This is a genomic window from Pseudomonas morbosilactucae, assembly GCF_023241715.1.
GTDB classification, from domain to species: Bacteria; Pseudomonadota; Gammaproteobacteria; order Pseudomonadales; family Pseudomonadaceae; genus Aquipseudomonas; species Aquipseudomonas morbosilactucae.
The window spans coordinates 1-101,088 of sequence record NZ_JALQCW010000025.1; the positions used below are offsets into that span (position 1 = coordinate 1).

At 62.9% G+C, this 101,088-nt stretch carries 94 protein-coding genes and 8 pseudogenes; 42 read left to right on the top strand and 60 right to left on the bottom strand.

All coding sequences use genetic code 11. The features are described from left to right. Positions 1 to 194 precede the first annotated feature (194 nt). Both M1B34_RS11655 and M1B34_RS11660 read left to right on the top strand, forming a co-directional pair. The gene (locus tag M1B34_RS11655; RefSeq protein ID WP_268265225.1) at positions 195 to 1,085 is read left to right on the top strand and encodes a hypothetical protein; all 891 of its coding nucleotides are present in this window, start codon (positions 195 to 197) and stop codon (positions 1,083 to 1,085) included. After that, positions 1,076 to 3,403 carry a UvrD-helicase domain-containing protein gene (locus tag M1B34_RS11660; RefSeq protein WP_268265226.1) on the top strand — a complete coding sequence of 776 codons (2,328 nt, stop codon included), beginning with the start codon at positions 1,076 to 1,078 and terminating at the stop codon, positions 3,401 to 3,403. The genes M1B34_RS11655 and M1B34_RS11660 overlap by 10 nt, the downstream gene beginning before the upstream one ends. A 335-nt stretch (positions 3,404 to 3,738) precedes the next feature. Here M1B34_RS11660 and M1B34_RS11665 read toward each other — a convergent pair whose 3' ends face one another. From M1B34_RS11665 to M1B34_RS11675, 3 genes are all read right to left on the bottom strand, one after another. Further along, complete coding sequence (locus tag M1B34_RS11665; RefSeq protein ID WP_268265227.1) at positions 3,739 to 4,053, bottom strand: DUF3077 domain-containing protein; 315 nt, start codon at positions 4,051 to 4,053, stop codon at positions 3,739 to 3,741. 268 nt (positions 4,054 to 4,321) lie between these two features. Next, complete coding sequence (locus tag M1B34_RS11670; RefSeq protein ID WP_268265228.1) at positions 4,322 to 4,510, bottom strand: hypothetical protein; 189 nt, start codon at positions 4,508 to 4,510, stop codon at positions 4,322 to 4,324. A 2-nt stretch (positions 4,511 to 4,512) separates the two neighbouring features. After that, entirely contained in the window at positions 4,513 to 4,776 is a 264-nt protein-coding gene (locus M1B34_RS11675; RefSeq protein ID WP_268265229.1) for a hypothetical protein, read from the bottom strand. Between the two features lie 250 nt (positions 4,777 to 5,026). On the opposite strand from M1B34_RS11675, the gene M1B34_RS11680 reads away from it, so the two are divergent. From M1B34_RS11680 to M1B34_RS11690, 3 genes and pseudogenes are all read left to right on the top strand, one after another. After that, positions 5,027 to 5,623: a cupin domain-containing protein gene (locus M1B34_RS11680; RefSeq protein ID WP_268265230.1), complete on the top strand. Its 597-nt coding sequence runs from the start codon at positions 5,027 to 5,029 to the stop codon at positions 5,621 to 5,623. A 265-nt stretch (positions 5,624 to 5,888) separates the two neighbouring features. Next, positions 5,889 to 6,454: pseudogene (locus tag M1B34_RS11685) on the top strand (DUF4272 domain-containing protein). 19 nt (positions 6,455 to 6,473) lie between these two features. Further along, on the top strand, positions 6,474 to 6,800 hold the full coding sequence (locus M1B34_RS11690; protein WP_123332221.1) for a low molecular weight protein tyrosine phosphatase family protein: 327 nt from the start codon (positions 6,474 to 6,476) through the stop codon (positions 6,798 to 6,800). A gap of 27 nt (positions 6,801 to 6,827) precedes the next feature. Here the strand turns inward: M1B34_RS11690 and M1B34_RS11695 are convergent, their stop codons facing one another. Continuing rightward, on the bottom strand, positions 6,828 to 8,021 hold the full coding sequence (locus tag M1B34_RS11695; protein WP_268265232.1) for a PrpF domain-containing protein: 1,194 nt from the start codon (positions 8,019 to 8,021) through the stop codon (positions 6,828 to 6,830). A gap of 248 nt (positions 8,022 to 8,269) precedes the next feature. Here M1B34_RS11695 and M1B34_RS11700 point away from each other — a divergent pair, with 248 nt between their 5' ends. Then, positions 8,270 to 8,959: a phytanoyl-CoA dioxygenase family protein gene (locus M1B34_RS11700; protein ID WP_123332217.1), complete on the top strand. Its 690-nt coding sequence runs from the start codon at positions 8,270 to 8,272 to the stop codon at positions 8,957 to 8,959. A 24-nt stretch (positions 8,960 to 8,983) separates the two neighbouring features. On the opposite strand, the gene M1B34_RS11705 is transcribed toward M1B34_RS11700, so the two are convergent. Continuing rightward, positions 8,984 to 9,829 carry an SDR family NAD(P)-dependent oxidoreductase gene (locus tag M1B34_RS11705; RefSeq protein ID WP_268265233.1) on the bottom strand — a complete coding sequence of 282 codons (846 nt, stop codon included), beginning with the start codon at positions 9,827 to 9,829 and terminating at the stop codon, positions 8,984 to 8,986. Between the two features lie 179 nt (positions 9,830 to 10,008). Between M1B34_RS11705 and M1B34_RS11710 the strand changes: the two genes are divergently transcribed. Together M1B34_RS11710 and M1B34_RS11715 are read left to right on the top strand one after the other, a co-directional pair. Next, the gene (locus M1B34_RS11710; RefSeq protein WP_268265234.1) at positions 10,009 to 10,950 is read left to right on the top strand and encodes a LysR family transcriptional regulator; all 942 of its coding nucleotides are present in this window, start codon (positions 10,009 to 10,011) and stop codon (positions 10,948 to 10,950) included. Positions 10,951 to 11,100: 150 nt separating this feature from the next. Then, positions 11,101 to 11,856, top strand: a complete 756-nt coding sequence (locus M1B34_RS11715; protein ID WP_268261028.1) for a bestrophin-like domain — start codon at positions 11,101 to 11,103, stop codon at positions 11,854 to 11,856. 70 nt (positions 11,857 to 11,926) lie between these two features. On the opposite strand, the gene M1B34_RS11720 is transcribed toward M1B34_RS11715, so the two are convergent. Next, entirely contained in the window at positions 11,927 to 12,313 is a 387-nt protein-coding gene (locus tag M1B34_RS11720; RefSeq protein WP_268261029.1) for a hypothetical protein, read from the bottom strand. Between the two features lie 43 nt (positions 12,314 to 12,356). Next, positions 12,357 to 12,788: a hypothetical protein gene (locus M1B34_RS11725; RefSeq protein WP_268261030.1), complete on the bottom strand. Its 432-nt coding sequence runs from the start codon at positions 12,786 to 12,788 to the stop codon at positions 12,357 to 12,359. A gap of 475 nt (positions 12,789 to 13,263) precedes the next feature. Between M1B34_RS11725 and M1B34_RS11730 the strand changes: the two genes are divergently transcribed. Beyond that, on the top strand, positions 13,264 to 13,869 hold the full coding sequence (locus M1B34_RS11730) for a hypothetical protein (RefSeq protein ID WP_268265235.1): 606 nt from the start codon (positions 13,264 to 13,266) through the stop codon (positions 13,867 to 13,869). 240 nt (positions 13,870 to 14,109) lie between these two features. Then, on the top strand, positions 14,110 to 14,730 hold the full coding sequence (locus M1B34_RS11735) for a LysE family translocator (RefSeq protein ID WP_268265236.1): 621 nt from the start codon (positions 14,110 to 14,112) through the stop codon (positions 14,728 to 14,730). A 5-nt stretch (positions 14,731 to 14,735) separates the two neighbouring features. Here the strand turns inward: M1B34_RS11735 and M1B34_RS34310 are convergent. The 5 genes and pseudogenes from M1B34_RS34310 to M1B34_RS11760 all read right to left on the bottom strand — a co-directional run. Then, positions 14,736 to 15,263: pseudogene (locus M1B34_RS34310) on the bottom strand (methyl-accepting chemotaxis protein); the annotation flags it as partial. 327 nt (positions 15,264 to 15,590) lie between these two features. Further along, positions 15,591 to 16,310 (bottom strand): annotated as a pseudogene (locus M1B34_RS34315) (HAMP domain-containing protein); the annotation flags it as partial. Between the two features lie 169 nt (positions 16,311 to 16,479). Next, a pseudogene (locus M1B34_RS11745) lies at positions 16,480 to 16,698 on the bottom strand (3-methyl-2-oxobutanoate hydroxymethyltransferase); the annotation flags it as partial. A 10-nt stretch (positions 16,699 to 16,708) separates the two neighbouring features. Then, positions 16,709 to 17,877 (bottom strand): annotated as a pseudogene (locus tag M1B34_RS11750) (Gfo/Idh/MocA family protein). A gap of 28 nt (positions 17,878 to 17,905) precedes the next feature. Then, positions 17,906 to 18,829 (bottom strand): TIM barrel protein, encoded by a 924-nt coding sequence (locus tag M1B34_RS11760; protein ID WP_268261037.1) that lies wholly within the window; start codon positions 18,827 to 18,829, stop codon positions 17,906 to 17,908. Between the two features lie 136 nt (positions 18,830 to 18,965). Between M1B34_RS11760 and M1B34_RS11765 the strand changes: the two genes are divergently transcribed. Beyond that, the gene (locus M1B34_RS11765) at positions 18,966 to 20,024 is read left to right on the top strand and encodes a LacI family DNA-binding transcriptional regulator (protein ID WP_268265239.1); all 1,059 of its coding nucleotides are present in this window, start codon (positions 18,966 to 18,968) and stop codon (positions 20,022 to 20,024) included. Positions 20,025 to 20,084: 60 nt separating this feature from the next. On the opposite strand, the gene M1B34_RS11770 is transcribed toward M1B34_RS11765, so the two are convergent. Both M1B34_RS11770 and M1B34_RS11775 read right to left on the bottom strand, forming a co-directional pair. Next, entirely contained in the window at positions 20,085 to 21,440 is a 1,356-nt protein-coding gene (locus tag M1B34_RS11770) for a methyl-accepting chemotaxis protein (RefSeq protein ID WP_123332197.1), read from the bottom strand. Positions 21,441 to 21,614: 174 nt separating this feature from the next. After that, positions 21,615 to 22,337, bottom strand: coding sequence for a GNAT family N-acetyltransferase (locus M1B34_RS11775; protein ID WP_268265240.1), 723 nt, complete (start codon positions 22,335 to 22,337; stop codon positions 21,615 to 21,617). A 160-nt stretch (positions 22,338 to 22,497) separates the two neighbouring features. On the opposite strand from M1B34_RS11775, the pseudogene M1B34_RS11780 reads away from it, so the two are divergent. Together M1B34_RS11780 and M1B34_RS11785 are read left to right on the top strand one after the other, a co-directional pair. Then, positions 22,498 to 23,438: pseudogene (locus tag M1B34_RS11780) on the top strand (class I SAM-dependent methyltransferase). Between the two features lie 138 nt (positions 23,439 to 23,576). After that, positions 23,577 to 24,230: a hypothetical protein gene (locus M1B34_RS11785; protein ID WP_268265241.1), complete on the top strand. Its 654-nt coding sequence runs from the start codon at positions 23,577 to 23,579 to the stop codon at positions 24,228 to 24,230. A gap of 40 nt (positions 24,231 to 24,270) precedes the next feature. Here the strand turns inward: M1B34_RS11785 and M1B34_RS11790 are convergent, their stop codons facing one another. Further along, positions 24,271 to 24,813 (bottom strand): CbrC family protein, encoded by a 543-nt coding sequence (locus M1B34_RS11790; RefSeq protein WP_268261041.1) that lies wholly within the window; start codon positions 24,811 to 24,813, stop codon positions 24,271 to 24,273. Positions 24,814 to 24,930: 117 nt separating this feature from the next. Further along, a complete protein-coding gene (locus M1B34_RS11795; protein WP_268265242.1) occupies positions 24,931 to 25,578 on the bottom strand; it encodes a hypothetical protein in 648 nt (215 codons plus the stop codon). A gap of 261 nt (positions 25,579 to 25,839) precedes the next feature. Between M1B34_RS11795 and M1B34_RS11800 the strand changes: the two genes are divergently transcribed. Together M1B34_RS11800 and M1B34_RS11805 are read left to right on the top strand one after the other, a co-directional pair. Next, complete coding sequence (locus M1B34_RS11800) at positions 25,840 to 26,241, top strand: hypothetical protein (protein WP_123332185.1); 402 nt, start codon at positions 25,840 to 25,842, stop codon at positions 26,239 to 26,241. A gap of 90 nt (positions 26,242 to 26,331) precedes the next feature. After that, positions 26,332 to 26,949: a DNA-3-methyladenine glycosylase family protein gene (locus tag M1B34_RS11805; protein ID WP_123332182.1), complete on the top strand. Its 618-nt coding sequence runs from the start codon at positions 26,332 to 26,334 to the stop codon at positions 26,947 to 26,949. 56 nt (positions 26,950 to 27,005) lie between these two features. Here M1B34_RS11805 and M1B34_RS11810 read toward each other — a convergent pair whose 3' ends face one another. Next, entirely contained in the window at positions 27,006 to 27,911 is a 906-nt protein-coding gene (locus tag M1B34_RS11810) for a LysR family transcriptional regulator (RefSeq protein ID WP_268261042.1), read from the bottom strand. A 127-nt stretch (positions 27,912 to 28,038) separates the two neighbouring features. On the opposite strand from M1B34_RS11810, the gene M1B34_RS11815 reads away from it, so the two are divergent. From M1B34_RS11815 to M1B34_RS11825, 3 genes are all read left to right on the top strand, one after another. Next, entirely contained in the window at positions 28,039 to 28,704 is a 666-nt protein-coding gene (locus M1B34_RS11815; RefSeq protein ID WP_268265243.1) for an RraA family protein, read from the top strand. A 12-nt stretch (positions 28,705 to 28,716) separates the two neighbouring features. After that, positions 28,717 to 29,925 (top strand): pyridoxal phosphate-dependent aminotransferase, encoded by a 1,209-nt coding sequence (locus tag M1B34_RS11820; RefSeq protein ID WP_268265244.1) that lies wholly within the window; start codon positions 28,717 to 28,719, stop codon positions 29,923 to 29,925. Positions 29,926 to 30,019: 94 nt separating this feature from the next. Further along, on the top strand, positions 30,020 to 31,291 hold the full coding sequence (locus M1B34_RS11825) for a cation:dicarboxylate symporter family transporter (protein ID WP_268265245.1): 1,272 nt from the start codon (positions 30,020 to 30,022) through the stop codon (positions 31,289 to 31,291). Positions 31,292 to 31,303: 12 nt separating this feature from the next. Here M1B34_RS11825 and M1B34_RS11830 read toward each other — a convergent pair whose 3' ends face one another. Continuing rightward, positions 31,304 to 31,735, bottom strand: coding sequence for an HD domain-containing protein (locus M1B34_RS11830; RefSeq protein ID WP_268265246.1), 432 nt, complete (start codon positions 31,733 to 31,735; stop codon positions 31,304 to 31,306). A gap of 243 nt (positions 31,736 to 31,978) precedes the next feature. Between M1B34_RS11830 and M1B34_RS11835 the strand changes: the two genes are divergently transcribed. Next, entirely contained in the window at positions 31,979 to 32,545 is a 567-nt protein-coding gene (locus M1B34_RS11835) for a GNAT family N-acetyltransferase (RefSeq protein ID WP_268261047.1), read from the top strand. A 53-nt stretch (positions 32,546 to 32,598) separates the two neighbouring features. On the opposite strand, the gene M1B34_RS11840 is transcribed toward M1B34_RS11835, so the two are convergent. Next, positions 32,599 to 33,225 (bottom strand): MiaE family protein, encoded by a 627-nt coding sequence (locus M1B34_RS11840; protein WP_123332164.1) that lies wholly within the window; start codon positions 33,223 to 33,225, stop codon positions 32,599 to 32,601. A 225-nt stretch (positions 33,226 to 33,450) separates the two neighbouring features. Here M1B34_RS11840 and M1B34_RS11845 point away from each other — a divergent pair, with 225 nt between their 5' ends. Continuing rightward, positions 33,451 to 34,314, top strand: a complete 864-nt coding sequence (locus tag M1B34_RS11845; RefSeq protein WP_123332161.1) for a universal stress protein — start codon at positions 33,451 to 33,453, stop codon at positions 34,312 to 34,314. Between the two features lie 351 nt (positions 34,315 to 34,665). Here the strand turns inward: M1B34_RS11845 and M1B34_RS11850 are convergent, their stop codons facing one another. Further along, on the bottom strand, positions 34,666 to 35,145 hold the full coding sequence (locus M1B34_RS11850; RefSeq protein WP_123332157.1) for a DUF1289 domain-containing protein: 480 nt from the start codon (positions 35,143 to 35,145) through the stop codon (positions 34,666 to 34,668). 408 nt (positions 35,146 to 35,553) lie between these two features. On the opposite strand from M1B34_RS11850, the gene acnB reads away from it, so the two are divergent. Beyond that, positions 35,554 to 38,154, top strand: coding sequence for a bifunctional aconitate hydratase 2/2-methylisocitrate dehydratase (gene acnB / locus M1B34_RS11855; protein ID WP_123332155.1), 2,601 nt, complete (start codon positions 35,554 to 35,556; stop codon positions 38,152 to 38,154). A gap of 124 nt (positions 38,155 to 38,278) precedes the next feature. Here acnB and M1B34_RS11860 read toward each other — a convergent pair whose 3' ends face one another. After that, complete coding sequence (locus M1B34_RS11860) at positions 38,279 to 39,940, bottom strand: SulP family inorganic anion transporter (protein WP_268265247.1); 1,662 nt, start codon at positions 39,938 to 39,940, stop codon at positions 38,279 to 38,281. A 202-nt stretch (positions 39,941 to 40,142) separates the two neighbouring features. Continuing rightward, positions 40,143 to 41,438, bottom strand: coding sequence for a serine/threonine transporter (locus M1B34_RS11865; protein WP_268261050.1), 1,296 nt, complete (start codon positions 41,436 to 41,438; stop codon positions 40,143 to 40,145). A 464-nt stretch (positions 41,439 to 41,902) separates the two neighbouring features. On the opposite strand from M1B34_RS11865, the gene M1B34_RS11870 reads away from it, so the two are divergent. The 5 genes from M1B34_RS11870 (at position 41,903) to M1B34_RS11890 (ending at position 46,933) form a co-directional block, all read left to right on the top strand. Then, a complete protein-coding gene (locus M1B34_RS11870) occupies positions 41,903 to 42,445 on the top strand; it encodes a cysteine hydrolase family protein (protein WP_268261051.1) in 543 nt (180 codons plus the stop codon). A 166-nt stretch (positions 42,446 to 42,611) separates the two neighbouring features. Then, positions 42,612 to 43,562 (top strand): 2-hydroxyacid dehydrogenase, encoded by a 951-nt coding sequence (locus M1B34_RS11875; protein ID WP_268265248.1) that lies wholly within the window; start codon positions 42,612 to 42,614, stop codon positions 43,560 to 43,562. 177 nt (positions 43,563 to 43,739) lie between these two features. After that, entirely contained in the window at positions 43,740 to 44,807 is a 1,068-nt protein-coding gene (locus M1B34_RS11880; RefSeq protein WP_268265249.1) for a phosphotransferase family protein, read from the top strand. A 38-nt stretch (positions 44,808 to 44,845) separates the two neighbouring features. After that, positions 44,846 to 45,613: an SDR family oxidoreductase gene (locus tag M1B34_RS11885; protein ID WP_123332143.1), complete on the top strand. Its 768-nt coding sequence runs from the start codon at positions 44,846 to 44,848 to the stop codon at positions 45,611 to 45,613. A 213-nt stretch (positions 45,614 to 45,826) separates the two neighbouring features. Continuing rightward, complete coding sequence (locus M1B34_RS11890) at positions 45,827 to 46,933, top strand: Gfo/Idh/MocA family protein (RefSeq protein WP_268261053.1); 1,107 nt, start codon at positions 45,827 to 45,829, stop codon at positions 46,931 to 46,933. Positions 46,934 to 46,954: 21 nt separating this feature from the next. Here the strand turns inward: M1B34_RS11890 and M1B34_RS11895 are convergent, their stop codons facing one another. The 11 genes from M1B34_RS11895 to M1B34_RS11945 form a co-directional block, all read right to left on the bottom strand. Next, the gene (locus M1B34_RS11895; RefSeq protein WP_123332139.1) at positions 46,955 to 48,388 is read right to left on the bottom strand and encodes an FAD/NAD(P)-binding protein; all 1,434 of its coding nucleotides are present in this window, start codon (positions 48,386 to 48,388) and stop codon (positions 46,955 to 46,957) included. Positions 48,389 to 48,401: 13 nt separating this feature from the next. Beyond that, a complete protein-coding gene (locus tag M1B34_RS11900) occupies positions 48,402 to 49,169 on the bottom strand; it encodes an ABC transporter ATP-binding protein (protein WP_123332137.1) in 768 nt (255 codons plus the stop codon). Between the two features lie 3 nt (positions 49,170 to 49,172). Further along, entirely contained in the window at positions 49,173 to 50,513 is a 1,341-nt protein-coding gene (locus M1B34_RS11905) for an ABC transporter substrate-binding protein (RefSeq protein WP_123332135.1), read from the bottom strand. A gap of 27 nt (positions 50,514 to 50,540) precedes the next feature. Beyond that, positions 50,541 to 51,590, bottom strand: a complete 1,050-nt coding sequence (locus M1B34_RS11910) for a branched-chain amino acid ABC transporter permease (RefSeq protein ID WP_123332133.1) — start codon at positions 51,588 to 51,590, stop codon at positions 50,541 to 50,543. Between the two features lie 4 nt (positions 51,591 to 51,594). Further along, positions 51,595 to 52,476 carry a branched-chain amino acid ABC transporter permease gene (locus M1B34_RS11915; protein WP_123332131.1) on the bottom strand — a complete coding sequence of 294 codons (882 nt, stop codon included), beginning with the start codon at positions 52,474 to 52,476 and terminating at the stop codon, positions 51,595 to 51,597. Continuing rightward, entirely contained in the window at positions 52,476 to 53,252 is a 777-nt protein-coding gene (locus tag M1B34_RS11920; protein ID WP_268261057.1) for an ABC transporter ATP-binding protein, read from the bottom strand. The genes M1B34_RS11915 and M1B34_RS11920 overlap by 1 nt, the downstream gene beginning before the upstream one ends. After that, positions 53,249 to 54,235 carry an AMP-binding protein gene (locus M1B34_RS11925; RefSeq protein WP_268265250.1) on the bottom strand — a complete coding sequence of 329 codons (987 nt, stop codon included), beginning with the start codon at positions 54,233 to 54,235 and terminating at the stop codon, positions 53,249 to 53,251. Before M1B34_RS11925 ends, M1B34_RS11920 begins: the two co-directional genes overlap by 4 nt. 129 nt (positions 54,236 to 54,364) lie before the next feature. Continuing rightward, the gene (locus M1B34_RS11930) at positions 54,365 to 55,768 is read right to left on the bottom strand and encodes an LLM class flavin-dependent oxidoreductase (RefSeq protein ID WP_123332125.1); all 1,404 of its coding nucleotides are present in this window, start codon (positions 55,766 to 55,768) and stop codon (positions 54,365 to 54,367) included. Continuing rightward, on the bottom strand, positions 55,768 to 56,232 hold the full coding sequence (locus M1B34_RS11935) for an acyl-CoA dehydrogenase (protein ID WP_123332123.1): 465 nt from the start codon (positions 56,230 to 56,232) through the stop codon (positions 55,768 to 55,770). Before M1B34_RS11935 ends, M1B34_RS11930 begins: the two co-directional genes overlap by 1 nt. A gap of 10 nt (positions 56,233 to 56,242) precedes the next feature. After that, positions 56,243 to 57,445 (bottom strand): SfnB family sulfur acquisition oxidoreductase, encoded by a 1,203-nt coding sequence (locus M1B34_RS11940; RefSeq protein WP_268261060.1) that lies wholly within the window; start codon positions 57,443 to 57,445, stop codon positions 56,243 to 56,245. Positions 57,446 to 57,641: 196 nt separating this feature from the next. After that, positions 57,642 to 58,205: a helix-turn-helix domain-containing protein gene (locus M1B34_RS11945; RefSeq protein WP_268265251.1), complete on the bottom strand. Its 564-nt coding sequence runs from the start codon at positions 58,203 to 58,205 to the stop codon at positions 57,642 to 57,644. Between the two features lie 94 nt (positions 58,206 to 58,299). On the opposite strand from M1B34_RS11945, the gene M1B34_RS11950 reads away from it, so the two are divergent. After that, the gene (locus tag M1B34_RS11950; protein WP_123332117.1) at positions 58,300 to 59,226 is read left to right on the top strand and encodes a DMT family transporter; all 927 of its coding nucleotides are present in this window, start codon (positions 58,300 to 58,302) and stop codon (positions 59,224 to 59,226) included. A gap of 49 nt (positions 59,227 to 59,275) precedes the next feature. On the opposite strand, the gene M1B34_RS11955 is transcribed toward M1B34_RS11950, so the two are convergent. Next, complete coding sequence (locus M1B34_RS11955; protein ID WP_268265252.1) at positions 59,276 to 59,674, bottom strand: hypothetical protein; 399 nt, start codon at positions 59,672 to 59,674, stop codon at positions 59,276 to 59,278. Positions 59,675 to 59,851: 177 nt separating this feature from the next. On the opposite strand from M1B34_RS11955, the gene M1B34_RS11960 reads away from it, so the two are divergent. Genes M1B34_RS11960 through M1B34_RS11985 form a run of 6 tightly spaced genes read left to right on the top strand, consistent with a single transcriptional unit; the run spans position 59,852 to position 65,924 of the window. Next, complete coding sequence (locus M1B34_RS11960; protein ID WP_123332113.1) at positions 59,852 to 62,773, top strand: monovalent cation/H+ antiporter subunit A; 2,922 nt, start codon at positions 59,852 to 59,854, stop codon at positions 62,771 to 62,773. Next, positions 62,773 to 63,117 carry a Na+/H+ antiporter subunit C gene (locus M1B34_RS11965; RefSeq protein ID WP_003202835.1) on the top strand — a complete coding sequence of 115 codons (345 nt, stop codon included), beginning with the start codon at positions 62,773 to 62,775 and terminating at the stop codon, positions 63,115 to 63,117. The genes M1B34_RS11960 and M1B34_RS11965 overlap by 1 nt, the downstream gene beginning before the upstream one ends. After that, positions 63,114 to 64,799: a monovalent cation/H+ antiporter subunit D gene (locus M1B34_RS11970; protein WP_123332111.1), complete on the top strand. Its 1,686-nt coding sequence runs from the start codon at positions 63,114 to 63,116 to the stop codon at positions 64,797 to 64,799. Before M1B34_RS11965 ends, M1B34_RS11970 begins: the two co-directional genes overlap by 4 nt. Next, on the top strand, positions 64,796 to 65,284 hold the full coding sequence (locus M1B34_RS11975) for a Na+/H+ antiporter subunit E (RefSeq protein WP_123332109.1): 489 nt from the start codon (positions 64,796 to 64,798) through the stop codon (positions 65,282 to 65,284). Before M1B34_RS11970 ends, M1B34_RS11975 begins: the two co-directional genes overlap by 4 nt. Continuing rightward, the gene (locus tag M1B34_RS11980; RefSeq protein ID WP_123332107.1) at positions 65,281 to 65,559 is read left to right on the top strand and encodes a K+/H+ antiporter subunit F; all 279 of its coding nucleotides are present in this window, start codon (positions 65,281 to 65,283) and stop codon (positions 65,557 to 65,559) included. The genes M1B34_RS11975 and M1B34_RS11980 overlap by 4 nt, the downstream gene beginning before the upstream one ends. Further along, entirely contained in the window at positions 65,556 to 65,924 is a 369-nt protein-coding gene (locus tag M1B34_RS11985; protein ID WP_268261067.1) for a Na+/H+ antiporter subunit G, read from the top strand. Before M1B34_RS11980 ends, M1B34_RS11985 begins: the two co-directional genes overlap by 4 nt. Before the next feature lie 54 nt (positions 65,925 to 65,978). On the opposite strand, the gene M1B34_RS11990 is transcribed toward M1B34_RS11985, so the two are convergent. The 4 genes from M1B34_RS11990 to M1B34_RS12005 all read right to left on the bottom strand — a co-directional run bounded on the left by M1B34_RS11990 (position 65,979) and on the right by M1B34_RS12005 (position 68,268). Further along, positions 65,979 to 66,416, bottom strand: a complete 438-nt coding sequence (locus M1B34_RS11990; protein WP_123332103.1) for a DUF3995 domain-containing protein — start codon at positions 66,414 to 66,416, stop codon at positions 65,979 to 65,981. A 43-nt stretch (positions 66,417 to 66,459) separates the two neighbouring features. Then, entirely contained in the window at positions 66,460 to 67,473 is a 1,014-nt protein-coding gene (locus M1B34_RS11995) for an ABC transporter substrate-binding protein (RefSeq protein ID WP_268265253.1), read from the bottom strand. A 121-nt stretch (positions 67,474 to 67,594) separates the two neighbouring features. Then, complete coding sequence (locus tag M1B34_RS12000) at positions 67,595 to 67,792, bottom strand: hypothetical protein (RefSeq protein ID WP_268265264.1); 198 nt, start codon at positions 67,790 to 67,792, stop codon at positions 67,595 to 67,597. Positions 67,793 to 67,797: 5 nt separating this feature from the next. Further along, positions 67,798 to 68,268 (bottom strand): hypothetical protein, encoded by a 471-nt coding sequence (locus M1B34_RS12005; protein WP_123334392.1) that lies wholly within the window; start codon positions 68,266 to 68,268, stop codon positions 67,798 to 67,800. Positions 68,269 to 68,924: 656 nt separating this feature from the next. On the opposite strand from M1B34_RS12005, the gene M1B34_RS12010 reads away from it, so the two are divergent. The 3 genes from M1B34_RS12010 to M1B34_RS12020 all read left to right on the top strand — a co-directional run bounded on the left by M1B34_RS12010 (position 68,925) and on the right by M1B34_RS12020 (position 69,951). After that, positions 68,925 to 69,155 carry a hypothetical protein gene (locus M1B34_RS12010; protein WP_123332096.1) on the top strand — a complete coding sequence of 77 codons (231 nt, stop codon included), beginning with the start codon at positions 68,925 to 68,927 and terminating at the stop codon, positions 69,153 to 69,155. A 67-nt stretch (positions 69,156 to 69,222) separates the two neighbouring features. Further along, complete coding sequence (locus M1B34_RS12015) at positions 69,223 to 69,600, top strand: hypothetical protein (protein ID WP_185039211.1); 378 nt, start codon at positions 69,223 to 69,225, stop codon at positions 69,598 to 69,600. Between the two features lie 111 nt (positions 69,601 to 69,711). Further along, on the top strand, positions 69,712 to 69,951 hold the full coding sequence (locus M1B34_RS12020; protein WP_123332094.1) for a DUF2789 domain-containing protein: 240 nt from the start codon (positions 69,712 to 69,714) through the stop codon (positions 69,949 to 69,951). 84 nt (positions 69,952 to 70,035) lie between these two features. On the opposite strand, the gene M1B34_RS12025 is transcribed toward M1B34_RS12020, so the two are convergent. The 14 genes and pseudogenes from M1B34_RS12025 to M1B34_RS12090 form a co-directional block, all read right to left on the bottom strand. Continuing rightward, positions 70,036 to 71,640, bottom strand: coding sequence for a methyl-accepting chemotaxis protein (locus M1B34_RS12025; RefSeq protein ID WP_268261069.1), 1,605 nt, complete (start codon positions 71,638 to 71,640; stop codon positions 70,036 to 70,038). Between the two features lie 226 nt (positions 71,641 to 71,866). Further along, complete coding sequence (locus M1B34_RS12030) at positions 71,867 to 72,271, bottom strand: TraR/DksA family transcriptional regulator (RefSeq protein ID WP_123332090.1); 405 nt, start codon at positions 72,269 to 72,271, stop codon at positions 71,867 to 71,869. 427 nt (positions 72,272 to 72,698) lie between these two features. Then, positions 72,699 to 73,721 carry an ABC transporter permease gene (locus tag M1B34_RS12035; protein WP_123332087.1) on the bottom strand — a complete coding sequence of 341 codons (1,023 nt, stop codon included), beginning with the start codon at positions 73,719 to 73,721 and terminating at the stop codon, positions 72,699 to 72,701. A gap of 70 nt (positions 73,722 to 73,791) precedes the next feature. Continuing rightward, positions 73,792 to 75,357: a sugar ABC transporter ATP-binding protein gene (locus M1B34_RS12040; protein ID WP_268265254.1), complete on the bottom strand. Its 1,566-nt coding sequence runs from the start codon at positions 75,355 to 75,357 to the stop codon at positions 73,792 to 73,794. 84 nt (positions 75,358 to 75,441) lie between these two features. After that, a complete protein-coding gene (locus tag M1B34_RS12045; RefSeq protein ID WP_268265255.1) occupies positions 75,442 to 76,368 on the bottom strand; it encodes a sugar ABC transporter substrate-binding protein in 927 nt (308 codons plus the stop codon). 383 nt (positions 76,369 to 76,751) lie between these two features. After that, a pseudogene (locus tag M1B34_RS12050) lies at positions 76,752 to 77,802 on the bottom strand (Gfo/Idh/MocA family protein). A gap of 251 nt (positions 77,803 to 78,053) precedes the next feature. After that, positions 78,054 to 78,914 (bottom strand): sugar phosphate isomerase/epimerase family protein, encoded by an 861-nt coding sequence (locus M1B34_RS12055; protein WP_123332079.1) that lies wholly within the window; start codon positions 78,912 to 78,914, stop codon positions 78,054 to 78,056. Positions 78,915 to 79,040: 126 nt separating this feature from the next. Next, positions 79,041 to 80,051, bottom strand: coding sequence for a bifunctional inositol 2-dehydrogenase/D-chiro-inositol 1-dehydrogenase (iolG, locus tag M1B34_RS12060; protein ID WP_268265256.1), 1,011 nt, complete (start codon positions 80,049 to 80,051; stop codon positions 79,041 to 79,043). A gap of 34 nt (positions 80,052 to 80,085) precedes the next feature. Continuing rightward, complete coding sequence (iolD, locus tag M1B34_RS12065) at positions 80,086 to 82,023, bottom strand: 3D-(3,5/4)-trihydroxycyclohexane-1,2-dione acylhydrolase (decyclizing) (RefSeq protein ID WP_268261074.1); 1,938 nt, start codon at positions 82,021 to 82,023, stop codon at positions 80,086 to 80,088. A gap of 132 nt (positions 82,024 to 82,155) precedes the next feature. Beyond that, positions 82,156 to 82,977 carry a TIM barrel protein gene (locus M1B34_RS12070; protein WP_123332073.1) on the bottom strand — a complete coding sequence of 274 codons (822 nt, stop codon included), beginning with the start codon at positions 82,975 to 82,977 and terminating at the stop codon, positions 82,156 to 82,158. A 36-nt stretch (positions 82,978 to 83,013) separates the two neighbouring features. Next, positions 83,014 to 84,513 (bottom strand): CoA-acylating methylmalonate-semialdehyde dehydrogenase, encoded by a 1,500-nt coding sequence (locus M1B34_RS12075; RefSeq protein WP_268265257.1) that lies wholly within the window; start codon positions 84,511 to 84,513, stop codon positions 83,014 to 83,016. Positions 84,514 to 84,595: 82 nt separating this feature from the next. Beyond that, the gene (iolB, locus tag M1B34_RS12080; protein WP_123332070.1) at positions 84,596 to 85,402 is read right to left on the bottom strand and encodes a 5-deoxy-glucuronate isomerase; all 807 of its coding nucleotides are present in this window, start codon (positions 85,400 to 85,402) and stop codon (positions 84,596 to 84,598) included. Next, the gene (iolE, locus tag M1B34_RS12085; RefSeq protein WP_268265258.1) at positions 85,399 to 86,307 is read right to left on the bottom strand and encodes a myo-inosose-2 dehydratase; all 909 of its coding nucleotides are present in this window, start codon (positions 86,305 to 86,307) and stop codon (positions 85,399 to 85,401) included. Before iolE ends, iolB begins: the two co-directional genes overlap by 4 nt. A gap of 134 nt (positions 86,308 to 86,441) precedes the next feature. Further along, positions 86,442 to 88,382 carry a bifunctional 5-dehydro-2-deoxygluconokinase/5-dehydro-2-deoxyphosphogluconate aldolase gene (locus tag M1B34_RS12090; protein WP_268265259.1) on the bottom strand — a complete coding sequence of 647 codons (1,941 nt, stop codon included), beginning with the start codon at positions 88,380 to 88,382 and terminating at the stop codon, positions 86,442 to 86,444. On the opposite strand from M1B34_RS12090, the gene M1B34_RS12095 reads away from it, so the two are divergent. Together M1B34_RS12095 and M1B34_RS12100 are read left to right on the top strand one after the other, a co-directional pair. After that, positions 88,381 to 88,617: a hypothetical protein gene (locus M1B34_RS12095; protein WP_268261077.1), complete on the top strand. Its 237-nt coding sequence runs from the start codon at positions 88,381 to 88,383 to the stop codon at positions 88,615 to 88,617. The two genes, M1B34_RS12090 and M1B34_RS12095, sit on opposite strands and share 2 nt — an antisense overlap. A 76-nt stretch (positions 88,618 to 88,693) precedes the next feature. Continuing rightward, positions 88,694 to 89,614, top strand: coding sequence for a MurR/RpiR family transcriptional regulator (locus tag M1B34_RS12100; RefSeq protein ID WP_123332064.1), 921 nt, complete (start codon positions 88,694 to 88,696; stop codon positions 89,612 to 89,614). Positions 89,615 to 89,624: 10 nt separating this feature from the next. Here the strand turns inward: M1B34_RS12100 and M1B34_RS12105 are convergent, their stop codons facing one another. The 5 genes from M1B34_RS12105 to M1B34_RS12125 all read right to left on the bottom strand — a co-directional run bounded on the left by M1B34_RS12105 (position 89,625) and on the right by M1B34_RS12125 (position 94,354). Continuing rightward, a complete protein-coding gene (locus M1B34_RS12105) occupies positions 89,625 to 89,957 on the bottom strand; it encodes a DUF2388 domain-containing protein (protein ID WP_268261078.1) in 333 nt (110 codons plus the stop codon). Between the two features lie 100 nt (positions 89,958 to 90,057). Beyond that, positions 90,058 to 91,320, bottom strand: coding sequence for a cyanide-forming glycine dehydrogenase subunit HcnC (gene hcnC / locus M1B34_RS12110; RefSeq protein WP_268265260.1), 1,263 nt, complete (start codon positions 91,318 to 91,320; stop codon positions 90,058 to 90,060). Further along, complete coding sequence (hcnB, locus tag M1B34_RS12115; protein ID WP_268265261.1) at positions 91,313 to 92,722, bottom strand: cyanide-forming glycine dehydrogenase subunit HcnB; 1,410 nt, start codon at positions 92,720 to 92,722, stop codon at positions 91,313 to 91,315. Before hcnB ends, hcnC begins: the two co-directional genes overlap by 8 nt. Then, entirely contained in the window at positions 92,719 to 93,036 is a 318-nt protein-coding gene (gene hcnA, locus M1B34_RS12120; protein ID WP_078471483.1) for a cyanide-forming glycine dehydrogenase subunit HcnA, read from the bottom strand. The genes hcnB and hcnA overlap by 4 nt, the downstream gene beginning before the upstream one ends. A gap of 388 nt (positions 93,037 to 93,424) precedes the next feature. After that, complete coding sequence (locus tag M1B34_RS12125; RefSeq protein WP_268265262.1) at positions 93,425 to 94,354, bottom strand: hypothetical protein; 930 nt, start codon at positions 94,352 to 94,354, stop codon at positions 93,425 to 93,427. A gap of 362 nt (positions 94,355 to 94,716) precedes the next feature. Between M1B34_RS12125 and M1B34_RS12130 the strand changes: the two genes are divergently transcribed. Together M1B34_RS12130 and M1B34_RS12135 are read left to right on the top strand one after the other, a co-directional pair. Next, the gene (locus tag M1B34_RS12130; protein WP_123332054.1) at positions 94,717 to 95,400 is read left to right on the top strand and encodes a response regulator transcription factor; all 684 of its coding nucleotides are present in this window, start codon (positions 94,717 to 94,719) and stop codon (positions 95,398 to 95,400) included. Continuing rightward, complete coding sequence (locus M1B34_RS12135) at positions 95,378 to 96,772, top strand: sensor histidine kinase (RefSeq protein WP_123332052.1); 1,395 nt, start codon at positions 95,378 to 95,380, stop codon at positions 96,770 to 96,772. The genes M1B34_RS12130 and M1B34_RS12135 overlap by 23 nt, the downstream gene beginning before the upstream one ends. Before the next feature lie 40 nt (positions 96,773 to 96,812). Here the strand turns inward: M1B34_RS12135 and M1B34_RS12140 are convergent, their stop codons facing one another. From M1B34_RS12140 to M1B34_RS12150, 3 genes are all read right to left on the bottom strand, one after another. Further along, positions 96,813 to 97,088 carry a DUF1652 domain-containing protein gene (locus M1B34_RS12140; RefSeq protein WP_123332050.1) on the bottom strand — a complete coding sequence of 92 codons (276 nt, stop codon included), beginning with the start codon at positions 97,086 to 97,088 and terminating at the stop codon, positions 96,813 to 96,815. A gap of 11 nt (positions 97,089 to 97,099) precedes the next feature. Further along, positions 97,100 to 97,351, bottom strand: a complete 252-nt coding sequence (locus tag M1B34_RS12145) for a CsbD family protein (RefSeq protein ID WP_123332048.1) — start codon at positions 97,349 to 97,351, stop codon at positions 97,100 to 97,102. A 129-nt stretch (positions 97,352 to 97,480) separates the two neighbouring features. Continuing rightward, positions 97,481 to 98,977, bottom strand: a complete 1,497-nt coding sequence (locus M1B34_RS12150) for a helix-turn-helix transcriptional regulator (RefSeq protein WP_268265263.1) — start codon at positions 98,975 to 98,977, stop codon at positions 97,481 to 97,483. Positions 98,978 to 99,233: 256 nt separating this feature from the next. Here M1B34_RS12150 and M1B34_RS12155 point away from each other — a divergent pair, with 256 nt between their 5' ends. Both M1B34_RS12155 and M1B34_RS12160 read left to right on the top strand, forming a co-directional pair. After that, positions 99,234 to 100,118: an MBL fold metallo-hydrolase gene (locus M1B34_RS12155; protein WP_123332044.1), complete on the top strand. Its 885-nt coding sequence runs from the start codon at positions 99,234 to 99,236 to the stop codon at positions 100,116 to 100,118. Between the two features lie 108 nt (positions 100,119 to 100,226). After that, positions 100,227 to 101,044 (top strand): annotated as a pseudogene (locus M1B34_RS12160) (sulfite exporter TauE/SafE family protein). Positions 101,045 to 101,088 lie beyond the last annotated feature (44 nt).

Consider the following 101,088-nt stretch of genomic DNA (forward strand, 5'->3'; position numbering starts at 1 on the left):
AAAAATTGAGCCGTCACCTGATTCTATCTCAACCAAAAAAATACCACGCAGTCATTCACTATTAGCCCCTCCGAAAATACTTCTTGCTTTTCGAGCAGTAGTTTAAAGAAAGCTTTCAACTTGGCCACTATTAAGAATACCCCTTAATAGTGGCAACTCAAAAATAAAATACCAACACGTCTTCGGATAAAAAAATGCCAATATCCACTAAGATAGATGCAAAAGATTTTTATAAAAACCTACCTACAATCGGCCACGAAACAGGTGACATATGGTATGGAATCCCAAGCTTTGGCATGTTAAATAAAAACTTCGTAAGTGCAGTAGTGATAACTCCTGCATGTGATCTAAGCCAGAACAAAAGCGAAACAGTAACAATACTTCCGATTGTATCAATTTTTGATTACCTACATAGCAAGTCTTTCTATGGCGATGTATGGAATGAATTTTACTCCACGCTTAAGCAATATGGCGCCGATGATTTCTTGCCTAAAAGTAAGTTTTCACATCCCCCAAAGGAAAAATTGGAAGAGGTAATGCAAAAAATCGAGGGGATAAAAGCTACTGCAAACCTCTACGAGAAGCTGAAAATTTATGTCGAATATATAAATTATACGGAGTTGCCAGCAAACGATAGAAAAGCAATAACCAAACCTGATCTATTAAAAATATTCTCCCCAAAAAAATACGATGAAATACTAAAAAAAATATTCACCAACTCCTATAAGTCTGACATTCATTTTTTCCCTGCCTTATTGAATGCTGGTGAGTTTTCAGCCATCAGCGCGCATTCTGTTGCACTATTCCGTTACGCATACTCGATTCCAGTCGAGATATTGGATGCAGCCCAAATATCAAGCCAAGAGTGGTGGCCCAAAGACTGCAATGATTTATCAAAAGAGTTCCCAATAATCAGCAACTTCCATAATTGGCCTATAAAGCTTTCAGCACTTAAAGACGACTTCCTATCAGATCTTCTCTCTCGATATCTTAGTATGTTTATGAGGCTGGGCTCTCGGGACTTTACAACCCACACAATTAATCAGTTCATTACGGAAGTGAAAGGGGGTGTAACATGTATCTAGCTTTAACCCAAGGTATGGCTGAATGGCTGCTGCCAAAAATCGGTGTTATTGAGAAGTTGCAGCGGGTGATCGTTACCGTCACAGAGAATCCTGCGTTATTTGCTGGTAATTTATTTATTGAAGGTCCGTTTAGACTGGCTTGCAACGAGCAAGGCTCGCTGATGTGCCTATGGCACGCGGACTATCTTAGTGGCACTGGTGACGAGTCCCTAGCACTGATAAAAATTGCCGGTGAACTTTCGCTTACGTCATATCCCAACATCACTCGGGAGTCGTTCGAACGCTCAATATATTTAACTAGCCAACGACTACAAGGCTTGCTGATTGAAGGTGCATTTATGCACCGAAAACATGATGACAACATACACACTCTTCTTGCCGGAAGGGGAACCGAAGCTAGGCAATATAGCTTAGGTTACTTTGATATAATCAAGGGCTCTGAACAGTCAGCTACAAGAACCTTGTTGTCCGTGGGACCAGGTGATAGTTTTCGCTCTTTAGTACAGTGTATTCAAAGCGAACTAGTTGAGCTTGAAAACCTGAACCAGATGGCAAACTCACTAATAAACGAAAACAAACTAGAGAAAGTCAGAAGTTTTCTAGAGTTAGACGACCTAGAAAACGCAGTGAAAACATATTTTGATGAAACGGGAATACAAAACGATTTTTTGAATGCCCAAGTAGTCGCAGGTGACCGATCAGTAGCGAACGATGAAGTGTATAAGACCTTAAACTTTGAGTACGAGGACTGGATTAGCACTGATAGTCCGTTAACAGAAGCGCAACGGCGGGTTTTATCATCTGAAGCACTAGATCGATATCCATTGAGAATTCTTGGTCCTGGAGGCTCAGGCAAAACTCTATTGATGCAACTGCTTTCTCTTGGCAAATTATTTTCGGCTGACTCGCGCGGCATAGACTGCAAAATTATGTACATCGCCCATAGCGAAGCGATGAAGTCAAAAGTTTTACAGCGCTTTGAAGTCCTCGCTGGCGATAAATTTGATCTTGTTGAAAAAAACATTACAGTGACAACATTATCAGAATATTGCAGAAGCAAACTTGGCTTAGAGATGGACTCCATCTTAGACCCTGATGCAACCGATGCAAAATTGTATCAACTTCAACAAATCCAAGAGGCTCTTCGCCAGGAAAAAGAGAAGCATCTAGCAAAAATTAATAAAAGCACATTATTGTCCTCAGTATATAACAATAGCGACTTGCGAGAAGTATTTGCCAAACTGGTATTAGCTGAAATCTCGATTGCAATTAAGGGTCACGGATACGAACAAGAAAAGCGCCGCTATGTCGAGTCTGAAAAAAGTCTCAGCCGCTTCCATGGGATTCTCAACAAAGAAGAACGAGAGTTTGTATTCAACATGTTTGAGTGGTACCACAGCGAAGTATTCGAAAAATATGGCTGCTTGGATCCGGACGATATTGCGCTATCACTTTTCGGCTCTATAAAAACCCCGGTATGGAGACTACGCCGAAAAAAAGAAGGCTTCGATTACATTTTTGTTGATGAGGCACAACTATTCAACGAAAACGAAAGACGACTATTTTCGCTTCTCTCTAACGACACTACGTCACATATTCCAATTGCTTTAGCATTGGATGAGGCGCAGTCATTCTATGGACAATCGAATGCCGGACTGGCAACTCTCGGGATCAAAGATATTTCGAACCAGAGCTTAGACTCCATAAGGCGCTCCACTTTAGAAATTGCAAAACTTGCTTTTTTTGTTATACAAAGAAGCACAAACCTTTTCAGCAGTGACTTTCCTGATTTCACATGTATTGAAAGCTTTAGCGTTCCTACTAAAGACAAAAGATTCGGCAAGCCCATCATCGAAAAAGAAGCTCAGGACTCACCTGGCTTTGGGAAGTTTATATTGCGTAGGGTTCGGGAAATGAGGGCGGAAAACATACGGCAAATCGCCATCATTTGCCATATAGAAAGCTATTGGAGTTTGATAGAGAATGAGCTTTCTCGTGCCGATCTACCCTTTCAAATCTTGCGAGAACGAGGTGAGAAAATTAAGTCAGACCAACCAGCGATCGTATTATGTCGCCCTGCACAGGTTGGCGGACAAGAATTCGACGCAGTCATCATTGTAGGATTGGAAAAAGGTGCTCTAACTGTAAAAGAAAATCCGGCACTAGAATCAGCAATTGAACAGCAAATGATTCGCGAGACGTATTTATCTGTGACTAGAGCTCGATATAAAGTAATTTTTGCTTTGGCGAAACTCTCGGTCGAGAACGAGTTAATCAATGACGCCGTAGCTGCAGGACTAGTTATTAGACAGCATTAAAAATAGTCGCGCAGCCACGAAACTGGCTGCGCTTCCCTTTACCACACTCAACTTGAGTATTAATAACCCCCTTTAAATCCAGAACTATTTTTACCATCAAACCCAAACCACTACTAGCCCTATACTGAACCCCGCTAAAATTCAAGTTCTCTTCAACAGCACGACTGGCATCTCAAGTTTATCTTCGCGATCAAATATCATGCTTCGGAGTCATTCGCGTTGATCTATTATTTTTTGGTCAGATGCAATCTGATACTTGCGTCAACTTATGGCCGAAAGCGTCTCTCAAATCAGACAAATGCCGCTTACCAACCAGTAATAAGCAGCGTTTCTATCTACTTACTGCGATGTAGCTCCAACTCAGAGCCCCCTCCCTCGGTCGCTCTTCCCCCCAATCCCAACCCCACATCATCAATCACCGCCTTCCCCATCTCCGCCAAGAAATGCGCCGCCCAGGCATACCGCTCGCCCTGCTCTTCCATAGCCGCATCCAGCGCAAGCTTTTTAGCGTAGTACAACAGCGTCGAAGCCTGCTCCAACGCCTGCTGAAAAGGCACATCCGCATTGACGCGAAACAGTTTGAGTTGAGGATCGGCGCAGTTGCCAAAGGTGACGACGCCCAGGGTTTTGATGGGGGTTGCGTTGCTCATCGTGCACCTCCCGCCGAGGTTTGGCAGCAGGTGCTGTTGAGCGGGGGAATGTGTAAGAAGCGGCAGCAAGATCCAGACAGATTACCGGCAGACATGATTGAAACTCCCTGATCAAAAATGTGCCTGTATCTCGTCGGGTTCTCAGGCCCGGTCGCCGATTTTGCAGCGACCGCAGCAGACTAGGTGGGGGCTCGCGAAGGAGCAACCGTTAAAGCGTCGCGGGTTATGTCCATAGTGCGAATCCCCTCCGGAGGCATAAACAACCCTTTCATTCCGAGAGCCGCCGAGCCAAGCGTTGCAGCACCTGGGCAAGCTCCAGGGCTTGTTCCGCGTTCAGTTCCACCGGGTCGTTGTATTCGCTAATGGCCTTGATATGAATGGCGCTGCCCTGCTCGATCCACACGCGAACATCGCCATCGCTGCTTTCGAAATAGTCCTCTGCACATTCAACCAACATGCTTATTCACCTTGCCCATTCGCCATGGCCAATTCCAACAGCCGAGTGAAGTTGGCGATGGCGAAATACAGATCGTCCCGGGTGTCGCCGTCCCAGTCTTCTACGGCTTCCCGGGCGACCTTCAGTGAGGCGATGCGCGCTTTGATTTCGGCGATTTCTTCTTCGGCGCATTGTTGGGCAATGGCCTCCCAGCGGGCCTCGGGGATGTTTTGCTGCACGGAAAGCCCGGCTTTGGCTTGATGAATCAGTGCGGTGAGTTTGCTCATGGGGTACTCGTCCTGGAGAGGCGGCATGCGGGATCGCGGGCTGGAATGTGCAGAGGCGCGGCGTGGGCGTCAAGGCTTGCCGCTCATTGCCTGGCCGGTTTTCAGGGTGGCGGCGACAGCGCTGTGTAGCGGCAAAGCCTTCTACACAGGCCTGAAAGTCGCCAGTGAGCGGTAAGGCTGTTTTATACTCCGGGACTTTTTGCCGGATCGGGCGCCAGGATGCGCTCGCCCAACCGCTTCGGAGCACCTGATGAGCAACAGCCTTCCGCCCGCCGCCGACAGCAGCGCCCCGGGGCCGCACTTTCTCGGCACACGGATCCGTGGCCTGCGCAAACGCCGGGGGCTGACCCTGACGGAGCTGGCGCAGATGAGCGAATTGACCGCGGGCTACATCAGCCAGTTGGAGCGCAACCTCGCCTACCCGTCGATCCCGGCGCTGTTCAATATCGCCCGCAGCCTGGGGGTGACGATCCAGTGGTTTTTCGCCAGCGAAAGCCAGACCGACGCCGCCGACCAGGGCATTGTGGTGCGCAAGCAAAGCCGCATGAGCGTGCATTACGAGAACGGCATCGTCGACCAGTTGCTGAGCCCGCAACCGACCCGGCAACTGGAGTTCCTGCACTCGCGTTTTCCCTCTGGCACCTACAGCCAGGAAAGCTACAGCCACGAAGGCGAAGAAGCCGGCTATGTGTTGTCCGGGCGCTTTGAGCTGTGGGTCGGCGAGCGGCATTTCCAGCTCAATGAAGGCGACAGTTTCAGTTTCTCCAGCCAGGAGCCGCACAAATACGGCAACCCCGGTGAAGACGACGCGGTGGTGATCTGGGTGATCACCCCGCCGACCTTCTGACCGACGTCAACACCCCTCACCACCGACTTAACCCCATGGAAGAAGACCCACCACAATGGCTGTAACCTCCCCTCGCAACACCCTCTCCCGCTACCTGCTGCTGGCCTTGGTCGGCCTTACTTGTGGCCTGGCCCAGGCACAAGACGTTGAGCAGCGTAAAGCCGCGATTCTGGTCATGGACAATAAGGTCACGGCTGAAAGCCTGGCCCGCAAGGAACGCTCGGAAGCCGTGCTGCGCGCCGAGGGCGTGCCGCTCAATGTCAACATGCCGGCCATTGCCACCGAGGAGCACGCCAAACCGCGCAGCCAAGCCGCCACCGCCTACCGGGCCATGGCCTTGCTGATCGTCGCCGCCAAGGGCGCCGGCCTTGAGCACGACAAGGTCCAGGAACTGGTCAGCCGTTACGACCTGCTCCAGCACTTCTCCCCGGCGGAGCGGGTGTTCATCGCCACCGCCGAGCCGTCGGAAGACGCGCGCATTCAGTTTTCCTGGCGCTACGAGTCGGCCTGGACCCTGCTCTGGGCCCTGGGTTATGTGGATGAACTGGGTAAACCCGACAGCGTCTGCGACGTGCAACAAGCCGTGGCCTTCCTGCAGCAACGCAGCGCCGAGCAGTTTGTCGCCGACGCCCGCCTGCGGCCGTTGCCGGAGATTCTCGACCAGACTGACCGCGTCTACCGCTACCACTGGAGCGTGGTCGAGGCACGGCTGAACAACACCGAACCGGCGGCGGGCCTCGACGCGGCGTGACCTACGAGCGGCACTACGCCCTGAACTGGCTGATGGGCTACATGGGCCAGGAATGGGATGACGTGAACACCGACACTTGAGCCGCCAGGAGCCCGAGCCATGTTGAATGTGTTGTTTGTCTGCAGCCAGAACAAGCTGCGCAGCCCCACCGCCGAACAGGTGTTCGCCGACTGGCCCGGGGTGGCCACCGCCTCGGCGGGCATCAACCACGATGCCCAGGTGCCGGTGAGCCCGGAGCTGCTGGAATGGGCCGGGCTGATCCTGGTGATGGAGCCCCGTCACCGCAACAAGCTGTCGTCCAAGTTCAAGCCCTACCTGCGGGACAAGCGAGTGGTGTGCCTGAACATCCCCGATGACTTCGAGTTCATGGCGCCGGAGTTGATCGAGCTGCTGCACCGCCGGGTGCCCAGCTACTTGCCGCAATAACGCCCGATACCGGGTTGGCCCCGGCCCTCAGGAGAGGGCCGCGAGCAACTCGGGCGAGGCGTTGTACAGCGGCACCGTGCCCTTCAACAGCACCTGGGCGCTGCGCCGATAGGCCGCCGCGTCCACGTGCATGTCGGCGCCCTGCGCACGTGCGGTGATCAGGGTGTCCAGCACCCCGGCCGGGTTTTCGATCGACAGGGCGTACTCGCCGCTCTGCTCCTTCAGCACGTGGGGGCGCTGCAGCAACGAGTGCGGCACGGTGCCGGGTGCCAGGCACGCCGCCGCCAGGCAACAGCCGCCGGACACCGCCAAAGACGGATGGGCGTTCTGCGGGGTGAAATAGCGGGTGCTGATGTCGCCCCCGGCGCGGGCCGGGCTGACGATGCAGATTTTCGGAATGGTCTCGCTGCGCCGCAACTCGGCGGCGGTGAGCAACGACCCTGCGCGATTGCGCAAACCCATGCGCAGGCCGCCCTCGACCATCAACTCCAGCAGCGCCGCCTTGAACATGGGATCGGCTTCCAGTTGCGCGGGGCTTTCCTGCCCGGTCTTGCCCAGGTCGGAGGCCTTGACGATCACCATCGGCACCGCCACATCGATGCAGGTCGCGGCGATGCCATTCAGGTCATCGACCCGCTGCCAGGACGGGAACAGTGCGCCGGTCTTGGCCCCAACCGGGTCCTTGAGAAACAGGTCCACCCCCGGGTAGGTGCCGTTGACCCCGGGAATCCGCGTGTCGCTGAGCAGGCGGCCCTTGGCAAACCCCAGGCGCGCGAACATCGTGGTCTGGGTGTTGCTGTTGAATATCTCGATGCTCGCACCCGGCTCGGCGGGCTCCAGCCAGCCACGCTCCAAGGCATACAGGGGCAAGGCGGCGGACATATTGCCGCAATTGACGCTCCAGTCGATGGCGCTCTTGCTCGCCGCCAACTGCGCCAGGGTGCTGATCATCCGCGTCTCCCCCGGGCGCCGCTCGACGATAAACACCTTGTTGCTGGTGGGTATGCCCCGGCCCAACCCGGTGATCTGCCCATTGCCCGGCCACTCCCCCGCCAACGGCACGCCCATCACATGGCGGAGCAACTCCTCCACCAGGCGTTCATCCCTGGGCAGATGCTCCTTGGCGATGATCACCCCGGTGGAGGTACCACCACGGGCATGAAACACCGGAAACTCGACGATTCCGGCGCGGACAAGCGGATGATTCGGCGCTGTACTCATAGGGGCTCGGCTGGGTTCACGAGGGTTGGGGGTTCAGACTAAAGCCGATGCCCGGTCTTTGACCAGTGCGCAGCATGCGTCCACAGGGCAATTCCCCCGCCTCTGCCCAGGCGTTTCAAGCCTATGGGCCCTATTTTCTGAACAGCTAGACGCGATGCTTGACCCTGCACCGCCGACGGCCCGATGCTCTGCCCCCGCACCGAGCCGTTTTGCAGGATGCACGGGCTATCAAGGGAATTGAGCACGCAATGACTGACCGCGAACACCTTCATCGAGACGGCTATGTGCTGCTCCGCCAAGCCATCCCCAGCGCCTGGCTGCCGGACCTGCGGGCCGCGTTCGAGGCGGGCGTAAAGCCCTCGGATCAATGGCCAGTACCCCGTGGCATGGATTGGCGCCATTCGCAGCTGGACACTGATTCGACGATTCAGGCGCTGTGCCGCCTGCCGCCGTTGCTGGCGGTGGTAGGCGAGTTGATCGGCGAGCGGTTCTTCCTCTCCCAAGTGGAGGGGCGCGAGCCCCTGGAAGGCGGCGGCCATCAGCTGTTGCACCGCGACTTGTCGGCCCAACGCCCCGGCGACATCGCGATCGCCATTGCCTATTTCGACGACTACGGCCCTAGCAATGGCGCGACCCGTATCGTCCCCGGTAGCCATCGCCCCGAGCAGAATGCGCCGCCCTTGGACGGCAATGACGACTCCCAGTCGGTGCAGCTTTCAGGCGTGGCCGGGGACATTCTGGTGTTCGATGTCGACTTGGTGCACGGGGCCAGCCTGAACCGGGTCGGCGCCCGCCGACGCTCCATCCTGATCAGCTATTTTTCAGAGGCGCTCTACGCCTCCCACGAAAAAACCGCGAGCCTGCGCGGCATTCGGATGGACACACGCGATCGCTTCGAGCCCTCGGACTTCAGCTGGGCGGCCGTGCAGGCGGACTAGGCACCTGCGCTCCCGCAAGAGCTGTCAGCACGCCTTGATCTGCTCCCACCGTTGCGCCACCTGCTCGGCGCTGGACGCCGGGACGCGGGCCAGGTCCAGCGGGTAGTCGACGCCCGGGTTCTCGGTAAAGCGGGTGGCGGTGAACTGGCCATTGCTGGCCCGCAGAATGTAGCCCGTGTCTCGGCACTGCTCCGAGACAAGAAACAGCACACCGGGCGCCACCCACTCCGGCTTGAGGTTATGCGGCGCTTCACTCACGCCCCACATTCGGGTTTTGGCGACCGGCGACACCGCGTTGACCAGGATGCCCTCTGCCGCGCCCTCCATGCTCAGGGCGTTCATGATGCCCAGTTGCGCCATCTTGCCTGCGGCATAGGCCACCAGGCCCGGCTGAGCGTAGGGCTGATACATCGCCCGGTCCGACGTCGTCAGCACCACCCGTGCAGCGGCAGATTGCCTGAGGTGCGGCCAGGCGCTTTTGCACAACCAGATGGGGGTGTAAACGCTGATACCCAGGGCGCGCTCGATAAATGCCGAGTCGGCGTCCTCAATCGATTGATAACCGACCCAACCGGCGTTGTGAATCAGGATATCCAACTGCCCGAACGCCTCGACGGCCGTCTCGATCAACTGCCGGCAGGCCTGTTCGCTGGCCAGGTCGGCGTTGTGGCCAATCACCTTGAAACCCTCGGCTTGCAGGGCGCGGGCGGCGTCGAGGGCAATGGCGGCGTCCGCACCGTCACCGACCTTGTCCGCCCCAATATCGCTGATCACCACGTTGGCGCCGAGCCTGGCCAACTCCCGGGCGTAGACATAGCCCAGGCCCCGACCTGCGCCAGTGATCACTGCCGTTTTACCGATGAAGTTCATGGACTCTCTCCCCGTGAAAGCCCATCACCCTAACAATCACCGCACGGGATGTTTAATACTGATCAGCACGCCCTTTGATACCTGGCGCCTATCAGGCTTTTGCTCAGGCCCTGGGGCGGCTCAGGGAACAAGGCGCCGCTCAGGCCACAAGGATCAGCTCACGTGAAGGAACCCAAGACATGATCGAAACCCGACTGCTGAGGCAGTTCATCGCCGTGGCTGAAGAGCTGCACTTTCACAAGGCCGCCCTTCGCCTGCACATGGCCCAGCCGCCCCTGAGCCAGGCGATCAGCCGATTGGAAGGCAAACTGGGTTTCAGCCTGTTCACCCGCAGCAGGCGCGAGGTCAAGCTGACGCCCGCCGGCAGCGCCTTTCTGCAAACCGCCTACAGCACCCTCAAGACCTTGGAGCACGGGGTGGAACACGCCCGCCAGGTGGCCGAGGGCAGCGCCGGCACACTCACCATCACGGCCGTGTCCATCGCCCATTACGAGTCGCTGCTCAACACCCTCAAGCAGTTCCGCGAACGCTTTCCCAAGGTCCAACTCATCCTCAAGGAAATGCCCTCCGCCCAGCAGGCCGAGGCGATGGTGTCCGGCGAGGCGGATATCGCCTTTATGCGCAAACTGCCGATGCCCGGGCACAACATCGAATCGCGCTTGGTGCTCGACGAAGCGCTGCTCATGGCCCTGCCCATCCAGCATGCCAACGCGCAGGCCGAGCAGATCGACCTGCGGGACTTCGCCGACGAAGCCTTCGTCTTCACCCCCGAAGCCCTGGGCAGCGGCTATCACCAACACCTCATCGCCCTGTGCGAAGCCGCCGGCTTCTACCCGAAGGTGGTCCAGGAAAGCGCGCAGATCCACACCGTGATCGGCCTGGTGGCCTGCGGCTTCGGCGTGGCCCTGGTGCCCGAATCCATCGCCCACTCATTCAACGGCGACAAGGTCGTGTTTCGCCCCCTGCTGCCCGTAAACGCAGCCCCCAACCCGGCCATCGGCCTGTACATGAACCGGCACCGCGACAACCAGTCACCGCTGGTGAATAGCTTTATTGCCCTGTTCGACTTCAGCCACCCGCCGCAAGCCGAGCCGGGCATTCAGAGCCTGGGCTTGAGTTGAGCGCGGCACTGGCAGCCATGGGCTTTTTTTCTAGACTACAAAGGCCACCGCCCCTCAGCCGAGGGCCGATTGCGAGGCTGGAACGACGACTCAGGTCTTAAGGGCTCACGGCGGTGGGTGCATTCAAACCAATAACATCGAAGGCAGTGCATGGACTCGATTTGGGTAGCGGTGGGCATCTTCAGCTGTTTGTTGTCGGCTTCGCTGTTGATGATGCACCTGTATCCAAAACTGGCAGCCCGCCACCGGGATGAAGACACCAATACCGTGGTGCGGTTGGTGGCCAATATCTTCGTGGTCATGACCTCCCTGGTGTTCGGCCTGATGATCAATTCGGCCAAGAACACCTTCGAAGCCATCGACGCCAACGTGCATGCCTACGCCACCAGCCTGATCATCCTCGACCGTTCCTTCAGGGCCTATGGCCCGCCCGCAGAAGATGCCCGGGGGCATTTGATGCTGTATGTCGAACAGGCCATCGCCAACCCCTACCGCGGTGACCAGGCGTTGCTGCACCAGAAAAGCGTCGCCGCTCAATACCTCGACGATATCGGCGTAGCCCTGACCGCCATCAAGCCACCGGACCGCTTTCACGAAGCCATGCTGGTGGACCTGCGCCAGCGCTATCACTCACTGATCGAGCAGCGCTGGAAGATCGTCGAGCAATCAGAAGGCGCCATGCCCGGACCGCTGATCGGCATGCTGGTGGCCTGGATGACGCTGATCTACGCCAGCTTCGGCTACCGGGCGCCACGCAACCCCATGGTGATCGGCATGTTCACCATCTCCGCCTTACTCATCGCCGCCTCCGTCTACCTGGTGCTGGATATGAACGTGCCATTCCACGGCCCCATCCAGATTTCAGATGCACCGCTGCGCCGGGCGCTGGCAGAGATGCAACTGTAGGTTTCTGGAGGGAGCCGGGGCCTTGCCAGTCCACTGAGTTTGCCTGAGCGAATGCGTCTGCTTCCCGACCTCAGCCTTCGAGATTGCGCATTATTTCCATGACTATCGGCCTGGTGTACTGCTCACCGGGATCAGTTCCCACAGGGTCGCTGCTGCGGACCCATTCGCCCTGATCGAATGCGTGATATAGCGAAAAGGCGGGCTCAGGAAAATCGCCCACCATCCCCAAGTTCACGATGGCGCCTACCACCCCGTTCATCACCCCGTCGCAAAACCCATAGCTCAGCGCGCCCGCAAGAAAACCCTCAGCAACCTCCACGGACAACTCGTTCAACAACTGTCGAGGGTCGATGGCATACCTCTCGCAAATACCCCCAAGGTCACTCAGCGTGAGCGTGTTTTCTTCAGCGGCCGCCGCCAATGCCTGTAGTTCACTTTTCGGTAACAACTTGATCATGAGTGCCTTATTTGAGAAGTATCGCTAGAACATCTCAACGCCCTTAAGGTTGGATCGTCCGTTCATATCTAGGCCCATCACCAGGAACCAAACGCAGTCTAAATTTATTCATCTGCCCTGAAATGACCTCTACCTCAGACTCACCCGGAGCCTCGCTGAATGGATTTGGTTTGCCCTCGGCCACAAAAACATACTTCCCTGGCGCCAAGTAGATCTCGACCTTTTCTCCGGTTTTGAAGGCTGCTACCGGACTAGCGTTAACCTTAAAAATCATCTGAAGTCCACTGCCCATGTAACCGTTATCTCGTATAACGGTCACCAACTCGCTCCGCCGGGCGTCCGGCTTTAGATAACTCTGATCAAGAATGCGTTCCTGCGGAACTGAGGCAGCAGATTGACTGGAAGCTGGGGTAGTTGCACACCCCGCAAGAAGAGCACTTGCAATAGCCAAAAAAGCCACAGACGTCCATTTCATACTTCACCTATTAGCCATTTTTTCAATAAAGAGAGCCACTATTCCTATGAAGGGCGACCCAAGATAATTACCGTTTTTTCTGAGTACGCATCAGTTTTTAGGTTCATCTAATGCCCGCTCTGTGAGATTCAAACGTTTGCCGAACATCCGCCCGTGGATCGCTCTCACGCACCTCCAGACAAGGAGTACCAGGCAGTTCCCTCGCCACTTCAATTATCACCAGACTGCAGTTCTGCGCCGCGACGACGTTCGTCTTGTCGTTGGTAGACTCGGCCAGCGCCTACGCGTGCACAGCACGGACAGCCATCAAAACCTACCCAAGATGGTTTCTAAACATGGCTACGCCTCACTATCTCCCTACATGGCACCCCATTGAGGGGTCTCGTCTGCCCTCACAACCAATAGATCTCAATCGCCGCCGTGATATCATATCAGCATCACTCTGCCGCCCCCAACTACATCAAGGAAGCCCTACATGCAAAGGCTGCTCAAGATTTTCATCGTGATTTTCACCGCTTCAAACCTGACTGGATGCATCGCGGGGTTTTCCGGCAACAGAGTTCCTGCCACACCGATGGACTACTCAGCACTGCAAACCCCAAAAAGAAATGTTTATCTTGAAATAGTCAATCTAAGATCAATGAATGGTTCTACGCCTAAAGAAAACAATTGGATGCCCGAAGAAAACCGGAAAATCGTTGAGCATTCGCTGCGTAAATCAAACTTATTCAAAAGCATAAAACTCAGCGGACTCGATCAAGAAGCCGACGATCTGAAAATGCAGATCACTATTACCGAAAACCAGTTCACCTCAGGGTTTGCGGGAGGCTTGACGATCTTCTCCCTTGGTCTGATACCAAGCTCTGCACGAACTGATTTCGTTGTTGAACTAAAAGTCAAAAAAACCACAGGCGAGCTTTTGCAAATTTCCAAGAACGAAGACTATGTAACGCAATGGGCAGGCTGGTTTGTCATCCCATGGTCTTCGCATACGATGCTTGATGCCAAAACCGACACACTGGACCGCCAACTTTCCGATGCCATCAATCGCTTGGTCGCCAGCAAAGAACTCGCACTGTAAAACCCTCGCCCCGACCACGAAGCGATAGATTACTCAGGCCTGTCGTCTATTGCTTCTGGCTGGCTGTAACGCTCACTCAGCAATCCATTGATCGACCTCGATTGAACACCCCGCCACTCCCGCGCAGCGACTGACATTTCTGTTCAACACCAGAAAATTCCCACCCCTCCCTTGGGCCCGCCCCCCACCTGGCGTTATCGTAAGCGCCCCCTTTTGTAATCCGTTGCCCAGGAGCACTCCATGGACCTCGCCACGCTGACGCTGTTTGTCCCGGCCTGCTTTGCCTTGAACATGGCCCCTGGGCCGAACAACCTGCTGTCGGTGAGTAACGCCACGCGCTACGGCTATCGCACCGCGTGCCTGGCTGGGTTGGGTCGGTTGCTGGCGTTTGCCGGGATGATCGCCCTGGCCGCCGCCGGGCTGGCGGTGGTGCTGCAGACGTCGGAGTTGCTGTTCTACGGGATCAAGATTCTGGGGGCGGCGTATCTGCTGTACCTGGCGCTGCAGCTGTGGCGCGCCAACCCGGCCGCCGAGGCTGGGGATGCCAGTGCGGCCCGGGGCTTGCTGGCCCTGGCTCGGCAGGAGTTCCTGGTGGCGGCGGGCAACCCCAAGGCGATCCTGATTTTTACCGCGTTCCTGCCGCAGTTCGTGACCCCGGGGCAAGCCGTGGGCCCGCAATTTCTGCTGCTGGGGGCCTTGTTCCTGGCCCTGGAATGGCTGGCCATCGGCGCCTATGCCTACATGGGTCTGCACATGCGCCGCTGGTTCAGCGAGCCCCGCGGCAAGCGGCTGTTCAACCGTTGCTGCGCCGGCCTGTTGTCCGCCGCAGCTTCGGTGCTGCTGATGGCCCGCCGTACCTGAGCGACTCAGGTACGGAAGTGCACCACCAGGCTCTGCAACTCGCTGCCCAGGCGTGCCAGCTCGATGCTGGACGAGGCAATTTCACCGCTGGCCTGGGCGGACTGGTCGGCGGTTTCACGCACATGCAGCACGCTGCGATTGATCTCCGCCACCACCGTGCTCTGCTCCTCGGCAGCGCTGGCGATCAGCAGGCTCATCTGCTGGATCTCCGAAACCTGGCGGGTGATGGCTTCCAGGGCATCGCCGGTGTTGCGCACGCCGGTCACCGTTGACTGGGTCTGCTCGACACTGGCCTGCATGGTGCGGGTGCTTTCATCGGCAATGCGCTGCAAGCCGCTGATCAGTTGTTCGATCTCTTCCGAGGAATGCTGGGTGCGCTGCGCCAGGCTGCGCACTTCATCCGCCACCACGGCAAAACCACGGCCCGCCTCACCGGCCCGGGCGGCTTCGATGGCCGCGTTCAAGGCCAGCAGGTTGGTTTGCCCGGCCACCGCCTTGATCACCCCCAGCACACTGCCGATGCGTTCGATTTCCTGATGCAGGCGGTTCATGGATTCGGCGGACACCCCGACTTCACCGGCGAGGACTTCGATTTGCAGGATCGCCTCGCGGGAAATGTGCGAGGCGCCGCTGGCTTCGCTGTCGGCCTGGCGCGCGGCACTGGCGGCGTCTTCCGAGTTGCGCGCCACCTTCTGCACCATCACCGTCATGTCGTTGATGGCACTGGCCACCTTATCGGTGTCCGAGCGCTGGCTGTCGGTGCCGGCCTGGGTCTGGGTGGTGATGGTCGCCAGTTGGCTGGCCGACACTGCCAGTTGCGAGGAGCCGCTGCCAATCTTGGTGATGACCTCCCGCAGGCGCTGGCTCATGTTGCCAATGGCCCGCAGCAGTTGCCCCAATTCATCGCGACGCTGGCTGTGCAGTTGCACGGTCAGGTCGCCATTGGCGATGCGCTCGGCAGCCAGCAGGGTTTGCTGCAACGGCACGATGATCTGCCGGGCGATGACCCAGGCGATCAGCGCACCGAACAGCAGCGCCGCCGCCGTGACACCCCAAAGAATCGAGACCACGGTGCGCACGCTGGCGGCCGCCCGCTCCTCTTCTTTTTTGTACAGCACGTTAATGCTGTCCTGCAGATCAGACAGCAGCTCGTTGGCCTGGACAATGGCGCTGGCATTGGCGGTGGAGGCGTTCAGCGCAGCCTGGTGGGCCTTGATGTAGGCGTCCAGGCCCTCACTCAGGCGCTGCACCAGTTGCTGGTCCTCAGCTGGCCACTGGCCGCCCTTGAGGTCGGCAAACACTTCCGACAAGGCGCTTTGCAGCGCTTGCTGGTGAGTGTCGTGGGCATTGAGTTCGGCGCGCTCGGCGCTCAGCGCGTACTTGAAATTGGCTTCGCGGGCGAACACGGTTTCATCGAAGATCCCGCCCAGGCGGTTGATCCGCGCGAAAGACGACTCGTCATTGCGCAAGCCATGCAAGCCGGTGGCCGCCAACAGCACCGCCAGGGCCAGCAACAGGCCAAACCCCAGGCCGAGCTTACGGGTGACGGTCAGATTTTCCAGTGAGAACAGGCGCAGCATGCAGGCTCCTTGAAGATGATTGGAACGCTTCCATCACCCCGAGTCCCCCTGGCCTAGCCCGCGCCAGAACGGCCCACAGTGCACATTCCTGCAATGCTATCGGATAGCCAGCACCCAACTTTAGGGGCTGGCGGAAAAAGACTTGTAACGCACCGCAATGGTGCTGTTTTCAGCTGGAATACCCCTCTTCCAACCTAGGAAAAGCCCCCGCCTTCACCGCCGCGACATAAGCCTGCAACGCCGCGGCAATGCTCGGTTGCCCGCTCATGAAGTTACGCACGAACCGCGGGCGGTGAGCACTCAGGGACAGGCCGAGCCTGTCGTGCAGGACCAGCACCTGGCCGTCGGTGCCGGGCCCGGCGCCAATGCCGATCACCGGACTGGTCACGATCACGGCCTCAATAATCCACCCAGACACCGCCCTGGTCGGCCGAGCTGACGCAGCGCTCGACCCAGCGCACCCCTTCGACCCCGGCGTGAATGTCCGGGTAGCGCAGGCTCGCCAGCAAGTCCTGGTCATCGCGGTCGGCGGCGTCCATGGCCAGGGCAAAGCGGTAGTAGAGGTTGGCCCAGGCGTCGAACAAACCCTCTGGATGGCCAGCGCCGATGCGGTCGTCTATCAGGGCATTGGCATGCAGGTAGCCCATGCCTCGCTCAAGGACCTGCGCCGGCCGGCCCTGAACTTCAAAGGACAGTTGGTTGGGGCGCTCGTCCCACCATTCCAGGCTGGCCTTGGCGCCGACCACGCGGATTTTCTGCCCATGCATGGAACCGGCATTCACGGCGCTGGACCACAGCGTGCCCATGGCCCCACCTTCGTACTCCATAATGGTGTAGGCGTTGTCCTCTAGGGGCGCGCGACTCTTCACAAAACTCTGGCGGACGCACAGCAGTTTTTTGATTTTCAACTCGGGCAGCATCACTTCCGATAAGTACAGCGGGTGGGTGCCCACATCCCCCAGCACATAGCTGGGGCCGGCCAGACGCGGGTCGACTCGCCATTGGGTGGCCGCGTTTTGGGCCTCCACCGGGGCGCTGTGGAAGCCATGGGCGAACTGCATCTGCACCAGGCGGATCTCCCCCAGTTCACCCTGGGCGATCATTTCCCGGGCCTGCTCGATCAACTGGTGGCCGGCATAACCGTAGGTCACGCCAACAATGCGATTGCGTGCGAGGGCCAGTTCGCGCAGAGCCTCGGCCTCGGCCAGGGTAAAACACAGGGGCTTTTCACAGACCACATGCAGGCCGGCATCCAAGGCGCCCGGGTAATGGCGAAATGCGTGCCGTTGGGGGTGGCCACCGACACCGCCTGGATGCCGTCCGGGCGCCGCGCCTCGCCCTCGAACAAGCTGCGGTAATCGGCGTAGCAACGCTCGGGGTCCAGCCCCAGGCTCTCGCCGAAGGCCCGGCCACGTTCGGGGTCGAGGTCGAAGGCGCCGGCCACCAGGCTGAAAGACTGGTCGCGCAAGGCGGCGCTGCGGTGGATGTAGCCGATCTGGCTGTCACGCCCGCCGCCGACCATGGCCCAACGCAGGGGCTGGGAAATACGCTTGCTGCCGTTAATCATAATGAGGTCCTCAAGGGGGAAAAGCCGGTCAGAAACCGACCCGGGAAAGGTAGGCACGGCTGGCGGCAACGTCTTTCAGGCTGCCCCCGGACTGACGCGGATCACGCTCCTGCTCAACCGTGATGTAGCCCTGGTAGCCCAGCTCACCGAGCAGTTCACGCAACGCCGGGTAGTCGATCACCCCCTGGCCGATGGGGCACATCACGCCCTGGCCGCAGGCGGCGAAAAAACGGATGCGTTGGTTCAGCACCTGTTCGAACACCCCTTGATCGATGTCCTTGAAATGCAGGTAATCCAGGCGTTCGGCGTATTGGCGCAAGGTGCTGAGCGGGTCCATGCCGGCGTAGTACAGGTGGCCGGTGTCCAGGCACAGCCCCGCCACCTCATAGGGAATGTCGGCCACCAGCTGCGCCAGCTCATCGGCGAACTCGATGTAGCCGCCGGCGTGGGGATGCACCACGGTGCGCACCCCGTATTGGCCCCAGGCCAGCTCGGCGATGCGGCGGATATGCCCCATCATGCCGCGCCAGGCCGAGGCCTCCAGGCGAGGGGCGCGGTCGCTGTGGCCCGCCGCGTAATCGCGCTCCTCGTGGCCCCAATCGATCACCACCAGGCACGGCAAGGCATAGCGCTGGCCGGGCTGGCGGGCAATGGCCGGCAGTTGCTTGAGCAAGGAGCAGATGTCGTGGGTCTGTTGCAGCAACCGGGGCAGATTGGCAGGGTCCACCAGGTTGTCGAAAATCGTCCCGGCCACCACTTCAAGATTCAGCCGTTGCAGCTCGGGCGCCAAGGTGGCGACGTCCAGTGGCAGGTAGCCATAGGGCCCCAATTCGATGCCGCGATAGCCGGCCTGAGCCGCCTCATCGAGCACCAGGCGCCAGTCCGGCAGATGGGGATTGTTGACGTCATCCACGCCCCAGCAACAAGGCGCCGTGGAAATATTCAGGCTCATAGGACACTCCGCTCATTGTTCTTATGCAGCGACATCGCGCTATGAGGAATCCTAAGTGGCTGGGTGCTCGCGCTGCTATAGTCCGCTCGCAGAACCTTGCAAAACCCCTCAAAAACCTGAAACGGCCTTGCATTTCATGTCAGAGCAACCGAAGCCGCCTGCACGGCGCCCGACCCTGGAAGACGTAGCCCGAGAGGCCGGCGTGAGCCTGGCCACGGTGGACCGGGTGATGAACCTGAGGGCCAATGTGCGCGCCGACACCGCCCAACGGATTGCCGAGGCGGCAGCGCGCCTGGGTTTCCATGGGCGCAATGTGATCGAGCAACGGCTGCTGCAACAGCGCCCCAAGGTGCGCTTGGGCTTTCTCCTGCAAAAACGGGGCGTGGCGTTTTACCAGGGGTTGGCCAAGGCCCTGAACGAGGCGGCCGCCAGCACGGTGCGGGCCCAGGTGCGGGTGCTGATCCATTACATCGATGACCTGGACCCGGCCGCCACAGCCGAACGTATTCGGCACCTGCGCGGCGAGGTCGACGCCCTGGGGCTGGTGAGTGCCGACCATCCACTGGTGCGCCAAGCGGTGGCCGAGCTGGCGGCGAATGGCTTGCCGGTGGTGGCCCTGGTGTCGGACCTGGAAGCAGCGGCCAACGCCGCCTACGTGGGCGTCGACAATCGCCGCATGGGGCGCAGTGCCGGTTGGTTTATCCGTCATCTGGCGCAGCAACCGGGTGCGGTGGCCGTGATGCTTGGCACCCAGCGTTTTCAATGCCAGGAACTGTGCGAAATGAGCCTGCGTTCCTACCTGACGGAACAGCAGGGGGATTGGGAACTGCTGGCAACGCGCCTGACGCTGGAAGACGAAGACTTCGCCTACGCCAGCACGCTGGACCTGCTCAGCAGCGAGCCCGACCTGGTGGGCCTGTATGTGGCCGGGGGCGGTATTGCTGGGGTGCTCAAGGCCTTGCGCCAATTGCAGGCTCAGAAAATCCGCCTGCCGGTGGTGGTGTGCCACGACCTGACTCCGCTCACCGCCACGGCCCTGACGGAGGGGCTGGTGCAGGCGGTGCTCTCGCACCCGGTGGCCGACTTGGCCCGGGAAGCCCTGCAACTGATGATCGCCAGTGCCCTGGACCCCGCCGCGCCGTGCACGGACAAACGCATGCTGACGCCGCAGATCGACGTGGCGGAAAGCGTCTGACCGAGCCCGCGCCGCCAGAGGCCTAAAAGGCCCTAGCGGCAGGCGCTTATAGCGGCGTCCTTACCCGACCCAACCGACCGCGGACTTGGGAATCACCTCGGACTCATCCATTTTCGAGGCGAACATGCTCACCGCCTCCACGGCGTCGCTGGTGCCGGCGCGAATCTGCAGGATCACCGAGCCCGCCTGGTCGGCCAGGGTGACCCCGCGTTGCGCGCCTTCCTGGGTGGTGTTCATGCTGGCCACTGCTTCGCGGGTTTCGGCAAGGATCTTGCCGATCATCTCGGCAATTTCCGCGGTCGAGCGGCTGGTGCGGCCCGCCAGCTGTCGCACCTCATCGGCGACCACGGCAAAACCGCGCCCCTGATCCCCGGCCCGCGCCGCTTCGATGGCCGCATTGAGCGCCAGCAGGTTGGTCTGGTCGGCGATGCCCCGGATGGTGTTGACGATGGCGGTGATTTGCTCGGAGCGATCCCCCAACTGGCCCACCAGGCGCGCCGAAGAGCCGATGTTGTCGGCAATCTGGCGCATCTCCCGGGCGGTTTCCTGAATCACCTGGGCGCCCTGCTCGGCGACTTTCTCGGTCTCGGCGGAGATGTGGTAGGCCCGCGAGGCGCCCCGGGAGTCTTCCTCGAACTTCTCCACCCGCTCGGTGATGTCGCTGGCGAACTTGACGATTTTGTACAGCTTGCCTTCAGCGTCGTAGACCGGGTTGTAGGTCGCCTCCAGCCACACCACGCGGCCGTGCTTGCCCAGGCGTTTGAACTGCCCGCTGAAAAACTCGCCCGCATTGAGGCGACGCCAGAAGTCGCTGTACTCGCTGCTGTTGATCAGGCTTGGCTCGCAGAACAGGCGGTGCTGCTTGCCTTTGATCTCGCCCAGGGAATAGCCCATGACCTGGAGAAAGTTGTCGTTGGCCACCAGGATATTGCCGGCCAGGTCGAACTCGATCACGGCCATGGCACGGTCCAGGGCCACCAGCTTGCTGCGGGTCTCGGCTTCCTGGGCGACCTTGGCGGTGACGTCCAGGGCGTACTTGACCACCTTGAACACCCGCCCCTGTTCATCCACCACCGGGTTGTAACTGGCCTCCAGCCAGACGGCCTGCCCCTGGCCATTGAGGCGCTGGAACGTCCCGGAAACGAAGGTGCCGGCCCGCAGTTGCGCCCAGAACTCGCTGTACTGGGCGCTGCGGACCAAGGCCGCCGGGCAGAAGTCGCGGTGCGACTTGCCCACCAGCGCCTCGGCGCGATAGCCCATGGTGCGAAGAAAGTTATCGTTGGCCCGCAGCACCTTACCGTCGAGGTCGAACTCGACGACGGCCATAGAGCGTTCAAGTGCTGTAATCAGTCCTTTGAAGCCTGCTACTTCGGCCGTCCTGGCCGTCAGTTCACTTTTAAGAATTTTATTGAACATGACGTACCCTCAGCGCGATCAGAAACCGTTGGACCCTCGATCTAATATCGGCGGTACAAAGCTGAGCTGAAGCGATTGGGCCAGACTTTTTCACAGCGTGCCCCGGTCACTGCACCAGGGCGCGTGCAGCCCCGCAAAACGCCCGGCGCCGCGGCCTCGGCGCTGGCCGACGGGCTAGACCAGACGCAGCCCAGGCCCGCGGGCGCCCAAGGCGTCGGGGCCCAACCGTTCCAGCACCAGGGCCTGGGCCTGGCGGGTCAACTGGTCCAGGTGGCGGTCACGTTTTTTCTCGGCGTCGAGCATGGCTTTGCGGCCATGTTGCTGCAGCAGGTAGGCATGAATCTGCCGCACTTCCAGGGAGCTGAAGATCGGCGCCACATCCAGCACCGCCAGCAACCCGTCACTGCCATGGTCCCGTGTGTTCATCAGCACCTGCGGCCCGCGGGCACCGATCAATTGGAAGCCCAGAGCTTCGAAACAGGCCATCTTGCCCACCCCACACGCCACCTCCACCTGCGGGTAGCGGGCCTGTACCGGCGCCAACAGCGCCCGCGCCACGCCCTGGCGCCGATGCCCTTCGCGCACCGCCAGGTAGGCCACGGCGCAGGCGTCGGGGTCGTCCTGCAACGGCAGGTACAGAGCAAAGCCGATCAGCGTCTCGGGGTCGTGCTCATCAGTGGCCAGCGCCAACTCCACAGACAGGCCCCGGGTGCCGTCCATGGCGTCCAGGTAGCGATGGACTTCCAGGCCGACGGCGTATTGATAGAGCGGGTACAGGGGGTTGCTCGGGGCGATGGCCACCGCGCTGATGTCGCTGACGTAGTCGACCACCATCTGCAACAGCTGGCTTTTCAGGGGTTCGGAAGGCGGGGTGTGCAGCAGGCTGATCGTGGGCATGGAACCTTTGACTCTGAAGGTGATGGCAACTCGACGCGGCCGGGAGGCGGCGCGCGGCGGCGCTATGATAACCGCTCCGGCGATTGCCCGTGGCCCGGCGCGGCAATTGGTGTTTTTGCGGTTAGAATGCCGCCCCCTTGAAACTGGCCGAACCGCTTCCATGACCCCAGACGCCCTTGCCACCCTGCACCAGCACCTGTTGACCGCCCTGGACACCCCGCCCGATGAAACCCGCCGCCTGTTCCACGGCCGCGGCCGCTGCTGGCCGGGCCTGGAGCAAGTGACGGTGGACTGGCTGCAGGGCGTGCTGCTGGTGTCGCTGTTCAAGGAGCCCGAGCCTGGGCAACTGGAGGATTTGCAGCAACACCTGCTGCAACTCACCCAGTCGGCCGCCTGGGCCCGCTCCGGCGCCCACCACCTGCTGCTGCAACACCGCTACCTGCTGCGCAGCACTACCGAGTGGCTGCTGGGCGAGCCTATTGAAGAGTGGACCCTGACCGAAGGCGGCCTGCGCTACCGCATAGACCTGGGGCAGAAACAGAACACGGGGCTGTTTCTCGACATGCGTTACGGGCGCAACTGGGTGCGCGACAACGCCCAGGGCAAGCGGGTACTGAACCTGTTCGCCTACACCTGTGGCTTTTCCGTGGCGGCGCTGGCCGGCGGCGCCAGCCATGTGGTCAACCTGGACATGTCGCGCCCGGCCCTGAGCCGCGGCCGGGACAATCATCGGCTCAACGAGCACAACCTGGACCAGGTGACGTTTCTCGGCCATGACCTGTTCAAGTCCTGGGCAAGGTGACCCAGAACGGCCCTTATGACCTGGTGATCATCGACCCGCCGACCTTCCAGAAAGGCAGCTTCGTGCTGACCAAGGACTACCAGCGGGTGCTGCGCCGCCTGCCGGAACTGCTGACCGCCCAAGGCACGGTGCTGGCCTGCATGAACGACCCGGCCCTGGGCGCCGAGTTCCTGATCGACGGCGTCACCCGCGAAGCACCGGGCCTGCACTTCGAACAACGCCTGGACAACCCGCCGGAATTTCCCGATGCCGGCCTGGACGGTGGCTTGAAGGCCCTGGTGTTCCAGCAGCAGGCCTGAACCCCAGGGAATGGCTTTTATGGGGGGCGAAATCCACTGGCGACGGCTGGCTCTTTGCCCGGCCGACTTGTATCTTCGACGCCCTGAGCAGCCGGGTCGGCTGCACGTCACGTCATTAGTGCATACAGGGAGTTGTCCATGGGTTCATTGTTACGTTGCCTGATTTCAGCGGTCGCTTTGCTCGCCAGCCTGCCCACCCTGGCAGACACACCGCCAAGCCACGAACAGGTCAAGGCCTGGGCACCGGCCGAACAAAAAGCCATGGGCATTACCGTGGAGACACTGGTGCCGGTGACCCTGGCCGGCAAGGAACAGGCCTACCTGGCCGGGGTCAGCTACGAGGAAGCCGCGCGTAACTTCTGGGCCGGCTACCTGCTGGTGCGCCCCAAGCTCAAGCAGGCCAGGGCCCTGGAAGAGTTTGGCGGGCAGTACAACGGCATCCAGTTGCTGGGCGACCAAGGCCCCGAGCAGAGCCTGGTGCTGATCGGCTCGGCCAGCTCGGGCCAGGGCATCATGGAAAAAACCTACGCCGTGGTGCGCTTTGACGGCTGGACCGCCAAGACCCTGTACAGCGCCTCCGAAGAAGACAACAGCGGCAATTGCGGGGCCGACATGGAGGTCTACTGCAAAGGCAACGACGTGTTCATCAACGCGCTGAGCGTACCGGCACCCGCCGGCAAGCTGGCGCTGGCGGTGACACAGGTCAGCTATTCGTCACCCGACCTGGAAACCACCCCGGCAAAAATCACCCAGGAGGTCCAGGTGGTGTTTGTCGACAAACCAGGCTCCTGAACACACCCCACTGCGTCGGCGCGCTGGAACTGTGCGCTGATCAGTGATGGTCCTGGTAGGCGCCCATGGCCTGGCAATGCCGGCAGCGGAACAGGTAGGCCGTGGGCCCCCGGTCTTTGTCCAGGGCACTGAAGAAGGCGTCCCACTGGGCGCCGTTGGGCAAGCCCGTGGCGTCCTGCACGGCGAGGATCGCTTCGGCACCCAGGGCCTGCAATTCGTCATGACCGGCCTTGCCGATAAACTGCGCAGCATCGCCGCAATGGCTCCACCACTGCTCCTGCTGCCATCCGCTGTAGCCGGGAGTGCGCTGGCTGACCTCGGCAATCACCGCCTCGTCCAATTCCTCTTCGGCGTCCTGGCCGATGCCGTCTTCATCGGTAAAGCTCGCCTGGAAACGCTCGTGGGCACTGCCATCGGCGATGCACCAGGGGCAGAAACAGTCTTGGTATTCCTCCACTGCGTACACCGGGCCGACATATATCCAGCCACGGGCCTGTTCACAGCACAGGCAGGTGGCGTCACTGGCTTGCACCGAGCCGCTGGCGACCGGGTCGGGATGGTAGGCAAATTCAGGCAGTTTCATCAGCAGGACTCCTTGCTCCGCTAGCCTCGGCGCGGGCCCTGGCACAGGGCGCGGCAGAGGCGACAAAAAACAATCAGGCGCCACCCCGGCAACCACTTGGTGGCCCCTGGGCAACCCTTACTTTTCGATGATCGTGTCGATCACATCCTGCATAAGAAGCGACTGACCGGAATATCGTTCAAATTTGATCTGGCCGTAGCCTGCGGCGTACCAGACTTCGATGCGCTCGTCGCCACTGCTGGCGCTCACGTGGCAACTGTCCTTGAAGGTCCGCGGCGCACGGTTGACCTCAGTCTGCACATCTTCAAAGCCGACGAAGGTGTAGTCCGTGAAACTGTCGTAGTTCACGGGGTCGACCCAACCCTGGGCATGATTGGTCCGCTCACCGCTGCCGGTGACCCTGAACTTGGCGCCCGGCACCGCCTGCTTGGGGAACTCCGGGGACTGGGTGTAGATGTCCGTCATGATTGGCGTTTGCGGGTCGGCACCCAGGGCCGCGATGCCGTAGCGCACCTCGCCCAGCAACCGGCGCCCGCTGAGGTCATAGACCGCGGCGGTTTTACTGCCGCCCGCAGCATTGACCACCGCCCTGCCTTTCTGGTCATTGAACATCACGTCAACAATCTGGGTGGTGGTGTCGCCGGAGCGAAACTGCACGTTGGGGGTCAGGCTGAAGCACGTGGCGAAATCGGCGGCGGCACTGGCATTTAGGGACAAGGCGCTGGCACTCAAGGCGAGGGCCAGGGGCAAAAGTGGAGAAGACATTGATTTCCTTTCTTTGTCGTAGCTCGAGGTCGGGAGCGGCTGCCCCGACCGTCGTGGAAGGGGTCTGCGCTCATCGTCGGTCATCGGTCTGGGCCGCCTGACGCTGAGCGCCGCGCAATATAAACCAACGCCCGTCCAAGGTCAGCAGCCACGCGCGCGAGCAGCGCCTTGCCCACCTTGGCCGGTCAGCCGCGGGCCAGCCCCTTCCAGCCCGACACGGCGATGGGCAAAGGCCCGTGCCCATGGCTATGATTGCTCCCCATGAACCCCACGCTGCCGATTCGCTCACCCTGCCCGCCCGGCGCTTGCATTTGCGAGCGCGAGCGGCTGCTGGACGTTCCCGGCGCCGACCAGCGCATCCTGCGCCTGACCCGCCCCGAAGAGAAACGCCTGCTGGCGCGGCTGGAACAGCTCAAGAGCCTGGAAGACCTGCAGCATCTGCAACAGCGCCTGTATGACCAACTGGGCATCCGCGTCGAAATCGCCCCCAGCAACAATGAAGTGCGGAGCATGCGTGGCATCGCCATCCACCTCGCCGAACTGCCGGGCTTGTGTCGCAAGACCCGCCAGGCGATTCCAGCAGCGATTCGCCGGGGCCTGGAGAACAACCCGGAAATCGCCTACCGCCTGCTGGACGCCCACGACTTGCTGCGCGACGCCTGAAAGCCGAATTGCAGCGCAAGCCACCGAGTGCGGCCCGGCCCGAGGCGGGCTAATCTGCCAGCCTCGCCCTTGCCCGGTCTGCCCCTCACCATGCCCGAACCCTACCTAGCCGCCCGCCAATTCCTCGAACGCCTGGACGCCGATTGGGCTCGGCACGTCCAAACCATCGGCCCCTGCCTGCACCAGGCCAAACCCACCCGCGATCCTTATCAGGCGCTGATGCGGGCGGTGGCCTATCAGCAATTGCACGCCCGGGCCGCCGAAGCGATTCTAGGACGCCTGCTGGCGCTGTTCCCGGGGCAGGACTTCCCGCGCCCCGAGCAACTGCTGGCCTGCGATGTGGCGGTGTTGCGCGGTTGCGGCTTTTCCGCGAGCAAGGTCACCGCCCTGCAAGGCATTGCCCAGGCCACCCTCGACGGCCTAGTGCCGGACGAACCCGGCGCCCGCGCCCTGGACGATGAAACCCTGATCCAGCGCCTGACCACCTTGCGCGGGGTGGGCCGCTGGACCGTGGAAATGCTGCTGATCTACAGCCTGGAGCGCCTGGACATCCTGCCCGCCGATGACTTCGGCGTCCGCGAGGGCTACCGCCGCCTCAAAGGCCTGGAGCAGGCACCGAGCCGCCGGCAGATGATCGAGATCGGCCAGGCCTGGCGCCCCTGGCGGACGCTGGCGGCCTGGTACCTGTGGCGGGTGCCGGCGCCTTGAGCCGGGCCTGGAGAGCGTCGCGTCTCAGGCCTCATGAAGCTCCCGCCCCATCAAACTCAAGCCCCGTGCAATAACAGGCGCGAGAAGTCGCAGCACTCCTGGCTCAAACGGGCCACGTCCGGGTTCAGGCCGAATTGCCGGTCCTGACGATGCAAGGCCGCATAACGAATCCGCGGCAGGCTCGGCTGGGTCACCAGGGCACGCAGGGCGCCCTGTTCGATCAGGTGCGACAGGCAATCCTTGGGCAGGTAACTGACGCCCATGCCCGACAGGGTCAGGCCCACTTGCACCAACAGGTTGTGGCTGGTCAGGGTGCGCGGCATCTGCACCTTGTGGCTGGCCAACCAACGCTCGTAGATCAGACCGGTGCCGGACTGCGAGCCCTGGGTCATCACGGTGAAACTGGCCAGGCGCTCCAGGCTGATGGGGTCGGCGTCGGGAATCAGGCTTGGCGCGCACATCCAGGCGTTTTCCACGCTTTTCAGCGGTGTGCAGACAAATCGCGTGTCGTGGTACACATCCGGCACGATCACCAGGTCCAATTGATCGTCCTCAAGCTTGCGAAACAACTCGCTGCTCAGCTCCACCGACGGTTCGATCTGCACCCTGGGATAGGCCTGGCGCATGGCCTCCACCAGGGCCGGCAACCAGGTCAGGGCAGTCAGTTCGGTCACCCCCAGGCGAAAGCGCCGCACCAGCACTTCCCGGGCACTGACCCGTTGCATCAGCGAGTCTCGGCGTTCGCGCAGGTCCTTGGCGTAATCCAGCAGTTCGGCGCCCTTCTCGGTCAGCCGGGCGTTGCGTTTACTGCGGTCGAAGACCGCCACGCCAAAGGTGTCTTCCAGCTCTTGAATGCGTTTGGAAATAGCCGACTGGGACATGTTCAGTTGGTTGGCCGCGGCCTCGAAACTGCCCAGCTCGGCAATCCAGTACAAAGCATCGATCTGCTTGAAGGTAATCATTGGCCTAGCATCTGATGAAAAAAAGCGATGGTATCGCATAATAAAATATCGCTAAAACTGTTTATTTAACCCTCCTAAGATCGGCCCACAGCCACACCGGCTGAGCCCATTCTTCAGGAGCATCGCCATGTCCTTGCCTGGTTCGCGCATTCTTCCCAACCCACCCCTGGCCGCCGCCGAAGTGCTCGAAGCCTTCGCCCAGGTGGTCACGCCCCATATCAGCGACAACCTCGGACGGCACATCGGCGCCCGCGGCCTGACCCGCTACAACCGCAGCGGCAAGCTGGTCGGCACGGCGCTGACGGTCAAGACCCGCCCCGGCGACAACCTCCTGATCTACAAGGCCATGAGCATGCTTCAGCCCGGCCACGTGCTGGTGGTGGACGCCCAGGGCGACACCAACAACGCGGTGATCGGCGAGCTGGTCAAGCTCTATGCCCAGCAACGCGGCTGCGTCGGGTTTGTCATCGACGGCGCGATCCGCGACGTCGCCAGCTTCGACGACACCCCCTGCTACGCCAAGGCGGTGGTGCATTGCGGCCCCTACAAGAGCGGCCCTGGGGAAATCAACGTGCCGGTGTCCATCGGCGGCATGCTGATCCAGCCCGGCGACCTGCTGGTGGGCGATGAAGACGGCCTGGTGGCCTTTGCCCAGACCGACGCGGCAGAGGTGTTGCGTCGCGCCGCCCAACACGCAGCCCACGAGGAACACGTCAAAGCTGAAATCGCCACCGGCGCCGTACGCCAGAGCTGGATGGACAAGGTCCTGGCACAAGCCGGCCTGGCCGACTAAGGGAGACACCTGATGAGCACTGCCTTTCTTTCCGATCGTGTGCTGGGTATCCAGCCGTCACCGAGCATCGCCGCCAACGCCCTGGTCAGCCAGTTGCGGGCCGAGGGCCGGGACATCGTCAACTTCACCGTCGGCGAGCCGGACTTCGACACGCCGGCGCATATCCTCGAGGCCGCGCGCCAGGCCATGGCCAGTGGCGACACCCATTACACCGCCACCACCGGCACCCTGGCCTTGCGCCAGGCCATCTGCCTGAAGCTGCAACGCGACAACCACCTGAGCTACGGCCTGGATGAAGTGGTGGCCGGCTGCGGCGGCAAACACATCATCTATCACGCCCTGGCGGCGACCCTGAATCGCGGCGACGAAGTCATCGTGCACACGCCGTACTGGGTGTCGTACCCGGATATCGCCCGGCTCAATGACGCCACGCCGGTGATCATTGCCGGCAACGAAATCAACGGGTTCAAGCTGACCGCGCAAGAGCTGGAACGCAGCATCGGCCCGCGCAGCAAATGGCTGATTCTCAACAGCCCCAACAACCCCAGTGGCGCGGTCTACACCGAGGCCGAGCTGCTGGCCCTGGCCGAAGTGCTGCGGCGTCACCCGCAGTTGCTGGTGATGGCTGACGAGATCTATGAACAGTTCGTCTATGGCGACGCCCAGCACCTGTCCCTGGTGCACGTGGCGCCGGACCTGAAGCCCCGCACCCTGATCGTCAACGGTGCCTCCAAGGGCTACGCCATGACCGGCTGGCGCCTGGGCTTCGGGGCCGGCCCTGCCTGGTTGATCGGCGCCATCGGCAAGCTGCTGTCGCAAACCACCACCTGCCCCAGCTCCATCAGCCAGGCCGCCGCCGTGGCCGCCTTCGCCGGCGACCAGGCACCGATCGCCGCCATGCGCGAGGTCTACCAGCTACGCCGCGAGCGCATGCTGGAGCTTCTGGCGCCCATCGAGAGCCTGCACTGCACCGCGCCAGACGGGGCCTTCTATGTGTTCGCCAATGTCTCGCGGCTGATCGGCAGCCGCACCCCACAAGGGCTGCTGATCGACAGCGACAGCCAACTGGTCAACTACCTGCTTGAAGCCCACGGCCTGGCCACGGTGGCGGGCGCGGCCTACGGCATGTCGCCGTACATACGCCTGTCGTTCGCCAGCTCCCTGGAGGTGATCGAGGAAGGCTGCCGCCGTCTGGAAAAAGCATGCCAAGACTTGCGCTGACGGCCTGACCGCAACACCCGACAGCCACCGGACGGCTGCTCATTGACTGCCTAGAACAACACTCATAATCATTGTCATCAAATGAGGCATCCCCATGCATAAGCCCCGCATTGCGCTGGTCTGGCAAATCCTGATCGGCCTGCTCGCCGGAATCGCCATCGGCGCCCTGCTGCACCGTTTTCCCGACTCTCGCCCCTGGCTGGTGGACAACCTGCTGCAACCGGCCGGCGACATCTTTATCAAGCTGATGAAGATGATCGTGGTGCCCATCGTGTTTTCCTGCATGGTGGTGGGCATTGCCGGCCAGGGTGACGGCAAGGCCCTGGGCCGGGTCGGGGTCAAGGCCCTGAGCTACTTCTTCTGCATCACCACCCTGGCGATCATTGTCGGCCTGGTGATCGGCAACCTGCTCAAGCCCGGCGCCGGCACCGACCTGGCCAGCCTCAAGGCCGCGGCCATCACCTTGCCCAGCGCCAATGGCGGCGCCCACGGGCTGGGGCAGATCATCGTCGGCATCATCCCCGACAACGTGATCAACGCCATGGCCCAAGGCAGCCTGCTCTCGGTGCTGTTCTTTGCGGTGATGTTCGGCCTCGGCGTGTCCAAGCTCAGCACGGAGCGCCGGGAACCGCTGATTGCCATGCTGCGGGCGGTGTCGGAAGCGATGTTCAAGGTCACCTCGATGATCATGGCCTACTCGCCCATCGGCGTGTTCGGCATGATCGCGGTGACCGTGGCCAACTTCGGCTTCAGCTCGCTGCTGCCCTTGGGCAAGCTGATCCTGGTCAGCTACGTGGCGATCCTGTTTTTCACCCTGGTGATCCTCAACGGCATCGCCCGGCTGGTGGGGGTCAACCTGTTCGCACTGATGCGGCACATCAAGGACGAGCTGATCCTGGCCTTCTCCAGCGCCAGTTCGGCGGCGGTGATGCCGCAATTGATGAAAAAACTGGAAACCTATGGCGTGCCGCCGTCCCTGGTGAGTTTTGTGGTGCCGGTGGGCTACTCGTTCAACCTGGACGGGGCCTCGCTGTTCCTCGGCATCGGCACCCTGTTCGTGGCGCAGTTGTATGGCATCGACCTGAGCCTGGCGGACCAGGCACTGCTGGTGGTGACCATGGTCCTGACGTCCAAGGGCGCCGCCGGGGTTCCGGGCTTTATGTTCGTGATCCTCTCGGCCACCCTGGCCAGCGCTGGCCTGCCCCTGGAAGGCATTGCCTTTATCGCCGGCGTGTACCGGCTGATGGAGATGCCCACCACGGCGCTCAATGTGCTGGGCAATGCCTTGGCGCCACTGGTGATCGCCAAGTGGGAGGCGCGCAGTGCACAGCCGGCGCAACCGCCGATGGCGCGCAACCCACTGTAGCCGGGGCCGACATTAACCCTGGGCCAAGCCTTCCAGGTAGTCGATGGCCCGGCGGTACTTGGCGACCCGCTCCAGGTCCTTGGCACTGGGAGCGGGGATGCGCGACAGGTCGCTGTTTTCCGCCAGGTCGGCCAACTTCACCTGGCGCGCCAACGGGTCCCGCCCGGCCCGCTCGACAAAAGCCTGATAGTCCTCCCCTTCACGCTTGGTCAGGGCCTCCAGGGCACTCAATACGCCCTCGCTGAAGCCCTGCTCGCGCAAATCTTCCAGGCTGACGGGGCTGTCCTCGACCACGTCATGCAGCACCGCCACGGTGCGTGCTTCCGGGTCTTGCAGGCGCAGCATCACCTGCAGCGGGTGGAGGATGTAGGGCGCGCCGCCCTTATCGACCTGGCCTTCATGGGCCATGGCGGCGATGGCGATGGCTCGTTCAAGGGTGCTCATTGAAAGGCCTCTTGCGGACGCTCGCCCAAGGCGATGGTCAGGCAGGTGCGGGCTGGTCTGGACATGTTCAGTCTCCCGTTGCTGAGGCGTAGATAGTAACCAGTCCTGGAAGGCGCCGCAGCGGCCATGACCGCTGATCGACAATCAACCCGCCCCACCTTGAACATTGATATCGATCAAACGCCCCGGGTTCCAGCAGCGTAAACCTTGCGCCTACCGCCTCAAGCCCTCGGAGCCTCGACCATGCCCAGCCCTGCCTTGAACACCCTCGCCCACCACCACTTCCCCACCCAGCAAGGCCAGTACTGGATCGAGGCCCTCAACGATGGCAGCCACGTACTGATCCGACCATTGCGACCCCAGGACCGGGACCGGGAGAAAGCCTTTATCGAAAACCTTTCACCGGTGACCCGCCATCAACGTTTTCTGGGTGAGGTGAAGGAAGTCGGCAACGTGTTGCTGGATCAACTGATGGATGTCGGCACGCCTGAGCGGCAAGCCTTTGTGGCCCTGGTGCATGACAACGGCACCCTGCGGGAAATCGGCATCAGCCGCTACGCCCTGGCCGTCGAGACACCCAGGTGCTGCGAATGCGCGCTGACCGTGGCCGATGAGTGGCAGAACAAAGGGCTGGGGGTGCTGCTGATGCGGCGCCTGCTGGATCAGGCCCGGGCCCATGAGTTTATCCGCATGTTCTCGGTGGACAGCGCCATCAACTACAACATGCGCAAGCTGGCCAAGACCCTGGGCTTCAGCAGCGTTATCGACCCGGATGACGCCACCCAGGTGATCCATAGCCTGGAGCTGTAACAGGCGCCGACCGGGGCTCAGCACGGCCCCGGCACAGCGCGCTTAGCCGCCGGTTAGCGCGGGCTTTCCTGGTATCCGGCGCTGGGCACGCCGCTGTGGAAACGAAACTCGACGTCCGGGGATTCGATCAGTTCCTGCTCGGCGGCGCGCACCTTGTCGATCACCTGGGCGATGTCCTTGGCGTCGCCGTACTGATAGGCCAGCTTCAGGTAACCCTGATAATGCCGGGCCTCGCTTTTCAGCAGCCCGAAGTAGAACTTGCCGAGTTCTTCGTCCAAATGCGGCACCAGGGCTTCGAAACGCTCGCAACTGCGGGCTTCGATAAAGGCCCCCACCACCAGGGTGTCCACCAGTTTTACCGGCTCGTGGCTGCGCACCACTTTGCGCAGGCCCGAGGCATAACGCCCGGCGGACAACTGGCGCAGCTCGACCTTGCGCTTCTTCATCAGGCGCATGACCTGCTCGTGGTGCACCAGCTCTTCGCGGGCCAGGCGCGACATCATGTTGATCAGATCGACATGGGAGTGGTACTTGGCGATCAGGCTCAGGGCCGTGCTGGCGGCCTTGAACTCGCAGTTCTTGTGGTCGATCAGCAGGGTTTCCTGATCCGCCAGCGCCGCCTGGACCCAGCCCTGCGGGGTGCGGCAACCGAGGAAGTCGTGGATTTCCGGGAAGTTCATGGGCGCACTTCCAAGGCAGCAACAACGGCGGAAGGCAAGAAAGCGGCACGATCAGGGATGTTCAACATGAGGCTCACGGGGCAAAGGGTTCACGGCAAAGGCGGCGATTATACCGGCCACGGCGCCGACCACCAGCGGCGGGGTTTGATGTGCATCAACGTCGGCGCCGACAGCCAGCATCTATAGTTGTGCAAGACGCCCCCTTACCTTCTGGAGATCCCCCTCATGCAAAGCATCCGCAGCATTCTGGTGGTCATCGAGCCTTCGCCCCACGAGAGCCTCGCCCTCAAGCGCGCCAAGTTGATCGCCGGGGTCACCCAGGCCCACCTGCACCTGTTGGTGTGTGACAAAAAGCATGAGCACTCGGCCCTGCTCAGCGTGCTCAAGAGCAGCCTGGTGAGCGAAGGCTACAGCGTCACCACCGAGCAGGCCTGGAACGACAGCCTGCACACCACCATCATCGAAGTGCAGCAAGCCGAAGGCTGCGGCCTGGTGGTCAAGCAACACTTCACCGACAACCCGCTGAAAAAAGCCCTGCTGACCCCGGCCGACTGGAAGCTGCTGCGCTATTGCCCGAGCCCGGTGCTGCTGGTCAAGACCGCCACGCCCTGGAGCGGTGGCGTGATCCTGGCGGCAATCGACGTCGGCAACACCGATGGCGAACACCGCACCCTGCACGCCAGCATCGTCGATTACGGTTTCGATATCGCCCACCTGGCCAAGGCGCAACTGCATGTGGTCAGTGCCCACCCGTCGCCCATGCTGTCGGCGGCCGACCCGGTGTTCCAACTCAAGGAAACCATCGAAGCGCGCTACCGCGAGCAATGCCAGGCCTTCCAGGCCGAGTTCGACATCGACGACAACCACCTGCACATCGAAGAAGGCCCGGCGGACGTGCTCATCCCGCACCTGGCCCACACGCTCAAGGCAGCGGTGACAGTGATCGGCACCGTGGCGCGCACCGGGTTATCGGGGGCGTTGATCGGCAATACCGCGGAAGTGGTGCTCGATTCCCTCGAGAGCGACGTGCTGGTGCTCAAGCCCGACGACATCATGGACCACCTGCAAGAACTGGCCTCCAAAAGCTGAAGCGATCGCTGGCAAGCCAGCGCATACAAGGTAAGGAAATCCGTGGGGGCTGGCTTGCCGGCGATGAGGCCATTGAGCCTTGTGCAAACCTTACGACTGCGATCGCTGGCAAGCCAGCTCCTACAGGGTGCGGGAATCCGTAGGAGCCGGCTTGCCGGCGATGAGGCCCTTGAGCCTTGCGCAACCCTTGCGACCGTGATCGCTGGCGAGCCAGCTCCTACAAGGTGCGGGAATCCGTAGGAGTCGGCTTGCCGGCGATGAGGCCATTGAGCCTTGTGCAACCCTTGCGACCGTGATCGCTGGCGAGCCAGCTCCTACAAGGTGCGGGAATCCGTGGGAGCCAGCCTGTGCCTACAGCGGAGCGGCGCCCAGGGCGTCTTTGAGGAAGCCGGGGGCGATGTAGCGTTGGTAGTGGGCTTCCGACAACAGGAAAAATTCCCGATCAATGGCGTCGCGCAATTCCGGCAGTTCCCAATCGCGAAACTCCGGCAGCAGCACCATCCCATAGGCGTCCAACTGGTTGATCACCCGCGCCCCGCGGGCGATCAGCTGGTAGGCCCAGCAATACACCGACTGGTGCGGCACAAAGCGGATCTTGCGTTGCTCCAGTTGGTTGCGCAGGCGCTGAGGGTCGAAAACTTCCAGCTTGGCCGTCATCACCTGCACCAACAGCTGCTCCAAACGCAGCCAGACCGCACGTTTTTCTTCCTCGTTGTAGCCGTTCCAATGGATCACTTCATGGTGGAAACGCTTGCAGCCGCGGCACACCAGGTCACCGTAAACCGTGGAGCAGAGGCCAACGCAGGGGGTCTTGATAGTCTGATTGGGCATAGGTAGGCAATACGCGGAAAAGCAAAACAGGCGGGCATGTTAGCCCTTTGTCTAACATTCATCACCCCTCAAACTTAAAGGCCTAACTTACCTTTAAATTTTTTTTCCCGTAGAATCAGCCAGCCTTTTTAGGCGCCAATGTCCGTTCGAAGCTGTTTTCAAAGCGTCACGAGCACAGTCGTTCCTTCAGAGCGGTGTTGGCGAAGAGTCTTTCCAGCGGGGAATACTCGACGCCAACCCTCATCAGCTCCCCGTTCTGCAGGCGTAAAACTTTGAAAACAGCTTCTGTAGGGAATACTCCGTAATTCTGGCTAAGGGGCCCAAAAAGCCCAGCAGCGCATGAGTTCCGAGTTTTTCTGGATGAGCGTCCCGGACACCCATTTGGGACCACTGATGAGGGTAATAACTGTGCTTGAAGCCTACCGCAAACATATCGAAGAGCGTGCAGCCCTGGGTATCGTTCCCCAGCCGCTTAACGCCGAACAAACTGCAGGCCTGGTCGAGCTGCTGAAAGCCCCCCCGGCTGGCGAAGAAGCCTTCCTCGTAGACCTGATCACCAACCGCGTTCCACCAGGCGTTGACGAAGCTGCCTACGTCAAGGCTGGTTTCCTCTCCGCCTTGGCCAAAGGCGAAGCCACCTCTCCCCTGATCGACAAGAAACGCGCTGTTGAACTGCTTGGCACCATGCAAGGCGGCTACAACATCGTGACCCTGGTTGACCTGCTGGACGACGCCGAACTGGCGCCTGTGGCCGCTGCCCAACTCAAGCACACCCTGTTGATGTTCGACGCCTTCCACGACGTCGCGGAAAAAGCCAAGAACGGCAACACTCACGCTCAAGCCGTGCTGCAATCCTGGGCTGACGGCGAGTGGTTCAAGAACCGCCCGACCCTGGCCGACAAGATCAGCCTGCGCGTGTTCAAGGTCACCGGCGAAACCAACACCGACGACCTGTCCCCTGCCCCGGACGCCTGGTCCCGCCCTGACATCCCACTGCACGCCCTGGCCATGCTGAAAATGGCTCGTGAAGGCATCGTGCCGGACGAGCAAGGCAAGACCGGCCCGATGAAGCAGATCGAAGAAATGCGCGGCCAAGGCTTCCCGATCGCCTACGTCGGTGACGTGGTCGGTACCGGTTCTTCGCGTAAATCCGCTACCAACTCGGTGCTGTGGTTCTTCGGCGACGACGTTCCTTACGTGCCGAACAAGCGTGCTGGCGGCTTCTGCTTCGGCAGCAAGATCGCTCCGATCTTCTACAACACCATGGAAGATGCCGGCGCACTGCCGATCGAATTCGACGTCACCAACATGAACATGGGCGACGTGATCGACCTGTACCCGCATGCTGGCAAAGTCTGCAAACACGGCACTGACGAAGTCCTGACCACCTTCGAAATGAAGACTCCGGTACTGTTGGACGAAGTCCGTGCTGGCGGCCGTATCCCGCTGATCATCGGCCGTGGCCTGACCGAGAAGGCTCGCGCCGAACTGGGCCTGCCACCGTCCGACCTGTTCAAGAAGCCAGAAGCTCCGGCTGAAAGCACCAAGGGCTTCACCCTGGCGCAGAAAATGGTCGGCAAGGCGTGCGGCGTAGCCGGCGTTCGTCCTGGCACTTACTGCGAACCGAAGATGACCACCGTCGGTTCCCAGGACACCACCGGTCCTATGACCCGTGACGAACTGAAAGACCTGGCGTGCCTGGGCTTCTCCACCGATCTGGTGATGCAGTCCTTCTGCCACACCGCGGCTTATCCAAAGCCGATCGACGTGACCACCCACCACACCCTGCCTGACTTCATCATGACCCGTGGCGGCGTGTCCCTGCGTCCGGGCGACGGCATCATCCACAGCTGGCTGAACCGCATGCTGCTGCCGGACACCGTCGGCACCGGTGGTGACTCCCACACCCGTTTCCCGATGGGCATCTCGTTCCCGGCCGGTTCGGGCCTGGTGGCGTTTGCCGCAGCCACCGGCGTTATGCCGCTGGACATGCCGGAATCGATCCTGGTGCGCTTCAAAGGCGAAATGCAACCGGGCATCACCCTGCGTGACCTGGTTCACGCCATTCCTTACTACGCGATCCAGGCTGGCCTGCTGACCGTAGAGAAGAAAGGCAAGAAGAACGCCTTCTCCGGCCGCATCCTGGAAATCGAAGGCCTGGACGGCCTGAGCATCGAGCAGGCTTTCGAGCTGTCCGACGCCTCGGCCGAACGTTCGGCTGCCGGTTGCACCATCAAGCTGTCGAAAGAGTCGATCACCGAGTACCTGAGCTCCAACGTCACCCTGCTGCGCTGGATGATCGGCGAAGGCTACGGCGACGCGCGCACCCTGGAACGTCGTGCTCAAGCGATGGAAGCCTGGATCGCCAACCCTGAGCTGATGGTGGCCGATGCTGACGCCGAATACGCCGAAGTCATCGAAATCGACCTGTCCGAGATCAAAGAGCCTGTGCTCTGCGCACCGAACGACCCGGACGACGCTCGTCTGCTGTCGTCGGTACAAGGCGAGAAGATCGACGAAGTGTTCATCGGTTCGTGCATGACCAACATCGGTCACTTCCGCGCTGCCGGTAAGTTGCTGGATCAGGTCAAAGGTCAGCTGCCAACCCGTCTGTGGCTGTCGCCGCCGACCAAGATGGACGCTCACCAACTGACCGAAGAAGGCTACTACGGCATCTACGGCAAGGCTGGCGCGCGCATGGAAATGCCGGGCTGCTCGCTGTGCATGGGTAACCAGGCACGTGTAGAGCCGAACTCGACTGTCGTGTCGACTTCGACCCGTAACTTCCCGAACCGTCTGGGTGACGGCGCCAACGTCTACCTGGCTTCGGCCGAGCTGGCGTCGGTGGCTTCCATCCTGGGTCGCCTGCCGACCGTCGAGGAGTACATGGAATACGCCGCGAAGATCAACACCATGGCCAGCGATGTGTATCGCTACCTGAGTTTTGACCAGATCGCCGAGTTCCGTGAGGCTGCTGCGAACGCCAACATCCCGGTCGTTCAAGCCTAACGCTGCAACGTTCTGAAAAACGCGCCCATCGTGAGATGAGCGGCGTTTTTTTATGCCCGCCGTTCAGCCTTCTGTAGGCGCCAGCTTGCCGGCGAACGCACTTTAACCATCGACACAAAACGGCCTATGCGTTCAATTGAAGCGCCTGCTGCACCGCTCCATCGACGCTCAGCCCACTGAGAATCACCTGCTCCAGTTCCTGCTCCGGCAACTTCGACAGCACCGCTTTGGCCTGATGCTTGAGCCGCGCCAGAATCAGCAGTTTGTCCTCGGCGCGCACCTGCAAAAAGAACCCTTCCAGGGCTTCGATGCTGGTGCCGTCCAGGTTGGGCGACTCTTCAAGGCTGAGAATAATCGTATGCACCGGTGGCTCTGCATGCCGCGCCAGGCGCAAGGCCCCGCCCAGAATGCGTTCCACGTTGGCAAAGAACAGCGCCTCGCTGGGGCGCACAATCAGCACCCCGGGGATGGCCTTGGCGTCGGGATGGCGTTGCAAGTCGACAAAATCGTGGCCACCGCCCATTCGCCCCAGCACCTGGATGTCCGCCGATGACATCTGCTTGAGCATCAGCACCACGCTGATCGCCACCGCCAACAACAAGCCGTCCAGCACCCCCAGCACCAGAACGGCGGCCACCGCGCAGATCACCAGCAAACGGTCGCGGCGCCAGATGAAATAACGCCCCAATGGCTGAAGGCTCAGACCGCGACTCAGGGCATGAATGACGATGGCCGCCAGCACCGGCTCCGGGGTCAGGGCGATCCACGGCAACAGCGTCAAGACAATCAGCAACACCACCCCGGCCGCCACCAGCCCGGCCAGGCGCGAACCGGCACCCGCCGCTTCATTGGCCGAGGTCGCCGAGTAGCCGGCGCCGGCGGGCATGCCATGGAACAACCCGGACAACAGGTTGGCGCCGCCGAGGGCCAGCAGGTCGCGGTTGGACGACACCCGGTCGCCGTGCTTGAGGGCAAAGGAGCTGATGGAGCCATAGGACTCGGCGTACAGGATCATCACCATGGCAAAGGCCAATTCCCCCAGGCGCAGCCAGTCGGCAAATGGCAGCACCGGCAGGTGCGGCACCTCCAGGCTCAAATCAATCACGCCGATCAGTTTGACCCCGTACGCCGGCAGGTTCAGCCATTGGCCGGCAGCGATGCCCAGCGCCACCACCAGCAACCCGCCCGGCAACCGCCTGAAGCGCGCGCACAGCCACAACACCAGCAAGGCCACCGCGCCCACCAGCGCCCCGACTTTATTCCACTGCGGCCATTGCTCCAGCAGTTGCGGCAGGAAGCGGATCAGGTTGCCGTTGCTCAAGTGCACATCGACGATGCTCGCCACTTGCTTGAGGATGATGGTCAACGCCAGGCCCAAGGCAAAGCCGCGCAGCACCGGTTTGGCGATAAATGAAGTGACGCTGCCGAGCTTGAACAGCCCGGCCAAGAGGAAGAAACCACCGGTCACCAGCACCAGGCCGACCGCCAGGGTCATGCGCAACGCCGGATCGCCGTTGGCCAAGGTGGCCGTGGCAGCGGCGAGCACCGCCGCCGAAGACGAGGTGGCAGAAACAATGGCGAAACGACTGGTGCCGAACAACCCGTAACACAGCAGGCCGGCAAACAAGGCAATCACCCCCGCCTGGGGTGGCAACGCGGCAATGCTTGAGTAGGCGACCGCCTCGGGCAACAACAGACCGGCAATCGACAAGCCGGCCAACACGTCCAGCCAACGATTCGGGGGATCGACACGGGGTTGCGTCGATGCACCAGGGGCACCTGCCATACAGCGTCTCCATAGAAGGCGCTGCAGCCGCGCCAATGCTGCCGCAGCTTAGCCGTTAATGTCGCAGCAGAGGTGCCCTGGATCAGCTGCCGCACAATAAAAAACGCGCCCATTCCGGGGCGGCGTTTTTCATGCCATTGGGCAGTCGGTTGGATCGCTCAGCACCGCCCCTGTAGGGGCTGGCTCGCCAGCGTTCCCCCGCTTAAAAACCCCAATAATGCGCCATCAACGAATACACCAGCGCCGAAATCGCCACCAGGCCCACCGCCGTCACGAAGACGTTGGACGCCTGCCCGCGATAGCGCGCCATGGCAGGCACTTTGCGGATCGCATACATCGGCATCAGGAACAGGATGGCCGCAATGACCGGGCCGCCCAGGGTTTCGATCATGCCCAGGATGCTCGGGTTGAGGGTGGCGACGATCCAGCAGACCACCAGCATAAAGGCGGCGGTCACGCGGTCCAGGGTCTTGGACTGCGAACGGTGGCGACCTTTGACGATCAGGCCCTTGAGGCCTTCACTGGCGCCGATGTAGTGGCCCAGGAACGACTTGGCAATGGCCACAAAGGCAATCAGCGGCGCGGCGAAGGCGATGGTCGGGTTGTCGAAGTGGTTGGCCAGGTAGGACAGGATCGACAGATTCTGCTCCTTGGCCTCCGCCAGTTGGGCCGGCGACAGGGTCAGCACGCAACTGAAGACGAAGAACAGCACCATCACCACCATCAACAGGTGGGCCCGGGACAGGATCTGCGAACTGCGCGCCTCGGCGTGCTGGCCGTAACGCCGCTTCTGGTCCACGGCAAAGGCCGAGATGATCGGCGAATGGTTGAACGAGAAGACCATCACCGGAATCGCCAGCCACAGGGTACGCAGCAGGGACGACGACGTAGGCACGTCGCCCGCGGTGGCGAGGATGCCGCCGTTCCAGTGTGGGATCAGGAACACCGCGAGGAACAGCAAGGCGACGATAAACGGATAGACCATCAGGCTCATGGCCTTGACGATGAACTGCTCACCGCAGCGCACCACGGCCAGCAGGCCGAGGATCAGCACCAGCGACAGCACGACCCGAGGCGGCGGCGTGATGTGCAGCTGGTGCAGCATGAAGCTGCCCACGGTGTTGGTCAGGGCCACGCTGTAGATCAGCAGGATCGGGAAGATCGCCAGGAAATACAGAAGGGTGATCATCGCCCCGGCGGTGATGCCGAAATGCTCCTCGACCACTTCCGTGATGTCTGCGCCGTCACGGCCCGAGAGCACGAAACGGGTCAGGCCACGGTGGGCGTAGAAGGTCATGGGGAACGCCAGCAGCGCCAGGATCAGCAGCGGCCAGAAGCCGCCCAGGCCGGCGTTGATGGGCAGAAACAAGGTGCCTGCACCGATCGCGGTGCCGAACAGGCCCAGCATCCAGGTGGTGTCATGGCGATCCCAACGACTCAGCGTCGCGGGGGCTGCGGTTTCAAAGCGTTGATCAACGCTGTTGGCCTGATCATTCATCCGGTGGGATCTCCACATTCCGGTCATTTGCCACTCGGTCAGGACGAGTCGGAATACCCGACAGGCAGTGCCCTGGCCGAAACAGGGGCGCGATTGTCCGGGATTCATCAACAGAAGCAAAGGCTTAGCTGAGGAACGGTGTGGATATGGCAGGTTTTCTGGCGACGCGTCTGGCCCGGTGCATCTCTGCGGCATGGCCCCTGCTCTTAGCGTGACAGCCGAGGGGCAAGAGTCGACAGCGCAACAGGCGGGGCGGCGACGCGTTGACAAGGCTCCCGGCGCAACGGCATGATCGGCGCCTATGAATATTTACGCGCTGAATCCAACCTCCACCACCACGACCGCCTACGGCGGGTCGGACGGTGGCTGTGCAGGCTAGATAACGCGCAGTAAACCCAAGGCCCCGCCAGCAATGGACGGGGCCTTTTGTTTCTCCGTCCACCTGGCACACAAGGAGAAACACCATGCCTTCAGCTCTCATCCGACGCCCTGCCTTGCTGATCGTCGACATGCAGGTCGGCCTGTTCAACGGACCGGACAAGCCTTACCAGCGCGAGCGCGTCCTGGACAATATCAATCAGTTGATCCGCCGCGCCCACCAGGCCGGGGCGCCGATTTTCGCCGTGCGCCACACCGGCCCCGAGGGTTCGCCGATTGCGGCCGGCAGCCCGCTGTGGCAATTGCTGCCGACCCTGGAGCTGGATGAACAACAGGACGTGCTGCTTAACAAGGCCCGCCCCAGCTGTTTTGCCGGCACCGACCTGGCCGAGCGCCTGCACGCGGCCCAGGTCAACGAACTGGTGATTGTCGGCATGAAGACTCAGTACTGCATCGACAGCACCTGCCGCGCCAGCGGTGACCTGGGCTTTGCCGCGGTGCTGGTGGAAGACGCCCATACCTGCATGGACACACCGGTACTGGGGGCCAAGGGCATCATCGCCCACCACAACGCCACCCTGAATGGCCCCTTCGTGCGCCTGGCCAAGACTGCCGAGGTGCAGTTCTAAAACACCGCCTAAACACCCTTTGCGCCCCCTCCGCCAGCCCCCGCTGGCGGAACACTCGCCCCGTCACAAGCCTCGATACAGAGCCCTCGCAGCGCCCATAAGGATTGCCAAACGCGACGTCAGCCAGCACTCTGGCTGCCCTGTCCGCCACCTCAGGAGTGCCTCGATGCCCGCCACTGTTCTGGTCCTGGTTGAAACCATCAACGATTACCTGCCCATTCTGGAAAGCCAGGGCTTTCACCTGATCCTCGCCCCCACCCCCGCCGAGCGCGCCCAGGCCATCAAGGCCCATGCCGGGCAGATCGACGCGGTGCTGACCCGTGGCCCCCTGGGCCTGAGCGCCGACGAAATCGCCACCCTGACACACCTGAAAATCATCTGCGTGATCGGCGCCGGCTATGAGCAGGTGGACCTGCAAGCCGCCAGCAACCGCGGCATCGCCGTGAGCAATGGCGCCGGGGTCAACGCCTCGTCCGTGGCCGACCACGCCATGGCCCTGCTGCTGTCCTTGGTACGCGACATTCCCCGGGCCGACGCGGCAGTGCGCCAAAGCCAGTGGCCCAAGGTCATGCGCCCGTCCCTGGCCGGCAAGCGCCTGGGTGTTCTCGGCCTGGGCGCGGTGGGCATGGCCATCGCCAAGCGCTGCGCCCTGGGGTTCGACATGCAGGTCAGCTACCACAGCCGCCAGCCCCGGCCGGGCGTGCCTTACCACTATTGCCACTCGGCCAGTGAACTGGCCCGGGCCTCGGACTTCCTGGTGATCGCCACCCCGGGCGGCCCCGGCACCCGCCACCTGATCGATAAAAAGGCCCTCGACGCCCTGGGGCCCAACGGCTTTCTGGTGAACATCGCCCGGGCCAGCGTGGTGGTCACTGCCGACCTGCTGTCGGCGTTGGAACACCGCAGCATCGCCGGCGCCGCCCTGGATGTGTTCGATGACGAACCCCAGGTGCCGGATGCGCTCAAGAGCCTGGGCAATGTGGTGCTCACGCCCCACGTCGCCGGCCTCTCGCCCGAGGCGACCCAGGGCACGGTGGAAATGGTCGGCAAGAACCTGGTGGCGTTCTTCAGCGGCCAACCGCTGCTGACCCCGATCGCCCTGCCCCCAGCAAACTGAACGGCGGGCGCCGATCTGGACTAGAGTCAGGCACGGGATTTCAAACGCTTGTATCAAAAGCAATGATTGCCCGGCAACACGCTTGCCTATAAAGGCCCACCGCGATTGTGGCGCTCCGGTGGGCGCATTAGATTAGCCAATAATCTCTGGCCTCCAGAATAAGCAGAAGGGATAAGCATGGCGCTTACAGACCAGTCCACCCGTATCCGCTCCGGCGAAGAACTCGACGCCAGCCTCATAGATCCGTACCTCAAGGCGCACATTCCCGGCCTCAGCGGCACCCCACAGATCAGCCAGTTCCCCGGCGGCGCCTCGAACCTCACCTACCTGCTGGAATACCCCGGGCACGAGTTCGTCCTGCGCCGCCCGCCCTTCGGCCACAAGGCCAAGTCGGCCCACGACATGGGCCGCGAGTACCGCATCCTCAACCAGCTCAAGGACGGTTTCCCCTACTGCCCCAAGGCCTACGTGCACTGCACCGACGAGTCGGTGATCGGCGCCGAGTTCTACGTGATGGAGCGGGTCAAGGGCATCATCCTGCGCTCCGACCTGCCGCCGGAACTGGGCCTGGACGCGGCCAAGACCGAAACCCTGTGCAAGAGCTTTATCGACAAGCTGGTGGAGCTGCACCGGGTGGATTACCAGGCCTGTGGCCTGGCCGACCTGGGCAAGCCGGAAGGCTATGTGCAACGGCAGATCCGCGGCTGGAGCGACCGCTATGAAAAAGCCCTGACCCCGGACGCCCCGGCGTGGGAAGCGGTCAAGGCCTGGCTCAACGACAAGATGCCCGCCGACCACCCGCAATCGAGCATCGTGCACAACGACTATCGCTTCGACAATGTGATCCTCGACGCCGCCAACCCAATGCAGATCATCGGCGTGCTGGACTGGGAGCTGACCACCCTCGGCGACCCGCTGATGGACCTAGGCAACACCCTGGCCTACTGGATCGAAGCCGACGACCCGGCGCCGGTGCAACTGATGCGGCGCCAGCCGAGCAACGCCCCGGGCATGCTCAGCCGCCGGCAGTTCGTCGACTACTACGCCGAACGCTCGGGCATTGCCATTGGCAACTTCGACTTCTATTACATCTACGGCCTGTTCCGCCTGGCCGGCATCGTGCAGCAGATTTACTACCGCTTCTATCACGGCCAGACCCAGGACAAACGCTTCGCGCAGTTCATCCAGATGAACAAACTGCTGGAGCAGATGAGCCTGCAAGTAATCGATCAATCCAGCCTCTGATCGCGCCCCGCGACCGACCACAACAACAAGGAAACACCATGTCCAAGACTCAGTTGTTCGACCTCGACGGCAAGATCGCTTTCGTTTCCGGCGCCAGCCGCGGCATCGGTGAAGCCATCGCCAAACTCCTGGCCCAGCAAGGCGCCCACGTGATCGTCTCGAGCCGCAAGCTCGATGGCTGCCAGCACGTGGCCGACGCCATCATCGCCGACGGCGGCAAGGCCACGGCCATTGCCTGCCACATTGGCGAAATGGAGCAGATCAGCCAGGTTTTCGCCGGCATCCGCGAACAGTTCGGGCGCCTGGATATCCTGGTCAACAACGCCGCCACCAACCCACAGTTCTGCAACGTGCTGGACACCGACCTGGGAGCCTTCCAGAAGACGGTGGACGTGAACATCCGTGGCTACTTCTTCATGTCGGTGGAAGCCGGCAAGCTGATGCGCGAAAACGGCGGCGGCAGCATCATCAACGTGGCCTCGATCAATGGCATTTCCCCGGGCATCTTCCAGGGCATCTACTCGGTGACCAAGGCGGCGGTGATCAACATGACCAAAGTCTTCGCCAAGGAATGCGCGCAGTTCGGCATCCGCTGCAACGCCCTGCTGCCGGGCCTCACCGACACCAAATTCGCGTCGGCCCTGGTGAAGAACGACGCCATCCTCAAGACCGCCCTGGCGCAGATCCCCCTCAAGCGCGTGGCCGACCCCAGTGAAATGGCCGGCGCGGTGCTGTACCTGGCCAGCGATGCGTCGAGCTACACCACCGGCGTGGCGTTGAATGTGGACGGGGGCTTTCTGTCCTGAGGTTGGCTGGAGACAGGTGAAAAAGGCAGCCTTGGGCTGCCTTTTTTTGTGTTGGGTGGAGGGATTGGTAGAGCGGGTCGCTGGCACGCCAGCGCCTACAAGGGGATGCAGGCGCCTGAGCTATTAAATGAATTTTTATTCTACGGATTGCAATTAAAGAATGTTTATTCCATAAATAAGCTTTCCTACAACAATAATTCTACGGGGGCAGTTATGCGCGAACTTGGAATCGGCTTGATCGGCACGGGGTTTATGGGCCGTGCCCACGCCTTGGCGTTTCGCAATGTCAGCGCGGTGTTCGAACTGCCGGTGCGCCTGCACCTGGCGGCCCTGGCCGATGCCGATGGCCAGCGGGCGCGCCATTGCGCCAGCGCCTGGGGCTTCGAACGGGCCCACAGCGATTGGCAGCAATTGATCGACGACCCCAAGGTCAACCTGGTGGCCATCACCACCCCCAACCACCTGCACTTCCCCATGGCCATGGCCGCGCTGGCGGCCGGCAAGGCGGTGTACTGCGAAAAGCCCCTGGCCGTCAGCGTCGAGCAGGCCCAGCAGATGCAGCAAGCGGCCCAGGCAGCCGGCGTGGTCACCCGGGTCGGCTACAACTACCAGCACAACCCGATGATCGTGCTCGCCCGGGAATTGATCGACAGCGGTCAACTGGGACAGTTGATCAGTTTCCAGGGTGAGTTCAGCGAAGACTTCATGGCCGATCCCCAGTCGCCGTTTTCCTGGCGTTGTGAGGAACAGCATGCCGGCGGCGCTCTGGCCGACCTGGGCAGCCACCTGCTGGCCATGGCCCGCTACCTGATGGGCCACGTGCAAGCCGTGTGCGCCGATACCCAGACCGTCCACGGGCAGCGCCCGGCCAGCAGCGGCAGCCGCGAACTCAAACCCATCGTCATCGATGACCAGGCCCACGCCCTGCTGCGTTTTGCCAATGGCGCCCGGGGCACCTTCAGCAGCAGCTGGCTCAAGCACGGCTACAAGAACCACCTGAGTTTCGAGATCAGCGGCACCCTCGGCACCCTGGCCTTCGATCAGGAACGGCTCAACGAACTGCGCCTGTACCGGGTTGGCCAGGAAGGCTTCCAGCGCCTGCTGGCCGGTCCCGCCCTGCCCGGCTACGCCGCCTTCAGCCCGGCGCCGGGGCACCAACTGGGGTACAACGAATTGAAGACCCTGGAAGTGCACGAACTGATCCTGGCCCAGGTGGGCCAAGGCCAGCGCGGCACGGATTTCCAGGAAGCCCTGGAAGTCGAGCGCCTGGCCACGGCCATTCGTGTGGCCGCGCGGGAGCAACGCTGGGTCAACCTATAACCACCTGCTGGCCGCCGACGCCTAGGCCAGGGCGGCCAACCGGGCGGCCAGGGCCTTGGCCTGGAGGGCTACGTCGGTCACCGCGGTGCTCTCCCACCACAGGCCACGCAACGGCGGCCCCATGGCAAACAAACGCGCACTGACCTGCCCCTGGGCATCCCGCACGGCGCCACCGGGGTCTGCGGCAATCCCCAACGCCAACGGCCCCGGCTGGATCAACCCGCGCGCCAGCAATTGCCGGGGCAAAGGCCGCGCCACCCGCCGCCAGTCGTACTCGATGCCACTGGAGTTGATCAAGGCATCCCCGCTGACCCAACTCACCTCCTTTTCACCCCGCCGACGCAGGGCAATCGACAGGCGCCCATCGCCGCTCGGTTCCAGGCCCTTGAACGAAGCGGCGTGAATGTGCAAACGCCCCTCATCGTGCAAACGCGCCACCAGCTCGGCACTCAAGGGCGGCGAACGATGGTGATGACTCTCCCACCAGGGCCTGACATGGCGCACGAACTGCCGCCGTTGCAGGTCCGTGGCCTGGCTCCATAAACGGCCGATATGGGCGCGCACCGTGTCTAGCGGCGCTTGCCAATCCACACCCTGTGCCTGGGCCAGGCGACATTGCCGACGCAGTTCGCGCACCAGTTGCCGCGGGCTGCGTAGGCGATGGTCGGCCGCCAGAAAGTCCTCCCAGGCCGGCGGCTGGCGGCGCACATGGGGCAACAGGCCGTGACGGGAAAACACCTCGATCGGCCCGCGATGCCCGGCCTGCTCCAGGGACACCACCGCATCCACCATGGTCAGCCCGGAACCGATGATCAGCACCGTGCCTTGCGGGTCCAGCTGAGCCATGGCGTTCAGGTCCCAAGGGTCCACTGCCGCCGCGTTCAAGCCGCTGGATTGGGTCTGCGGGGTCCGCGCCGCCGGGAACATGCCCGTGGCCAGCACGGCCAAGGCGCCGTGCAGTTGCCGACCGTCGCCCAGGCTCAACAGCGTCCCGCCCTCCGTCACTTGCAGGTCCACCACCTCGCCCTGCACATGTTCGACGCTGGAACCGTATTGCGCGCCGACTTGCCGCGCCTCTTCCAGGCGTTGCTGGACATAGAGGCCAAAGATCCCCCGGGGCGGAAACAACTCGCTGACCGGCACCGCCTGCTGCCGGGACTCCGGCCAGCCGCCTGCGTCGATATAGGCCTGCAACCACTGGGTCAGGTCGTCGGCGTTATCCGGGTCGACGCTCATGCGCGCCGCGTTGCCATTGAGGGTGTGCCCCAGCTCCACCGCACTGTAGGCCTCGCCGCGCCCCAACTCGCTGCGCGGTTCGATCACCCGCAGCCGACGCCGGCCCGGCAGGCGCAGCAACTGCAGCGCCAGCAAGGCACCGCTGAGGCCGCCGCCGACGATCAGGATCTCGTCGCCACGGGTGGCGGGGTTCGCCTGTCCGCTCTGTGTTTCGCTCATGGGGTTCTCACGGTCAGTGTTTGCCTAGGTAGAAATCGTGCAGGTCGCCCCGGGCCAACAAGGCCTCGGCCGTCCCGGACAGGGCCACGCGGCCGGTGTCGAGCACATAGGCATGGGAGGCGTACTTGAGCGCCACATTAATATTTTGCTCGGCAATCAGAAAGCTCACCTGAGCCTCGCGATTGAGCTGAGCCACGATCTGAAAAATCTCTTGGACGATAATAGGCGCCAAACCCATGGACGGTTCATCCAGCAGTACCAAAGTAGGACGGGTCATCAGCGCCCGGCCAATGGCGACCATCTGCTGCTCGCCGCCAGAGGTCAGCCCGGCCTGGGTCTTGCGCTTGGTCTTGAGCCGCGGGAACCAGGCATAGATCCGCTCCAGGTCCTGCTCCATTTCCCGCCGCCCCAGGCCACGCACAAAACCGCCGCTGCGCAGGTTGTCTTCCACCGTCAACTGGGAGAACACATGGCGCCCCTCCAGCACGTGGACCATGCCCTGGCGCACACGCTGGCTGGGGTCGGCGCTGGCGGTGTCCGCGCCCTGGAAGTGGATGCTGCCGCGGCTGACCTCGGCCCGTTCGGCCCGCAGCAACCCGGACACGGCCTTGAGGGTGGTGCTCTTGCCGGCGCCGTTGGCCCCCAGCAAGGCAACGATGCCGCCCTTGGGCACGCTCAGGGAAACACCGGCCACGGCGAGGATCGCCCCGTCGTAGATCACCTCGATATCCCGTACTTGCAACAGTTCATCGACCCCGGGGGCCGTGGCGGCGTGGTTCATGGTTTATTCATCCCCGGTGCAAGTGCGTGGCGTGAGGTTTTTCTCCTTGGCGAACGCGGCGGATTTCTCGTCGATCAACGGCCGCAGCAGCGCGCGGTCGGCGGCGATCCAGTCGCTAACCAGGGTCCAGTTGGCCCCGTCCCACTGCTGCACCCGCGCCGAACCGCCACCTTCATGGTCGCTGCAAGACAGCTTGAGGTTTTGCATCAGGCCCAGGTAGCCCATGTCCTTGAGGCGCGCATCGTCGATGTTCAGGTGTTCCAGGCCCCAGCGCCCTTCCTCGCCATTGAGTGGGCGCTTGCCGAACTTGCCCTGGGCGGTACGGATGGCTTCCACCGCTACGGCCGCGTTCACCAGGCCGGAGTTGTAGTAGACGCTGCCGAAGTTCTTCTGGTCCTTGAGGTCGCTCAGGCCCTTGTCGAGGATGTACTGCTTGAGGCGCTTGTGGATCTCGAAATCCGCCCCGGCCGGGTACGGGGTCAACGCCAGGTAGCCTTTGGCCGCAGGGCCGGCGGGCAACACGTCTTCGCTGGAGCTGGCCCAGATGTCGCCGACGATATGGTCCACCGGGAAGCCGAAACGGGCCGCCGTCTTCACCGCCACCGGAGTCGAGACGCCCCAGGTCCGCAGGAACACCCAATCCGGGTTCAGCTGGCGCACCTGGCGCCACTGGGCGGACTGTTCGTTGCCCGGGTCGGCCACAGGGATCTGGATGTTCTCGAAGCCGTATTTCTCGGCCAGCAGCTTCAGCGGCCCGAGGGTTTCCCGACCATAGGCGGAGTCGTGGTAGACGGTGGCGATTTTCTTGCCCTTGAGCTTGTCGAACCCGCCCTCACGCTGGGCGATGTAGTTCACCAGGGCCGACGCTTCGCTGTAGAAGGTCAACATCACCGGGAAGTTGTAGGGGAACACCTTGCCGTCGGTGGCTTCGGTACGCCCGTAACCCAGGGTAATCAGCGGGATTTTGTCCACCTCGGCCCGCTCGCTCAGGGCATAGGCCGCCGGCGCGCCATTGGGCTGGTAGACCGCCACCGGGGCGCCGTCCAGGCCCTTCTTGAAGCGCTCGTAGCATTCGATGCCCTTCTCTGCGGTCCACTCGGTCTCGCATTCCTGCCACACCAGCTTGACCCCGTTGATCCCGCCTTCAACCCGGTTGATGTAGTTCAGGTAGTCGATCATCCCGGCCCAGACCTGCACGCCACTGGAGGCGTAGGCGCCCACCCGGTAGGTGGCCAGGGGGAAGAATTGCTGATCGGCCGCGGCCTGGGCCGCCGGCACCGCCGCGCCGAACACCGTCAGGGCCAGGGCAGCGCCGGCCAGGGATTTTTTCAAGGATGCACGCATAGGTTTTCTCGAATAAGGGTGAAGGATTCAGAAGCGCAGCGGCCACTGAGCCAAACGTTGAGCCAGGTTTTTCAACAGGCGAATCAGGCCTTCCGGCTCCTTGATCAGGAACAGGATGATCAGCACGCCAAAAATGATTTTCTGCAGGTTCTGCAATTGCCCGGCATCCACCGAACCGCCCAGCAACGCTTGTCCGGCGTGGCTGAGGAAGATCGGCAGCAGGCTGATAAAGGCCGCACCGACGAAGTTGCCGGCCACGCTGCCCATGCCGCCGATAATGATGATGAAGAGGATCTGGAACGAGCGATTGATATCGAAGCTGCCGGCGCTGGCCGTGCCCAGGTAGGCAAAGGCCCACAGCGCCCCGGCAATCCCCAGGTAAAAGGAGCTGACGGCGAACGCCAGGCGCTTGTAGCGCGCCACCGGGATGCCGATCACCGCTGCGGCGGTGTCCATGTCGCGGATGGCCATCCAGTTGCGCCCGGTCTGGCTTTTCACCAGGTTCAGCGCCACCCAGGTCAGCAGCACCACCGTGACCAGGGTCAGCAGGTAGCGGCCCTGGGGGGTGTTCAGGTCATGGCCGAACAGCTCCAGGCGCGGCGCGGAAATGGTCCCCGAGGAGCCGTAGTTGTAGAACCAGGGAAACTTGACGAACAGCCACTCCAGGAAGAACTGCGCCGCCAGAGTGGTGACCATCAAGTAAAAGCCCTTGATCCGCGAACTGGGCAAGCCGAACAGCAAGCCGACCAAGGCGCTGATCAGGCCGCCGCCAAGCAGCGCCACTGGCAACCCCAGCTCCGGCAACCGCAGGAGAAAGCCATAGGTGGCAAAGGCCCCCACCGCCATGAAGCCGGCCGCCCCCACCGAGGTCTGGCCGGTGTAGCCGGTCAGCAGGTTCAGGCCCAGGCCGGCCAGGGACAGCACCAGGAACGGAATCAAAATAGCGTTCAGCCAATAGTCGTTGCCCAGCAGCGGCACCAGCACGAACGCCAGCAGCAACAGGCCGATCAAGCCCCAAGGCAGGCGGCGCTGGACCAGCAGCAGCGGCGCGGTGGGATGGGTCAAGGGAATGGACATGGGTTCACACTCGTTCGATGGCGCGCTCGCCGAACAGGCCGGCGGGACGGATATAGAGGAAGGCCAAGGCCAATGCATAAGCGAACCAAGGGGTGATGCCGCCACCGATCAACGGGCCGATATACACCTCGGCGAGGTTTTCCGCGGCGCCCACAATCAGCCCGCCGACAATCGCCCCGCCAATCGAGGTGAAGCCGCCGATGATCAGCACCGGCAAGGCCTTGAGCACCACCAGCGACAGCGAGAACTGCACGCCCTGGCGTGCGCCCCAGAGCAGCCCGGCCACCAGCCCCACCACCCCGGCCACGGCCCAGACGATCTGCCAGATGCGGTTGAGGTTGATGCCGATGGACAGCGCCGCCGTGGTGTCATCGGCCACCGCCCGCAGCGACACGCCGATCCGGGTCTTGTTGAACAGCAACGCCAGCACCGTCACCAGCACCACCGCCGACGCTGCGGCCACCAGGTCGAACTGGCTGACCATCAACGGCCCGAGAAACAGCGGCACGTCGTCGATGCCCAGATCCAGGGCGCGTACCTGGGAGCCCATCAGGCCCTGGGCCAGGCCTTCGATGATGAACGACAGGCCGAGGGTCGCCATGAACAGGGTGATCTGCGAGCGATTGACCAGGGGCCGCAGCACCAGGCGCTCGATCAGCCAGGCCCCGGCGATCATCACCAGCACCGTCAACAACAGCGCCAGGGCAAAGGGCACCCCTTGCTCGTGCAGGCTGACAAAGGTCAGGGCGGCGAACAGCAGCATCGCGCCCTGGGCGAAGTTGAACACCCCGCTGGCCTTGTAGATCAGCACAAAACCGATGGCCACCAGGGAATACAGGGTGCCGGCAAGCAAGCCGCCGAGCAGGGTTTCGAGGAAGAAATTCATTAATGCACCGCTCCCAGGTAAGCCGCGATCACCTCGGGGTTGGCCTGCACCTCGGCGGGCGTGCCGTCCCCCACTTTGCGTCCGTAGTCCAGCACCACCACGTGGTCGGACAGGCCCATGACCACGCCCATGTCGTGCTCGATCAACACCACGGTGGTGCCCAGGTCGCGGTTGATGTCGGCGATAAAGCGCGCCATGTCCTGTTTCTCCTCGGCGTTCATGCCGGCCATGGGCTCATCGAGCAACAGCAACTGCGGCCCGGCGATCAGCGCCCGGCCCAGCTCCACGCGCTTTTGCAGGCCATAGGGCAGGTTGCCCACCAGCACGTCGCGCTGGGCCTGGAGGTCGAGGAACTCGAGAATGCCCTGGGCCTGCTCGCGAAACGCTTCGGCCTCGCGCCGGGCCCGGGGCAGCCCCAGGGCCTGCTCGATAAAGTGGCTGCGGCTGTGCCGCGACAGCCCGGTGAGGATGTTGTCGATCACGCTCATCTTCTTGAACAGCGCGTTGTTCTGGAACGTCCGGCCAATGCCCCGGCGCGCGGCGCGCAAAGGGTCGATGCGCTTGAAGGGTTCGCGGTCAAAGACAATCGAGCCTTCGTCGAAGCGATAGACCCCATTGAGCAGGTTGAGCAGCGAACTCTTGCCCGCACCGTTGGGGCCGATCAGAGCGCAGATCTCGCCGCGCCGGACGTCGAACGACAGTTGGTTGATCGCCTTGACGCCCTTGAACGACAAGGACACGGCATTGACTTGAAGGATGGAGTCGGCTGCGCTCATGCGATATTCCGTTTGAATTCAGCCAGCCACACCGGCGCCGAGGACGTGCCGGGGCTGGCGCTGGGGGCCTGCCAGATAAAGTGCAGGCGCTGGAAACCCAGCAGCCGGCGCACACGGTTCTTCAGGAGGCGTTGCAGGGGTTGTTCCGGGTGGGCAAGGGCCCATTCGCACAGCCGGCGCCGCCAACTGCCCTGGGGCGCCAGGCGACCCTCGATCTCGTCCGCCACCCCTTGCAGGCGTTCGGCGGACAGCAACAGGCCGCTGGGCGCCACTTCACGCCGATCTCGGCTGGCCGCGCTGCGGCTTTCCGGGAAGGCCAGGCTGTGGCCGCTGTTCAACCATTGCTCTAGCAGCACCCCGAGACCGCCTTGCCATTCGGTGCCCTCCTCGCTCCACAGCTGGGCGGCCGGAGCGGAATGGCGCCAGCGGGTCTGGCGCTGGGGCGCTTCACTGGCGCCCAGCAGTTCGGAGAACTCCAGCACCGCCTGGTGCGCTTCGGGCAGGCGCGGCGCCCGTTGATTGGCAATCAGCAACTGCGGGGCGACGCTGTTCTGGCCAACGCTCACCCATTGCAGCAGTTGTTGCCGGCTCTGGATAAACGCATGGCTGGGTTGCAGGCGCCACAGGGCCTGACGCAGGGCTTCGGGGCCCAATTGGTCGCTGACACTGAGGACCTGGGCACCGATGCTCTGGGCCGCCAGGGCCAGCAGCAACAGGTTGGGTTCGAAGGCGCCACTGAGCGCCAGCCGGGATTGCGCACTGAAGCCTTGCTGGCGCAGGCCATCGGCCAGGCGTTCGACGTCACGCAGGGTGTCGATCCAGCGCCAGGCGTACCACTGGCCGTGGCGTTTGTGGCGCAGCGCGGTGTGCAGCGGGCTGATCTGCGCCCAGTGCTGCAACTGTTCCAGGGCCGCAGGCAGCCCCAGGTGGGTCGCCGCTGCCGAGTCCGCGACGGGCGAACGCTTGAGTTCATGCACGCTCATTGAGTACCTCGCTTACGTGGGCAAAAAGCATGCGGTGGTCCGCTGGCTGAAATGGCAGGGGCTGCTCAGCCCCTGCCTGGGAAACCGGTGCCGACCCCGCCGGGGCCGGCGAATGGGCGCTGCCGGCAATCAGGCCGAGGCCGCGCGTTTTTCCTGCTCGCGCCAGGCCGCCAAGTCACGGTAGCCGGCGCCCGGGTGATTGGCCGCCAAGCGCGGCCCTTCGCCAAACAGCTTCTCGCGCAAGGTCCCGGGGGCGTATTCGGTCTTGTACACGCCGCGCTTCTGCAACTCCGGCACCAGCAACTCCACGGCATCGACGAAGGTTTCGTGAGTCAGCGCATAGGCCAGGTTGAAACCATCGACGTCGGTGTCTTCCACCCACTCCTGGAGCAGGTCGGCCACGGTCTCCGGGCTGCCGACAAACAACGGCCCGAAACCACCGATACCCACCCAGTCCGCCAGTTCATGCGGGGTCCAGACCTTGTTCGGGTCGGCCGTGGAGAACGCCTCTACCGCCGACTGAATGGCGTTGGTGTGCACGTGCTTGAGGGGCTCGTCGGGCTTGAACTGGCTGAAGTCGATGCCGGTCCAGCCAGAGATCAGGGCCATGGCGCCCTCGTAGCTGACCCAGGATTTGTATTCCTCGAACTTGGCCTTGGCCTTGGCGTCGGTCTCGCCGAGGATCACCGTCTGCAGATTGAAGATGAGGATTTTCGACGGGTCGCGCCCGGCCTCGGCGGCACGCCGGCGGATGTCGGCCACGGTCTTTTTCAGCAGCACCTTCGACGGCGCAGCGACAAACACGCACTCGGCCTGCTCGGCGGCGAACTGCTTGCCACGGCTGGACGCACCGGCCTGGTAGAGCACCGGGGTGCGTTGCGGCGACGGCTCGCAGAGGTGGATGCCGGGCACCTGGAAGTGTTTGCCGACGTGCTGGATCTCGTGGATTTTGCTCGGGTCGCTGAAAATCCGCCGTTCGCGGTCGCGCAGGATCGCACCGTCTTCCCAACTGCCTTCCCAGAGTTTGTAGCAAACCTCCAGGTACTCCTCGGCGAAGTCGTAGCGGGCGTCGTGCTCGGTGAGGCTCTTCTGCCCCAGGTTCTTCGCCCCGCTCTCCAGGTAGGACGTGACGATGTTCCAGCCGGCGCGGCCCTTGGTCAGGTGGTCCAGGGTCGACAGGCGTCGGGCGAAGGGATACGGGTGCTCGAACGACAAGGACGCGGTCAGGCCAAAACCCAGGTGTTCGGTGACCAGGGCCATGGGCGGGATCAGTTGCAACGGGTCGTTCACCGGCACCTGGGTGGCCTGGCGGATCGCCGCGTCACCGTTGCCGTTGTAGACGTCGTAGATGCCCAGCACGTCGGCGATAAACAGGCCGTCGAACTTACCGCGTTCGAGGATCTTCGCCAGGTCGGTCCAGTACTCCAGGTCCTTGTACTGCCAGGAGCGGTCCCGGGGGTGAGCCCAAAGGCCCGGCGACTGGTGGCCGACGCAGTTCATGTCGAAAGCGTTGAGGCGGATTTCACGGGCCATCAGTGGGCGCCTCCGAGGTCAGCCGGCAGCACGCCGTTGAGGCGGTAGTTGCCGATCAATTGGTACTTCCAGCGCAGCGGGTCTTGCAACGCGCCCAACTGTGGGCTGCGTTGCCCGGTGAGTTCGAACTCGGCGTTGCTGGCGGCGAGCAAGGCGTCGGCGCTGGCGATGGCCGCCTCGGCCTGGGCCACGGCGATCTCTGCCGGGTCCTGGCTGTTGCTGCGCAAGGCGTCGGCCCGCTCATGCAGGGCCGCCGCGACTTCGATACGGATATGCAGGTCACCGAAACGGCTGATGACATAGGGGTCGTCACTGGCGTTGGCCAGGCCGCTGCCGGGCCAGGGTTGGGCCTGCTCGCGGACGAATTCCAGGGTCTGCTGCAACAGCCGACGGGCGCGTTCCAGATCATTGCCGCTGCGGGCCAGAGACGGCTGGGCGGCGGTGGATTGAGTCAATGCATTCATCGCGAATTCCTTAGTTCCAGGCGTGACGGGCCGGCTTGACGCCGTTGAGCAGGAAGTTGCCGATCAGGTGGTATTTCCAGCGGGCAGGGTCATGCAGGGTGTGAGTGCGGGCGTTGCGCCAGTAACGGTCGAGGTTGTATTTGCCCAGCACGGAGCGGGTCCCGGCCAGTTCGAACAGCTTGCTGCTGGCGAGCAACGCGCTTTCCGCCGACAGCACCTTGGCCTGGGCCACCACCACCGAAGCGTGGGCCACGGTGTCTTCATTGGGGTTGAGCAAGGCCTGGTCGATGGCCCGGCCGGATTTTTCGAGGATTGCCTCGGTGCCGTGCACCCGCCACTCCAGGTCGCCAATCGCGGCGATGGTGAACGGGTCCTGCCAGCCATGGTCCAGGCCGCTGTCGATCCAGGGCCGGGATTGCCGGGCGTAATGCTTGGTTTCTTCCAGGGCGCCGAGGGCGATACCGGTGTCCACCGCGGCCTGGATGATCTGCGAGATCGGGCCATCGGCGGTGGGCTCGTCAAAGGCCCGGTGCGCCGGGATCACGGCACTCAGGGGCACCTTGACCGCATTGAGGGTGACACCGCCGCTGGCGGTGGTGCGCTGGCCGAAGCCGTCCCAGCTGTCGATCACCGTCAGCCCCGGGTTGTCACGCTCGATAAAGGCGATAAACGCCTGGTTCTGCTCATTGACCGCCACCGCCGGCACGATGTGGGCGAACAAGGCGCCGGTGCAGTAGAACTTCTCGCCGTCGATTTGCGCACTGTCGCCGTCGAAGCGGATGGTGGTCTCAAACGCCCCGGCGTTCTTGCTCTTGGCTTCCGAGAAGGCGTTGCCGAAACGGTAGCCCTGCAAGACTTTGGCGAAGTAGTAGTGCTTCTGCTCTTCAGTGGCGGTCTGCAACAGGATGTCGAGGACGCCGAGGTGGTTCTGCGGGATTTGGCCCAGGGACGAATCGACAGCGGAGATGATCTTGATCACCTCCGCCACGGTCACGTAGGACACCCCGGCGCCGCCGTAGGCTTTGGGAATGGTGATGCCCCACAGGCCGCTGGCGGAGAATTCGTCCAGCTCGGCGACCGGCAGGCGACGCTCGCGGTCGCGCACGCTGGCCTCGACGGCGAAACGTTGGGCGAGGTCCTTGGCGACCGCGATCGCCTCGGCATCCGAGCGGATGATGTGGGCAGTGCGGGTGGGTTGGGCAGAGGCTGTCATGGGCCGACTCCGAGTCCTGAAAGTGACGACTGAGGGTCCGTGAGGACCGGTCTTCCAGGGGTATTGCAGAAGTCGTGCCGAAGTTTAAAAGCCTTGTTTATCAGGCTCTTGGCGAAGCCTCAGAGAAACGGACCGAAGTGAAAACAGGCAAAGTGTTCAAGCACTGTTGCTCAGCCAACAGTGCCCGCAGCAACACTCAGAACACCACGTTGCGCACAAACCGCGTGGCCACCGGGCCGTCATTGCGATAGGCGTGGGGCACATGGCTGGCGAACATGAAGAACTCGCCGGTGCCGATCTGCTGGTCGTGCGCTTCCAGCACCAGGGTCAGGCAGCCTTCGAATACATACAGCTGCTCGCTCCAGCCCTCGGCATCGCATTCCGAGTGGTAGGTCTCCCCCGGTTCCAGGCGCCACTCCCACAATTCCACCTCACGGGTCGCTACCGCCTTGGCCAGCAACACCGCCTTGCTCCCGGGGATGGTGCCGGCCCAGGCCAATTCGTTGATGCGGCTGGGATCGCGCACGTCCGGCGCCTGGATCAGGTCGCTGAACGCTACACCCAGGGCTGCGGCGACCCGGTCCAGGGTTCCGAGGCTGACGTTGGTTTCCCCCGACTCGATGGCCACCAGCATCCGCCGGCTGACCCCGGACTGTTCCGCCAGGGCGCTTTGACTGAGTTTTGCCGCGTGGCGCAGGCGCCGTACGTTGAGGCTGACGTGTTGCAGGACCGAAGCCCGCTGACCGATTTCTTTGTGCACTATATTGCTCGCTCCTGGGCATTGCGCAGTATACTGCCCAAATTTCGCGCCCAATTGTGCGTCCCACTCTCCCCGTACGCAAGGCCATGCCCCCGTGAACCCAGGTAAATCCCCCCTGCCGTTGCTCAAACTCAGCAAAGCCGAATGCGTGCTGGTGCTGATCACCATGATCTGGGGCGGCACCTTCCTTATGGTGCAGCACGCCATGACCGTCAGCGGCCCGATGTTCTTCGTCGGCCTGCGCTTTGCTGCCGCAGCCGCCATCGTCGCCCTGTTTTCCTGGCGCCACCTGGCCGGGTTGACCCCACTTGAACTCAAGGCCGGGGGCTTTATCGGCACCGCGATCATGCTCGGCTACGGCTTGCAGACGGTGGGCCTGCAAACCATCCCCAGCAGCCAGTCGGCCTTTATCACCGCGCTCTACGTGCCCTTCGTGCCGCTGCTGCAATGGCTGTTCATGGGCAAGCGTCCGGGCCTGCTGCAGAGCATTGGCATCATGCTGGCCTTTACCGGGCTGATGCTGCTTTCGGGACCCAACGGCGCATCCCTGGATTTCAGCCCTGGTGAGATCGCCACCTTGATCAGCACCGTGGCGATTGCCGCCGAGATCATCCTTATCAGCAGCTACGCCGGCCAGGTGGATGTACGCCGGGTCACCGTCGTGCAGTTGGCGGTGACTTCGGTGCTGGCATTTTTGATGGTGGTGCCGACCCAGGAAAGCCTGCCGGGGTTTTCCTGGCTGCTGCTGGGCAGTGCCCTGGGCCTGGGCGCGGCCAGCGCCGCGATCCAGGTGGCGATGAACTGGGCGCAGAAAAGCGTCTCGCCCACCCGCGCCACCCTGATCTACGCCGGGGAGCCGGTGTGGGCCGGCCTGGTCGGGCGCCTGGCCGGTGAGCGCCTGCCGGCGCTGGCCTTGCTGGGTGGCGGGCTGATTGTGGCGGCGGTGATCGTCAGCGAACTGAAGACCCGAGGCAAAGGCCAGGCCCAGGCCGAGACACAGGCTGCGGATTGCCGGGATTGAACACCGCACCCGGGCCAGCGGCCGAGGTGCGGTGTTCAGCGAACGGCGCTTAGTGTGGCGTGGTGACGCTTGGGGAGGCATCCGAATCGTCGGTCAGCGTCTCCAACCACAACGGCGCAAACAGCCGGCCGCCGTATTCCGGCTTCATCTCCACCGACTCATGGGCAATCGGCCCCTTGTGGTTGAAGTAAGCGCGGTAGCGCACGTGCCCCTCGGCAAACGCTTGGTCGAAATACAGCACCGTGCCCGCCGGCAGCCGATAGTCGACGCCATCGTCCTGCGGCCCGTAGATCCGCAGCGCTTCGGTGGTGCGCATCATCTGAAAGCCCGACGGGTCGAAAAACCGCAGCCAGCCCGCCATCAGCACCGCCCCCAGGGCCATCAACACTAAGGCGCTGAGCAGGCGGCGCAGCAAACGAAAGAAAAAGGCAGCCGGGGTCACGGGCACGGGAAGCAGTCCTTGCAAAGGGCGAATGGCGGGCTTTTTACCGGGCGCGAGGGGGCGTTGTCTCCTACTTTGAAAGCGTATGTAACATTCTTTGTAGGATTCTGGCACAGCTTGGCGGTTGGTGATCCGGGGTCCGGCACGTATTATTCCTCACTATTTTCCGCAGATTAGAAGCCTATGTCCCTGATAGTTCTACTGCTTCTGCCTTTCATTGGCAGCTGTCTGGCGGCCCTTTTGCCGCATAACGCGCGTAACAGCGAATCCTTGCTGGCCGGCCTGGTCGCCCTGGTGGGCACCATTCAAGTGGCCCTGCTGTACCCGCAAATCGCCGACGGTGGGGTCATTCGTGAAGAGTTCGCCTGGCTGCCCAGCCTGGGGCTGAACTTTGTCCTGCGCCTGGACGGCTTTGCCTGGCTGTTCTCGATCCTGGTCCTGGGCATCGGCACTCTGGTGTCGCTGTACGCCCGCTACTACATGTCGCCGCAAGACCCGGTGCCGCGTTTCTTCGCCTTTTTCCTGGCCTTTATGGGGGCCATGCTCGGCCTGGTGCTGTCCGGCAACCTGATCCAGATCGTGTTCTTCTGGGAACTCACCAGCCTCTTCTCCTTCCTGCTGATCGGCTACTGGCACCACCGCTCCGATGCCCGCCGCGGTGCCTACATGGCGCTGATGGTCACCGGTGCCGGTGGCTTGTGCCTGCTGGCGGGGGTCATGCTGCTCGGCCATGTGGTCGGCAGCTACGACCTGGATCAGGTTCTAGCTGCAGGCGATGCCATCAGGGCCCACGCGCTCTACCCGGTGTTGCTGCCTTTGATCCTGATCGGCGCCTTGAGCAAGAGCGCACAATTCCCCTTCCACTTCTGGCTTCCCCACGCCATGGCCGCACCGACTCCGGTCTCGGCCTACCTGCACTCGGCGACCATGGTCAAGGCCGGTGTATTCCTCCTGGCACGGCTCTGGCCGTCGTTGTCCGGCACTGAAGAATGGTTCTGGATCGTCAGCGGCGCCGGGGCCTGCACCCTGTTGCTGGGCGCCTACTGCGCCATGTTCCAGAACGACCTCAAGGGCCTGCTGGCCTATTCCACCATCAGCCACCTGGGCCTGATTACCCTGCTGCTGGGCCTCAACAGCCCGCTGGCGGCGGTGGCCGCGGTGTTCCACATTCTCAACCACGCCACGTTCAAGGCCTCGCTGTTCATGGCCGCCGGGATCATCGACCACGAAAGCGGCAGCCGCGACATCCGCAAACTCAACGGCCTGATCAAGCTGATGCCCTACACCGCGACCCTGGCCATGGTTGCCAGTGCGTCCATGGCCGGGGTGCCGCTGCTCAACGGCTTCCTGTCCAAGGAAATGTTCTTCGCCGAAACCGTGTTCATCTCCTCCAGCGCCTGGGTAGAAATCGCCCTGCCGGTGATCGCCACCCTGGCCGGCACCTTCAGCGTCGCCTACGCCCTGCGCTTCACCGTCGATGTGTTCTTCGGCGAACCGGCCACCGACCTGCCCCACACGCCCCACGAACCCCCGCGCTGGATGCGCGCGCCGGTGGAACTGCTGGTGTTCGCCTGCCTGCTGGTGGGCATCTTCCCGGCACAGATCATCGGCCCGCTGCTGGCCGCTGCGGCCCTGCCGGTGGTCGGCGGAACCCTGCCCGAGTACAGCCTGGCCATCTGGCACGGCCTGAATGCGCCCATGATCATGAGCCTGCTGGCCATGTGCGGCGGCATCGTCCTCTACCTCCTGCTGCGCAAGCCCCTGGTGCGCGGCAGCTTCGCCTACCCGCCGGGCGTCGGGCGCTTCAACGGCAAACGCCTGTTCGAGCGCAGCCTGGTGAGCATGACCCGCCTGGCACGGCGCGTTGAACGACGCCTGAGCACCCGGCGCCTGCAGACCCAGTTGTTCCTGCTGGTGCTGGTGGCGGTGCTGGGCGGGCTGATCCCCATGCTCTACAGCAACAACCTGAGCTGGGGCGATCGCCCGAAGATCCCGGGTTCGATCGTCTTCGTGACCTTCTGGCTGCTGGCCATTGCCTGCGCCCTGGGCGCCGCCTGGCAAGCCAAGTACCACCGGCTGGCCGCCCTGACCATGGTCAGCGTCTGTGGCTTGATGACCTGCATCACCTTCGTCTGGTTCTCGGCGCCGGACCTGGCCCTGACCCAGTTGGTGGTGGAAGTGGTGACCACGGTGCTGATCCTGCTCGGCCTGCGCTGGCTGCCGCGACGGATCGAAGACGTCTCGCCGCTGCCCAGCAGCCTGGCCAAGGCACGCATCCGCCGCCTGCGCGACCTGCTGCTGTCGATTGCGGTGGGCCTGGGCATGGCGGTGCTGTCCTACGCCATGCTGACCCGGCCGACACCCAACGACATTTCCTCGTTCTACCTCAGCCGCGCCCTGCCCGAAGGCGGCGGCACCAACGTGGTCAACGTGACCCTGGTGGACTTCCGCAGCTTCGACACCCTGGGCGAGATCACCGTGCTGGTGGCCGTCGCCCTGGCCGTGTTCGCCCTGCTGCGACGCTTCCGCCCACCGAAAGAAAGCATGCAGTTGCCGGCCCAGCAACGCCTGCTGGCCCCGGACGTGGTCACCGACCTGGTCAACCCGCGCCAGGCCAGCGACACCGCCCTGGGCTTCATGATGGTGCCGGCGGTGCTGGTGCGCCTGCTGCTGCCGATTGCCCTGGTGGTGTCGTTCTACCTGTTCATGCGCGGGCACAACCTGCCGGGCGGCGGTTTCGTCGCCGGACTGGTGATGTCGGTGGCCTTTATCCTCCAGTACATGGTGGCCGGCACCCAGTGGGTCGAGGCCCAGATGAGCCTGCGGCCGCTGCGCTGGATGGGCACCGGGCTGCTGTTCGCCACCCTGACCGGGCTCGGCTCGCTGGTGCTCGGCTACCCGTTCCTGACTACCCACACCCTGCACGTCGATTTGCCGCTGTTCGGTGATATCCACATCGCCAGCGCGCTGTTCTTCGATATCGGCGTGTACGCCGTGGTGGTGGGCGCGACCTTGTTGATCCTCACCGCGCTGGCGCACCAGTCGGTGCGGGCCCACAAACCCGTGAACCCGTCCAAATCCCTTATTAAGACAGGAGCCGCCTGATGGAAGAAGTCATCGCAATCGCCATTGGGGTACTGGCGGCCTCCGGCGTCTGGCTGGTGCTGCGCCCGCGGACCTTCCAGGTGGTGATGGGCCTGTGCCTGCTGTCCTACGGGGTCAACCTGTTCATCTTCAGCATGGGCAGCCTGTTTATCGGCAAGGAGCCGATCATCAAGGACGGCGTGCCCCAGGACCTGCTGCACTACACCGACCCCCTGCCCCAGGCCCTGGTGCTCACCGCCATCGTCATTAGCTTCGCCATGACCGCGCTGTTCCTGGTGGTGCTCCTGGCGTCACGGGGCCTGACCGGCACCGACCATGTGGATGGCCGGGAGCCTAAGGAATGAGCTTGCTGCCGCACCTGATTGTCGCGCCCATCCTGCTGCCCCTGCTGACGGCCGCGATCATGCTGATGCTCGGGGAGAAACACCGCCCCCTCAAGGCCCGGATCAACCTCTGCTCCAGCCTGCTGGGCCTGGGCTTGTCCATGTACTTGCTGTACTGGACCCAGGCCCAGGGCCTGACCGGTTCCATCGGCGTGTACCTGCCGAGCAACTGGCAGGTGCCGTTTGGCATCGTGCTGGTGGTGGATCGCCTGTCTGCGCTGATGCTGGTGCTGACCGGAATCATCGGCGTCAGCGCCCTGCTGTTCGCCATGGCCCGCTGGGACCGCGCCGGGGCCAGCTTCCACGCGCTGTTCCAGATCCAGTTGATGGGCCTCTACGGGGCCTTCCTGACGGCCGACCTGTTCAACCTGTTCGTGTTCTTCGAAGTGCTGCTGGCGGCCTCCTACGGCCTGATGCTCCACGGTTCGGGCCGCTCCCGGGTGTCGTCGGGCCTGCATTACATCGCCATCAACCTGTTGGCCTCGTCGCTGTTCCTGATCGGCGCAGCGATGATCTACGGCGTGACCGGCACCCTGAACATGGCCGACCTGGCGCAGAAGATCCCCTTGGTCAGCGCCGACGATCGTGGCCTGCTGCACGCCGGGGCGGCGATCCTGGCGGTGGCTTTCCTGGCCAAGGCCGGCATGTGGCCGCTGAACTTCTGGCTGGTGCCGGCCTACTCGTCGGCCAGTGCACCGGTTGCCGCGCTGTTCGCCATCATGACCAAGGTCGGCATCTACACCCTGCTGCGCTTGTCGACCCTGCTGTTCTCCGAGCAGGCGGGCGAGTCGGCGCACTTCGGCGGCCCGTGGCTGGTCTATGGCGGCATGGCGACCATCGTCTGCGCAGCCCTGGCGATCCTCGCCGCCCAGCGCCTGGAGCGCATGGCCAGCCTGAGCATCCTGGTGTCGGCCGGCATCCTGATCGCGGTGATCGGCTTCGCCCAGACCGCCCTGATCGGCGCAGGGCTGTTCTACCTGGTCAGCTCGACCCTGGCCATGAGCGCGCTGTTCCTCCTTGCCGAGCTGATCGAACGCTCGCGCTCGGCCAATGAAATCCCTCTGGAGGATGAAGGCGAAGTCTTGCCGCGCCCCCTGGAATCCCTGCAACCGCAGCGCGGCACCAACCTTGACGACGAGCAGAAGGCCGTGGTCGGCCAGGTGATTCCCTGGACCATGGCGTTTCTCGGCCTGAGCTTTATCGCGTGCGCCCTGTTGATCATCGGCATGCCGCCACTGTCGGGCTTCATCGGCAAGCTCGGCCTGATCAGCGCCCTGCTCAACCCCCTGGGCCTGGGCGTCGAGGGTTCGCCGCCGATTTCGCCGGCGGCCTGGGCCATGCTGGTGCTGCTGATCCTCTCGGGCCTGGCCTCGCTGATCGCCTTCTCGCGCCTGGGCATCCAGCGCTTCTGGACCCCGGAGGAGCGCCCCTCGCCCCTGCTGCGGCGCTATGAGTGCATCCCGATCATCACCCTGCTGGGCCTGTGCCTGCTGCTGACGGTGAAGGCTGATGCGCTGATGCGCTTCACCCAGGCCACCGCCGAGACCCTCGGCCAGCCCCAGCATTACGTGCAGGCCGTGCTCGGCACTCGCGTGGTGCCCAGCCCCGAAGCCCGTGCGGCGCTGGTGGAGGTGCAACCATGAAGCGTCTGTTCCCTGCTCCCTGGCTGTCCCTGGCGCTGTGGCTGCTGTGGCTGGTGCTGAACCTGTCGGTGAGCCCCGGTAACCTGGTGCTGGGGGCCTTGCTGGGCTTTTTCGCGCCGTTGCTGATGCGCCCGCTGCGGCCGCTGCCGATCCGCATCCGCCGCCCGGGCACCATCCTGCGCCTGTTCTTGCTGGTGGGGCGTGATGTGCTGGTGTCGAACCTGATCGTGGCCTGGGGCGTGCTCAACAACGGTCGGCGCCCAGTGCGCTCGGCGTTCGTCAAGATCCCCCTGGACCTGCGTGATGCCAACGGCCTAGCGGCCTTGTCGATGATTACCACGGTGGTACCGGGGACGGTGTGGTCGGAGCTGTCCCTGGACCGCAGCATCCTGTTGCTGCACGTCTTCGATCTCGACGACGAGGCTCAATTCATCCAGCACTTCAAGGCGGCCTATGAACGTCCATTGATGGAGATCTTCGAATGAGCGCCCTGCTGTCGAACGCGATTCTGGCGAGCCTGTTCATCTTTTCCATGGCCATGGCCTTGGCACTGGTGCGGCTGTTCAAAGGCCCCTCGGCCCAGGACCGGGTACTGGCCCTGGACTACCTGTACATCCTGGCCATGCTGATGATGCTGGTGCTGGGCATCCGCTATGCCAGTGACACCTACTTCGAAGCCGCCCTGCTGATTGCCCTGCTGGGCTTCGTCGGCTCCTTCGCCCTGGCGAAATTCCTCCTGCGTGGCGAGGTCATCGAATGAACAGCCTCACTGAACTGCCCCTGTGGGTGGAAATCCTGGTGGCGATCCTGCTGCTGCTCAGCAGCCTGTTCGCCTTTATCGGGGCCCTGGGCATGTTGCGCATGAAGGACTACTTCCAGCGCATGCATCCTCCGGCCCTGGCCTCGACCCTGGGCTCCTGGAGCGTGGCACTGGCCTCAATCCTGTACTTTTCGGCGCTCAAGTCCGGGCCGGTGCTGCATGCCTGGCTGATTCCGATCCTGCTGGCCATCACCGTGCCGGTGACCACCCTGCTGCTGGCCCGGGCAGCGTTGTTCCGCAAGCGCATGGCGGGCGACGACGTACCGGCCGAAGTCAGCAGCAAGCGTCAAGAAAGCGGTAATTGAACGGCACGTGCAGGCACCGGCCCACCGCTGCCTGCATCTCACCTGCCTGCGGCTTCAGTTCCAGGCCACCACCAGCAAACCGGCGCCCAGCAGTACGCAGAGCGGCGAGTAGACCAGGGTGTCGAGTCGGGCAAACTTCGAAGCGCTGGGCTGCTTGAAAAACCCCACCCATTCCGAATCGCCAATGGCCCGGGCAAACATCAGCACCGCCAGGGCGCTGATCACCCACTGCAGCCAGCCATGGGACACCGACGGCAGGTACAGGCCCACCCGCAGGCACACCAGCATGGCGCAGAGCAGCAAGCCCAAGGCCACCAGCAAGGTGATCAGCCCCGAGGGCTGAAACGCCGGCTGCAGTTCGCCGGGCAGTTGCCCCGGCACCTGAGGCACCACGGCGTCACTGCCCAAGGTGCCACCGGCCGCCCAGTAGAGATGAATCAGGCTGATCGACAAGAAGGTGACGGCAATCCATCGCGCTATCAAAAAACTCATGTCGGAACGTCCCTGGCTAAAGGTCGGTGAAGGCTAGCAGCGTCTAGAGGCCGGCGCTGACTTTACGTGCGACCTCTTCCGGCACCCAGGCCTGCCAGATGTCCGGGTGCTCACGCAGAAACGCCAGGGCCGCTTCACGGGGCGCCGTGTGGTTTTCGCTCCTGCTCGCCAGGGCCTTGTTCAGGGGGTCGATGGGCAAGTCCACCTTGCTGAAGAACGCCACCAACTGCGGGTAGTCGCGGTGGAACGGCGCGGACACGCCAATGGACAGCTTCGAGGCCAGGGAGCGGGTAGGCCGTGGTGCGGGGTTGTCGGCGTCGGTCAGGGTCTTCCAGGCCTCGGCATCGAACGGCGGCTCTTCCAGCTGGATCAGCTTGAAGCGCCCCAGCAACGGCGTGGGCGACCAGTAATAGAACAACACCGGCTTGCCGCGCCGAATCGACGAGGTGATTTCCGCGTCCAGGGCAGCGCCGGAACCGCTGCGAAAGTTCACAAAGCTGTCTTCCAGGCCATAGGCACGCAGCTTCTGTTTGTTCACCACTTCCGAGGTCCAGCCGATGGGGCTGTTGAGAAAGCGCCCCTTGTCCGGGCTTTCCGGGTCCTTGAACACGTCTTTGTAGCGCGCCAGGTCGCTGACGCTGCGCAAGTCCGGCGCCAGGGGCTTGAGACCCCTGGCCGGGTCGCCCTTGATCACGTACTCCGGCACCCACCATCCCTCGGTCGCGCCCTTGACCGTGTCGCCCAGGGCCAGCACCTTGCCCTCGGCGGCGGCCTTGACCCACACCGGGCTGCGCCCTGCCCACTCCTCGCCGATCACCTGGATATCGTTGTTGGCCAGGGCGGTTTCCAGGGTGATGGTGGTGCCGGGCAGCGTGTCGGTGGGCAGGTCGTAACCGCGCTCGACGATAACCCGCAGGATATCGGTGATCAGGCTGCCGCTTTCCCAGTTGAGGTCGGCGAAATGAATCGGCGCCGGCGCGGCCTGGGCCGGCATTGCCGACAGCCCTCCGGCACAGGCAACCCAGGTACCCAGGAGTAAGGCTCGTAGTCCTTTCATGCGTTGACACCCCGTGCGTGACGCAACATTGGCAGGCGGGGCATCGAGCACGACAGCGCCGGCCCCTGACTACTTGAGTCACTGACTGTAGTCGAGGTTCCAACGGGTCAGGCGCCGGGGCTTATTTTTCCGCGAGGTCCTGCAGGCGCTGCAATTCGCGGCGCACCATGCTGGCGAACTCCGCCGGGCGCAAGCTGTAGATCTGCGCACCGACCCAGGTCAGCCACGCGCCCTGCATCGACGCCTTGCAGGCAAACAGGCGCTGGGCTTCTTCTTGGGCGCGCAACAGGTGTTGCTGATGAAACTCGGCGCGGCTCAGGCTGTTCACTCGCTGGCCTTGAAGCTCACCAGCTCGCCCTTGCGCCACTTGGCGGCCTTGGCGGTTACGGCCTTGAGGGTCTTGCTCAGGCCTTCCTGCAACTGCTCGTTGGCGGCGAACACCAACACCACGCTGTGACCTTCCTTGAACACAATCCCCTGGCCCTGGGGGCTGCTGACAAAGGCGTAGTCGCCCAGGCCGTAGACGGTCAGCTTGATCTCGCGGAACTTGATCTCCATTTTGCCGCCTTCACGGCTGGGCAAGACCGCCGCGCGGAAATGATCGCCGACCTTGAGTTCAAGGCGCGGCTTGTCGTCCACCACCATGGCTTCAGCGGTGTCGATCTCGGCAATGTAGATGCCTTCAGCGGATTGTTCGGTAACGTAGACAAAACGAGATTGAAACTGCTTGACCAGTTTTGCGCGCAAATCACCCAGGACAAACAGGGCATGCATTTCAAGATTACTTACTGCCAAGGAAAAGTCCCCGAAACTGAAAAAATCGCCTTCCGCGAATAAAAACGGACGGCACAAAAAACCGCCAAAGCGGCGTAATCACCCCAATGAAGCCATCCTGAAATCTTGACGTGAACCCGGCATACCCTCGGCATCGGTCCTGAAAACCGCGCAGGCTGTGCCTGAGGTTTTCAACCTGGATCAATCACCGAAGGGGTCGGCTCTGGTAGCCGAAAGACAATCAATACCCGGAATCCGGGCACTTACGGGACCTGTTGTTTAACCCTTCACTGCTCGGTCAAACATGCCGGCCCCACCATCAGCCTGTGGCTGCAAGGGCAATTCTAGAGCAACTGCGCCCTTTGCGACCATGCGCAGCGGTGGAAATATATCGCCCCGCCCTTCAACCGTCCTGAGGCCATCCCGTTACCTGGCCCAAGCCGTCAATGGGCTGGAGGCCGATTCTAACCATTGGCTTGGGTTCGTGAATATAAGACAAGTTCGCTTTGTCCGGTAATAGAACACTCTGAATGCCAATAGAAACATCTGTCGGCAGTCGCGCAATGACTTAACTCAGCCGCCATGGTGTAACAACTGCCATACTCCCCCGTTCAATGAAAACCAGCCGACATGGCCGGGCTTCGTACCCATGAAGATCTCCAAGGGAAGGCTAGCAAGTGACGGAATTAGATATAGGCGAGTTTTTTATCCGTGGCGAGTCCAGAGAAGTCCAGGGTGAATTCCAGGCGGTCATCGCCATGCGCGCCAAGCCCCCGCTGACCACGGTCACCTATCACCAGGTTGAACGGGACCGCTGGTTCAAGACCCCGGAAGAAGCCGCCATCGCCGCCCGGGCCTCGGCCAAGGCCCTGAAGCTGGCGGTCGACCAGGGCGCCTTGAACTCCTGATCACCCCGCAGCCATCAAGGACCGGGCTGCCCGACCGATACAAAGGCGAGTGCCATTTGAGAGCATCATGATGATTAACTTGAATCCCCTGGCTCGCCTGTCCCTTCTGCAACCGGTTGCCGACAGCACGGCGTCCAAGGAAAGCGCAGCCACCTCGACGGATCTGAGCCTGGGCCTGCGCAGCAACAGCGGCGTCAGCGTCGACGCCACCCTGGAAGCCAAGCGCAAACGCGTCAGGCAACTGAAAAAACAAGTCCAGCAATTGCAGCAGAAACTGCAACGGGCCAACGCCCGCCTGGCCTCGGCCAACAGCGCAGTTTCCGGCTCGGCCACCGGGCGTTCGCTGATGCTGTCTGCCGCCCGGGCCCAGGTCCTGGCCGCCAGCAATGCCCTGTCCATGGTGCAGACGGCGCTGTTCCAGGCCGAGGCCGCCGCCTCGTCCTGACCCAAACCTGATCGGCAGACTCGATCGAACTCTGGCGCCGCCGGTGCCTCAGATACAGGGTGGCACCGGCCACGCTCCGCAATCGCGGAGCTCACCTGCAAGGAGATCGCCATGGATTCGCCGACGCATGACCTCAAAGGCCTGTTCGATCAACTGGGGCTGGATTCCGAACCGGCGGCCATCGACCGCTTCATCGCCCAGCACTCGCCCTTGCCCGAAGGCCTGAAGCTGATCGAAGCACCGTTCTGGAGCGCCCAGCAAGCCGCCTTCCTCAAGGAGCAACTGCGCGAAGACGCCGACTGGGCGCGGGTGGTGGACGAACTCAACCTGCGCCTGCACCAGGCCGATTAAGCACCCGCCCCACCCGAGGCCCGGCCCGCAGGGCTTCCCCAGGCCCGGCCCTCTATCCTTGATGACCTGGCCGAGCAGCGCGACCTAGCGGGCGCGTTCCGGCTTGTAGCCCAGGCGCAGACCGCCCCAATGCTGGCCCTTGACCATGATCGGCACCGACAGGTCATGCATCAGTTCGCCGGTGTCACGGGTGTAGGTCTGCAGCAACAACGGCTGCTGATGGCTGCCACAGCGAATGCCGGTGCGATCCTCGAACTTGCGCTTGGTGCGATTGTGCAAGGCGTCGTGCTGGGCGTCGCCGGTCAGGGGTTGACTGAACGCCTGGTTGTGGGTCGGCACGTAGCCCTGGGGGGTACAGGCAATGGCGAACACCAGGCCATCATGGCGCGGCAGCAGGGACTCCTGGATCGCCGGCAGCACCTGGTCGGTGTAGCGGTCGAAGCGCGTCTGGTACTTGGCCGGCGTGGTGTTGGGGATCAACTGGTAATGGCGGTCGAACAAGTCCTCGGTGCTGATGCGATTCTGTGCCAGATCGGTCTCGAACTGCTCGGCAATCCGCCGGGCGCCCTCCCGGGCCAAGTCATAGATACGCTGGTGATAGTCATCCAGCCCCACCGCCGCCAGACGCTCGCTGATGGTCTCGGCCTGCCCCTCCATCTGCACCGCAGCCTCGGCCAGGCTGCGGGTCTGCTGGTCACTGACCGCCAGGTCGCTGCGCATCTGCTCCACGGCGTGGAACAGGCTGTCCAGTTGCTCACGGTTGGTGTCGGCGCCCCGGGCGATCTCGCTGACCTGCTCTTCAACCCCGGCCGCCAGGCGGGCGATGGTGTCCAGGCTCTGTCCGGTGTGCTCCACCTGCTCCAGGCCGCTGTTGAGGTCCGCCGACAGCTGGCGGATCTGCTCCACCACCTGAGCGGTGCGCTGCTGGATGTCGGCGACCATCACCCCAACCTCGTCGGTGGCCGTAGCGGTGCGCCCGGCCAGGCCGCGCACTTCGTCGGCCACCACGGCAAAGCCACGCCCGTGCTCCCCGGCCCGGGCCGCCTCGATGGCGGCGTTCAGGGCCAGCAGGTTGGTCTGGCTGGCAATGGACTGAATCACCAACGTCACCCGCTGGATTTCTTCACTGCGCTGGCTCAAGGCCTCGATCAGCTCGCGGCTGTTGTTGGCGCGCTGGCTGAGCTGGTGCATACGGCTGATGGACTCGGCCAGAACGCTACGCCCTTCGGCGCTGCTGCTGTGGGCTTCACTGGCAGCGCCCAGGGCCTGGCGGCTGAGTTGGGAAGTGGCCTGTTCAGTCTTGATCATCACTTCGGCGCTGCCGACGATGCGCGCGGCGGCGTCCAGCTGGGACTGCAGCTTGCCCGCCAGTTGCTTGACCGAATAGGCCACGCCTGCGGCGGACAGGGCGTTGTGGGTGGTGCTGTAGGACAGGTCGCGGGTCAGCGCGGCAATCTCGCTGCCTTCGCTCGACGCACTGACCGGTACCACGGCGCGACTGCGCAAACGTGGCAACCAGATAATCAACACCCCCAGGGGCAGGCACAGGTACAACGGCCATTGGCCCAGGGCCAGGCCGCACAACACCCCAACCTGGGCGATGCTCTGCAGGGTCGGCGCCCACCAGCGAGCCTTGGCGGCCTGGGTAGAGGGCAATTGGGCAAGCGGTAGAGATCCGTCTCTGTTCATGTTCAACACCCCGCACTGTTTTAATTGTTTGCAGGCATTAAACGCCACTACAAGGCCATTATCTATGGGCCATTGGTAGGAGACGGGCAGTGGGAAGCGGCAAGTGGCGAGCGGTAAGTTCAAGCGGGGGGATGCAGGCGGGATAGATCAGTCAGGCGTCGGCTTCAGGGCCGCGCGGTGCGGCCCCTCTTGCAGCTTGCAGCTTAAAGCGCTCAGCTGCTCTTCTTCACGCCTGCCGTTGGTGCTTGTCGATCTGCTCGTGGCGCTCTTGGGCTTCGATGCAGTATTTGGTGGTCGGGCTGATCAGCAGGCGCTTCAGGCCGATGGCCTCGCCGCTGTCGTCGCACCAGCCAAAGCTGTCATCGCTGATGCGGCCCAGGGCCTGCTCCAATTGCGGCAGCATGCGCTGGTCGCGATCAATGGCGTTGACCAACCAGGTGCGCTCTTCTTCGACGGAAGCGGCGTCGGCCGGGTCAGCCGGGGTGTCCAGGCTTTCAATGGCGATCCGGTTCTGTTCGATGCGCTCGTGGGTTTCCACCTTCATGGCTTGCAACAGCTCGCTGAAAAAAGCGTGTTGCTCGGCATTCATGTAGTCATCCGCCGGCATGGCCAGCAACTTATCCTTTGTCATTGATTTCTCTATAAAAAATACGTGCGTTAAGGCGAATTCAAGCTGTTTCCGATTGGCCCGTCAGGCCAGCGGAAAGGCGCCATTCCTTCCAAGCGCCACCCGGCACTCAATTTACGAGGGGCGGCAGTCTAAGGCCGGTTTGAGGGCGCAGCAACTGAAATGACAGCGAATCTGTCCGACAAAGCCGACAAAGCCCGCAAATGCGGGCTTTGGTGGTGCTTATCGGAGTGTGGTTATAACAAAAAATTCCATAGCAGTGGGTCTATTAGAAGACAAACGGCAGTATCAGAGGGCGGATAACCGCTCAAATCCATTCATTTGCAGGAGCCGGCTTGCCGACGATGGCTGCCTGGGGGGCGCTATCGCCGGCAAGCCAGCACCTACACCAATCAGCCCCTACATAAGAACGGTTACCGAGACCTCAAGATTAGCGTTTGAGTTTGCGTTTGTTGCGGTATTGGTCGATGACCACCGCCACCACAATGATCAGGCCCTTGATGATGTCCTGGATGTAGGCGTCCACCCCGACAAAGGTGAAGCCGCTGGCCATGACGCCGAGGATCAGCGCGCCGATCACCGTGCCGGTGATGCGCCCCACCCCGCCCGCCAGGCTGGTGCCGCCGATGACCGCCGCGGCAATTGCGTCCAGCTCATACGACATGCCCATCCCTGCCTGCCCGGTAGCGGCCCGTGCCGACGCCACCACCCCGGCCAGCCCGGCCAGCAGGCCGGCGATGCTGTAGACGATCACCAGGTGACGCTTGACGTTGATCCCCGAGGTCCGCGCCGCCTGCATGTTGCCGCCGATGGCGTAGGTGTACTTGCCGTACTTGGTGTAGCGCAGGGCAATGTGGAAAATCACCGCCACCACCAGGAAGATGATCACCGGCATGGCCCCGTGGCCGATGGCCGTGTAGGAATCCGAGAGCATGCTCACCGGCTGGCCTTCGGTGTAGTAGCGAGCCAGGCCGCGGGCCGAAACCATCATGCCCAGGGTGGCAATAAAGGGTGGGATGCCGGTGATGGCGATGATGCTGCCGTTGATCGCCCCCGCCAGCAGGCCCACGCCCAGCCCCGCCACGACCGGTATCCACACCGGCAAGTCGGTCAGGGACGGAAACACCGCCCGGGCAAAGTCCGAGGTCTGGGCCAGGCTGGCGGCAATCATCGCCGACAGCGCCAGCACCGAGCCCGAGGACAGGTCGATGCCCGTGGTGATGATCACCTGGGTCACGCCGATGGCCAGCAGGCCGATGATCGACACCTGCAGGATCATAAGCACCAGGCGCTGGGAGTTCATCAGGAAGCTCTGGTCACGAACGATCCAACCGAACAGCTCGAAGACCAGGCCGATGCCGATCAGGACCAGGAAAATACTCAGCTCGGTGGGAAAGCGCCGACGTGTTCTAGCGGGCGCCGCGGCAGGTTTGTTTTCAGACATCACGTTCATAACCACTCACCTTTGTTATTGCCTGGCCGCGGCGAAGCACTGCGCCGTCGGCCGCCATCGATTGAAAAATTCAGTGCACCGCCGACATTCCTGACGCCAGCTGCATCACCCGTTCCTGGGTCGCCTCACTGCGGTCGAGGGTGCCCATCAGTTCACCTTCGTGCATGACCATGACCCGGTCACTCATGCCCAACACCTCGGGCAGCTCCGAGGAAATCATGATCACCGCCATGCCCTCGCTGGCGAGGAAGGAGATCAAGCGGTAGATCTCGACCTTGGCGCCAACGTCGATGCCCCGGGTCGGCTCGTCGAGAATCAGGATCCGTGGGTTGGTCATCAGCCAGCGCGCCAACAGGGCCTTCTGCTGATTGCCACCGGACAGGGTGTCGATGCATTGCTCCAGGGACGGGGTCTTGACCCGCAGCTTCTTGCACATGTCCTCGCACAGGGCGCGCAAAGCCTTCTGCTGGACAAAACCGCCGCCGGCGTAATGGGGCAGCACCGCCACTTCCATGTTTTCCAGGACCGACAGGCACGGGAACAGGCCGCTGAGCTTGCGATCCTCGGTCAGCAGGGCAAAGCCCTTTTCGATCGCCATGTGCGGGTCGCTGATGCGCAGGGCCTGGCCGTCGAGGCGAATTTCCCCGGCGTCGCTGGGGGTGATGCCGAACAGGGTTTCCGCGACATTGGTCCGGCCCGAGCCCATCAGCCCGGCGATGCCAAGGATTTCTCCGGCATGCAGGTCGAAGGACACGCCGTCGAACACCCCATCCAGGCGCAGGTCGCGCACCGACAGGAGCAAGTCGCCGATGGGCTTCTCGCGCTCCGGGAACAGCTGGCTCAGCTCGCGGCCGACCATCATCGAAATCAGGCTGTCGCCGTCCATGCTGTCGGCCCGCTGCAGGCCGATGTAGGCGCCGTCGCGGAACACCGCCACTTCATCGGCGATGGCGAACACTTCGTTCATTTTGTGGGTGATGTAGATGATGCCCTTACCCTGGGCCTTGAGGTCGGCAATGATCGAGAACAGGTGCGCCACCTCCTTGTCGGTAATGGCCGAGGTCGGCTCGTCCATGATCAGCACGTCGGAGTCGTAGGACACCGCCTTGGCGATCTCCACCATCTGCCGCTCGGCGATGCTCAGGTTGCCCACCAGTTCCTCGGGGTCGAGGTTGATGCGCAGGCGTTCCAGCAACTGCGCAGTGCAACGGTGCATGGCGCGGTGATCGATCATGTGCAGGCCATTGAGCTGCTCACGGCCGATCCAGATGTTCTCGGCGATGCTCATGTGCGGCATCAGGTTGAGTTCCTGGTGGATCATGGCGATGCCCGATTGCAGGGCCGCCAGGGGCGTCTCGAACACCACCGGCCGGCCCTTGAGGCGCAACTCGCCAGCGTCCGGCTGGTAGATGCCGGCAATGATTTTCATCAGGGTGGACTTGCCGGCGCCGTTCTCGCCCATCAGCGCCAGCACCGTTCCCGGGCGCACCCGCAACTGCACATCGGACAGGGCGACAACGCCGGGAAAGCCCTTGCTGACGTTGATGACTTCCAGCAGATACGGTTCTTCAATCGACGTGGCGGCGGGCTGGATACCCGCCAGCGGGGTGCTCGAAGCAGTCGCGGAAGCGAACATGATCAGGTACTCCATCGGCAAGGCTGCCCGGGGCCGCCTTGCCACTTATTGTTGTTATGGAACAGCTCTGGAAAGTGAGCAGCGTTACTTGAACTGATCGACGTTTTCCGGGGTGATCAGACGATACGGAACCCACACCGCCGACTCCACCGGCTCATGCTTGATCATCTTCACCGCAGTATCGATGGAACCGTCCGCCTGGCCCTTGGCATCCTGGAACACCGAGACCGCCAGGTCGCCCTTCTTCACTGCACGCAAGCCATCCGGGGTGCCGTCGACACCGGCGATCAGCACACTGCCCTTCTCGACCCCGGCCTGCTTCAGCGCCATGGAGGCGCCGATGGCCATTTCATCGTTGTTGGACACCACCGCGTCGAACTTGCGGCCCTGGGTCAGCCAGTCGTTGACCAGGGTCATGCCCTTGTCGCGGGACCAGATGCCGGTTTGTTCCTGATCGACCTTGATGCCCGGGTATTGGGTCAGGACGTCCTTGACCCCTTTGGTGCGGTTGGTGGTGGAGTTGTTCGCCAAGTCGCCCAGCAGGATCACGATGTCACCCTTGCCACCCATTTTGTCGGCCAGGTACTGCATCTGCATTTTCCCGGCTTCCAGGTCGTTGGAAGCCACGGTCACCACACCCTTGGGCAGGTTCAGGTCATCCGGGCGGCGGTTGACGTACACCAGGGGAATGCCGGCCTTCACCGCGGCCTCGGTAATTTTCTTGGTGGCGGCAGTGTCCACCGGGTTGACCACGATCGCGTCGACTTTCTGGCTGATGAAGTTCTCGACCTGGCTCAATTGCTTGACCACATCGCTGCGGGCGTCTTCGAACTGCAGCTTGACGCCATCGGGCAGGGACTTGGCTTTCTGGTCCATCGACTCACGCAGATAGGTCAGCCAGGTGTCATCGAACTGCGACATGCTCACGCCAATCTTGATGTCGGCGAGCGCGGCGCCACTGGCCAGCATCATCGACAGCGCAAGCGAGGCAAAACGGATCTTGGTGTTCATAAAAGGTCTTTCTCCACATTCTTGTAGGTTTTATGGATAAAGCGCAGAAAAAACTCAGAGCGGCAGATGCACGATGGGGGCACCGGGTACGCAGCACACCAGTGAACCGTTGCGCTCTTCGCACAGGAAGCCGAGGCAAGTCAGGAGGACGGCAGAACGGCTGGCCCGAGGCAAAACGGCGGCCGGCGCGTGAGGATGGCGAAACAATGAACGTACAGCCTGTACAACAGATTTGAAGGTTTTCATCGACGGTACCTGTTTGTTTTTGTTGGTCGGCCCGCACCGGTCTCAAGGCGTGCTTGAGGGGTTTGGAACCTAGCTAGTCGGCAACCTGGAAATGACTTTATTGGAAAATAATTTCTATATCAACTCATTTTAGAATTTTATTCTAAAACTGTTTTTCCCTCGGAAAACGTCGTCATCGATACCACCCGAGACTGCTGCGCACTCAAGCGCGCGGCGTCTAGCACCTGGGTGGTGGCCAACGCGTCGGCGGCCGGGACCGGCAGCGCGCCCTGGCCTTCCAGGGCCTGTTGCAGCTGCTGATAGAACTGCTGCCAGGCACCTCGCTCCGAAGTTACGCGCTCGCGCTCATCCCCCTGTTCGAACCAGCCCCAGCGCCGATGCTCCTCCACGCCCCAGCGTTCGCCCTCCGTTTTCGGCGAGCGACCCGCCACCAACGCCTGCTCCTGGCCGTCGAGGCCGTCGACCGTGTAACAACCGGCGGTGCCGCTGACCCGAAAACGCGGGGCCTGGCTGTTTTGCAGGCAACTGCCCCATAAATGCGAAACCACGCCGTTGGCGTGGGTCAGGGAAACAAAAAAGCCGTGGTCAACCACGGCTTCTTCAGGGGTGTACTGCAGCTCGGCATAGACCCGAGCCACCGGCCCGAATAACTGCAGGGCCTGGTCCACCAGATGGCTGCCCAGGTCCCGCAGGAACCCACCGCCACTGGCATTGCCCACGGATTGCGGGGCATAACGCTCGACCCGCGACTCGTAGCGGGTGATCCGGCCCAGCGCGCCGCTGTCGATGAGTTTGCGCAAGGTCAGGAAGTCCGAATCCCAGCGCCGGTTCATATAGACGCTGAGCGGCACCCGACGCGCAGCGGCGGCTTGGATCATTCCCTCGGCCTGGGCCGCATCGGCGGCGAAGGGTTTGTCGCTGACCACGGCGATGCCCCGTTCAATGGCTTCGAGCACCAGGCCGGCGCCCGTCCAGGGGCGTGGAAATCACCAGGGCATCGACCCCCGCCTCTGCCAACTGGCCCATGCTGTCGAATGCCCTCACCCCCGGGTGATCCGCCGCCAACAACCGCCGGCGTTCTGCGGAGCGAGTCACCACCCCCACAAAACTCGCACCGGCCAGACTGGCAATCAGTGGCGCATGAAAATGACGACCGCCATGGCCGTAACCCACCAAACCTATACGCATAGAGCCTCCATCCATTCATTCCCCACCATCGCCCACCTCGCGCCAACCCTCGTAGGAGCTGGCTTGCCAGCGAAAGCGTCCTCAAGGCATTCACACCAACCGCAGGCCCCTTCGCCGGCAAGCCGGCTCCTACAACAGAGATTTCCACGCCACCCCATGTAGGAGCTGGCTTGCCAGCGAAAGCGTCCTTAAGGCATTCACACCACCCGCAGGCCCCTTCGCCGGCAAGCCGGCTGCTACACAGCAAGCCGCTACCGGCACAATTCGCTTTTGATCCGTTCCAGCATCATCAGGTTGGACTGATCCGGGCGGTCTTCCCAGGCGAACACCGACACCGTGGCGATGCCGTCGAACTGGATCTCGCGCAGGGTGCCGAAGAACGCGTCCCAATCCACCTCACCCTGACCGATGTCCAGGTGCTGGTGCACGGTGGCGGTGACGCCCGGTGGGTTGACGATGTAGCGCAGGTTGGACGACGCCCGGTGGTTGTAGGTGTCGGCGATGATCAAGTGGCTGAGTTTGGAGCCCGCGTACTTGAGCATCGAGGCGATGTCGCCTTTGCCGTCGTCGTAGAAGAAGGTGTGGGGCGCGGCGTAGAGGTAGTTGATCCAGTCGCGATCCAGACCGCGAATGATGTCCACCGACTCGTTGTTGCGCTCGCAGAAATCATAGGGGTGGGCCTGGATATCGAGCTTGATGCCTTCGCGCTCGAACTCCGGCATCAACTCGTCCATGGAACGCATGAACTGGTTTTCACACACCAGCGGGTTGTCCGACTGGCCGGTGAACTCGGTGTTGACCAGCTCGCAGTCCATCTCCACGGCAATCTGGATCGCCCGCTTCCAGTTGCGCACCGCCGCCACCCGCAGGCCTTCGTCGGCGCTGGCCCAGTGGTACATCGGCAACAGGGACGAGAGCTGCACGCCGCTGTCGCTCAGGGCCTTGCGAAATTCCTTGATCCGCGCCCGGTCGACCCGGGGCGCCTTGTAGAACGGCATGAAGTCTTCACGGGGCGACAGCTCGATGTAGTCGTAGCCCAGCTCGGCGGCCTTGTCGGTCATCTTGCCCAGAGGCAGATGGCGGTACATGTAGGGGTCTAATGCAATACGCACAGTGACAGCCTCCCAAATTAACAATCGTGCCCCTCCGTAGGCGCTGTCTTGCCAGCGAAAGCGCCTTCAAGCGTGCACAGCATCCGAAGGCCCCTCGCCGGCGAGCCGGCTCCTACAGAGTGGGGGTTAGCCGTAGAACCGCGGGCGGTCTGGCAGGTCGATCTTGACGATCTGGCCGCTGCCCTGTGCTTCGATGCAGGCATCGGCCGCCACGGCGGCGGCAAAGCCGTCCCAGGCCGACGGTCCGCCCACCTGGCCGGCGCGCACGCCGTCGATAAAGGCCTGCAACTCCACGTCATAGGCAGCAATAAAGCGGTCCTTCCAATCCATCAGGATGGCGTTGGACAACTTGGCTTCGCTGCGCAATTGCACCTGGGACGGCTCCGGCAGCTTGGCGATGCCGCTCTCCCCCACCACTTCGCACTGGATGTCGTAGCCGTACTGGCAGTTGACGAACACCTCGACGTCAATGCGCGTACCACGGGCGGTTTCCAGCAGCACAATCTGTGGGTCTTTCAAATGGGCGTGGGCCTTGCTGGTCTTGCGCGGGAACACCACTTGCACCGACACGTAGTCGTCAGCCAGCAGCCAGCGCAGTACGTCCAGTTCATGGATCAGGGTGTCGGTGATGGCCATGTCGGTCTTGTAGTTCTCACCCACCCGCGGGTTGCGGTGGGCACAGTGCAGCATCAGCGGCTCGCCGATCTGCCCGCTGTCGATCACCGCCTTCAAGGCCTGGTAACCCGAATCGTAGGGGCGCATAAAACCCACCTGCACCAAGCGCTTGCCGTGAGCCACTTCGGCGTCGACGATGCGGCGGCAGCCCGCGGCGGTCACCGCCAGGGGTTTTTCACAGAACACCGGCTTGCCCGCGGCAATCGCCGCCAACACGAACTCCTCGTGACTCGGGCCCCAGGAGGTGACCAGCACCGCGTCGACGTCCGGCGCCTTGATCAGCGCGTGGCCGTCCGGGTAGACCTCGGCAGTGAGCTTGAGGTCGCTGACCACCTTGGCCGCCGACGCCAGGTTGATGTCGGTGACCGCCACCACCTGGCTGTTGAGCAGGGTCTGGCTGCAACGACGGATGTGATCCTGGCCGATGGCGCCGGTACCGATAACACCAAGTTTCAAAGACATGCAGATACTCCTGTTGTTGTTCGTTGCAGAGCAATCAGTACTGCCGGGCCTTGGCCAGGCGTTCATTAAGGGTCTTGGCTACCGCATCGGTGCGCTCGCTGGTGGACACCTGGGCCACGCCCACCCGCCACCAGGACAGGTACTTGTGGATCATGGTCTTGGGCAGGACCTTGATGTCGATCAGGGTCGAGACCGTCTGGGTGCGCGCATCGGCCAGGGCCGCCAGCAGTTGCTCCTCGGTGCTGACCTTGTAGGTCTTGCAGCCGTAGGCCGCGGCGCTCATGGCGAAGTCCACCGGCACAAAGCCGCCATCGAGCTTGCCGGTCTCGGGGTTGCGGTAGCGGAACTCGGTGCCGAAGCTGTCCATGCCGTGTTCCATCTGCAGGTTGTTGATGCAGCCGAAGGTCATGTTGTCCAGCAGCACCACGTTGATCTTGCGGCGTTCCTGGATCGAGGTCGCCAGCTCCGAGTGCAGCATCAGGTAGGAGCCGTCGCCCACCAGGGCGTACACCTCGCGATCCGGCTCGGCGAGCTTGACCCCCAGGGCCGCGTTGACCTCGTAGCCCATGCACGAATAACCGTATTCCACGTGGTAGGTGTTGACCCCCTTGCTGCGCCAGCTGCGCTGCAGGTCGCCGGGCAGGCTGCCGGCGGCGGCGACGATGATGCCATCCTCGGGCAAGGCCTGGTTGAGCACCCCGAGCACCCGGCTCTGGGTCAGGCAGGAGCCGGTCAGCTCGATGAATTCCCGCAGCACCGCCGGGTCCATGTGGTCGTTGATCTCCGGGACAAAACCATCGTCCTGGTACTGCACCTGGTAAACCCGGTCCACCTCGGCCTCCAACTGGGCCTTAGCGTCAGTGATCTGCCCGCCCCAGGCCGCCTGGTAGCCGCTGCGGCCCAGGGTTTCACTCAGGGCCTGCAAGCCGACCTTGGCATCGGCCAGCAACTGCACGCCATCCAGCTTGAGGCCGTCGCAGGGGCTGATATTGAGGTTGAGGAACTCCACCTCGGGGTGCTGGAACAGCCACTTCGAGGACGTGGTGAAGTCGGTGTAGCGAGTGCCGATGCCGATGATCAGATCGGCGTCCTTGGCCAACAGGTTGGCCGCCAGGCAGCCGGTCTCGCCGATCCCGCCGACGTTCAACGGGTGCTCGGAGACCACCGCGCTCTTGCCCGCCTGGGTTTCGGCAAAGGGGATGCCGAAGCGTTCGGCAAAGGCCTGCAACGCCCGGTTGGCCCCGGAATACTTGACCCCGCCGCCACAGATAATCAGCGGTTTGCGCTTGCCCTTGAGCAGCGCCAGAGCATCGCCGAGCATGGCCTCGGTGGCAGGGCGGCGGTCGATGCGATGCACGCGCTTGGCGAGGAAGTAGTCCGGGTAATCGTAGGCTTCGCCCTGCACATCCTGGGGCAATGCCAGGGTCACGGCGCCGGTTTCCGCCGGGTCGGTGAGCACACGCATGGCGTGGATCGCCGCGCTCATCAGTTGCTCGGGGCGGTTGATGCGGTCCCAATATTTGCTCACGGCCTTGAAGGCATCGTTGGTGCTGATGCTCAGGTCATGGAACTGTTCGATCTGTTGCAGCACCGGGTCCGGCTGGCGGCTGGCGTAAACGTCCCCAGGCAGCAACAGCAAGGGAATACGGTTGGCGGTGGCGGTGGCCGCCGCGGTCAGCATATTGGCCGCGCCGGGGCCCACCGAAGAGCTGCAGGCGTAGATCTTGCGCCGCAGGTGCTGCTTGGCGAAACCGATGGCAGCGTGGGCCATGCCCTGCTCGTTGCGGCCCTGGTGCACCACCAGGTCGCCACTATCCTGCTCCAGGGCCTGGCCCAGGCCGAGCACGTTGCCGTGGCCGAAAATGGTGAAGACCCCAGCGATGAACTTGCTCTGGACCCCATCCACCTCGACGTATTGGTTATCGAGGAATTTCACCAGGGCCTGGGCCATGGTCAAGCGTGTCGTACTCATGGTTTGCACCTTATTCATGATGTGAGGCCAACGGACCTGTAGGCGCTGGCTTGCCAGCGAAAGCACCCTCAAGGTTTGCGCCCCATGCAAGGGTCCCTTCGCCGGCAAGCCGGCTCCTACACGAGGGCGGCGTCAAGTCAGGGATTGCTGCAGGTGGGCAATGCTCGCGCCAATCGCCTGCTGGATATCCGCCAGCCCGTGCACACTCTCGGCAAAGGGTTCGAACGACAGGTAGCCGCTGTAGCCACTGCTCAGCAGGGTGTCGATCTGCGCTGCATTGCCGAGGATGTCCGCCTCGCCCACCAGCACCCGATGGCCGTCGCGAATGCTGTTGAGCGGCGCTTCACGGTCCTCGACACCGGAGATGTGCACCAGCCCGGTCAGCTCGGGGAAGAATTCATGCTCGCTGGCCAAGTGGTGGTGGAAGGTGTCGTGCACCAGGCGGAACACGTCCAGGCCGCCGATGGCCCGGATCGCGTCCACCGCCGTACGCTTGCGGCGCAGTGAGCATTCTTCGAAGCCCAGGGGCTCGATAAACCCCAGTAGGCCGTGATCCCTCAGGATCGGCGCCAGCTCGCTCAAAGCGGTGCGCAAACCGCTGATGCGCTGGGCCTCAGTGCGCGGGTCGGCACGGTCATTGAGCGGGCACATCACCAGCCCTTCGGCCCCGCAGGCACGGGCATAGGCGGCGAGTTTCAGGGTCTGTTGGCGACGTTCGTCGTTCCACACGTCGAAGGGGTACAGGGCGTTGATCGACAACACCTTGATGCCCTGGGCCGCGCACAATTCGCGGACCCGTTCCGGCGGCGTGCCGTCCTCGATTTCCACGCCCGCAAGGTCGTTGCGGATCTCAATGGCATCGGCCTTCAGCGTCACCGCCAGGTCGATAAACTCCGGCAGTGACAAACGCGGTGCAACCATACGATTCAGGGCGAAACGCAGGGGCTGGCTCATTCTTGTTGTTCTCCAAAATCCATCGCGTTGAAAAGGTTACTTGGCCGTCGGCATGCTGAATTCCGGGCCCTTGGCGATGCTGTCGGGCCAGCGCTGCATCACGCTCTTGTAGCGGCTGTAGAAGCGCACACCTTCCTCGCCGTAGGCATGGTGGTCGCCAAACAGCGAACGCTTCCAGCCGCCGAAGGAGTGCCAGGCCATGGGCACCGGGATCGGTACGTTGATGCCGACCATGCCCACCTTGATGGTGCGGGCAAAGGCCCGGGCCACGCCGCCGTCGCGGGTGAAGCAGGACACGCCATTGCCGAATTCATGGGCGTTGATCAGCTCCACTGCGCTGGCAAAGTCGGGCACCCGCACAATGCCCAGCACCGGCCCGAAGATTTCCTGCTGGTAGATGCTCATCTCGGTGGTGACGTGATCGAACAGGGTGGCGCCGACAAAAAAGCCCTGCTCCGCCCCCGGCACCTTGAAGCCGCGACCGTCCACCAGCAACTCCGCACCCTGGGCCACGCCCTGGTCGATAAAACCTTCAACCTTGGCCTTGTGCTCGGCGGTCACCAGCGGCCCCATGTCGCTGTCGCCCTGCAAGCCGTTGCCGACCTTGAGCTGGTCGATGCGCGGCAGCAGCTTGGCGATCAATTCGTCGGCCACGTCACCCACCGCCACGGCGATGGAGATCGCCATGCAGCGCTCGCCAGCCGAGCCGTAGGCCGCACCGATCAGTGCGTCGGCGGCCTGGTCCAGGTCGGCGTCGGGCATCACGATCATATGGTTCTTGGCCCCACCCAGGGCCTGCACACGCTTGCCTCGGGCGCTGGCCTGCTGGTGGATGTACTCGGCAATCGGCGTCGAACCGACAAAGGAAATCGCCTCGATGTCCGGGTGCTGGAGCAAGCCGTCCACGGCGCTCTTGTCGCCCTGGACCACGTTGAATACCCCCTCGGGCAACCCGGCTTCCGTCAGCAGGCGTGCCATCAGCAGGCTGGCGGACGGGTCGCGTTCGGACGGTTTGAGGATGAAGCAGTTGCCGGTGATCAGGGCAATGGGGATCATCCACAGCGGCACCATCACTGGGAAGTTGAACGGCGTGACCCCGACGCACACGCCCAGGGGCTGGCGCAGGTTCCAGTTATCGATGCCGCCACCGATGTTGTCGCTGAAATCGGTTTTCAAAAGGTTCGGCGCGCCACAGGCGTACTCGACGATCTCGATGCCACGGGTCACCTCGCCCATGGCGTCGGACAGCACCTTGCCGTGCTCACGGGTGATGATCTGCGCCAGTTCCTTGTGGTGCTGGTCCAGCAGTTCCTTGAACTTGAACATCACCCGCGCGCGGCGCAGGGAGGACTGTTCGGACCAGGCCGGGAAGGCCTTCAGCGCCGAGGCCACAGCTTCGTCCACGGTCTTCTGGCTGGCCAGGGCAACACGGGCCTGGACCGCACCCGTTGCCGGGTTGAACACCTGGCTGAAACGCTCGCCGGCGTCCTGCACCTGGCCGCCGATGTAATGACCTATTACCGGGGTATCGCTCATTGTTCTTGTTCTCCGTGAAAGGTTGCAGTCTCAATTCAGAAATTCAGTTTCCAGCAAGTCAGGGCTTCAGAAACTCGGGGGTTCAGAGATCCAGCAGCCAGCTGTGCTGCGGGTCGTTATGGAACTGCCAGACCCGCTTCGGCCCGGCCATGACGTTCAGGTAATAAGACTCGTAGCCGTAAGGCACGCTGACCGGGTGATACCCCTTGGGCACCACCACCAGGTCGCTGTTTTCCACGGCCATGGCCTGGTCGATGCTGCGGTCGTCGGTGTAGACCCGCTGGAAGACAAAGCCCTGGGGCGGGTTGACCTGGTGGTAATAGGTCTCTTCCAGAAAGCTCTGGTGCGGCAAGTCATCGGTGTCGTGCTTGTGCGGCGGGTAGCTGGAGGAATGCCCGGACGGCGTGCGCACCTCCACCACCAGCAGGGAATGGGCCGGCTCGCTGTCGGGCAGGATGTCGCAGACATAGCGGGTATTGGCGCCCTTGCCGCGCACGCTGCGCTTGCACTGCTCCGGGCGGATCAGCCGTGGGCCGAGGCCAGCGGCGGCATCACCCGGGGCGGCACACACGGCGATCTGCACGTCGCTCAAGGCGGTGACCTGGGCCTGGCTGCCCGGCGGCAGGTAGGCGGCAAAGGGTGATTTGTCTTCGAACACCGATTGCCGGTCGCCCAGGTTGTCCCACTTGAAGGCGCCCTGGGGGGCTTCGCCCTGTACGTCGATGCGGCCGCTGAGCAGCACCAGGCACAGCTCCTTGTCGCCGGCGCTGACCGGCAGGCTTTCCCCCAGGCTCAGGCGGTAGGCACTGAACCCCACATACTCCAGGGCGCCCTCTTGCAGCTGGACCATGGTCCGGCCCTTGGCGGCGCTTTTAACCAGCAGGCTCATTGGGTAGTCCTCGTACGTTGCAGGCCGGCGTCCAGCAGGGCCCGCAGGGTGTCGTAACCTTTTTTCGCGTAGACGTAGCTCGGCGCCACGGCCGGGTCCTGCTCGGCTTCCACCACCAGCCAGCCGTGGTAGTCGGCGGCCAGCAGCACATCGAGCAAGGCGGCAAAGTCGATGTCGCCATCGCCGGGCACGGTGAAGGTGCCGTTGACGATGCAATCCGGGAAGCTCCACAGGTTGTTGCGCGCCAGTTGCACCACCGGCTTGCGCACGTCCTTGAAGTGCACGTGACAGACGCGCTGGATATGCTTGCGCAGCACCTCCAGGGGTTCGCCACCGCCCATGTAGCAGTGGCCCGAATCGAACAGCAGGCCGACTTCCTCGCCGGTCAGGCTCATCAGCTTGTCGATGTCCGCCGGGGACTCGACGTAGGCGCCCATATGGTGGTGATACGCCAGGCGTACGCCCTGGGACAGGGTGAAGCGCGCCAGCTCTGTGAGTTTGTCGGCGTAATCCTGCCAGGCCTGTTCGCTGTGAAAGCGCGGGCGCTCGATCAGGCGCACCGGTGAACCCTGGATCGAGTCGGCCACTTCGCCGTAGACCAGCACCGAGGCGCCGTTGCGTTTCAGCAGTTCGACGTGGCTGGCAATGGCGTCGATTTCTTCCGCCACAGAACGCCGGGCCAGGCGGCTGGAGTACCAGCCCGAGACCAGCGCCAGGTCATAAGGGCGCAACACATCGCCCACGCCCTTGGCGTCCTTGGGGAACTTGCCGTTGAGTTCAAAGCCTTCGTAACCGATGTCCTTACCTTCGCTCAAGGCGGTGCTCAGGGGCGTTTCACCGCCCAGGGCCGGCAGGTCGTCGTTGCTCCAGGAGATCGGGTTGATGCCAATTCGGATGGCGGGCATGGCTGCACCTTTTGTTGTTATTCATGAAAGCGTGGAGAACGGCCTTGTACTTGTAGGAGCTGGCTTGCCAGCGATGACGTCGTGTCAGGCACACAACCTCATCTGCCAGACCGCGATCGCCGGCCAGCCGGCTCCTACAGGGGGCGGGCGCTGCGCCAGGCGTTGATCAGTTGTTCGAAGGTGCCCTGGACTTGCTGGATCAGGGTTTCGTCATTGATCTCGCCCGCCAGCCACGCACGGCTCGGTTCCTGGAAAATCGTGCGGCCCACGGCAAAACCACGGCAGGTCTGGCTGTGGCTCGCTTGCCGGAAGCCCTCGGCCAGGCACTCGGCCGACGCATTCAGGCCCAGCAGCACCACGCCACGGCAATACGGGTCGCGCTCTTGGATCAGCTCGTCGAGCTTTTTCCACTCCTCGGCCGACTGCGCCTCGATCTTCCACCACGCCGGGTAGATGCCCAGGTTGTACAGGCGCTTGAGGCTGCGATAGAGCACCTCGGGATGAGCGCCGGGCAGGTCCTTGGGCGGGATGATTTCCAGCAGCAGCTCATGGCCGCTGACCTGGGACGCCTGGTACAGGCCCATGATCTGCGCCTCCTGCTCCAGGCGCAGCAAGGGTTCGTCGTCCGGGTGGAATTGCACCAGGCACTTGATGATCTGCTCCTTGGGCCAAGCAATCAGGTTGCTGCCAACCGAGCGCCCGTGCTCGAAGGCCAGAGGCCGCGAACCCTGGACTTCCACCGGGCGCGCCACCCACCAGCCGCGACCGGTGGCGGCATTCAGCGCGTCCTGGCCGAAGCGCTGGTCGGCCAGCAGCCCCACATCGGCCTCCACGCCCTGCTCGCCCAGCTTGTGCTCGACCCGCTCCACCGCCTGGATAAACAGCTGCTTGAGGACGCTGATGCGCGCCGGGTCCTGGCCCCCCTGTTGCGCCAGTTCCACCAGTTGCCCGCGATGGTCGAAGGCAAAGACGAACAGTTGCTTCCAGGCTTTGCGCGGCACGGTGACCCGGTGCAGGCGTTGCAGGATCGGGTCCTGGTCGGGACGGGTAATGGGCACCGGGCTGCTGAACAGGTAATCCAATTCGGCGCGGGTCGGCATCGCCGGGGCACAGGCATGGCGCGACACCACCAGGCCGCCGCAGGCGTTGGCCAACTGGCAGCAGCGCTCATCGCTGGCGTCTTCCAGCCAGCCACTGAGGAAGCCGGACATAAAGGCATCGCCGGCGCCCAACACGTTGAGCACCTCCACACGCACACCGGGGTAGATCGCCCCGTCTTCCAGGCGCGGCGGAATCTCGCCGTGGATCACCGTGCACCCTTGCGGGCCGAGCTTGACCACCAGGGTTGCACGGCTCAGGGAACGCACGGTGCGCAAGGCCGTCAGCAGGTCTTCGCTGCCGCCGGCAATCAGGAATTCTTCTTCGGTACCGACGATCAGGTCGAAGCGCGGCAGGATCTTCTGCACGTGCTGGCTGACCTGGTGGTCGGCGACAAACCGGGTCTCGCCGTCGGCCTTGCCCGCCAGGCCCCAGAGCACCGGCCGGTAGTCGATGTCCAGGACCCGCTTGACCCCGTGTTTTTCCGCATAGTCCAGGGCCTGGATGCTGGCCTGGTACACACCGTCGGTGGAGAAATGGGTGCCGGTGATCAGCAAAGATTTGCTGGAGGCAATAAAGGCTTCGTTGATGTCTTCGGCGCGCAGCGCCATGTCCGCGCAGTTCTCGCGGTAGAACACCAGGGGGAAGGTTTCGCGGTCCTTGAGGCCCAGCAGGACCATGGCGGTGAGGCGCTGCGGGTCGACCTTGATGGCGCTGACGTCACAGCCTTCACGCACCAGGGACTCCACCAGGAAGCGCCCCATGTGATCGTCGCCGACCCGGCTCAACATCGCCGACTTGAGGCCCAGGCGCGCGGTGCCGAAGGCAATGTTCGCCGACGAGCCGCCGAGGTACTTGGCAAAGCTGCTGACGTCCTCCAGCCGCGCACCAACCTGCTGTGCATAGAGATCGACGCCCAGGCGTCCGAGGCAAATCAGATCCAATTGACGCCCACTGGCAAAACGAGTCTGGCCCATGCTGGCTCCTGTTATTTTTATCAGCCTGTGCTCGCCGCCGTTGGGGGCGCTGAGCACTCTTGGTGGATGCAGACTAAAACGTCTCTCGGCGCCAATCAATATTTTTTCTATAAATTTTTTACGTGGAATATTTTTTCCATTAAACTTTTTCAAGCCGGAACCAGACACCGTGCATCGTTTCAGCAAAGCCCCGGCCAGCATCAGCCCCAAGATTTTATGGGCCCCTACCCTGTAGACTGCCGGCTGCCCACCTATTGTCAGGGGACGGGTCCACAGGCCGTTCCCATAAGCACAAGCCAGAAGGATTTTCTATGTCCCGCACCGATCAGCCGGCCATGACCGAGAGCACGCCAGAGAGCGACCTCGACAGCCCCCCGATCACTGCCGAGCGTCTGCTGCAACTGATCACCCATGAATATGAAAGCCTGCCCCGCCAGCTCAAGCGCATCGCCAGCTACATGAGCCAGCAGAGCGACCGGATCATGGTTGACCGGATCAGCGACATCGCCCGGGAATGTGAAGTGCACCCCTCGGCCATCGTGCGTTTTTCCCAGCGCTTCGGTTTCAGTGGTTTCAGTGAAATGCAGGCGCTGTTTCGCGAGGCCTACACCCACAAGACCACGCCGGTACAGAACTACCAGCAGCGCATCCGCAGCATGATCGCCAACAAGTCGCAGAAAGCCAGCGGCGGCGACCTGGCCCGCGAGTGCGTGAACGCCACCCTGTCGGGCATCGAGCGCCTGGGCCTGGAACTGGATGACGTGGCCTTCGACAAGGCCGTGGACCTGGTGGTCAATGCCGACAACATCTACGTGGTCGGGGTGCGCCGTTCCTTCGCCGTGGCCGACTACCTGGTGTACAACCTGCAGCACACCAACAAGCGCATCCACCTGGTGTCGGGCCTGGGCGGCAGCTACCGCGAGCAGATGCGCAGCATCCGCCCCAACGACTTGGTGATCGCCATCAGCTTCACGCCCTATGGCAAAGAGACCCAGCACTGCCTGCGCATTGCCCAGCACAACCAGGCCAAGACCCTGATCATCACCGACAGCAACCTGTCGCCCCTGGCCAAGCGCGCCAACAGTGTGCTGCTGGTCAATGAAGGCAGCTCCTTCGCCTTCCGTTCCCTGAGCGCCACCCTGTGCCTGTGCCAAGCGCTGTTTATCGCCGTGGCGTACCGCCTGGAATTGAAGGTGGACGAGATTCACGAACAGGTGGGATTCGACGACTGAGGCGCCTGCTTCAGCGCGCGCTGGCGAACTGCAACGCCCAGTGCCTGTCACTCAGTGCCGCCGCTGGATAAAGACTGCGGGCCCGGGCCAGGGCCTGCTCGAAAAACACCCCGCGAATCGCTCCGTCCGAAGCGATGAACAGGCAGGCCTCTTCCCGGGCCTGGCTCCACTTGAGCATTTTTTCCTCGCTGCTCAAGTCGGTGGTAAAAATCGTGGTGATGCTGGGCGCGACCCCGGTCATGGAAAACGCCTTCTCCAGGCTGTTCGGCGGGTCGTGGGGCACCTCGGCCAGCGCGTTGCCGGCCAGGCCCCCAATGAGGATTACCGCGAGTTTCAGCGCCATGTGGCACCTCTTTGTGCCAAGTGGCGATGCTCAGCAGCATAGCCCGCCCCCACGGCGTGCAAGACGCTGAAACTCGCGGCGCGCAAACGCCGCGACAGGCTTAGGCTGGGACAGCCTCGGGCCGCTCCGGCAGATGAGACACCAGGCCGAAGCGCTCGGCCAGGAACGGCGTGATATCCAGCGGCAGCGGCTCGTCGTTCACCAGTTTGTCCAGCAGCACCCCGGTGATGGCCGACGTCAGGATGCCGGTGCGAAAGTGCCCGCAGGCATTGAGGTAACCCTGGACCCCGGTCATCGGCCCGAGGATCGGCAGCTCATCCGGCGAGCCCGGGCGCAAGCCGGCCCAGCAGCGTTTCAGGTTGACCTGGGCCAACTGCGGAATGCAGCGCACCGCCCCCTGCACCAGGCCGTTGATTTCCGGGTAGGTGGTGCTGACGTCGAAACCTTTGTCTTCGGTGGTGCTGCCGATCAGGATCTCGCCGTTGTCCTTTTGCGCCATGTAGCAATCGCTGGTGGTCAGGCAGCCGTTGAGCAGCTTGGGCATGCGCTCGGTGAGGAGGATCTGGCCCTTGACCGGGTTCACCGGAATGCTCACGCCCGTGGCCATCCGGCTCAGCTCCGCAGCCCAGGCCCCGGTGGCGTTGATCAGGGTGTCGCAACTGAACAGCCCGGCCGCGTCGGTGCGCACGCCCCTGACCCGGGTGCCTTGATGCAGCACCTCGTTGACGTTGGTGTTGAAGTACAGGTCGACACCGTTCTGCCGCGCGCCCTCGGTGTAGGCATCGGCCAGGCGGAACGGGTTGACCTGGTGATCGCAGAGAAACTCCAGGGCGCCCTGGGCCTCCTGGCTGACATTGGGCTCGGCGGCCCGCAGCGCCGCCTGGTCCAGCCAGCGCACCTGGTCAGCCAGGTGCGGGATGCAGCCGACGATGTGCTCGGCATAAAGCCGGTCCTCATCGTCGTAGATCACAAACTTGAGACCGGTTTCCTCGAACTTGAAATCCATCCCGTGCAAGCCCTTGAGCTCGCGGTGCAGCTGCGGGTACAGCGCATTGGATTGCAGGGCGAGGTCGAAGAACGACTGCGGCAGGATATGCGGTGTGGTGGCATCGACCACCACCGCCGAGCCTGCGGCCTCACGCTTACGGTTGGCCGACATCATGCGAAAGAAAATCACCCCGCAGCCCAGGCCCACCGACTCGCCGATGGCCCACAGGCCGCCGGCCGAGGCGCGGGTCGCGTTGCCCGGGCGCTTGGCGTCAATCAGCGCGACCTTGAGGTGTTTGCGCTTGGACAGCTGGTACGCACAAGAGGCGCCGATCACACCGCCGCCAGCAATAATCACGTCGTAGAACTTACTCATGGGTCGAAGCATCCTTGCCAAGTGGGGAAAACGCCGAGAACGGAATCGGGTCCAGGGGGAAGCGCGGCCGCAGCCAGCCGACATCCTGGCGCCCGGTGGCCTGGCGCAGGCGGTCGCTGCAATAGCCGACGCACATGCGCCCCTGGCAATCGCCCATGCTGACCCGGGTGCGCATTTTCAGGCTGGCCATGTCCTGCACGCCCTGGGACAACGCCAGGTCGATATCGCCCCGGGTGGCGTGCTCGCACCGGCAGATCACGGTATCGGCCGCCGGCAGGCTGGTCTGGCCACTGCCCCGCTCGGTGTAGCGGTCCACGGCGGCGCGAAAGCGCACAATCGCTCCCAGCTTGTTGAGCAGCACCTGACGCCGCTGCAAGGCGCTTTCGCTGCTCAGCACATCGCGCTGGACCAGGATCGACAACGCCGCAATCCGCCCGGCGAGCATGGCGGCCTCGCCCCCGCGGATCCCGCCCATGTCACCGGCCAGGTGGATGTGCGACTCGCTGCTCTGCTGCCAGATATCGGCCGTGGCCCGCAGGTAGCCGTCATCGCTGAAGCCGTGTTCCAGGCCCATCTGCTGGCTGAGCTGGGTCCTTGGGATAAAGCCGTAGCCCACCGCCAGGGTCTGGGCGGCCACGTCCTCGGCCCGGGCCAGGTCCGGCTGCCAATCGGCCGAATACGGCGCCACCCGCACACAGGCCACTCCGCCTTCGCCCTGTGCCTCGACCACGCCCCAGCCGTAGCGCAGGCTGATGCGGTGCAGTTTGAGGTAGGCGAGCATGCTCAGGCCGTCGAGGAATAGCTGCGGTTTGTTCAGCAGGGCCAGGCTCTGCTTGGCAATCTTGCCGAAGGCGCTGGCCTCGTAGACCCCCGCCACCGCCACACCGGCGGCGTGCAGTTGGCAAGCCACCAGCGGCAGCAACGGCCCGGTGCCGGCGATCACCACCGGCCCCTGGGGCTTGACCACGCCGCTTTTGATCTGCAACTGCAAACCGCCCAGCAACATCACCCCGGGCAGGGTCCAGCCGGGGAACGGCACGCTGCGCTCATGGCAACCGGCAGCCAGCAACAGTTGCGGATAGGCCACTTCATGCAGTTGTTCGTCGGCGTCGAGCACCATCAACGAATGGGTGGCTTCGGCGCCGATCACCCGACTGTTGAGGCGGACTTCGATCATCGATGCGTGCCGGGCAAAATCGCCGTGCAGCCGGGCCAGTACTTCGCAGTAACGCGGGCCCAGGTAGTCCAGTTGCACCCCATCCCGCAGCGGGCCGCGATAGACCACCCCGCCCAGGCGCGAGGCCTCGTCGATAAGCAGGCTGCGCACGCCATGCTCCGCCAACTCGATGGCGGCGGCCATCCCCGCCGGGCCACCGCCGACAATCACCGGGTAGAGGTTCATAGGGCGTGCTCCGGCTGGTCGATGCGGTTGACGGCGGTCTGCACCTGCATCCCCGGCCTGACCAGGGTCTGGCAGGCGCGGCGCTTGTGCCGGCCATCGATCTGCACCAGGCAGCAATGGCACACGCCCATGCCGCAATAGGCACCGGCCAGTTGCCCGTGGTCATTGCGCGCCACCTGGCGCAAGCCCAGCGACTGGATCACGCTGAGTACGGTTTCGCCAATGGCCGCGCTGACCGGCTGGCCATTGAGGCTGATGGTCATGTCTGCCTGGGGCAGCGGCTGAATGTCGAAGGTGCGGTCTGTTGGACCCATGAGTGTGTTCATCCGTGAAAATTAAAGGGGGGTTTGCCAGCTTCATGCCGTGCCATGTCTTGCCGATGCTCGTCCCAGGCCGGCTTACGGCCAGGACGACAACGCGTCGCCGCTGAACAGTCAGGGCTGAAGCGTGGCCAATCTAGAAGGTTTCACGGGCAAAAGTATTGATCTGCGCCACGGCGCGGTGTTGCGAATCTGATGCATCACCATGCTCGGAAACGCCAAGGCCGCGACTACTTGCGTAGCCGCGGCCTTGGCGTCAGGTGGGTCAGTGCATCAGTTCATCGGTACATCAGTGCATGAAGATGGCGATCAGGATAATCACCGGGATCGGCACACCGAGGAACCACAAGAGTAGTGAGCGCATGGCAGTTCTCCTTTCTAATCAACGAATGGGGGTGGTCACGTAGGCGTCGGTTTCGAGATACACCACGGCATCCCGGCGGCGGCCGCCAAAGGTGGCTGCCAGGCTGGCGAAGAACGCGCCGCACAGCAGAGAGATAAAGGTCCACAGCGAGGTCCAGGCGGCGACTTTAGTAGCCGTGTCAGCCGCTTGCTTGGCGGCCAGTTTGGCTTCCTCGACGGCGGCGCGGGTCTTGGCAAACACCTCGTCGACCCGGCGTTCGGCATCGGCCTGGGTCAGGTTGGTACGTTGTGCTACCAGTTGCGCCAGGTAGCTGCGGTCTTCAGGCGCCAGTTGCCCGTCGTTGCCCAGGGTGCGGACGAAAATCCGCGTCACGGTGCCGCGGGCGGCGTCATCACTGACGGCCACTGGGCGGTCATCGCGAAACAGGCTGTCGACGAAGTAGCCGTACTGATCGCCATTGGTGTTGGCAGCCGCGCTGCCAGCCACTTGGGTCACAGCACTGGCGGCACCGGACGCCACGCTGGCACCGGCCTGCACACCGCCACTGATCAGGCTGCCAACCGAGCCGACCACCAGGGTAGCGGTGACCAGGGTCGCGACGGCCCAGGCCAGGAAGCCGTGGGCGGTGTCGCGGAAATAGACCTCGTCACCGTGCATGTTGGCCCACTTCACCCGCAGCCGACCGGCGATGTAGCCGCCCAGGCCCGACGCCAGAATCTGCGTCAACGCTAGCCAGACGATCGTCGAGATTCCCAGGCCCTTGGCACTGATGCCCTCGTTGGCCCAGGGCGACACGGCCGAAAAGCCCAGGCCGAAGCCCAGCAGGATCAAAATCAGCGACACGGCCGCAGCGGCCGCCGCACCGGCGAATATCGCGCCCCAGGACACGCCCGAGCGGCTGCTCGACTCATCCACGGCAGGCAGATAGGTATCAGAGGATCTATTCATTGTTGTTCGGCTCCAGGCAGAAAAATGGTGTTACAAGTCTCGAAGGTAGATTTGCAGCCACCGTGCCAGCCGAGCCAATAAAACAACTCTTTTAAATTCAACATGTTACAAAAACAAACCGATCGATCACCGTGCATTTTGCCGTCCATCGCCCGCAACGGCGGGCGTTCTGCACGGTGACGCTGGTTGTTTCAATCGGTGGTTCAGAGACAGCTCATGCCGCTTGCTAACGCCCGCTCAGCCTGCGGCGCTGGCAACCGGCTGCCCCCTCTTCGGCAACATGAAAGTTTTTTTAGGAACCGCCACAGCGTTTCTTGGCAAAATGCCCGCCTGAGTCATGAATTCCCAACCAGGTACATCCTATGACCCGCATTCTGACCATCGAAGACGACGCCGTGACCGCCCGGGAAATAGTCGCCGAACTGAGCAGCCACGGCCTCGACGTGGACTGGGTGGACAACGGTCGCGAAGGCCTGGTGCGCGCCGTCAGCGGCGACTACGACCTGATCACCCTGGACCGCATGCTCCCCGAGCTGGACGGCCTGGCCATCGTCACCACCCTGCGCACCATTGGGGTGGCCACGCCGATCCTGATGATCAGCGCCCTCTCCGATGTCGATGAGCGGGTGCGCGGCCTGCGCGCCGGCGGTGACGACTACCTGACCAAGCCCTTTGCGTCCGACGAGATGGCGGCCCGGGTCGAGGTGCTGCTGCGGCGCAAGAGCACGGTCAAGGAATTTGAAACCTGCCTGCGGGTGGCCGACCTGGAACTGAACCTCATCAGCCGCGAAGCGACCCGTGCCGAACAACTGCTGAGCCTGTTGCCCACCGAGTACAAGCTGCTGGAATTCCTGATGCGCAACACTGGGCAGATCCTCTCGCGGATGATGATTTTCGAGGAAGTCTGGGGCTACCACTTCGACCCCGGCACCAACCTGATCGACGTGCACATCGGCCGCTTGCGCAAGAAGATCGACCCGCCCGGCATGACCCCGCTGATCCGTACCGTGCGAGGCTCGGGCTATGTCATTGCTGAACCCCTCTAAGGGCTGGCGCTCTTCCAGCAGCCGCCTGCTGGCGCTCTACAGTTCGCTGTTCGTGGCCTGGAGCGGCCTGCTCATGGGGGTCATGTATTACGAAGTTTCCGGCTACCTGGACACCCTGGCCAAGCACTCGCTGATGCAACGCCAGCACCTGTTCTCACGCTTCCAGGGCGAACAACTGGTGGAGGCCCTGGCCACCAGCATGACCTTCGACATGCGCGGCATCGACGCCTACGGGCTGTTCGACGAACAACGCCGGCACCTCAGCGGGCCGATCCGCGAAATCCCCGAGGGCCTGATCCTCGATGGGCAAATCCATGAGCTGAAGAACTGCATCGACTCCGACGACCCGGACCTGCCCCAAGACAGTTGCGACGCCATCGCCACCCACACCCAGGACGGTCGCTGGCTGTTGCTGGTGCGCGACAACGGCTCGTTGTTCGCCGTGACCCGGATCATTCTGCATGCGCTGCTGTGGGGCGTGTCCCTGACCATCATTCCCGGGATCGCCGGCTGGCACCTGCTCCGGCGCCGGCCGTTGCGGCGGATTCGCCAGTTGCAGGCCAGCGCCGAGGCCATCGTCACTGGCGACCTGACCCACCGCCTGCCGCTGTCCAACCGCCGTGATGAGCTGGACATGCTGGCGGCCATCGTCAACGCCATGCTCGAACGCATCGAGCGCCTGATGCATGAAGTCAAAGGCGTGTGCGACAACATTGCCCACGACCTGCGCACCCCGCTGACCCGCCTGCGGGCGCAGTTGTACCGGATCCAGCAACAGGCCGCCGAGGGTTCCCCGGAGGCGCTGCAGATGGACCAGGTGCTGGCCGAGGCGGACATGTTGATGGCGCGTTTTCGCGGGTTGTTGCGGATTTCCGAACTGGAGGACCAACAGCGGCGCTCGGGCTTTGTGCTGCTCGACCCGGTGCCCTTGCTGCATGAACTGCACGACTTCTACCTGCCCCTGGCCGAAGAGGGACAATTGACCCTGCGCCTCGACGTGCCCGAGCACTTGCCACGCCTCACCGGCGACCGCGCCTTGCTGTTCGAGGCCCTGGCCAATCTGTTGAGCAACTCGATCAAGTTCACCCCGCCGGGCGGCGAAGTGATTGTGCGCGGCACCGACGATGGCGGCAGCACACGCCTGGAGGTGCTGGACAACGGCCCGGGGATTCCCGCGTCAGAGCGCGTGGCGGTGTTCCAGCGGTTCTATCGGGTGGATGACAGCAATGCCCACAGCGGCTTTGGCCTGGGCCTGTCGATCGTCGCGGCGATCGTCAACCTGCACGGCTTCAAACTCGACGTGGGCAGCAGCGAATCGGGCGGCGCACGTCTGTCCCTGGATTGCCGCCCCAACTTGATGACCGAGCACTGACAGCCGGGCACTGCAGCCGAGCATCGCGCCGCAGCCCGGCTCAGGAGTTCGCCCTATCGTCTTGAGTGGCCTTGTGGGTGCTGCGCCCCAGGGTGTTGCTTTGCAGCTCGTAGCGCAGCTCCTCGATCAGCGCGGCCCACTGGTCCTCGCTGCGCAGTTTCTGCGGGTTGAGGCCGCTGACCACCAGGTCCACCCGGCCGCTTTCCCGGTCGTACAACCGCACCGTCAGGGAGCCGTCGCCCACCAGGCTGCAATCACAGGCCAGCGGCGCGAAGCTCTGCTCCAGGCGGGTGCGCAACGGCGCAAGAATGCCCATGGCGCCCCCCATCAGCGACGACGCAACAGCAGGCCGAGCAACAGCCCTGCCCCGGCCAGTACGGCCACCGTGGTCAGCGGCTGGCGGCGGACGCTGGCCGCCGCGTTATCCAGCAGTTGCCCGTAACGTTGCTGCAACTGGCCGGCGGCTTGGCGTGCGGCTCCCTGCAGGCGCAGTTGCTCGTCATCCAGCCACTCACCGGCAGCGCCTTGCGCCTGGCCGGCCAGTTTATCCAGCGTGCCTTTGATCTGTTCGCGACCCATCGTGGCGTTCCTTTGGCTATTGAAGGGTGGAAGCGTCCGGGGACGCCGATCCAGAGTCACAGCCTAAGAAAAGCCCGGGGCACGCAGAAGCCCCATTTGCACTGTCAGGACCAGTGCATTTGCACGGGATTAAAGTTCCCTGGCGCGTCGCTCCCCGGCGAACAAGCCGCGCTCACGGGCCCAGACAATGGCGGCGCTGCGGCTGTGCACATTGAGCTTGGAATACACCGTGGCCACGTAGTTGCGCACGGTGTTGGGCGCCAGTTGCAGGCGGGCGGCGATTTCCTTGTCGGCCAGGCCTTCGCAGATCAGCCCCAGCACGTCGCGCTCCCGGGCCGTCAGGTCGGTAAAGGAGGCGCTGGGGCCTTCCTGGGCTTTCACGCTTTTCACGTTGGCGAGCTTTTCGATCAGGGTCTGGCTGAACCAGGACGCATCCTTCATCACCTCTTCGATGGCCGCCACCAGCTCCAGCTCGGTGCGCTTGCGCTCGCTGATGTCCATCAGCACCAGCAAGTAGCTGGGGCTGTCCTGAATGCTCACGGTGTCGGCCGAAGCCACACAATCGAGCACCTGGGTGTCTTTCTTGCGCACCTTGAGGTCCACACCTTGAATCGTGCCGGCCCGTTCCAGCGTGCCGAACAGGCGCGCCGCCTGGGCACGGTCGGCGATAAAGCCGATGTCATCCACCGGTTTGCCCAACAACTCTTCGGTGGTGTAGCCGGTGGTGTTGAGGAAGGCTTCGTTGACGTCGACGATCTGCTGGCTGTCGGCACTGCACACCAGGGTCGGCACCGGGCTCAGGCGAAACGATTTGGCGAAACGCTCCTCGCTTTGCCGCAGCGCGATCTCGGCTTTGCGCCGGGGCTCCAGGTCCATGAACGAGAACAACATGCAGTCCTCCTCGTTGATGTCCAGGGGCTGGCCGGCGACGATCACCAGCTTGCTGCCGCCCTCGGGCAGGCGCAGTTCGGCCTGCATCTGCGGAATGGTCGAGCCTTGATTCAGGCGCTCGATGGCCAGGTCCTTGCGCTCGGCCTGCTCCAGCACGTCCAGTTCATACACGGAGCGGCCGATGACTTGATCGCGGGTGTAGCCGGTCATCTCCAGAAAGCCCTGGTTGACCTTGATGTAGCGCAGGTCGCTGAGGCGGCAGATCACCGCCGGCGCTGGGTTGGCATTGAAGGTTTTCTCGAAGCGCTGCTCGGCGCTGGCCCAGTCGGTGGCGTCGCTGAGGATCAGCACCAGGGACTCCGGCTCGCCACTGCGGTCGGTGAGGATCATGCTGCGCACCCGGTGCACCCACAGCCGCTCCTCACCCTCGATCTCGGCCTGCACCTCCACCACCACATCGCTGAACGTCTCCCCCGCTGCCACCCGGCTGATGGGGTAATTCTGCTCGGGCAGGGAGTGGTTATTGCGATAACGCAGCGCATAGCGCTGGGCGTACTCGTGGGCGTTGGCCCCCAGTTCGCCGACCGTCTTCACCCCATGCATGGCCAGGGCCGCGTCGTTGGCCCAGAGGATGGTCTGGTCGACCTCGATCAGCATCACCCCATCGGACAGGCCGCTGATGATCTGCTGCAATTGGCGACGGTTGGTTTCTTTGGCGAGTACGGCCTGGCTCATAGGCTCTCCTGCTGCAGGCGGATGGGCACCTCGGCGCGGGGCGCTGAGGACGGGCGATGCAGGTACGACCGCAACGCAACGCCAGAGTGCAACCGGTTGACGGCCAGAGGCACCCACAGCCCCAGGCCAGGACCGCGCGTGGAGGCGGTCGCGCCCTGTTGGCGAATCGGGTAGCCTGCGAGCCTGGCGCGGTGAGTGACACGTCAATCCCCGATCGCCGCCTCAGGCCGGCACCCCGCAATGCCTGGAGAAGCCCATGATCGTCAGCGACACCTTGCGTGTAGAAGCCTTTTTCGACCCCCACACCTGGACCATCAGTTACCTGGTCATGGACCCGGTGACGTGCCACTGCGCCTTGATCGACAGCGTGCTGGACTACGACCCGAAATCCGGGCGTACGCGCACCGAGTCCGCCGACCGCCTGCTGGCCAGGGTGCGTGAGCTGGGTGCCGAGGTGGAATGGATTCTCGAGACCCACGTGCACGCCGATCACCTGTCAGCCGCCGCGTACCTCAAGCAGCAACTGGGTGCCCGGGTGGCCATCGGCAAGCACATCACCCGGGTGCAGCAGGTGTTTGGCGAGCTGTTCAACGAAGGCCAGGACTTTGCCCGGGACGGCAGCCAGTTCGACGTGCTGCTGGAGGACGGTGCGAGCTTCACCATCGGCCAGCTCCAGGCCCGTGCCCTGCACACCCCGGGCCACACCCCGGCGTGCATGACTTACCTGGTGCAAACAGGCGAAGAACAGGTGGCCTTTGTCGGCGATACCCTGTTCATGCCGGACTATGGCACCGCCCGCTGCGACTTCCCCGGCGCCGACGCCCGGACCCTGTACCGCTCCATCGGCAAGATCCTCGCCCTGCCCGCCCAGACCCGGCTGTTCATGTGCCACGACTACCTGCCCAATGGCCGCGAATTACAGTACATGAGCACCGTGGCCGAGCAGCGCGCCCACAACATCCACCTCCAGGACGGCATCGACGAAAACGCGTTCGTCGCCATGCGCGAAGCCCGCGACGCGACCCTGGAGATGCCAGTGCTGATCCTGCCGTCGGTGCAGGTCAATATGCGCAGCGGCCAGTTCCCCGAGCCGGAAGACAACGGCGTGCGCTACTTGAAGATCCCCCTGAATGCCCTTTGACCCCGCCACGCTGCCCCGGGCTGACGCTGCACACTCACCCATCGCCCGACCGCCGGCTGGCAACGGCCAACGGCTGGGCAACCTGTTGATCAAGGACTCTCCCCCGGCATGAACGAACACACCCTCATTGGCGGCGGCCTGGGCCTGCTGGTTGGCGCCATCCTGGCCCTGACCGGAGCCGGCGGCGGCATCCTTGCGGTGCCGCTGCTGGTCTTCGGCCTCGGCCTGAGCATGGTCGAGGCGGCGCCCGTCGGCCTGTTGGCCGTGGGCCTGGCTGCCGGCCTTGGCGCCGTGCTGGGCCTGCGCCAGGGCATCGTGCGTTATCGGGCGGCAGGCTTTGTCGCCGGAATCGGCATGCTCATGACCCCGGTCGGCCTGTGGCTGGCCCACCGCCTGCCCAACCCGCCCCTGGCGCTGCTGTTCGCCGTGGTGCTGCTGTATGCCTGCGGGCGGATCTTCCTCAAGCGCGCCATGAACTGAAACACGGCCGGCCCGCGCCACGCCCGGCGTTCCTGCCCTGTGTGCTCAACCCGAGCCAGGGCCGCCTGCGCTGGACCCTGCCCTGCGCCCGTGCGCTGACCTTCACCGGCATGCTCTCGGGGCTGCTCTCCGGGCTGCTGGGGGTGGGCGGCGGCTTCGTGATCATTCCGGCGCTGGGCCGCTACACCAACCTGGACAGCCGCAGCATCGTCGCCACCTCCCTGGCGGTCATCGCCCTGGTGTCCCTGGGCAGCGTGGTTACGGCCAGCATCAGCGGCGTGATGCATTGGGCCGTGGGCGCGCCCTTTGCCCTGGGCGCTGTGCTAGGGCTGTTGCTAGGCCGGCAAGTCGCCAGCCACCTCGCCGGCCCACGCCTGCAACAACTGTTCGCCATCACCGGCCTCCTCGCCGCCGTGCTCCTGGCCTGCAAGGCCCTGGGCCTGTAGGCGCTGGCTTGCCAGCGATTCTGCCGACGCTATCGCCGGCAAGC

What these genes read in the sequence shown, in the direction of transcription:
- M1B34_RS11655 (WP_268265225.1), top strand. Translation starts at nt 195, where the DNA reads ATGCCAATATCCACTAAGATAGATGCAAAAGATTTTTATAAAAACCTA.
- M1B34_RS11660 (WP_268265226.1), top strand. Translation starts at nt 1,076, where the DNA reads ATGTATCTAGCTTTAACCCAAGGTATGGCTGAATGGCTGCTGCCAAAA.
- M1B34_RS11665 (WP_268265227.1), bottom strand. Translation starts at nt 4,053, where the DNA reads ATGAGCAACGCAACCCCCATCAAAACCCTGGGCGTCGTCACCTTTGGC.
- M1B34_RS11670 (WP_268265228.1), bottom strand. Translation starts at nt 4,510, where the DNA reads ATGTTGGTTGAATGTGCAGAGGACTATTTCGAAAGCAGCGATGGCGAT.
- M1B34_RS11675 (WP_268265229.1), bottom strand. Translation starts at nt 4,776, where the DNA reads ATGAGCAAACTCACCGCACTGATTCATCAAGCCAAAGCCGGGCTTTCC.
- M1B34_RS11680 (WP_268265230.1), top strand. Translation starts at nt 5,027, where the DNA reads ATGAGCAACAGCCTTCCGCCCGCCGCCGACAGCAGCGCCCCGGGGCCG.
- M1B34_RS11690 (WP_123332221.1), top strand. Translation starts at nt 6,474, where the DNA reads ATGTTGAATGTGTTGTTTGTCTGCAGCCAGAACAAGCTGCGCAGCCCC.
- M1B34_RS11695 (WP_268265232.1), bottom strand. Translation starts at nt 8,021, where the DNA reads ATGAGTACAGCGCCGAATCATCCGCTTGTCCGCGCCGGAATCGTCGAG.
- M1B34_RS11700 (WP_123332217.1), top strand. Translation starts at nt 8,270, where the DNA reads ATGACTGACCGCGAACACCTTCATCGAGACGGCTATGTGCTGCTCCGC.
- M1B34_RS11705 (WP_268265233.1), bottom strand. Translation starts at nt 9,829, where the DNA reads ATGAACTTCATCGGTAAAACGGCAGTGATCACTGGCGCAGGTCGGGGC.
- M1B34_RS11710 (WP_268265234.1), top strand. Translation starts at nt 10,009, where the DNA reads ATGATCGAAACCCGACTGCTGAGGCAGTTCATCGCCGTGGCTGAAGAG.
- M1B34_RS11715 (WP_268261028.1), top strand. Translation starts at nt 11,101, where the DNA reads ATGGACTCGATTTGGGTAGCGGTGGGCATCTTCAGCTGTTTGTTGTCG.
- M1B34_RS11720 (WP_268261029.1), bottom strand. Translation starts at nt 12,313, where the DNA reads ATGATCAAGTTGTTACCGAAAAGTGAACTACAGGCATTGGCGGCGGCC.
- M1B34_RS11725 (WP_268261030.1), bottom strand. Translation starts at nt 12,788, where the DNA reads ATGAAATGGACGTCTGTGGCTTTTTTGGCTATTGCAAGTGCTCTTCTT.
- M1B34_RS11730 (WP_268265235.1), top strand. Translation starts at nt 13,264, where the DNA reads ATGCAAAGGCTGCTCAAGATTTTCATCGTGATTTTCACCGCTTCAAAC.
- M1B34_RS11735 (WP_268265236.1), top strand. Translation starts at nt 14,110, where the DNA reads ATGGACCTCGCCACGCTGACGCTGTTTGTCCCGGCCTGCTTTGCCTTG.
- M1B34_RS11760 (WP_268261037.1), bottom strand. Translation starts at nt 18,829, where the DNA reads ATGAGCCTGAATATTTCCACGGCGCCTTGTTGCTGGGGCGTGGATGAC.
- M1B34_RS11765 (WP_268265239.1), top strand. Translation starts at nt 18,966, where the DNA reads ATGTCAGAGCAACCGAAGCCGCCTGCACGGCGCCCGACCCTGGAAGAC.
- M1B34_RS11770 (WP_123332197.1), bottom strand. Translation starts at nt 21,440, where the DNA reads ATGTTCAATAAAATTCTTAAAAGTGAACTGACGGCCAGGACGGCCGAA.
- M1B34_RS11775 (WP_268265240.1), bottom strand. Translation starts at nt 22,337, where the DNA reads ATGCCCACGATCAGCCTGCTGCACACCCCGCCTTCCGAACCCCTGAAA.
- M1B34_RS11785 (WP_268265241.1), top strand. Translation starts at nt 23,577, where the DNA reads ATGGGTTCATTGTTACGTTGCCTGATTTCAGCGGTCGCTTTGCTCGCC.
- M1B34_RS11790 (WP_268261041.1), bottom strand. Translation starts at nt 24,813, where the DNA reads ATGAAACTGCCTGAATTTGCCTACCATCCCGACCCGGTCGCCAGCGGC.
- M1B34_RS11795 (WP_268265242.1), bottom strand. Translation starts at nt 25,578, where the DNA reads ATGTCTTCTCCACTTTTGCCCCTGGCCCTCGCCTTGAGTGCCAGCGCC.
- M1B34_RS11800 (WP_123332185.1), top strand. Translation starts at nt 25,840, where the DNA reads ATGAACCCCACGCTGCCGATTCGCTCACCCTGCCCGCCCGGCGCTTGC.
- M1B34_RS11805 (WP_123332182.1), top strand. Translation starts at nt 26,332, where the DNA reads ATGCCCGAACCCTACCTAGCCGCCCGCCAATTCCTCGAACGCCTGGAC.
- M1B34_RS11810 (WP_268261042.1), bottom strand. Translation starts at nt 27,911, where the DNA reads ATGATTACCTTCAAGCAGATCGATGCTTTGTACTGGATTGCCGAGCTG.
- M1B34_RS11815 (WP_268265243.1), top strand. Translation starts at nt 28,039, where the DNA reads ATGTCCTTGCCTGGTTCGCGCATTCTTCCCAACCCACCCCTGGCCGCC.
- M1B34_RS11820 (WP_268265244.1), top strand. Translation starts at nt 28,717, where the DNA reads ATGAGCACTGCCTTTCTTTCCGATCGTGTGCTGGGTATCCAGCCGTCA.
- M1B34_RS11825 (WP_268265245.1), top strand. Translation starts at nt 30,020, where the DNA reads ATGCATAAGCCCCGCATTGCGCTGGTCTGGCAAATCCTGATCGGCCTG.
- M1B34_RS11830 (WP_268265246.1), bottom strand. Translation starts at nt 31,735, where the DNA reads ATGAGCACCCTTGAACGAGCCATCGCCATCGCCGCCATGGCCCATGAA.
- M1B34_RS11835 (WP_268261047.1), top strand. Translation starts at nt 31,979, where the DNA reads ATGCCCAGCCCTGCCTTGAACACCCTCGCCCACCACCACTTCCCCACC.
- M1B34_RS11840 (WP_123332164.1), bottom strand. Translation starts at nt 33,225, where the DNA reads ATGAACTTCCCGGAAATCCACGACTTCCTCGGTTGCCGCACCCCGCAG.
- M1B34_RS11845 (WP_123332161.1), top strand. Translation starts at nt 33,451, where the DNA reads ATGCAAAGCATCCGCAGCATTCTGGTGGTCATCGAGCCTTCGCCCCAC.
- M1B34_RS11850 (WP_123332157.1), bottom strand. Translation starts at nt 35,145, where the DNA reads ATGCCCAATCAGACTATCAAGACCCCCTGCGTTGGCCTCTGCTCCACG.
- M1B34_RS11860 (WP_268265247.1), bottom strand. Translation starts at nt 39,940, where the DNA reads ATGGCAGGTGCCCCTGGTGCATCGACGCAACCCCGTGTCGATCCCCCG.
- M1B34_RS11865 (WP_268261050.1), bottom strand. Translation starts at nt 41,438, where the DNA reads ATGAATGATCAGGCCAACAGCGTTGATCAACGCTTTGAAACCGCAGCC.
- M1B34_RS11870 (WP_268261051.1), top strand. Translation starts at nt 41,903, where the DNA reads ATGCCTTCAGCTCTCATCCGACGCCCTGCCTTGCTGATCGTCGACATG.
- M1B34_RS11875 (WP_268265248.1), top strand. Translation starts at nt 42,612, where the DNA reads ATGCCCGCCACTGTTCTGGTCCTGGTTGAAACCATCAACGATTACCTG.
- M1B34_RS11880 (WP_268265249.1), top strand. Translation starts at nt 43,740, where the DNA reads ATGGCGCTTACAGACCAGTCCACCCGTATCCGCTCCGGCGAAGAACTC.
- M1B34_RS11885 (WP_123332143.1), top strand. Translation starts at nt 44,846, where the DNA reads ATGTCCAAGACTCAGTTGTTCGACCTCGACGGCAAGATCGCTTTCGTT.
- M1B34_RS11890 (WP_268261053.1), top strand. Translation starts at nt 45,827, where the DNA reads ATGCGCGAACTTGGAATCGGCTTGATCGGCACGGGGTTTATGGGCCGT.
- M1B34_RS11895 (WP_123332139.1), bottom strand. Translation starts at nt 48,388, where the DNA reads ATGAGCGAAACACAGAGCGGACAGGCGAACCCCGCCACCCGTGGCGAC.
- M1B34_RS11900 (WP_123332137.1), bottom strand. Translation starts at nt 49,169, where the DNA reads ATGAACCACGCCGCCACGGCCCCCGGGGTCGATGAACTGTTGCAAGTA.
- M1B34_RS11905 (WP_123332135.1), bottom strand. Translation starts at nt 50,513, where the DNA reads ATGCGTGCATCCTTGAAAAAATCCCTGGCCGGCGCTGCCCTGGCCCTG.
- M1B34_RS11910 (WP_123332133.1), bottom strand. Translation starts at nt 51,590, where the DNA reads ATGTCCATTCCCTTGACCCATCCCACCGCGCCGCTGCTGCTGGTCCAG.
- M1B34_RS11915 (WP_123332131.1), bottom strand. Translation starts at nt 52,476, where the DNA reads ATGAATTTCTTCCTCGAAACCCTGCTCGGCGGCTTGCTTGCCGGCACC.
- M1B34_RS11920 (WP_268261057.1), bottom strand. Translation starts at nt 53,252, where the DNA reads ATGAGCGCAGCCGACTCCATCCTTCAAGTCAATGCCGTGTCCTTGTCG.
- M1B34_RS11925 (WP_268265250.1), bottom strand. Translation starts at nt 54,235, where the DNA reads ATGAGCGTGCATGAACTCAAGCGTTCGCCCGTCGCGGACTCGGCAGCG.
- M1B34_RS11930 (WP_123332125.1), bottom strand. Translation starts at nt 55,768, where the DNA reads ATGGCCCGTGAAATCCGCCTCAACGCTTTCGACATGAACTGCGTCGGC.
- M1B34_RS11935 (WP_123332123.1), bottom strand. Translation starts at nt 56,232, where the DNA reads ATGAATGCATTGACTCAATCCACCGCCGCCCAGCCGTCTCTGGCCCGC.
- M1B34_RS11940 (WP_268261060.1), bottom strand. Translation starts at nt 57,445, where the DNA reads ATGACAGCCTCTGCCCAACCCACCCGCACTGCCCACATCATCCGCTCG.
- M1B34_RS11960 (WP_123332113.1), top strand. Translation starts at nt 59,852, where the DNA reads ATGTCCCTGATAGTTCTACTGCTTCTGCCTTTCATTGGCAGCTGTCTG.
- M1B34_RS11965 (WP_003202835.1), top strand. Translation starts at nt 62,773, where the DNA reads ATGGAAGAAGTCATCGCAATCGCCATTGGGGTACTGGCGGCCTCCGGC.
- M1B34_RS11970 (WP_123332111.1), top strand. Translation starts at nt 63,114, where the DNA reads ATGAGCTTGCTGCCGCACCTGATTGTCGCGCCCATCCTGCTGCCCCTG.
- M1B34_RS11975 (WP_123332109.1), top strand. Translation starts at nt 64,796, where the DNA reads ATGAAGCGTCTGTTCCCTGCTCCCTGGCTGTCCCTGGCGCTGTGGCTG.
- M1B34_RS11980 (WP_123332107.1), top strand. Translation starts at nt 65,281, where the DNA reads ATGAGCGCCCTGCTGTCGAACGCGATTCTGGCGAGCCTGTTCATCTTT.
- M1B34_RS11985 (WP_268261067.1), top strand. Translation starts at nt 65,556, where the DNA reads ATGAACAGCCTCACTGAACTGCCCCTGTGGGTGGAAATCCTGGTGGCG.
- M1B34_RS11990 (WP_123332103.1), bottom strand. Translation starts at nt 66,416, where the DNA reads ATGAGTTTTTTGATAGCGCGATGGATTGCCGTCACCTTCTTGTCGATC.
- M1B34_RS11995 (WP_268265253.1), bottom strand. Translation starts at nt 67,473, where the DNA reads ATGAAAGGACTACGAGCCTTACTCCTGGGTACCTGGGTTGCCTGTGCC.
- M1B34_RS12015 (WP_185039211.1), top strand. Translation starts at nt 69,223, where the DNA reads ATGATGATTAACTTGAATCCCCTGGCTCGCCTGTCCCTTCTGCAACCG.
- M1B34_RS12020 (WP_123332094.1), top strand. Translation starts at nt 69,712, where the DNA reads ATGGATTCGCCGACGCATGACCTCAAAGGCCTGTTCGATCAACTGGGG.
- M1B34_RS12025 (WP_268261069.1), bottom strand. Translation starts at nt 71,640, where the DNA reads ATGAACAGAGACGGATCTCTACCGCTTGCCCAATTGCCCTCTACCCAG.
- M1B34_RS12030 (WP_123332090.1), bottom strand. Translation starts at nt 72,271, where the DNA reads ATGACAAAGGATAAGTTGCTGGCCATGCCGGCGGATGACTACATGAAT.
- M1B34_RS12035 (WP_123332087.1), bottom strand. Translation starts at nt 73,721, where the DNA reads ATGAACGTGATGTCTGAAAACAAACCTGCCGCGGCGCCCGCTAGAACA.
- M1B34_RS12040 (WP_268265254.1), bottom strand. Translation starts at nt 75,357, where the DNA reads ATGTTCGCTTCCGCGACTGCTTCGAGCACCCCGCTGGCGGGTATCCAG.
- M1B34_RS12045 (WP_268265255.1), bottom strand. Translation starts at nt 76,368, where the DNA reads ATGAACACCAAGATCCGTTTTGCCTCGCTTGCGCTGTCGATGATGCTG.
- iolG (WP_268265256.1), bottom strand. Translation starts at nt 80,051, where the DNA reads ATGTCTTTGAAACTTGGTGTTATCGGTACCGGCGCCATCGGCCAGGAT.
- iolD (WP_268261074.1), bottom strand. Translation starts at nt 82,023, where the DNA reads ATGAGTACGACACGCTTGACCATGGCCCAGGCCCTGGTGAAATTCCTC.
- M1B34_RS12070 (WP_123332073.1), bottom strand. Translation starts at nt 82,977, where the DNA reads ATGAGCCAGCCCCTGCGTTTCGCCCTGAATCGTATGGTTGCACCGCGT.
- M1B34_RS12075 (WP_268265257.1), bottom strand. Translation starts at nt 84,513, where the DNA reads ATGAGCGATACCCCGGTAATAGGTCATTACATCGGCGGCCAGGTGCAG.
- iolB (WP_123332070.1), bottom strand. Translation starts at nt 85,402, where the DNA reads ATGAGCCTGCTGGTTAAAAGCGCCGCCAAGGGCCGGACCATGGTCCAG.
- iolE (WP_268265258.1), bottom strand. Translation starts at nt 86,307, where the DNA reads ATGCCCGCCATCCGAATTGGCATCAACCCGATCTCCTGGAGCAACGAC.
- M1B34_RS12095 (WP_268261077.1), top strand. Translation starts at nt 88,381, where the DNA reads ATGCTGGCTCCTGTTATTTTTATCAGCCTGTGCTCGCCGCCGTTGGGG.
- M1B34_RS12090 (WP_268265259.1), bottom strand. Translation starts at nt 88,382, where the DNA reads ATGGGCCAGACTCGTTTTGCCAGTGGGCGTCAATTGGATCTGATTTGC.
- M1B34_RS12100 (WP_123332064.1), top strand. Translation starts at nt 88,694, where the DNA reads ATGTCCCGCACCGATCAGCCGGCCATGACCGAGAGCACGCCAGAGAGC.
- M1B34_RS12105 (WP_268261078.1), bottom strand. Translation starts at nt 89,957, where the DNA reads ATGGCGCTGAAACTCGCGGTAATCCTCATTGGGGGCCTGGCCGGCAAC.
- hcnC (WP_268265260.1), bottom strand. Translation starts at nt 91,320, where the DNA reads ATGAGTAAGTTCTACGACGTGATTATTGCTGGCGGCGGTGTGATCGGC.
- hcnB (WP_268265261.1), bottom strand. Translation starts at nt 92,722, where the DNA reads ATGAACCTCTACCCGGTGATTGTCGGCGGTGGCCCGGCGGGGATGGCC.
- hcnA (WP_078471483.1), bottom strand. Translation starts at nt 93,036, where the DNA reads ATGGGTCCAACAGACCGCACCTTCGACATTCAGCCGCTGCCCCAGGCA.
- M1B34_RS12125 (WP_268265262.1), bottom strand. Translation starts at nt 94,354, where the DNA reads ATGAATAGATCCTCTGATACCTATCTGCCTGCCGTGGATGAGTCGAGC.
- M1B34_RS12130 (WP_123332054.1), top strand. Translation starts at nt 94,717, where the DNA reads ATGACCCGCATTCTGACCATCGAAGACGACGCCGTGACCGCCCGGGAA.
- M1B34_RS12135 (WP_123332052.1), top strand. Translation starts at nt 95,378, where the DNA reads ATGTCATTGCTGAACCCCTCTAAGGGCTGGCGCTCTTCCAGCAGCCGC.
- M1B34_RS12140 (WP_123332050.1), bottom strand. Translation starts at nt 97,088, where the DNA reads ATGGGCATTCTTGCGCCGTTGCGCACCCGCCTGGAGCAGAGCTTCGCG.
- M1B34_RS12145 (WP_123332048.1), bottom strand. Translation starts at nt 97,351, where the DNA reads ATGGGTCGCGAACAGATCAAAGGCACGCTGGATAAACTGGCCGGCCAG.
- M1B34_RS12150 (WP_268265263.1), bottom strand. Translation starts at nt 98,977, where the DNA reads ATGAGCCAGGCCGTACTCGCCAAAGAAACCAACCGTCGCCAATTGCAG.
- M1B34_RS12155 (WP_123332044.1), top strand. Translation starts at nt 99,234, where the DNA reads ATGATCGTCAGCGACACCTTGCGTGTAGAAGCCTTTTTCGACCCCCAC.